Source organism: Avibacterium volantium (genome assembly GCF_900635775.1).
Classification (GTDB): Bacteria; Pseudomonadota; Gammaproteobacteria; order Enterobacterales; family Pasteurellaceae; genus Avibacterium; species Avibacterium volantium.
Map to the genome: position 1 here is coordinate 1383586 of NZ_LR134167.1, position 115343 is coordinate 1498928.

102 protein-coding genes, 2 rRNA genes, 1 other RNA gene and 3 pseudogenes (2 of these 108 only partly in view) are annotated in these 115343 nt (G+C 41.5%); 52 read left to right on the forward strand and 56 right to left on the reverse strand.

The window, feature by feature from the left end:
- Window positions 1-706, forward strand: a 23S ribosomal RNA gene (locus tag ELZ61_RS06705) (it extends 2414 nt beyond the left edge of the window).
- Between the two features lie 100 nt (window positions 707-806).
- Window positions 807-921 (forward strand): 5S ribosomal RNA (rrf, locus tag ELZ61_RS06710).
- An 83-nt stretch (window positions 922-1004) separates the two neighbouring features.
- Here rrf and ELZ61_RS06715 read toward each other — a convergent pair.
- The 10 genes and pseudogenes from ELZ61_RS06715 to dksA form a co-directional block, all read right to left on the reverse strand.
- Window positions 1005-1658 (reverse strand): IS1595 family transposase, encoded by a 654-nt coding sequence (locus ELZ61_RS06715; protein WP_021724593.1) that lies wholly within the window; start codon window positions 1656-1658, stop codon window positions 1005-1007.
- Window positions 1659-2130: 472 nt separating this feature from the next.
- Window positions 2131-2373, reverse strand: a pseudogene (locus ELZ61_RS06720) (lipopolysaccharide kinase InaA family protein); the annotation flags it as partial.
- Window positions 2374-2505: 132 nt separating this feature from the next.
- Complete coding sequence (treC, locus tag ELZ61_RS06725; RefSeq protein WP_126372366.1) at window positions 2506-4197, reverse strand: alpha,alpha-phosphotrehalase; 1692 nt, start codon at window positions 4195-4197, stop codon at window positions 2506-2508.
- Window positions 4198-4207: 10 nt separating this feature from the next.
- Window positions 4208-5626 (reverse strand): PTS trehalose transporter subunit IIBC, encoded by a 1419-nt coding sequence (gene treB / locus ELZ61_RS06730; protein ID WP_126372368.1) that lies wholly within the window; start codon window positions 5624-5626, stop codon window positions 4208-4210.
- Window positions 5627-5814: 188 nt separating this feature from the next.
- Complete coding sequence (locus tag ELZ61_RS06735) at window positions 5815-6096, reverse strand: type II toxin-antitoxin system RelE/ParE family toxin (RefSeq protein ID WP_115249516.1); 282 nt, start codon at window positions 6094-6096, stop codon at window positions 5815-5817.
- Window positions 6096-6281 (reverse strand): hypothetical protein, encoded by a 186-nt coding sequence (locus tag ELZ61_RS06740; protein ID WP_126372370.1) that lies wholly within the window; start codon window positions 6279-6281, stop codon window positions 6096-6098. Before ELZ61_RS06740 ends, ELZ61_RS06735 begins: the two co-directional genes overlap by 1 nt.
- A 106-nt stretch (window positions 6282-6387) precedes the next feature.
- On the reverse strand, window positions 6388-7332 hold the full coding sequence (gene treR, locus ELZ61_RS06745; protein ID WP_126372372.1) for a trehalose operon repressor TreR: 945 nt from the start codon (window positions 7330-7332) through the stop codon (window positions 6388-6390).
- Window positions 7333-7364: 32 nt separating this feature from the next.
- Window positions 7365-7862 carry a 2-amino-4-hydroxy-6-hydroxymethyldihydropteridine diphosphokinase gene (gene folK / locus ELZ61_RS06750; RefSeq protein WP_126372374.1) on the reverse strand — a complete coding sequence of 166 codons (498 nt, stop codon included), beginning with the start codon at window positions 7860-7862 and terminating at the stop codon, window positions 7365-7367.
- Window positions 7859-9166 carry a polynucleotide adenylyltransferase PcnB gene (pcnB, locus tag ELZ61_RS06755; protein WP_422386267.1) on the reverse strand — a complete coding sequence of 436 codons (1308 nt, stop codon included), beginning with the start codon at window positions 9164-9166 and terminating at the stop codon, window positions 7859-7861. The genes folK and pcnB overlap by 4 nt, the downstream gene beginning before the upstream one ends.
- A 314-nt stretch (window positions 9167-9480) precedes the next feature.
- Complete coding sequence (gene dksA, locus ELZ61_RS06760; RefSeq protein WP_126372378.1) at window positions 9481-9918, reverse strand: RNA polymerase-binding protein DksA; 438 nt, start codon at window positions 9916-9918, stop codon at window positions 9481-9483.
- A gap of 384 nt (window positions 9919-10302) precedes the next feature.
- On the opposite strand from dksA, the gene ELZ61_RS06765 reads away from it, so the two are divergent.
- The gene (locus ELZ61_RS06765) at window positions 10303-11751 is read left to right on the forward strand and encodes an NAD-dependent succinate-semialdehyde dehydrogenase (protein WP_126372380.1); all 1449 of its coding nucleotides are present in this window, start codon (window positions 10303-10305) and stop codon (window positions 11749-11751) included.
- A 46-nt stretch (window positions 11752-11797) separates the two neighbouring features.
- On the opposite strand, the gene argA is transcribed toward ELZ61_RS06765, so the two are convergent.
- Both argA and ELZ61_RS06775 read right to left on the reverse strand, forming a co-directional pair.
- Window positions 11798-13111 carry an amino-acid N-acetyltransferase gene (gene argA / locus ELZ61_RS06770; RefSeq protein WP_126372382.1) on the reverse strand — a complete coding sequence of 438 codons (1314 nt, stop codon included), beginning with the start codon at window positions 13109-13111 and terminating at the stop codon, window positions 11798-11800.
- 124 nt (window positions 13112-13235) lie between these two features.
- Window positions 13236-13499: a GrxA family glutaredoxin gene (locus ELZ61_RS06775; RefSeq protein ID WP_103852784.1), complete on the reverse strand. Its 264-nt coding sequence runs from the start codon at window positions 13497-13499 to the stop codon at window positions 13236-13238.
- Window positions 13500-13694: 195 nt separating this feature from the next.
- Between ELZ61_RS06775 and ELZ61_RS06780 the strand changes: the two genes are divergently transcribed.
- Both ELZ61_RS06780 and ycfP read left to right on the forward strand, forming a co-directional pair.
- Window positions 13695-14612 carry an ATP-grasp domain-containing protein gene (locus ELZ61_RS06780; RefSeq protein WP_126372384.1) on the forward strand — a complete coding sequence of 306 codons (918 nt, stop codon included), beginning with the start codon at window positions 13695-13697 and terminating at the stop codon, window positions 14610-14612.
- Window positions 14613-14722: 110 nt separating this feature from the next.
- The gene (ycfP, locus tag ELZ61_RS06785; RefSeq protein ID WP_126372386.1) at window positions 14723-15262 is read left to right on the forward strand and encodes an alpha/beta hydrolase YcfP; all 540 of its coding nucleotides are present in this window, start codon (window positions 14723-14725) and stop codon (window positions 15260-15262) included.
- A gap of 41 nt (window positions 15263-15303) precedes the next feature.
- On the opposite strand, the gene ELZ61_RS06790 is transcribed toward ycfP, so the two are convergent.
- The 4 genes from ELZ61_RS06790 to ELZ61_RS06805 are packed head-to-tail and all read right to left on the reverse strand — an operon-like array spanning window position 15304 to window position 18090.
- Entirely contained in the window at window positions 15304-15912 is a 609-nt protein-coding gene (locus ELZ61_RS06790; protein WP_126372388.1) for a hypothetical protein, read from the reverse strand.
- Between the two features lie 58 nt (window positions 15913-15970).
- Window positions 15971-16360 carry a SufE family protein gene (locus tag ELZ61_RS06795; protein WP_126372390.1) on the reverse strand — a complete coding sequence of 130 codons (390 nt, stop codon included), beginning with the start codon at window positions 16358-16360 and terminating at the stop codon, window positions 15971-15973.
- A 4-nt stretch (window positions 16361-16364) separates the two neighbouring features.
- Window positions 16365-17564, reverse strand: coding sequence for an aminotransferase class V-fold PLP-dependent enzyme (locus ELZ61_RS06800; protein ID WP_126372392.1), 1200 nt, complete (start codon window positions 17562-17564; stop codon window positions 16365-16367).
- A complete protein-coding gene (locus tag ELZ61_RS06805) occupies window positions 17554-18090 on the reverse strand; it encodes a thermonuclease family protein (RefSeq protein WP_126372394.1) in 537 nt (178 codons plus the stop codon). The genes ELZ61_RS06800 and ELZ61_RS06805 overlap by 11 nt, the downstream gene beginning before the upstream one ends.
- A 123-nt stretch (window positions 18091-18213) precedes the next feature.
- Here ELZ61_RS06805 and ELZ61_RS06810 point away from each other — a divergent pair, with 123 nt between their 5' ends.
- Genes ELZ61_RS06810 through ELZ61_RS06820 form a run of 3 tightly spaced genes read left to right on the forward strand, consistent with a single transcriptional unit; the run spans window position 18214 to window position 20664 of the window.
- Window positions 18214-18627: a CidA/LrgA family protein gene (locus tag ELZ61_RS06810; protein WP_126372396.1), complete on the forward strand. Its 414-nt coding sequence runs from the start codon at window positions 18214-18216 to the stop codon at window positions 18625-18627.
- On the forward strand, window positions 18624-19310 hold the full coding sequence (locus ELZ61_RS06815) for a CidB/LrgB family autolysis modulator (protein WP_126372398.1): 687 nt from the start codon (window positions 18624-18626) through the stop codon (window positions 19308-19310). Before ELZ61_RS06810 ends, ELZ61_RS06815 begins: the two co-directional genes overlap by 4 nt.
- A gap of 1 nt (window position 19311) precedes the next feature.
- On the forward strand, window positions 19312-20664 hold the full coding sequence (locus tag ELZ61_RS06820) for an anti-phage deoxyguanosine triphosphatase (RefSeq protein ID WP_126372400.1): 1353 nt from the start codon (window positions 19312-19314) through the stop codon (window positions 20662-20664).
- A gap of 14 nt (window positions 20665-20678) precedes the next feature.
- On the opposite strand, the gene ELZ61_RS06825 is transcribed toward ELZ61_RS06820, so the two are convergent.
- Entirely contained in the window at window positions 20679-21014 is a 336-nt protein-coding gene (locus ELZ61_RS06825) for a hypothetical protein (RefSeq protein WP_126372402.1), read from the reverse strand.
- 238 nt (window positions 21015-21252) lie between these two features.
- On the opposite strand from ELZ61_RS06825, the gene lrp reads away from it, so the two are divergent.
- From lrp to prfA, 6 genes are all read left to right on the forward strand, one after another.
- Window positions 21253-21732, forward strand: coding sequence for a leucine-responsive transcriptional regulator Lrp (gene lrp, locus ELZ61_RS06830; protein ID WP_103852795.1), 480 nt, complete (start codon window positions 21253-21255; stop codon window positions 21730-21732).
- Between the two features lies 1 nt (window position 21733).
- On the forward strand, window positions 21734-24634 hold the full coding sequence (locus ELZ61_RS06835; RefSeq protein WP_126372404.1) for a DNA translocase FtsK: 2901 nt from the start codon (window positions 21734-21736) through the stop codon (window positions 24632-24634).
- A 114-nt stretch (window positions 24635-24748) separates the two neighbouring features.
- Window positions 24749-25369: an outer membrane lipoprotein periplasmic chaperone LolA gene (gene lolA / locus ELZ61_RS06840; RefSeq protein WP_103855139.1), complete on the forward strand. Its 621-nt coding sequence runs from the start codon at window positions 24749-24751 to the stop codon at window positions 25367-25369.
- A 125-nt stretch (window positions 25370-25494) separates the two neighbouring features.
- A complete protein-coding gene (locus ELZ61_RS06845; RefSeq protein ID WP_126372406.1) occupies window positions 25495-26844 on the forward strand; it encodes a replication-associated recombination protein A in 1350 nt (449 codons plus the stop codon).
- Between the two features lie 75 nt (window positions 26845-26919).
- Complete coding sequence (gene serS, locus ELZ61_RS06850; RefSeq protein WP_126372408.1) at window positions 26920-28209, forward strand: serine--tRNA ligase; 1290 nt, start codon at window positions 26920-26922, stop codon at window positions 28207-28209.
- A 251-nt stretch (window positions 28210-28460) separates the two neighbouring features.
- Entirely contained in the window at window positions 28461-29543 is a 1083-nt protein-coding gene (gene prfA, locus ELZ61_RS06855) for a peptide chain release factor 1 (RefSeq protein WP_126372410.1), read from the forward strand.
- 62 nt (window positions 29544-29605) lie between these two features.
- Here the strand turns inward: prfA and prmB are convergent, their stop codons facing one another.
- Window positions 29606-30544, reverse strand: a complete 939-nt coding sequence (prmB, locus tag ELZ61_RS06860; protein ID WP_126372412.1) for a 50S ribosomal protein L3 N(5)-glutamine methyltransferase — start codon at window positions 30542-30544, stop codon at window positions 29606-29608.
- 182 nt (window positions 30545-30726) lie between these two features.
- Window positions 30727-31236, reverse strand: coding sequence for a 5-(carboxyamino)imidazole ribonucleotide mutase (gene purE / locus ELZ61_RS06865; protein WP_126372414.1), 510 nt, complete (start codon window positions 31234-31236; stop codon window positions 30727-30729).
- A gap of 275 nt (window positions 31237-31511) precedes the next feature.
- On the opposite strand from purE, the gene pepN reads away from it, so the two are divergent.
- From pepN to cdd, 6 genes are all read left to right on the forward strand, one after another.
- Window positions 31512-34127 (forward strand): aminopeptidase N, encoded by a 2616-nt coding sequence (pepN, locus tag ELZ61_RS06870; RefSeq protein WP_126372416.1) that lies wholly within the window; start codon window positions 31512-31514, stop codon window positions 34125-34127.
- A 75-nt stretch (window positions 34128-34202) separates the two neighbouring features.
- Window positions 34203-35219 (forward strand): quinone-dependent dihydroorotate dehydrogenase, encoded by a 1017-nt coding sequence (gene pyrD, locus ELZ61_RS06875; RefSeq protein ID WP_126373619.1) that lies wholly within the window; start codon window positions 34203-34205, stop codon window positions 35217-35219.
- Between the two features lie 163 nt (window positions 35220-35382).
- Window positions 35383-36219 carry an RNase RNM gene (gene rnm, locus ELZ61_RS06880; protein ID WP_126372418.1) on the forward strand — a complete coding sequence of 279 codons (837 nt, stop codon included), beginning with the start codon at window positions 35383-35385 and terminating at the stop codon, window positions 36217-36219.
- Between the two features lie 104 nt (window positions 36220-36323).
- Complete coding sequence (locus ELZ61_RS06885) at window positions 36324-37391, forward strand: 3-deoxy-7-phosphoheptulonate synthase (RefSeq protein WP_126372420.1); 1068 nt, start codon at window positions 36324-36326, stop codon at window positions 37389-37391.
- Window positions 37392-37429: 38 nt separating this feature from the next.
- Window positions 37430-38554 (forward strand): bifunctional chorismate mutase/prephenate dehydrogenase, encoded by a 1125-nt coding sequence (tyrA, locus tag ELZ61_RS06890; RefSeq protein ID WP_126372422.1) that lies wholly within the window; start codon window positions 37430-37432, stop codon window positions 38552-38554.
- Between the two features lie 177 nt (window positions 38555-38731).
- Window positions 38732-39643, forward strand: coding sequence for a cytidine deaminase (gene cdd / locus ELZ61_RS06895; RefSeq protein WP_126372424.1), 912 nt, complete (start codon window positions 38732-38734; stop codon window positions 39641-39643).
- Window positions 39644-39680: 37 nt separating this feature from the next.
- Here cdd and ELZ61_RS06900 read toward each other — a convergent pair whose 3' ends face one another.
- Window positions 39681-40229, reverse strand: coding sequence for a KdsC family phosphatase (locus tag ELZ61_RS06900; protein WP_115249597.1), 549 nt, complete (start codon window positions 40227-40229; stop codon window positions 39681-39683).
- 4 nt (window positions 40230-40233) lie between these two features.
- Window positions 40234-41169, reverse strand: coding sequence for a KpsF/GutQ family sugar isomerase (locus tag ELZ61_RS06905; protein ID WP_126372426.1), 936 nt, complete (start codon window positions 41167-41169; stop codon window positions 40234-40236).
- Between the two features lie 121 nt (window positions 41170-41290).
- On the opposite strand from ELZ61_RS06905, the gene rnpB reads away from it, so the two are divergent.
- Window positions 41291-41681: RNase P RNA component class A (rnpB, locus tag ELZ61_RS06910), an RNA gene on the forward strand.
- A gap of 62 nt (window positions 41682-41743) precedes the next feature.
- Here rnpB and matP read toward each other — a convergent pair.
- From matP to ELZ61_RS06925, 3 genes are all read right to left on the reverse strand, one after another.
- A complete protein-coding gene (gene matP / locus ELZ61_RS06915) occupies window positions 41744-42193 on the reverse strand; it encodes a macrodomain Ter protein MatP (protein ID WP_126372428.1) in 450 nt (149 codons plus the stop codon).
- Window positions 42194-42349: 156 nt separating this feature from the next.
- Window positions 42350-42646 carry a HigA family addiction module antitoxin gene (locus tag ELZ61_RS06920; RefSeq protein ID WP_103852818.1) on the reverse strand — a complete coding sequence of 99 codons (297 nt, stop codon included), beginning with the start codon at window positions 42644-42646 and terminating at the stop codon, window positions 42350-42352.
- Between the two features lie 17 nt (window positions 42647-42663).
- On the reverse strand, window positions 42664-42942 hold the full coding sequence (locus tag ELZ61_RS06925; RefSeq protein ID WP_126372430.1) for a type II toxin-antitoxin system RelE/ParE family toxin: 279 nt from the start codon (window positions 42940-42942) through the stop codon (window positions 42664-42666).
- Between the two features lie 135 nt (window positions 42943-43077).
- Here ELZ61_RS06925 and ELZ61_RS06930 point away from each other — a divergent pair, with 135 nt between their 5' ends.
- On the forward strand, window positions 43078-44850 hold the full coding sequence (locus ELZ61_RS06930) for an AAA family ATPase (RefSeq protein WP_126372433.1): 1773 nt from the start codon (window positions 43078-43080) through the stop codon (window positions 44848-44850).
- A gap of 129 nt (window positions 44851-44979) precedes the next feature.
- Here the strand turns inward: ELZ61_RS06930 and ELZ61_RS06935 are convergent, their stop codons facing one another.
- Complete coding sequence (locus ELZ61_RS06935) at window positions 44980-45633, reverse strand: IS1595 family transposase (protein ID WP_021724593.1); 654 nt, start codon at window positions 45631-45633, stop codon at window positions 44980-44982.
- Between the two features lie 175 nt (window positions 45634-45808).
- Here ELZ61_RS06935 and ELZ61_RS06940 point away from each other — a divergent pair, with 175 nt between their 5' ends.
- Window positions 45809-49105, forward strand: a complete 3297-nt coding sequence (locus ELZ61_RS06940) for a YadA-like family protein (protein WP_126372435.1) — start codon at window positions 45809-45811, stop codon at window positions 49103-49105.
- A gap of 63 nt (window positions 49106-49168) precedes the next feature.
- On the opposite strand, the pseudogene ELZ61_RS10795 reads toward ELZ61_RS06940, so the two are convergent.
- Window positions 49169-49410 (reverse strand): annotated as a pseudogene (locus ELZ61_RS10795) (IS3 family transposase); the annotation flags it as partial.
- Between the two features lie 827 nt (window positions 49411-50237).
- Here ELZ61_RS10795 and fabA point away from each other — a divergent pair.
- The gene (gene fabA, locus ELZ61_RS06950) at window positions 50238-50771 is read left to right on the forward strand and encodes a bifunctional 3-hydroxydecanoyl-ACP dehydratase/trans-2-decenoyl-ACP isomerase (protein WP_126372437.1); all 534 of its coding nucleotides are present in this window, start codon (window positions 50238-50240) and stop codon (window positions 50769-50771) included.
- Window positions 50772-50862: 91 nt separating this feature from the next.
- Here the strand turns inward: fabA and ybaK are convergent, their stop codons facing one another.
- Complete coding sequence (ybaK, locus tag ELZ61_RS06955) at window positions 50863-51345, reverse strand: Cys-tRNA(Pro) deacylase (RefSeq protein WP_126372439.1); 483 nt, start codon at window positions 51343-51345, stop codon at window positions 50863-50865.
- 73 nt (window positions 51346-51418) lie between these two features.
- Between ybaK and ELZ61_RS06960 the strand changes: the two genes are divergently transcribed.
- The 7 genes from ELZ61_RS06960 (at window position 51419) to ELZ61_RS06990 (ending at window position 58724) form a co-directional block, all read left to right on the forward strand.
- Window positions 51419-52393: an oxidoreductase gene (locus tag ELZ61_RS06960; RefSeq protein ID WP_126372441.1), complete on the forward strand. Its 975-nt coding sequence runs from the start codon at window positions 51419-51421 to the stop codon at window positions 52391-52393.
- A 210-nt stretch (window positions 52394-52603) separates the two neighbouring features.
- Window positions 52604-53914, forward strand: coding sequence for an NCS2 family permease (locus ELZ61_RS06965; RefSeq protein ID WP_126372444.1), 1311 nt, complete (start codon window positions 52604-52606; stop codon window positions 53912-53914).
- A 127-nt stretch (window positions 53915-54041) separates the two neighbouring features.
- Entirely contained in the window at window positions 54042-55106 is a 1065-nt protein-coding gene (gene dinB, locus ELZ61_RS06970; RefSeq protein ID WP_126372446.1) for a DNA polymerase IV, read from the forward strand.
- A 99-nt stretch (window positions 55107-55205) separates the two neighbouring features.
- Window positions 55206-56072 (forward strand): protease HtpX, encoded by an 867-nt coding sequence (gene htpX, locus ELZ61_RS06975; protein ID WP_126372448.1) that lies wholly within the window; start codon window positions 55206-55208, stop codon window positions 56070-56072.
- Between the two features lie 331 nt (window positions 56073-56403).
- A complete protein-coding gene (locus ELZ61_RS06980; RefSeq protein ID WP_126372450.1) occupies window positions 56404-56940 on the forward strand; it encodes an elongation factor P hydroxylase in 537 nt (178 codons plus the stop codon).
- 99 nt (window positions 56941-57039) lie between these two features.
- On the forward strand, window positions 57040-57957 hold the full coding sequence (locus tag ELZ61_RS06985) for an ABC transporter ATP-binding protein (protein WP_126372452.1): 918 nt from the start codon (window positions 57040-57042) through the stop codon (window positions 57955-57957).
- Complete coding sequence (locus tag ELZ61_RS06990) at window positions 57957-58724, forward strand: ABC transporter permease (RefSeq protein WP_197717453.1); 768 nt, start codon at window positions 57957-57959, stop codon at window positions 58722-58724. The genes ELZ61_RS06985 and ELZ61_RS06990 overlap by 1 nt, the downstream gene beginning before the upstream one ends.
- 71 nt (window positions 58725-58795) lie before the next feature.
- On the opposite strand, the gene ppnN is transcribed toward ELZ61_RS06990, so the two are convergent.
- From ppnN to ELZ61_RS07005, 3 genes are read right to left on the reverse strand one after another with little or no spacing between them, the layout of a single operon-like run.
- The gene (gene ppnN / locus ELZ61_RS06995; RefSeq protein WP_126372456.1) at window positions 58796-60160 is read right to left on the reverse strand and encodes a nucleotide 5'-monophosphate nucleosidase PpnN; all 1365 of its coding nucleotides are present in this window, start codon (window positions 60158-60160) and stop codon (window positions 58796-58798) included.
- Between the two features lie 9 nt (window positions 60161-60169).
- The gene (queF, locus tag ELZ61_RS07000; protein ID WP_126372458.1) at window positions 60170-61012 is read right to left on the reverse strand and encodes an NADPH-dependent 7-cyano-7-deazaguanine reductase QueF; all 843 of its coding nucleotides are present in this window, start codon (window positions 61010-61012) and stop codon (window positions 60170-60172) included.
- An 8-nt stretch (window positions 61013-61020) separates the two neighbouring features.
- Entirely contained in the window at window positions 61021-61797 is a 777-nt protein-coding gene (locus ELZ61_RS07005) for a Zn-ribbon-containing protein (RefSeq protein WP_126372460.1), read from the reverse strand.
- Between the two features lie 140 nt (window positions 61798-61937).
- Between ELZ61_RS07005 and ELZ61_RS07010 the strand changes: the two genes are divergently transcribed.
- The 6 genes and pseudogenes from ELZ61_RS07010 (at window position 61938) to ELZ61_RS07035 (ending at window position 65412) form a co-directional block, all read left to right on the forward strand.
- Window positions 61938-62270 carry a YqcC family protein gene (locus ELZ61_RS07010; protein WP_126372462.1) on the forward strand — a complete coding sequence of 111 codons (333 nt, stop codon included), beginning with the start codon at window positions 61938-61940 and terminating at the stop codon, window positions 62268-62270.
- Window positions 62257-62985 carry a tRNA pseudouridine(65) synthase TruC gene (truC, locus tag ELZ61_RS07015; RefSeq protein ID WP_126372464.1) on the forward strand — a complete coding sequence of 243 codons (729 nt, stop codon included), beginning with the start codon at window positions 62257-62259 and terminating at the stop codon, window positions 62983-62985. The genes ELZ61_RS07010 and truC overlap by 14 nt, the downstream gene beginning before the upstream one ends.
- Before the next feature lie 256 nt (window positions 62986-63241).
- A complete protein-coding gene (gene rplM, locus ELZ61_RS07020; RefSeq protein ID WP_017806616.1) occupies window positions 63242-63670 on the forward strand; it encodes a 50S ribosomal protein L13 in 429 nt (142 codons plus the stop codon).
- Between the two features lie 16 nt (window positions 63671-63686).
- Window positions 63687-64079 carry a 30S ribosomal protein S9 gene (gene rpsI / locus ELZ61_RS07025; RefSeq protein ID WP_017806615.1) on the forward strand — a complete coding sequence of 131 codons (393 nt, stop codon included), beginning with the start codon at window positions 63687-63689 and terminating at the stop codon, window positions 64077-64079.
- A gap of 221 nt (window positions 64080-64300) precedes the next feature.
- Window positions 64301-64938: pseudogene (gene sspA / locus ELZ61_RS07030) on the forward strand (stringent starvation protein SspA).
- Between the two features lie 12 nt (window positions 64939-64950).
- The gene (locus ELZ61_RS07035; protein WP_126372466.1) at window positions 64951-65412 is read left to right on the forward strand and encodes a ClpXP protease specificity-enhancing factor; all 462 of its coding nucleotides are present in this window, start codon (window positions 64951-64953) and stop codon (window positions 65410-65412) included.
- 897 nt (window positions 65413-66309) lie between these two features.
- On the opposite strand, the gene sbcB is transcribed toward ELZ61_RS07035, so the two are convergent.
- From sbcB to mukF, 5 genes are all read right to left on the reverse strand, one after another.
- A complete protein-coding gene (gene sbcB / locus ELZ61_RS07040; protein ID WP_126372468.1) occupies window positions 66310-67731 on the reverse strand; it encodes an exodeoxyribonuclease I in 1422 nt (473 codons plus the stop codon).
- Window positions 67732-67735: 4 nt separating this feature from the next.
- Window positions 67736-68605, reverse strand: a complete 870-nt coding sequence (locus ELZ61_RS07045) for a DMT family transporter (RefSeq protein WP_126372470.1) — start codon at window positions 68603-68605, stop codon at window positions 67736-67738.
- Between the two features lie 95 nt (window positions 68606-68700).
- Window positions 68701-73161: a chromosome partition protein MukB gene (gene mukB, locus ELZ61_RS07050; RefSeq protein ID WP_422386268.1), complete on the reverse strand. Its 4461-nt coding sequence runs from the start codon at window positions 73159-73161 to the stop codon at window positions 68701-68703.
- Window positions 73162-73247: 86 nt separating this feature from the next.
- A complete protein-coding gene (mukE, locus tag ELZ61_RS07055) occupies window positions 73248-73964 on the reverse strand; it encodes a chromosome partition protein MukE (RefSeq protein WP_126372473.1) in 717 nt (238 codons plus the stop codon).
- An 18-nt stretch (window positions 73965-73982) separates the two neighbouring features.
- Entirely contained in the window at window positions 73983-75308 is a 1326-nt protein-coding gene (gene mukF, locus ELZ61_RS07060; RefSeq protein WP_126372475.1) for a chromosome partition protein MukF, read from the reverse strand.
- A 167-nt stretch (window positions 75309-75475) separates the two neighbouring features.
- Between mukF and ELZ61_RS07065 the strand changes: the two genes are divergently transcribed.
- From ELZ61_RS07065 to ttcA, 3 genes are all read left to right on the forward strand, one after another.
- Entirely contained in the window at window positions 75476-75766 is a 291-nt protein-coding gene (locus tag ELZ61_RS07065; RefSeq protein WP_126372477.1) for a BrnT family toxin, read from the forward strand.
- The gene (locus ELZ61_RS07070; RefSeq protein WP_126372479.1) at window positions 75735-76052 is read left to right on the forward strand and encodes a BrnA antitoxin family protein; all 318 of its coding nucleotides are present in this window, start codon (window positions 75735-75737) and stop codon (window positions 76050-76052) included. Before ELZ61_RS07065 ends, ELZ61_RS07070 begins: the two co-directional genes overlap by 32 nt.
- Window positions 76053-76205: 153 nt before the next feature.
- On the forward strand, window positions 76206-77156 hold the full coding sequence (gene ttcA, locus ELZ61_RS07075; RefSeq protein ID WP_126372481.1) for a tRNA 2-thiocytidine(32) synthetase TtcA: 951 nt from the start codon (window positions 76206-76208) through the stop codon (window positions 77154-77156).
- 99 nt (window positions 77157-77255) lie between these two features.
- On the opposite strand, the gene ELZ61_RS07080 is transcribed toward ttcA, so the two are convergent.
- From ELZ61_RS07080 to ELZ61_RS07100, 5 genes are all read right to left on the reverse strand, one after another.
- A complete protein-coding gene (locus ELZ61_RS07080; RefSeq protein WP_115249635.1) occupies window positions 77256-77762 on the reverse strand; it encodes a C40 family peptidase in 507 nt (168 codons plus the stop codon).
- Between the two features lie 74 nt (window positions 77763-77836).
- A complete protein-coding gene (locus ELZ61_RS07085; RefSeq protein ID WP_103855875.1) occupies window positions 77837-78133 on the reverse strand; it encodes an integration host factor subunit alpha in 297 nt (98 codons plus the stop codon).
- 4 nt (window positions 78134-78137) lie between these two features.
- On the reverse strand, window positions 78138-80525 hold the full coding sequence (pheT, locus tag ELZ61_RS07090) for a phenylalanine--tRNA ligase subunit beta (RefSeq protein WP_126372484.1): 2388 nt from the start codon (window positions 80523-80525) through the stop codon (window positions 78138-78140).
- 33 nt (window positions 80526-80558) lie between these two features.
- A complete protein-coding gene (gene pheS / locus ELZ61_RS07095; RefSeq protein WP_126372486.1) occupies window positions 80559-81548 on the reverse strand; it encodes a phenylalanine--tRNA ligase subunit alpha in 990 nt (329 codons plus the stop codon).
- Between the two features lie 75 nt (window positions 81549-81623).
- A complete protein-coding gene (locus ELZ61_RS07100) occupies window positions 81624-82322 on the reverse strand; it encodes a TIGR01621 family pseudouridine synthase (RefSeq protein WP_126372488.1) in 699 nt (232 codons plus the stop codon).
- A gap of 34 nt (window positions 82323-82356) precedes the next feature.
- Between ELZ61_RS07100 and cls the strand changes: the two genes are divergently transcribed.
- Window positions 82357-83820 (forward strand): cardiolipin synthase, encoded by a 1464-nt coding sequence (cls, locus tag ELZ61_RS07105; protein ID WP_126372490.1) that lies wholly within the window; start codon window positions 82357-82359, stop codon window positions 83818-83820.
- Between the two features lie 52 nt (window positions 83821-83872).
- Window positions 83873-84514 carry a histidine phosphatase family protein gene (locus ELZ61_RS07110; protein WP_126372492.1) on the forward strand — a complete coding sequence of 214 codons (642 nt, stop codon included), beginning with the start codon at window positions 83873-83875 and terminating at the stop codon, window positions 84512-84514.
- Window positions 84515-84629: 115 nt separating this feature from the next.
- On the opposite strand, the gene bioD is transcribed toward ELZ61_RS07110, so the two are convergent.
- Together bioD and ELZ61_RS07120 are read right to left on the reverse strand one after the other, a co-directional pair.
- Window positions 84630-85352 (reverse strand): dethiobiotin synthase, encoded by a 723-nt coding sequence (gene bioD, locus ELZ61_RS07115; RefSeq protein ID WP_126373621.1) that lies wholly within the window; start codon window positions 85350-85352, stop codon window positions 84630-84632.
- Between the two features lie 64 nt (window positions 85353-85416).
- Entirely contained in the window at window positions 85417-86640 is a 1224-nt protein-coding gene (locus ELZ61_RS07120; protein ID WP_126372494.1) for an ROK family protein, read from the reverse strand.
- 206 nt (window positions 86641-86846) lie between these two features.
- On the opposite strand from ELZ61_RS07120, the gene asnS reads away from it, so the two are divergent.
- Window positions 86847-88250 (forward strand): asparagine--tRNA ligase, encoded by a 1404-nt coding sequence (asnS, locus tag ELZ61_RS07125; RefSeq protein ID WP_126372496.1) that lies wholly within the window; start codon window positions 86847-86849, stop codon window positions 88248-88250.
- A 75-nt stretch (window positions 88251-88325) separates the two neighbouring features.
- On the opposite strand, the gene ELZ61_RS07130 is transcribed toward asnS, so the two are convergent.
- From ELZ61_RS07130 to malQ, 12 genes are all read right to left on the reverse strand, one after another.
- Complete coding sequence (locus ELZ61_RS07130) at window positions 88326-88712, reverse strand: hypothetical protein (RefSeq protein WP_126372498.1); 387 nt, start codon at window positions 88710-88712, stop codon at window positions 88326-88328.
- Between the two features lie 105 nt (window positions 88713-88817).
- Window positions 88818-89198, reverse strand: a complete 381-nt coding sequence (locus ELZ61_RS07135) for a type III secretion system chaperone family protein (protein ID WP_126372500.1) — start codon at window positions 89196-89198, stop codon at window positions 88818-88820.
- Window positions 89191-89376: a hypothetical protein gene (locus tag ELZ61_RS07140; RefSeq protein ID WP_126372502.1), complete on the reverse strand. Its 186-nt coding sequence runs from the start codon at window positions 89374-89376 to the stop codon at window positions 89191-89193. The genes ELZ61_RS07135 and ELZ61_RS07140 overlap by 8 nt, the downstream gene beginning before the upstream one ends.
- A 287-nt stretch (window positions 89377-89663) precedes the next feature.
- Window positions 89664-91712, reverse strand: coding sequence for an exodeoxyribonuclease V subunit alpha (gene recD / locus ELZ61_RS07145; protein ID WP_126372505.1), 2049 nt, complete (start codon window positions 91710-91712; stop codon window positions 89664-89666).
- A complete protein-coding gene (gene recB, locus ELZ61_RS07150; protein WP_126373623.1) occupies window positions 91712-95335 on the reverse strand; it encodes an exodeoxyribonuclease V subunit beta in 3624 nt (1207 codons plus the stop codon). The genes recD and recB overlap by 1 nt, the downstream gene beginning before the upstream one ends.
- Before the next feature lie 6 nt (window positions 95336-95341).
- Entirely contained in the window at window positions 95342-95698 is a 357-nt protein-coding gene (locus ELZ61_RS07155; protein WP_115249681.1) for a DsrE/DsrF/TusD sulfur relay family protein, read from the reverse strand.
- 167 nt (window positions 95699-95865) lie between these two features.
- Window positions 95866-98328: a glycogen/starch/alpha-glucan phosphorylase gene (locus tag ELZ61_RS07160; protein WP_126372507.1), complete on the reverse strand. Its 2463-nt coding sequence runs from the start codon at window positions 98326-98328 to the stop codon at window positions 95866-95868.
- Window positions 98329-98461: 133 nt separating this feature from the next.
- Window positions 98462-99895 carry a glycogen synthase GlgA gene (gene glgA, locus ELZ61_RS07165; RefSeq protein WP_126372509.1) on the reverse strand — a complete coding sequence of 478 codons (1434 nt, stop codon included), beginning with the start codon at window positions 99893-99895 and terminating at the stop codon, window positions 98462-98464.
- Window positions 99896-99970: 75 nt separating this feature from the next.
- Entirely contained in the window at window positions 99971-101278 is a 1308-nt protein-coding gene (glgC, locus tag ELZ61_RS07170) for a glucose-1-phosphate adenylyltransferase (RefSeq protein WP_126372511.1), read from the reverse strand.
- A 31-nt stretch (window positions 101279-101309) separates the two neighbouring features.
- On the reverse strand, window positions 101310-103313 hold the full coding sequence (gene glgX / locus ELZ61_RS07175; RefSeq protein ID WP_126373625.1) for a glycogen debranching protein GlgX: 2004 nt from the start codon (window positions 103311-103313) through the stop codon (window positions 101310-101312).
- A 25-nt stretch (window positions 103314-103338) separates the two neighbouring features.
- On the reverse strand, window positions 103339-105702 hold the full coding sequence (glgB, locus tag ELZ61_RS07180) for a 1,4-alpha-glucan branching protein GlgB (protein WP_126372513.1): 2364 nt from the start codon (window positions 105700-105702) through the stop codon (window positions 103339-103341).
- 9 nt (window positions 105703-105711) lie between these two features.
- Entirely contained in the window at window positions 105712-107817 is a 2106-nt protein-coding gene (gene malQ / locus ELZ61_RS07185) for a 4-alpha-glucanotransferase (RefSeq protein ID WP_126373627.1), read from the reverse strand.
- A 200-nt stretch (window positions 107818-108017) separates the two neighbouring features.
- Between malQ and ELZ61_RS07190 the strand changes: the two genes are divergently transcribed.
- Window positions 108018-108404 carry a DUF805 domain-containing protein gene (locus ELZ61_RS07190; protein ID WP_126372515.1) on the forward strand — a complete coding sequence of 129 codons (387 nt, stop codon included), beginning with the start codon at window positions 108018-108020 and terminating at the stop codon, window positions 108402-108404.
- A 51-nt stretch (window positions 108405-108455) separates the two neighbouring features.
- On the opposite strand, the gene ELZ61_RS07195 is transcribed toward ELZ61_RS07190, so the two are convergent.
- Window positions 108456-108896, reverse strand: coding sequence for a YcgN family cysteine cluster protein (locus ELZ61_RS07195; protein ID WP_126372517.1), 441 nt, complete (start codon window positions 108894-108896; stop codon window positions 108456-108458).
- A 176-nt stretch (window positions 108897-109072) separates the two neighbouring features.
- On the opposite strand from ELZ61_RS07195, the gene ELZ61_RS07200 reads away from it, so the two are divergent.
- The 7 genes from ELZ61_RS07200 (at window position 109073) to ELZ61_RS07230 (ending at window position 114606) form a co-directional block, all read left to right on the forward strand.
- The gene (locus ELZ61_RS07200; protein ID WP_103852869.1) at window positions 109073-109735 is read left to right on the forward strand and encodes a Bax inhibitor-1/YccA family protein; all 663 of its coding nucleotides are present in this window, start codon (window positions 109073-109075) and stop codon (window positions 109733-109735) included.
- 80 nt (window positions 109736-109815) lie between these two features.
- Window positions 109816-110145 carry a TusE/DsrC/DsvC family sulfur relay protein gene (locus ELZ61_RS07205; RefSeq protein WP_126372519.1) on the forward strand — a complete coding sequence of 110 codons (330 nt, stop codon included), beginning with the start codon at window positions 109816-109818 and terminating at the stop codon, window positions 110143-110145.
- Window positions 110146-110222: 77 nt separating this feature from the next.
- Window positions 110223-111110 (forward strand): metal ABC transporter substrate-binding protein, encoded by an 888-nt coding sequence (locus tag ELZ61_RS07210; protein ID WP_126372521.1) that lies wholly within the window; start codon window positions 110223-110225, stop codon window positions 111108-111110.
- Complete coding sequence (locus ELZ61_RS07215) at window positions 111100-112017, forward strand: ATP-binding cassette domain-containing protein (protein WP_103855926.1); 918 nt, start codon at window positions 111100-111102, stop codon at window positions 112015-112017. The genes ELZ61_RS07210 and ELZ61_RS07215 overlap by 11 nt, the downstream gene beginning before the upstream one ends.
- Complete coding sequence (locus ELZ61_RS07220; RefSeq protein ID WP_103852873.1) at window positions 112014-112877, forward strand: metal ABC transporter permease; 864 nt, start codon at window positions 112014-112016, stop codon at window positions 112875-112877. Before ELZ61_RS07215 ends, ELZ61_RS07220 begins: the two co-directional genes overlap by 4 nt.
- Complete coding sequence (locus ELZ61_RS07225) at window positions 112864-113697, forward strand: metal ABC transporter permease (RefSeq protein WP_126372523.1); 834 nt, start codon at window positions 112864-112866, stop codon at window positions 113695-113697. Before ELZ61_RS07220 ends, ELZ61_RS07225 begins: the two co-directional genes overlap by 14 nt.
- A 12-nt stretch (window positions 113698-113709) precedes the next feature.
- Window positions 113710-114606 (forward strand): DMT family transporter, encoded by an 897-nt coding sequence (locus tag ELZ61_RS07230; protein ID WP_126372525.1) that lies wholly within the window; start codon window positions 113710-113712, stop codon window positions 114604-114606.
- A 14-nt stretch (window positions 114607-114620) separates the two neighbouring features.
- On the opposite strand, the gene ELZ61_RS07235 is transcribed toward ELZ61_RS07230, so the two are convergent.
- Window positions 114621-114896, reverse strand: a complete 276-nt coding sequence (locus ELZ61_RS07235; protein ID WP_126372527.1) for an acylphosphatase — start codon at window positions 114894-114896, stop codon at window positions 114621-114623.
- Window positions 114897-115069: 173 nt separating this feature from the next.
- Here ELZ61_RS07235 and ELZ61_RS07240 point away from each other — a divergent pair, with 173 nt between their 5' ends.
- Window positions 115070-115343: the 5' end (the start) of a curli polymerization inhibitor CsgI-related protein gene (locus ELZ61_RS07240; RefSeq protein WP_126372529.1), read on the forward strand. It continues 386 nt past the right edge of the window; 274 of the gene's 660 nt are visible here — the first part of the coding sequence; the start codon lies at window positions 115070-115072; its stop codon lies off the right edge, out of view.

The window sequence follows — 115343 nt, forward strand, 5'->3', positions numbered from 1 at the left end:
TCTAACGAAGCGCCTGAAACGGGTGTTCGGACAGTGTCTGGTGGGTAGTTTGACTGGGGCGGTCTCCTCCCAAAGCGTAACGGAGGAGCACGAAGGTTTGCTAATGACGGTCGGACATCGTCAGGTTAGTGCAATGGTATAAGCAAGCTTAACTGCGAGACAGACAAGTCGAGCAGGTGCGAAAGCAGGTCATAGTGATCCGGTGGTTCTGAATGGAAGGGCCATCGCTCAACGGATAAAAGGTACTCCGGGGATAACAGGCTGATACCGCCCAAGAGTTCATATCGACGGCGGTGTTTGGCACCTCGATGTCGGCTCATCACATCCTGGGGCTGAAGTAGGTCCCAAGGGTATGGCTGTTCGCCATTTAAAGTGGTACGCGAGCTGGGTTTAGAACGTCGTGAGACAGTTCGGTCCCTATCTGCCGTGGGCGTTGGAGAATTGAGAGGGGCTGCTCCTAGTACGAGAGGACCGGAGTGGACGCATCACTGGTGTACCAGTTGTCTCGCCAGAGGCATTGCTGGGTAGCTAAATGCGGAAGAGATAAGTGCTGAAAGCATCTAAGCACGAAACTTGCCTTAAGATGAGTTCTCCCAGTCTATAAGACTGTAAGGGTTGTTTGAGACTAAGACGTAGATAGGCTGGGTGTGTAAGCGGTGTGAGCCGTTGAGCTAACCAGTACTAATTGCCCGAGAGGCTTAACTATACAACACTCAAGGGTTTTGGCTTGTTTTTGTTAAAGAAGTGAAGAACGAATAGAAAAGACATAAAGACAGATAAAGAATGTAAAGAATACAAAGAATTATCTTGGCGGCGAAAGTGCAGTGGACCCACCTAATCCATGCCGAACTTAGAAGTGAAACGCTGTAACGCCGATGGTAGTGTGGGAATTTCCCATGTGAGAGTAGGACACCGCCAGGTATTGAATGAAAGAAGAACGCCATCGAGGGAACTCGATGGCGTTTTTTTATTTATTTTATTTTAGGGGCTGTAGTAGATTAGCCCTAAATTTCACACCATTTTCGCAATATTTTTAACTGCTCTTTTGGTGTCCCAAAGTTAAACCGAAATTCACATTCCTTCAAGAATAAAGGAAAGTTTTTTCGGTTAATTCCATTATATTTTCGCAGTATCCGCTTCGCCTGATTCCAAAAATTTTCAATGCCATTAATATGATTTTGTTTCACCGCAAATAGCTCGGAATGATTGATTCGTTCGTGGTGAAATTCACTCACATCAAGAGCATCATAACTGCGATAAGTGTCCGTATAAACCCAGCTATCAGGCTTAATTTTTCTTTTAATAACAGGGAGTAATGTTTCACTCTTGGTGTTTTCAACCACAACAGTAAATACCTTTCCTTGTCGTTTTAGTAACCCAAAAACAGCAACTTTTCCAGCCGCTCCTCGTCCTCGTTTTCCCTTTCGATGACCACCAAAATAGCTTTCGTCTAGTTCAATTTCCCCCTCAAAAATCTCGTTAACTTCAAGGGATAAATGATAGCCAATCACAAGCCTGATTTTATGGTAGAACAAAGCGGCTGTATTCGGTTGAATATCTAGCAAATTTGCTGCTGTTCTTGCAGTAACTTCTGCGACAAAAAACTCAAGCAGTTTTTTCTGTATGGATTTCTTTAATTTACAATATGTTATCTTCATTTTTGTAGTATAGCATTGTTGCTAATCTACTACAGCCCCTTATTTTATATCTCCTATTTTGGGGTGTCTTTTTTGCTTAATTTAATCTTGTCTATCTTAATTTATCTTCTCTTCATAGCCGCTTGGATTTCCCCTAGAACGACTGACTTGACTAGCTTATCTCTTAAATTTAGATGGATATCATTAATGCATTAATCCATAGATATATAAGAGAATGTAGGTGAATTTGGCTATTTATGTATTATCTGAAGTAAATTAAACAAGCTAGAAAATATATAAGAAAAATCTGGCAAAATTACACCGCACTTTGGTTTTATGTTTTTCCATTACAAGCTGATAACTGGCCTGAAATTAATTTTTGAAAAGTTAAAGTAAAATCTCTATTTTTCTTAAGAAGAACGAAAAAGATTTTATCAGAGCGATTTCGTTATTTTTTGCAGTCGTGTCTTTATAGATAGATATAGCGGTTAAATTATCCCTTATACCCACTCAAAATCTCATCCCAATCCTGTTCTGTAAATTTTATTGCTAGCTTATTTACTTCTTTAATAAAAGAGCGGTGTAATCTGGCGAGATTTTGGGCTTTCCAGTTATTGCCTGATTTTTCGGTGCATTTGTCAAAATCAATCAGCCAGTATTTTTGTTCTGGTGTGGCGAAATGTTGGACTAAAATATTATGGGCGTTAAGGTCGGTGTGGCAGATTTGTCGGTTATGGTAACTGGCGAAGTAATTCGGCATATTTGTTTATATGTAATACTTAAGCCGATTATAAATGAATTTTTCAAAAATGCTCTGCTCCTGAAGAATCAAGAGCAGAGCAAAGTGCGGTGCTTTTTCTACAAATTTTTATTTTTGATAGAAATACAGCCCTTGGTATGGCTCAAGGGTAAGCTGGTTTGCCACTTGTGGCTGGCTGGCTTGAATATGGCTGTTTTCGAGCAATGTCCATTGCTGATTTGCCAAATTCGCAGGCAGTTCAATTTGTTGTGGTTTACCCGTTAAATTGGCTAAAACTAACAATTTTTCCTCCGCACTTTCACGCAGATAAGTCCATACATCCGGTGAAGTTGGATTGAGATCTTGATAGCTTCCCTCAATGAAAATCGGATATTGCTTACGCAAAGCGATGAGGCGTTGATAAGTGTAAAATACCGATTGTTCATCTGCCAGCGCTTGTTCCACGTTAATCTCTGCACGTCCAACGCCAATCCAAGGCTCAACTTGGCTAAAACCGCAATAGCTGCCATTGTTCCATTGCATTGGCGTGCGGCTGTTGTCGCGCGATTTTTGTGCCAAAATTTTCATTAATAGATCTTCGTCCATTCCCTGTTCACGCAGTTCGGTGAACATATTTAGGCTTTCTACATCACGATATTGGCTGATTTCGGTGAAATTTGGATTGGTCATTCCGATTTCTTCGCCTTGATAAATATAAGGTGTGCCTTCCATTCCGTGCAGCACCATTGCGAGCATTTTGGCAGACTGTTGATGCCATTTTCCTTCATCACCAAAACGGGAAACAATGCGTGGCTGATCGTGGTTGCACCAAAAGAGCGCATTCCACGCTTTGCCGTGCATTCCTTGCTGCCAATAATTAAAAATTTGCTTTAACTCCACAAAATCTGGCTTGGCGTGCGTCCATTTTTCGCCATTTGGATAATCCACTTTTAGATGATGGAAATTAAAGGTCATTGATAATTCCGAACCTTGATTGTTAGCATATTGCTGACAATGTTCAAGGCTTGTAGAGGACATTTCGCCCACCGTCATCAGGTTGCGCGGTTGGAACACTTCACGGCTTAATTCTTGCATAAATTCGTGAATGCGCGGGCCATCGGTATAGAAACGGCGGCCATCACCTTGATTATCATTAGGAAAATCTTGGTTTTTGGAAACCAGATTGATCACGTCTAAACGCAAGCCGTCCACGCCTTTGTCCGCCCAGAAATGACAAATTTTTTGTAATTCTGACCGCACTTGTGGATTTTCCCAATTCAGATCTGCTTGTTCCGTGGCGAAAAGGTGCAAATAATGTTTGCCAACGCGATCATTCCATTTCCACGCATTGCCGCCAAATTTAGAACGCCAATTATTCGGCGGCGTAGCGGCATCATCACCACGCCAAATATAAAATGGATGATAAGGGCTTTGCGGATCTTGCGCTGCTTTGAACCATTGATGCTCCGTTGAGGTGTGGTTAAACACCATATCCATAATAATACGGATATTGCGCTGATGCGCTTGCTCAACCAGCTGTTCAAAATCTTGCATTGTGCCGTAAGTGGGATCAATAGCACAATAATCGGCCACATCATAACCATTATCCACCTGTGGCGACACATAAATTGGCGTGATCCAAATGGCATCTACGCCCAGTTTTTGCAGATAATCTAAACGCTGAATAATGCCTTGCAAATCGCCAATGCCGTTGCCAGTGGTATCTTGGAAACTTTTCGGATAAATCTGATAAATTACCCCATTTTTCCACCATTGCGGACGAGATTGCGTAGGCGAAAGTGCGGTGTTTTTTTCTGTCATTTTTTCACCCTTATTCTGGAAGCGTGCCATTTGCAGCACGGCGTTTATACAGGATCATTGTTAAAATCAATGGCACAACAATCGCCACTACCATCGCTAAAGCAAACACACCCCAGAACGGTAATTGAATGGAAAGAATACCCGGTAAACCACCCACGCCAATACTGTTTGCCAACACGCCATTTAAGCCACAAATTAAGCCAGCAAAGGCAGAACCAATCATTGCACAAAGCATCGGGAAGCGGTATTTCAAGTTGATCCCATACATCGCAGGTTCGGTTACACCAAGATAAGCGGAAATGGTTGCAGGCACGGAAATTTCACGCTCATTGGCTTTTTTGCTCACAATCACAATGGCTAACACAGCAGAAGCTTGCGCGATGTTAGAAAGGGCGATCATCGGCCAAACAGGTGTACCGCCAATGTTTTGGATCATTTGCATATCAATCGCAAGGGTGGTTTGATGCACACCGGTGATTACCAACGGCGCATAAAGGAAGCCAAATAAGGTTGCACCAATCGGGGCGAAGCTGCCGGTTAATCCTGCACGCACCACATAGGCTACGCCATTACCAATTTCACGACCAAGCGGCCCGATAATAGAATGAGCAAGGAACACAGCGATGATTAATGAAGTGACTGGCACGATCACTAAATTTAATGAGGCAGGCACAATGCGGCGTAAACGGGTTTCGATCCAACCTAAAGCAAGACCGGCCAAAATAGATGGAATCACCTGTGCTTGATAGCCTACTTTATCAATGCTGAACCAGCCGAAATCCCACATTTCAGGAATTTTAGAACCGAGATCATAAGAATTCATTAATTGTGGTGAAACGAGCGTAACGCCAAGGACGATCCCCAAAATTGGCGAACCGCCCATTTTTTTCACTGTGGACCAACAAATTCCCACTGGCAAATAGAAGAAAATCGCCTCACCAATTAACCATAGAAAAGAATGGATTGTCGCCCACATAGGGTGGGTTTGCACCAAGGTTTTGCCGTCAAACATTGGAATATCACCAATCACATTGCGGAAACCTAAAATCAAACCACCACTAATTAAGGCGGGGAGAAGCGGAATGAAAATCTCGGCAAAATGCGAGATAAGTTGTTCATACCATTTCATATTTTGGCGTGCCGCCACTTTCGCTTGCTCTTTATTTGCTTCAGAAATTTGCGTTTGTTTCACTAATTCTTGGTAATAAAGATCCACTTCAGGTCCAATCACCACCTGAAATTGCCCCGCATTGGTAAAGCAACCTTTCACCATTGGCAAGGCTTCAATGCCTTTCACATCAGCAATTTCAGGTTGATTTAACACAAAACGCAAACGCGTAATACAATGCGTTGCTGTCGCAATATTCTCTTTCCCACCAATTAACTGGATTAATTGCGTGATATATTGAGGATTAATTTTCTTTGCCATAATTTTTCCTTTCGTCTAAAAAATGTTCGTGCGTATCTTACGCCTTTTTATTTTTCTCTCAATGGGAACGTTCCCAATCTGTGATCTAAATCACATATTTAGATGAAAAATAGGGCAGTGATAAGATAAAAGGAAAATCAAGCAAAAGTGCGGTGAGAAATTTGGGGATTTTCTACGAAGAAGATTGATTAACGCAAATTTGAACCCTTGGGATAAAAATCTGCAATGATAACAATCTCATTGACGACAATGAATTTTACAGAATGTCCATATTTCAATGGGTAAATATGGAAATTTCCATCATCATAAGCTGCAGCGACAAAGCTGAGTTTTTCAGCAGTTGAACGCATTGTTTCTAAAAAAGTTTCAGCAATGTTTTTATTCAGACTGTCATTATAAATATAGTCTGCCTTATCTAATAATTTCGCCTCTGCACGATCAGACCAAAATATAAGGTAATCTTGTTTCATCAACGAGTAAGTCCATTTTCTAACACATATTCTAATTTTTCCATCACTTCATCGTGGGGAATAAGTTTGATTTTTCCTGTTAGCACATCTTGTAAAAAACGCTGTTCTTCAGTTAGAGAATGTTCAAACGTAGATAGTATTTGCTTTTGGAAAGCAGTTTGCGATTGTTTTTGAACTTCTTGCATAGTATTTCCTTTTGGATAAATTTTTCTTTAGTCAATCTTAATCGTCTTTTTGCACGGTTGCAATAAAAACCGAGTCTAAAGGAATGCTTTATTCCCCCTGAAAAAACTAAACCAACCCACAATCAATACAACGTGCCTTAATTTCTCTGTTTTCTAACAAATCAAATAATTGTTTAACGGCTTGTTTGCCGGCGGTGGTGAATCCGAGATCTACGCTTAGGGTTTGTGGGAAAAGAAATCGCAATAGTGGGTTGTTGCCGATGCCGGCGACGCTGATATGAGTGATTTGATGTTCTTGCAGCCATTTTACCACGCCGATTGCCAAGGTGTCGGTGGCGCAGACAATGGCGGATATTTGCGAAAAATCCACCGCACTTGCTAATTGATAGGCACTGTCGTAGCTCAGCTTACCCAGTACAGCATTAGGCGTAAGCTGATGATCTTGGCAAAAGCGAAGATAGGCTTGATGACGCAAATAACCTGTGGTCATATCGCTTTCTTGCACACCCAGATAAGCGATTTTTTGATGACCTTGTTGTAGCAACTTTTCTAGCAGCAGGGTTACGGCGCGTTGTTCGTCATAATAGACGCAAGAAAATTGCGGATAATGGCGTGCGATGACCACTAATTTTTTTTCCCAACCTTGCAAATCTTGTTCTTCTAAGCCTGAAAAGGCAAATAAAATCACGCCATCAACACGGCGTTGTTGGAAGAACTTGAGATGTTCCTGCAAGCGGTGCATTTCCATTTGGCTTTCCACAATAATCGGCTCGCAATTTGCTGCGTAGAGTAGGGGGAGCATTGCAGAAAGGGCTTGGTTTTCCGCATTGGAACTTAAGCGCGTAACGATAATGCCAATCATTGGGTTGCCTTGTCCACGCATTGCCCGTGCAGATTGAGAGGGGGTGAAGTTATGGGCTTGAATAATAGCTTGAATTTTCTCGCGCGTTTCGGCACTCACCTTACTATCTTGATTTAATACGCGGGAAACCGTGGATTTTCCCACGCCAGCCAAGGCAGCAATATCTTTAATCGTGAGTTTTTTTGCCATTATTCAATCCTGTGAATGGGGTAATATCCTAACTATTCAAGTGCGGTGCTTTTTTGCAAAATTTTCATTTCGTGACGGTGAAACTGTTGCACTAAATCCGCCACGTTTTTGCCATCTGGCAAGGTTAAGTTAGGCGCAATCTCATACAACGGCACGATCACAAATTCGCGATGTTGCATATCATAATGGGGAACGGTTAAGCGTTCAGACTGAATAATTTCATCGCCATAAAGCAGAATATCCAAATCTAAGGTGCGTTCACCCCAACGGCGTAGCCGCACACGCCCTTGTTCTTGCTCAATGCGTTGTAAGTGATCGAGCAAATCCAATGGCGCTAATGCCGTGGTTAAGCAAGCGACCGCATTCACATAATCCGGTTGATCCTGTGGCCCGAGTGGTTTGCTTTGATAAAAATGGCTAACTGCTGCCAGTTGCGAATGAGGCAGTTGTTGTAACGCTTGCAGTGCGTTTTCTAGCTGTTGCACTGGGGTGGCTAAATTGCTGCCTAAAGCGATATAAACCTGTTTCATTGTGCGGTTGGCTCTTTCTGCGTTTTACGTTTTCTTGGGCGATAACGTTTTTTCTTTGGTGTAGGGTGAAGTTTTTGATGGGCTTTCACCAAGGCGTTACGCTGTTCTTCATTGCTAAACTGATATTCGTGCCACCAAGTGGCTAACTCAATGGATTCGCCGCCTTCCACTTGTGCGCGCATTGCAAGCAAATCAAAGGCCGCGCGGAATTTCGGGTGTGCCATTACACGCATTGGTGCGTTGCCATTGCGTTTTAGCAGCTGTAATTGTAAGAACCAAATATCACGAATTACCCCCGTATGGCGGCGTGGCGCAGCAAGGCTTGTGGCAAGCTGTTCAAGAATTTCATTGCTGGCTAAGGCGTAAGCATCGTGATTATTTAGGCCGCCTTCGTTTTTCAGCACTTCCACTTTTTCTCTTAATGGATACCAGAAGAAGCAGGCAAACAAAAAGGCTGGATTAATGCGCAGTTTGTCCGCGATGCGTTCATCTGTTGAAGTGAGCGCAGTTAAAATCATTCGTTCAGCAAAGCTATCTTGTTTTTCCGTGAAATAAGGCATTAGCGTTGGGAAAAGCTGATCAAACAAGCCATATTGACGCAACAAATGATAGGTTTTCACGCCATTGCCTGTTTGCAATAATTTTTGTGCTTCATCATATAAGCGAGCAGGCGGAATATTGCGTAATAGATGCGCCATTTGCTTGATTGGCACTTCCGTTGGTTTTTCTAAAAACATATCCAGTTTTGCCATAAAACGGATTGCTCGTAACATACGCACAGGATCTTCTTGGTAACGAATTACAGGATCACCAATTAAACGCAATTTACCTGCTTTGATGTCTTCAATGCCGTGGTAGAAATCACGCAAAGTGTTATCTTGTGGATTGTAATAAAGGGCATTAACGCTGAAATCACGGCGTTCTGCATCTTGTTCTAACGTGCCGTACACATTATCGCGCAGCAACATTCCTTCATCACTTTGCTTAGATTGCCGTTCATTATTGTGTTCAGAATGGTTGGCGCGGAACGTGGCCACTTCAATAATATCACGTCCAAACATCACGTGTGCCAAGCGGAAACGGCGGCCGATCAAACGGCACTGACGTTGAAAAATAGCTTGAATTTGCTCAGGACGGGCATTGGTGGCGACATCAAAATCTTTCGGTTTTTTATCGAGTAACAAATCACGCAAACAGCCGCCCACCACATAGGCTTCGTAGCCGTTACGTTGTAATTTTTGCACCACAGTTAAGGCATTTTTGCTGATCATTCTCGGTTGAATGCCATATTGTGAAGCTTGAATAAGGTGTTTTTGGTAGCGATGAGAAGATTTGCCTTGCGCTTTGCTTTCTTTCGGCTCGACATATTCTACGAAAGGCGCAGCAGGTCTAACCTTGCTACGGCTGGATTTGGTATTTTTTTTATTTGCTCGTTTAGGCGAAACCTTTTTGGTGTTGGTTTCTTGTGTTGCATTATCTGCTTTTTTCTTAAACAGATTTTTAATTAAGGTTAAAATAGCGAACCCCTTGCTTGAAAAGCGTAAATAAAATTAATGAAAAGTGCGGTCAAAAATCACCGCACTTTTTAATTTAAACCTGTATTTTAACAGCAAGCTAATTAGCCTACCATTTGTTTTTCACGAATTTCAGATAAGGTTTTGCAATCAATGCAAAGATCAGCTGTTGGACGTGCTTCTAAGCGGCGAATACCAATTTCAATACCGCAAGAATCGCAATAGCCGAAATCACCTGTATCGATTTTTTTCAGTGTATGCTCGATTTTTTTCATTAACTTACGTTCACGATCACGGTTGCGTAACTCTAAGCTAAATTCTTCTTCCTGTGTCGCACGATCGGCAGGGTCAGGGAAGTTTGACGCTTCATCTTGCATATATGCCACGGTGCGAGAGGTTTCTTCTTGGATTTGATTACGCCAAGCTTCAAGAATTTTTCTGAAATGAAGCAGTTGCTCATCATTCATATATTCTTCGCCTTCTTTTGGTTGATAAGGCTCAACGCCAGCTAAGGCTAATAAACTTAAAGATGATGTTGTCATTGTCGGTATCTCCTAATAGTAATTCATCCATTTTAACTTAGTATAACTGACCTTATTATCACCATAGGAATAGCAAAATTCAGCTATATTTTTGACCGCACTTTTGCGTTAAGTTAAGACTTTTCGAGGCAAGCCTAATTCCATTTCAAAATTAGGCTCTTTTTAAAGAGCGGTATAAATATCAGAAGTTTGAGAAATTAGCAAATAAATTTACGCAAGATAAAAAATTTTTACACAATAAATCTCAATTTTGCGATCCAGCTAACAAAATCTGCCTCTGTAAAATGGCGTATGATGAGCAAAAATATAAAAAAGACTAGACAACCTTTGAGTTAGGCGAGTATCTTTTAAGAATCATTTTTTAAATAAAAAGAGGGGGCAAAAATGCAAAATTTTTCATTAATAAAAACAAAAGGTTATATTAATGGTGAATATGTAGAAAATGCAGATGGGAAAACTTTTGCGGTGTTGAATCCAGCAACGCAACAAGAAATTTGCCAAGTGGCAGATTTAGGTGTGGCAGAAACGGAGCAAGCCATTTTAGTGGCGGAACAGGCGCAGAAAAAATGGAAACAGGTGTTACCGAAAGAGCGAGCCAATATTTTAACCCGTTGGTATGAACTGGTGTTACAACATCAAGAAGAGCTTGCGCAAATTATTAGCTTAGAACAAGGCAAGCCCATTGCTGAAAGCCGTGGCGAAGTGCTTTATGGGGCGAGTTTTATTCAATGGTTTGCAGAAGAAGCGAAGCGAATTCAAGGGGATATGCTGCCTTCAGATAAAAGCAATCATCGCTTAATGGCGATGAAACAGCCTGTTGGTGTGGTGGCCGCCATTACGCCTTGGAATTTCCCGAATGCGATGATTACGCGAAAATCTGCACCAGCTTTAGCGGCAGGCTGTGCGGTGGTGTTAAAACCTGCGCCAGAAACGCCATTATCCGCCTTAGCCTTGGCAGAATTGGCAAGTCAAGCAGGATTACCAAAAGGCTTGTTGAATGTGATTCCTACCACACAAGCGGTGGACGTGGGCAAAGTGCTGACAGAAAGTCCAATTATTCGCAAATTGACCTTTACTGGCTCAACCAAAGTGGGCAAATTATTAATGGCACAATCGGCGAGTACGGTGAAGAAATTATCCTTAGAACTGGGAGGCAATGCGCCTGCTTTGGTGTTTGATGATGCAGATTTAGACAGTGCTGTGGAAGGGGTATTTGCCTCTAAATTCCGTAACGCAGGGCAGACCTGCATTTGCACCAATCGTATTTATGTGCAGGCAGGAATTTATGAAGCCTTTGTGCAAAAATTCTGTGAAAAAGTACAACAAATTAAACTGGGTGAAGCCAATCAGCCAGATGTAACAATGGGGCCTTTAATCCGCCAAAGTGCTGTAGAGAAAGTACAACGTCACATTGATGACGCCCTACAAAAAGGTGCTAAACTGGTGCTTGGTGGTAAACCTGCAGATCTTGGCGGAACATTTTTCCAACCTACCGTTTTAAAAGAGGTTAATCAGACAATGCTAGTCGCCAAAGAAGAAACCTTTGCGCCTTTAGCACCGATTTTCAAATTTGAAACGGAAGAACAAGCCATTGCAATGGCAAATGACACGGAATTCGGCTTGGCGGCTTATCTCTTCACGCAAAATATTAACCGCATTTGGCGCGTGTCAGAAGCCTTAGAATATGGCATTGTAGGCATTAACGAAGGCTTGGTGACCAACGAATTTGCACCATTTGGTGGTGTGAAAGAATCAGGCATCGGGCGAGAAGGCTCGCATTACGGCATTGATGAATTTTTAGAGCTGAAATACCTTTGTTTAGGCATAACATAAAATAATAGACAAAAGGATGGGGCTGTGTTGCCCCTTTGTTATTTTATTATATGTTTAAATCTTTAATTAAAATTTTAGAACGGCGCTGGTAATTATATTTTTCTCTTTTTTCTACGGGCAGATCTTCCACCTGAGCTAAATAAAATCCACGCTCTTGGAACCAATGTACCGTGCGTGTGGTGAGTACGAATAACTGTTCAATGTGCTGTTCTTTGGCACGTTTTTGAATAGCTTCCAATAAAATATCGCCACGGGAAGAGTTGCGATAATCTGGGTGAACGGCAACGCACGCCATTTCTGCCATTTTTTCTTGTGGATAAATATTGAGCGCTGCACAAGCAATGACCACGCCATCACGATCAATAATGGTGTAATTGGAAATTTCCATTTCTAGCTGCTCGCGAGAACGTTTCACCAAAATCCCTTGCTGTTCCAATGGGTGAATGAGTTCCAACAAGGCTGGAATGTCAGCCACATTTGCAAGGCGAATGTTTTCTGAATTTTCCATTGAAAGCTGTGTTCCCACGCCATCTCGGGTAAAGAGTTCTTGCAACAGCGATCCGTCTTCTTCATAGCTTAACAAGTGAGAACGCTTCACACCTGCACGGCATACTTCAATGGCCGCCTGCAAGAAACGAGCTTGCGAGCTGTGATATTGATCTTGTGAAATAAAGCGGCTTAAATATTGCTCCGCATCTTGCGGCAATAAATCAGCAATGGTTTCTTGCTGATCATTTAAAATCCCTTGCGTATCAGAAAAGGCAATGAGTTTTTCTGCCTTAAGTTTGATTGCCACCTGTGTTGCCACTTCTTCAAAAGGCAAATTAAAGGTTTCTCCCGTTACAGAGGGGGCGATGGGGCCGAGTAGCACTATCGAGCCTTGATCTAATTGTTGCTGAATTTTCTCGCTATCAATACGGCGAATTTTGCCACTGAGCTGATAATCTACGCCGTCATCGACACCAATGGGTTGCGCCAAAATAAAATTGCTGCTCACCACATTGATTACCGCAGAATGGGGCAGACGCAAAGAAAGGCGCGCAGCAATATCATAATTTAATTTGCCCACCGCTTGTTTCACCACATCAAGGCTGTGGGGATCGGTAATGCGAATATTTTTATGATAAGTTGGCACGATGCCTTGCTGTTCAAGGAGCTGATTAATTTGCAATCTTGCGCCAAACACAATGGCTAATTTAATGCCAAGGCTATGGAGCAGGCTAATGTCATTGATAATATTAATAAAATTTGGGCTGGCAATGGTGTCGCCATCAAGCATAATCACAAAGGTTTTGCCTCTGTGCATATTCACATAGGGGGTGGATTGTCTAAACCACTGTACAAGTTCGGTGCTGCGCATAACTTCCTTTTCTTATAATTATTCATTTAAAGTGAATTTATATTCATTTTAAAAAATATGCAAGGAAAATTTTGCAGAGATAAAAAATGCGGTGAAATTTCACCGCACTTTGTATTTATGGAGATTAGTTTACTACGTTGAATTGCTCTTTCATTAACGCAGCGAAGTCGGTGTAACCGCCTACTGGTTTTTCATCAATGAAAATTTGTGGCACAGTTTCAACAGGTTTACCTACTGAAGCAGATAAATCTGCTTTGCTGATGCCTTCTGCGATAATATCTACATAGCGGTAGTCAAAATCGCTTAAAGTTTCTTTTAATTTGTCAGCAAGCTCTTTTGCACGCACGCAATAAGGGCAACCAGGGCGACCAAAAATAACAACGAACATAATCATTTCCTTCTGTTAGGGCCAAGCACATTGGCTAGATAAAAATGCAAATAGACAAAATGCTTAGCAAGATAAAAAATTGTGCAAATTGTACTGATTATGGCAAAAAGAATAAAGGAGTTTTTTAGCATTGTTGTAATTGGTGTAATATATCAAAATAACTGTTTGAGAGCCTTGTAGCCGAAGTAGGAAAAAATGAAATTATTAATGTTATGCCGCGAGCCGCGCCTTTATAGCTGCCAACGATTGAAAGAAGCCGCAGAAAGTTGCGGTCATCAAATGGATATTCTCGATCCCAATCGTTTTGTGCTAAAACTCAGCGAAAAAGCACCGCACTTTGATTTATATTATCAGCCAAATCGTGAAGCCGAGCCTTATTTATTGCCCGATTATGATGCCGTATTGCCGCGCTTTGGATCAGCGAGTACACAAATGGGTTGTGCTGTATTGCAACATTTTCAGGCAAAAGGTGTGGCTTGTTTAAATGACGTTGAGCCTTTTCTTAAAGCGCGTGATAAATGGTGGAGCTTGCAGATTTTAGTTCAGCACGGCATTGCCGTTCCTTCTTCTTTACTGGCTGGCAGTGAAACGCGAGCGAAAGAAAGCCTTGAATTGATCGGCTCGCCGACCATTTTGAAAACCTTAAGTGGATCGCAAGGCATTGGCGTGATCTTAGCGGAGAGCCAAAGTAGCGCCAGTAGCATTGTGGAAACCTTAAATCATTCTGGCGTGCCTGTGTTAATGCAGCAGTTTATTAGCGAAGCACAAGGGGGCGATGTGCGCTGTTTTGTGGTGGGCGGAAAAGTGATCGCCACAATGGAACGCAAAGGGCAAGAGGGCGAGTTTCGCGCCAATATTCACCGTGGAGGAACGGGCGAGCAAGTGTGGCTCAGTGACCAGGAAAAACAAATTGCCCTTACCGCCACGCAAGCCTTAGGCTTAGATGTAGCTGGGGTAGATTTAATTCGTTCGCATCAAGGCTTGTTGGTGTTAGAAGTCAATGCCAGCCCCGGCTTAGAAATGATCGAAAAAACCAGCGGTTTGGATATTGCGTTGCAAATGATCTTGCATTTGGAGCGAAAAAGCCAAGCCAGATCAAAAAATAACGAATAAATAGCAAGTGCGGTAGAAAATTTGTGTATTTTTTGTTTTAATAAAGCCGTTTTCTCGCAAATTTTGCGGTTTCTAACGGCATTGCCCAATTCAAATAGGTGAGGTTTCCTATGATTATTTATTTGCACGGTTTTGATTCTAACAGCCCTGGTAATCACGAAAAAATAATGCAGTTAAAATTTATTGATGACGATGTGCGATTCATCAATTACAGCACCTTGCACCCTCGTTATGATATGCAGTTTTTGCTCAATGAAGTGCATAAATTAGTATCAGAAAGCAATGATAAAATGCCTCTTATTTGTGGTGTTGGGCTTGGTGGCTATTGGGCGGAGCGCATTGGCTTTTTGTGTGGTATCAAGCAGGCAATTTTTAACCCGAATTTGTTCCCTTATGAAAATATGCAAGGCAGAATAGATCGCCCTGAAGAATATCAAGATATTGCCACCAAATGTGTTGAAAATTTCCGTTTAAAAAATAAGGGAAATTGCTTAGTTTTTCTTTCTACTCAAGATGAAGTGTTAGATGCTCAGCGTAGCGCAGAAACCCTTTCTCCTTTTTATGAGGTGATTTGGGACGAAAACGAAGGTCATAAATTCAAAAAAATTTCGCAACATTTACAACAAATTAAAGCCTTTAAAACGGCATAAAAATAGGGCGGATTGAAATTATCCGCCCTTTTATTTGTTGTCTAAACCTCTTCCTGTGTTTGGCGATCAAGCTCGAATTGTGGTGGAAGTTGTGGTTTTAATTCATCTTCATCAATTTTTTCGACATCTGGCGTATCCAGTAAGCGTTCTGCTTTGCTATGGGCGCTTTTTTCTTTACCTAATAGCTGTGGCAAAATTTTACCGTAACTGCCTTTTGGCGATAAGGCACTGCTGATAAAAGCGCGATTAAAATCATCGCCAAATTCCTTGTCTAACACCGTGTCATTTAAAATAAAATAGCCTTTGTTTGGCAAGGCAATGTAGCTCAACACATCTTTAGGTGAGAAATCGGGAAAGATTTTTTGTAGTTCATCTAGCCAATTATCCGTATCGCCTTCCACCTTAAGAGATTTCATTTCTTTGATTAAACTAATGGCGAAGCTTTTGCCTTCCACGGGTTTATCAAAGTTGAATGAAAGCATTAAAGGGCGTTGATTTTCTTGATAATTTCCCGTTTCTGAATAGAGGCTTAGGGTGTAAATTTGAAATGGCCCCCAGTTATAATCAGCATTACCCACCATTTCCCAATCCGCCCAAAGTGCGGTGGAAAATAAGGCAGAAATTAAAAATGCGACAAGTTTTTTTTTCATTATTCTTCCTGATAAATTGCTTGTGGCGATTATAGCAAGTTTTTTATTTTCGACAGATTTAATTTGTACAAGTTGCTAAATTTCGCACAATTTGCTCAATTTGTTTTAAGCCATTTAAGCGCGTACTGCTTAATCGTTGAGCAATGCCAAGTTCATCAAAATAAGCGGTTAAGTCAAAGGATTGCAGTTGCTCTGCGGTTTTGCCGTTAATTTCTTGCAAAATTAGCCAAAGCAAGCCGTTAATAATGCGCGCTTCGCTAAAGGCATTAAACATAAAAGTGCGGTCGTTTTTTTCTTCAAATTTGAACCAAACCTTGGCTTCGCAACCTGAAATAGGCTGCATTTGGGCGAGCGTTTGTTCATCAGGGCGAGAGAGATTTTTTCCGCTTTGAATGATGAAGCGGTAGCGATCTTCCCAATTTTTGGCGTTTTTAATTTCTGTTCTCATTGCGTTAATCTAACAAGGCTAAGGCGTTATCCAACGCGTTAAAAAAGTGTTCAATATCTTGCTCATTATTGTAAGGGGCAAGGGAAAGGCGTAATGTACCACGTTGTCCGAGCCTTGCCAAATAAGGTTGAGCGCAATGTTCGCCAGCGCGCAGGGCAATATTTTGTTCGCTCAACAGGGTAGCAAGATCAGAAAGATCGATATGCTTAAATAAAAAGCTAATAATTGGGCTGTGATCGCCATAAGCAAAAAGCTGGCAAGCAGGGTATTGTTGCAAGCGTGTGATGATTTTTTCGCTTAATTGCGCGACATACTGATGTGCGGCATTGTTGTCCCATTTTTCCAACCATTCTAGCACCGCATTAAAACCGATTACGCCAGCAATATTCGGCGTGCCAGCTTCAAGTTTATAAGGTAATTCAGCAAATTCTGTTTGCTGTGCGCTGACTTTCTGCACCATTTTGCCACCAAATAATAAGGGCTGAAGTTGATTAAGTGCGGTCAATTTTCCAGCCAAAACGCCAAGCCCTGTTGGGCCATAGATTTTGTGTGCGGAAAAGGTGAGAAAATCTACGTCAAGTTGTTGTAAATCAAGGGAAAGATGATTAATCGCTTGTGCCGCATCGGCTAAGATGAATGCGTTACTTTGGCGGCGAATAATCGGGATTAAATCAGCCAAAAGCTGCATCACGCCCGTTACATTGGACATCATCGTCAAGGCAACAATTTTGCAGTTTTTTTGCACCGCACTTTTTAATGCACGATCATCAATAACGCCGTTAGTCTGCAATGGCAGAATGATCAATTTCGCCCCAGTTTTTTGGCTTAGCTGCTGCCAGCTGACAAAATTGGCGTGGTGTTCCGCTTCTGTGATGATGATTTCATCTTGTGGCGTAAGCTGTGGCAGCAGGCCGTTCGCTACTAAATTAATGGCGTGCGTGGTGCCTGATGTCCAAATAATACTTTGTTCGCTTTGTGCGTTGAGCAGTTTTTTCACTCTTGCGCGCGCTTGTTCATAGCGTATGGTTTGTTGTTCATCATATTGGCTGCGATGTACCGATCCTGCGGATTGATAGAACGCAACGGTGGCATCAATCAAGGCTTGCGGTTTTAAGCTAGTAGCGGCGCTGTCTAAATAAACGGCTGCGTTAGGTTGTTGAAAATAAGGGAAATTTTTCCGAAATTCTGAGGGGTTAAAAGCCATAGAATGATCCTTTTTCTTTTTGTTGGCGTTTTTGTTTACGTTGTTCGCTTTGCATTTTTCGCCATTGTTCAGGGTAAATCGGTTGTGGATCTTGCCATAAACCGACACGTTGTGCGCGTGCCTGCTGTTGTGCGTGAAAATAGCTTTGATCGTGCGCATAACGTTCATACACCCACGCCATTCCTAGTTTTACCATTGCAAGATTGATATTTTGCCCTTGTAGGTTATACACCGTGGCAAGCGTGCGTTGATAGCGATCATAGCCCACAATTTGCAGCTGAACCGCTTGCTTATGAATCAGGTTGGTTAAGGTTTGGCGCGATTTATTACCAAAGGGTTGTTTCTTTTCTGGCGCATCAATGCTGTCTAAACGGACTTTGATTTGTTTGTTATTTTCAAGCAAACAACTAAAGGTATCACCATCAGAAATTGCCACAACACGGCAAGGAATGATACGCACTGCTTCTGCTGTTTGAGGAAGCCAAAATATTGTTGTAATAAAGAACACGAAACGCTTTCGTAACATTCTGAGCACATTGATTCTAAAAAAGTTTGAAATTTTCCTTATTGTAACGAAAAGCCATAACAAAACGAATAAAATAAGAGTAGAATTGTTGCGGTTTTAGTAAATTAACAAATTTATAGCGGTATGACACAGAAGATTTTTCAGTTATTACGTTCTTTTGCCATTCTTTTTTTAATGCTTTTTCTTGGTGAGCAAATCGCTCGTTTTATTCCCATTGGCATACCTGGTAGCATTTGGGGATTGCTTTTATTATTCACCTGCCTAATGTTACAAGTGATTAAAGTGCATTGGATTTTTGCAGGTGCAAGCCTATTAATGCGTTATATGGCAGTGCTGTTTGTGCCAGTAAGTGTGGGGATTATTCAATATTCTGACCTTTTGCTCAGCCAAGCCAAAGTGCTATTAATCCCTAATGTGGTGGCGACAATTTTGACATTGGTACTCAGTGGCATTTTGGCGGATTATCTTTTTTCCCAACAGTCTTTTGCTGGATTACGCAAAAAAGTCTTGAAAAAACGGGCTAAGGAGAGCAAATGATTTACGCTTATACTTTGCTTACCCTCGCGGTTTTTATGGTTGCCTTGCAGATTAGTAAGCGGTTGAAATCAATCATTTTTAATAGCTTTATCCTTACCGTAGCAATGTTGATTTCCATTGTTGTGATGTTTAATGTGCCTTATCCTGATTATATGGCAGGGAATGCACCGTTAAATCATTTATTGGGGGTGAGTGTGGTTGCCCTCGCATTGCCGTTATACGAACAGTTTCGCCAAATTAAAGAATATTGGAAAACGATTTTATTTATCACCGCACTTTCTTCTTTATTCTCAATGGTAGTGGGAGCAGTGCTCGCCTTGTTGCTTGGGGCAGAACCTGAACTGGTTGCAACGATTTTACCAAAATCCGTTACCACGCCAATTGCGATGGAAATTGCTCAAAACATTGGTGGTATTCCTTCCGTTGCGGCAGCGGCGGTGTTGATTGCAGGGTTGCAAGGGTCAATGTTTGGTTATTTAATTCTGAAAGTTATAAAAATAAAGTATGCCGAATCCATTGGGCTTTCAGTGGGGGCAGTTTCGCACGTTTTAGGTACGGTGAGTTGTATGGAAGTTGATCCTAAAGCGGGGAACTATAGCTCAATCGCCTTGGTGCTTTGTGGTATCTTAAGTTCCATTTTTGCTCCTTTTGTATTCAAATTAATTTATTTCTGGGTGGTGTAGAATGAAAAATGCAGTGAATAGCCTTTGGCACGAACGTTATATCCCTGATAGTCCGCGAGAAAAAGATCACCGCCCGCCATTTCGCCGTGATCGTGGACGTATCTTGCACAGTGCGGCATTTCGCTGCCTACAAGCTAAAACGCAAATTCACGCCGTGGGTGAAAATGATTTTTACCGCACGCGCTTAACCCATTCTTTGGAAGTGGCACAAATTGGTAGCAGCTTGGTGGCACAACTCAAATTCATCGAAGCATTTGCCCATTTAGCCGAACAATTAAAGACGGATAAAAGCCTTTTACAAAAACAGCTAAAACCCTTATTGCCCTCCAATGATCTGATTGAAAGCCTGTGCTTTGCCCACGATATTGGACACCCACCTTTTGGACACGGTGGGGAAGTGGCATTAAATTATATGATGCGCGATCACGGTGGTTTTGAAGGCAATGCACAAACCTTTCGCTTATTAACTAAGTTAGAGCCTTATACCGCCAATGCAGGAATGAATTTAACCCGCCGCACTTTGCTTGGCGTGGTGAAATATCCTGCTATTTTAGATTGTTCTTCACCGCAATATGGTGAAATTTTGCCACAAGGGAGTGAAAATCCCTTGTATGCCAAAATTGCAGATTGGAAACCGGGAAAAGGCATCTTTCGTGATGATCTGGAAATGTTTCACTGGCTATTGTCGCCATTAAGCGAAAAAGATCGTCAGCTTTTTCAGCAATTTAGCGAACCCAGAGTAACGCCACAGCAAACGTTAAAAACTCGCTACAAATCTTTAGATTGTAGCATTATGGAGCTGGCGGACGATATTGCTTACGGTGTTCACGATTTAGAAGATGCCATTGTGGTCGGCGTGATTCATTTACATCAATGGCAAGAGGCGTTGCAGCAGCTTAAAAATAGCCCTTCTCAATGGATCAAGCAGAGTATTGAAAGCCTGAGCAAGAAATTGTTTTCAGCACATCATTATGAACGTAAAAATGCTATTGGTGCATTGGTAAATTATTTTATCACCAATGTGCGGTGGAAAATTAATCCTGAATTTGATGATCCTTTGCTCCGCTATAATGCTGAATTGCCAGAAGATGTGATTAGCGTGCTAAACGTGTTTACCGATTTTGTGTGGCAATATGTCATTCGTGATGTTAATACGCAACGCATTGAGTATAAAGGACAGCGAATGCTGACAGAAATGTTTCAAATTTTTGAGAGCGATCCTGAACGCCTGTTACCGCGTAACACAGCGGCACGTTGGAAAAATGCAGAGCCGAATCAGAAAAAACGGATTATCTGTGATTACATTGCGGGAATGTCAGATGCTTACGCAATGAAAGTGTATCAACAGCTTTGATCCAAGAATGGGGGCTAAATACAGCCTCCACAGCTTCCGCAACGCCAATCGTCTTTATTTACGGCTTGGTAAAACCAACGCATATAATTTTCTTCTAATGGAATATCGGCAGCAATAAATACATCACTTAGCCACTCAATGTTAGCGAGAATCCAATCATCTTCATCAAGCCCTTCTAAATAAAGTTCATCGGTAGGATCGATGAAATTATAAATTCCCCTTGTTCCCATATCGTGTTCACGTTTGTGTTCTGGAATATTAAGCGGATTACCTTGATAAAAAATTTCCCAATGTCCTAAACACAGTGTGTTGCCTTGTGTACTCCAGCGAGCAGTGAATGGATTTTCCATAATGCGTATGAATTGTTATTAGTCATTGGTTGAATTATCGATCTAATTAAAATGAAGTCGAATACCCAATTCACCTTATTTTTTATAAGGGCATTATTTTAAAGTGCGGTGTAATTTTGAACGATTTTTAATTTTTAAAGTCTGAAGTTTCCCCTATAAAATTTTATAGAATAGTGTAAAATTAGTCGTTATTTCTATTTTAAGCGGTATTTTACCGTCATTTACGGTGGAAAATTTTATGGAAAAAAAATTACCTAAAGCCCTTGATGCCATTGATATAAAAATTCTGAATGAATTACAGCGTAATGGCAAAATTTCTAATATTGACCTTTCAAAGAAAGTCGGATTATCGCCAACCCCTTGTTTGGAGCGTGTAAAACGCTTGGAAAAACAAGGGGTGATTATGGGATACCGTGCCTTGCTTAACCCTGAATTGTTGGATTCGCCGTTGCTCGTGATCGTAGAAATCACCCTTGTGCGCGGAAAACCTGATGTATTTGAAGAATTTAACGAAGCAGTGCAACAGCTTGATGAAATTCAAGAATGTCATTTGGTGTCGGGGGATTTTGATTATTTACTCAAAACCCGTGTGGCGGATATGGCGGCATACCGCAAATTGCTTGGCACAACCTTGTTGCGTTTGCCCGGCGTGAACGATACTCGTACCTATGTGGTAATGGAAGAAGTGAAACAGACCAATTTTTTACAATTAAAATAAGATGATTAAACGAATTACAGCAAAACTAACACCAAAACAATATATGGCGGAATTGTGTTTAGGCACAATTTCCCTGTTTGGTTTGTATTTGATTATTGCTTGGTCAAGTTACAGCCCTTTTGATAACACTTGGGCAGTTTCGTCCTCGCAGCCTGAAACCATCAATAAAGCGGGAGCGTTGGGCGCTTGGCTTATAGGCTTATTTTTTACTTTCTTTGGACATATCGGCAATTTAATTCCTTTTATTTTATGTTTTGTGCCGATTTATTTATTCAAAACCAAAAAATTCACCCAGATCACTTGGATTAAAGCGGCTATTCGCACGCTAGGGGGGATCTTATTATTTAGCGGTTTAACCGCATTAGCTACTTTATTGCTTTCTAATACCAGCTCTTATCTTGCTGGTGGGGTGTTAGGTGGAAGCTTAGTGGTTTCCCTTTATCCTGTTTTAGGCAAAGCAGGAGTGATTTTGTGCGCATTATTGTCAGCCATTGCAGGCTTTATTTTGTGTTCAGGTAAGGCACTAGTGCAGCTTTTTGTGAGATTTTATTACTGGCTCACAATGAATGAAGACAAAACTCCAGCAATGGCAATGCCTGCCGAGCCACGAGCAGACAGCGAGCCTGAGCCTTTAGAGGAAATTATTATCCAAAAGCCTGCGCCAATTTCGTCATTACAAAATGAAAATGCAGCGCAAAACGAAGCAAGCGAAGAGCAAAATAAAGATAACCAAACCTTTATTCAAATTAGTGGCTTACAAGAATTTGTTCAGCCAGAAGCACCACTTGCACATAATGAAAGCCAAGCCGTTTCCAATAGCCAAGATCTTTTTGATCCACGCCAAATGGAATCCCTTTCCAATTATGGTGTAGGGCAAGAAGAACCATTGCCGAATGTGCGTATTCCTCAAACCAGCACGGTAACGAGCTCAGCCACGCAAATTGGCGTAACTACGGAACAGACAATGGTTAAGCCTGTTCAAGCCGTTGTTGAACAGAAGGATTTAACGGCACAGGCAGATTTACCTAATGGGGCAGATTTACCAAGTGCGGTGGATTTTTCTACAGAATTTTCTGCAATGGAACAAGCGCCGGAATTAAAGGTATTCATTCCTGATTATTCGTTAGAAAATCATTCTGAAACAGAAAATTTGCCAGAGCAAGATAATGAAATGGACGAATTGGCTCGTCAGTTCGCAGCGCAAGAAGCACAGCGCTTGGCTGAAATGCAGCAACGCGCAAAAGAAATCAATGCGGAAGATGCCTTAGTGGATATTTTGGCTGAACAAGCTCCAACGCAATCAACGGTAAATCAGCCAACTGAACCTCAGCCTGCGGTAAGCCAGCCAACTTACAAGCCTTATGGCGATTCCTTAATTCACCCAGCCTTACAAAAGCAGGTGAAAAAAGCGGAAAAACCTACCACGCCGTTGCCAAGTTTAGATTTATTGGATAAACGTGAAGTGGAAGAACAAAATATCACGCGCGAAGAAATCTTAGAAACCTCGCAACGCATTGAACAACAATTACGTAATTTCAATGTAAAAGCGAGCGTAAAAGATGTGTTGGTAGGGCCTGTGGTAACGCGTTATGAATTGGAATTGCAACCGGGCGTGAAAGCGTCCAAAGTTACCAATATTGATACGGATTTGGCGCGTGCCTTGATGTTCCGCTCCATTCGTGTGGCAGAAGTGATCCCCGGCAAGCCTTACATTGGCATCGAAACGCCAAATTTACAGCGCCAAATGGTGCCGCTGCGTGATGTGTTAGACAGCCGAGAATTTCGTGAGTCAAAATCCTTGCTTTCAATGGCGTTAGGAAAAGACATTAGCGGCAACCCTGTGATTGTAGATCTCGCCAAAATGCCTCATTTGTTGGTGGCAGGTTCAACAGGTTCGGGGAAATCCGTTGGGGTGAATACGATGATTTTAAGTTTACTTTTCAGAGTAAAACCTGAAGAAGTGAAATTTATTATGATCGACCCGAAAGTGGTGGAGCTTTCCATTTATAATGACATTCCGCATTTGCTCACCAAAGTGGTAACCGATATGAAAAAAGCCGCCAATGCACTGCGTTGGTGCGTGGACGAAATGGAGCGCCGCTACCAATTATTATCCGCTTTACGTGTGCGTAATATTGAAGGCTATAACGAAAAAATTGATGAATATAACGCAATGGGAATGCCAATTCCAAACCCAATTTGGCGACCGGGCGACACAATGGACGCAATGCCACCTGCGCTGGAAAAACTCAGCTATATTGTGGTGATCGTTGATGAGTTTGCCGATTTGATGATGGTAGCAGGCAAGCAAATTGAAGAACTCATTGCGCGCCTTGCACAAAAAGCCCGTGCCATCGGCATTCACTTGATTTTGGCCACCCAACGCCCTTCTGTGGACGTGATTACTGGCTTGATTAAAGCCAATATTCCAAGCCGTATCGCCTTTACCGTGGCGAGTAAAATTGACTCGCGCACCATTCTTGATCAAGGCGGTGCAGAAACCTTGTTAGGCCGTGGGGATATGCTTTATTCAGGGCAAGGCTCTTCCGATTTAATCCGTGTTCACGGTGCATTTATGAGCGATGACGAAGTGGCTCGTGTGGCTGATGACTGGCGTGCAAGAGGCAAACCAGATTATATTGATGGCATTTTAGACAGTGCCGATGATGAAGAGGGTGAAGTAGCACGAAGTGGTGATGACGGCGATCTTGATGATCTTTTTGATGAAGTGATGAATTTCGTGATCGAAACAGGCACAACGTCAGCATCGTCAATTCAGCGCCGTTTCCGTGTCGGCTTTAACCGTGCCGCACGCATTATGGATCAGCTGGAAGAACAAGGCATTGTTTCACCGCTACAAAATGGTAAGCGTGAAATTTTAGCCCGCCGTTCGGATTATTAGTTTAATCTTTCAGCGAATTACAAAGCTAAGCATAAAGAAAATGCAACAAATGGGAAATTTTATTGTCTGATTAACACAATGGTTTCCCATTATTTTAGGATTAAAGGAAGATTTATGAAAAAAATGGCAGTAAAAATCACCGCACTTTTATGTTTAGGCTTAAGCCAAATGGCTTGGGCTGATGCGGTGAGTGAATTACAAGCGCGCCTTAACAAAGTGGACGTGTTAAGCGCAGATTATGTGCAAAAAGTCAGTGATGCCAAAGGCAAAGAAATTCAACAAGGCAAAGGTAAACTTCGCATTAAACGCCCAAATTTATTCAGAATGGATAACCAATCTCCGCAAGAAAGTCAAATTGTGTCAGACGGCAAAACCCTGTGGTTTTACGATCCTTTCGTGCAACAGGTTACGGCAAATTGGGTGTCTGAAGCGGTGAATAATACGCCATTTGTGTTGCTTACCAGCAACGATCAAGCGCAATGGAAAAAATATACCGTGGCACAATCAGCGGATACCTTTACGCTTAAACCAAAATCCGCGAAAAGCAATATTAAGCAGTTCAATATTCGCATTGATGCTGATGGCGTGCTAAAAAACTTTAGCACCACAGAAAAAGACGGACAAACCAATTTATACTTATTGCGTAATATCACCAACCAACCGCTGGCAGATAATCTGTTTAAATTCAGCGTGCCGAAAGGTGCGGAGCTGGATGATCAGCGCAAGAAAAAGTAACAAAAAAATCACCGCACTTTTTCTGGGCGGTTGTGATAGCTCAAATGTAAAATGAATTCTAAGGCTAAATGGTTTACAATTTAGCCTTATTTTTTCCTGAAATTATCCACTGACGAGAGAAAAAAATGTCCAATCTTGCTTTTGATTTTGCTGAAAATGATTTCCGCCCTTTAGCGGCGAGAATGCGCCCAACCCATTTAGATGAATATTACGGGCAGAGCCATTTAATTGGCGTGGGCAAACCATTACGCAAAGCCATTGAAGCAGGGCATATTCACTCAATGATTTTGTGGGGGCCGCCCGGCACAGGCAAAACCACCTTGGCAGAAATTATTGCGCAACGCATTAATGCAGAAGTGGAACGGATTTCTGCGGTAACAGGTGGGGTAAAGGAAATTCGAGAAGCCATTGAACGTGCCAAACAAAATCGGCTTGCGGGGCAGCGTACCATTTTATTTGTGGACGAAGTCCATCGTTTCAACAAAAGCCAGCAAGATGCCTTTTTGCCTTATATTGAAGATGGCACGGTGATTTTTATTGGCGCAACCACTGAAAATCCTTCTTTTGAACTGAATAACGCCTTGCTTTCGCGTGCGCGCGTGTATGTTCTGAAATCCTTAACCGCACAAGAAATCGAACAAGTATTACAGCGCGCTATTAATGACAAAGAAAAAGGGCTAGGCAACCTTAATTTAACCTTAGAAGACAATTTGCTTGCAATGCTGGCGGAATATGTCAATGGCGATGCACGCCTTGCATTAAATAGCCTTGAATTAATGGCAGATATGGCGGAAGAGGGCAAAAATGGCAAATTTTTGCACCGCACTTTATTAACGGAAGTGTTGGGTGAACGGCAAGCCCGTTTTGATAAACAAGGCGATCGCTTCTATGATCTCATCTCAGCCTTGCATAAATCCGTGCGTGGTTCAGCGCCTGATGCCGCTTTGTATTGGTATGCACGTATTTTAACCGCAGGCGGCGATCCCCTCTATGTGGCGCGCCGTTTATTGGCCATTGCCTCAGAAGATGTAGGCAATGCCGATCCGCGCGCAATGCAAGTGGCCATTGCCGCTTGGGATTGTTTCACACGCGTGGGCGCAGCAGAAGGGGAGCGTGCCATTGCGCAAGCCATTATTTACTTAGCCGTTGCGCCGAAAAGTAATGCGGTGTATCAAGCTTTCAAAGCCGCGAAAAAGCACGCCTTAGAAAGCCCTGATTATGATGTGCCAGAGCATTTACGCAACGCGCCAACTCATTTGATGAAAGAACTAGGTTTCGGCGCAGAATATCGTTATGCACATAATGAAGAAAATGCTTATGCTGCAGGGGAAAATTATTTCCCAGAAGCGCTGAAAGATCCCCAATATTATTTCCCTGTTGCTCGAGGAATGGAAATTCAAATTCGCGAAAAATTAGAAAAACTTCGCCAACTAGACGAGCAAAGCCCGACTATCCGTTATAAATCTGGTAAGTAGTCTAGTTTATTTTTTTTATCCGATATAGAATAAGCAAGTTTTTTATTGTATTTATTTTAATCTAAAGGTAACAAAATGATTGATGCAAATTTATTACGCAATAATCTTGCGGAAGTGGCAGAAAAATTAAAAGTAAGACGTGGCTTTGAGCTAGATGTAGCGCGTATCACAGAATTAGAAGAACAGCGCAAAGCCCTACAAGTTAAAACCGAAACCTTACAAGCAGAGCGTAATGCGCGCTCAAAAGCCATTGGTGCGGCAAAAGCACGCGGCGAAGACATTGAGCCATTATTGGCGGAAGTGGATAATATGGGCATTGAATTAAGTATGGCAAAAAGCCAACTTGATGACGTGCAAGCGGATTTGCAAGAAATTGCTCTTAGTATTCCAAATATTCCTGCCGATGAAGTGCCATTGGGCAACGATGAAAACGACAATGTGGAAATTTCTCGTTGGGGCGAGCCAAGAACCTTTGATTTTGAAGTGAAAGATCACGTTACCTTAGGCGAGCATCTGCAAGGGCTAGACTTTGCTGCGGGCGTGAAATTAAGCGGCGCGCGTTTTGTGGTAATGAAAGGACAAATTGCCAAAATGCACCGTGCGCTAGCGCAATTTATGCTGGATTTGCATACCGAACAACACGGTTATAGCGAAACCTATGTGCCTTATTTAGTTAATCACGCCACCCTTTATGGCACAGGGCAGCTGCCAAAATTTGGCGAAGATTTATTCCACACTAAACCGCTAGAAGGGGAGCAACCTTACGCCTTAATCCCAACGGCGGAAGTGCCAGTTACCAACCTTGTGCGTGATGAAATTTTAGATCAAGCAGAACTGCCAATTAAAATGACCGCACATACCCCTTGTTTCCGTTCAGAAGCAGGATCTTACGGCCGTGATACCCGTGGTTTGATCCGTATGCACCAATTCGACAAAGTAGAAATGGTACAAATCGTAGAACCAGAAAAATCAATGGAAGCTTTGGAAGAGCTCACTGGCCACGCGGAAAAAGTGTTGCAGTTGTTAAATCTGCCTTATCGTAAAGTGTTACTATGTACCGGCGATATGGGCTTTGGCTCAGCTAAAACTTACGATTTAGAAGTTTGGGTGCCAGCACAAAACACTTACCGTGAAATTTCTTCTTGCTCAAATATGTGGGATTTCCAAGCGCGCCGTATGCAGGCTCGTTATCGTGTAAAAGGCGAGAAAAAACCACGCCTTGTCCACACCCTAAATGGCTCAGGCTTAGCCGTTGGCCGCACCCTTGTTGCTGTGCTTGAAAACTACCAAAACGCAGACGGCAGCATCACCGTGCCAGAGGTGTTACGTCCATATATGGGCGGATTGGAAGTGATTGGGAAATAATCCCACCCTAAAAGACGGTTTTACTAATCTGTACCTCAAACGCTGAGTTAAGCTCAAGAACTTGAGGTACAGATTTTTTTATATTTAAACAAAGCCAACGCTTAACTATTCAAATTATTAAGTGCGGTGCAAAATAAGCGAATTTTTCTTTACACATAAATACGCTGAACTTTGCTTACTGCTATAAATTTTTACCGAAATCGTGCTAGAATAAGCGCCGTTTTTTGTCAGTGGATTTTATAGGTCAACAAATGAAACCCTCTATTATCAGTAAATTAGATAGTTTAGATGAACGCCACGAAGAGCTAGAAGCCTTGCTTGGCGATGCCTCAGTCATTAGCGATCAAGAAAAATTTCGTGCCTATTCAAAAGAATATGCTCAACTTGAAGACGTTGTGAAATGCTTTGCACGCTGGAAACAGTTAAATAGCAATATGGAAGAAGCCCAATTATTGCTTGATGATCCAAGTATGCGTGAAATGGCACAAGAAGAAATTGAAGAATGCAAAACCGAAATTGAGCAAGTAGAAGCGCAATTACAAATTTTATTACTGCCGAAAGATCCTAACGATGAATATAACTGCTATTTAGAAATCCGCGCAGGAACGGGCGGTGATGAAGCAGGGATCTTTGCAGGCGATTTATTCCGTATGTACAGCCGCTATGCGGAAAGTAAGCGTTGGCGTGTAGAAATGCTCAGCGCCAATGAAAGCGAGCAGGGCGGTTATAAAGAAGTGATCGTCAAAATCAGCGGCGAAAATGTATATGGTCAGTTAAAATTTGAATCGGGCGGACACCGAGTTCAACGCGTGCCAAAAACGGAATCGCAAGGACGAATTCATACTTCCGCTTGTACTGTGGCGGTAATGCCAGAATTGCCAGAAAGCGAATTGCCAGAAATTAACCCAGCAGATTTGCGCATTGATACTTATCGTTCATCGGGCGCAGGCGGTCAGCACGTTAATACCACCGATTCAGCGGTACGAATCACCCATATTCCAACAGGCATTGTGGTGGAATGCCAAGAAGAGCGTTCACAACATAAAAACAAAGCCAAAGCAATGTCAGTGCTAGCTTCTCGCATTGTGCAAGCCGAACAAGAACGCCAAGCCGCGGAACAAGCAGACACACGCCGCAACTTGCTAGGCTCGGGCGATCGTTCGGATAAAATCCGTACCTATAACTACCCACAAGGCCGTGTTACCGATCACCGCATCAACCTAACGATCTATCGCTTAGATGAAGTGATGAACGGCAAAATGGACGAACTAATCCAACCAATCATCACCGAATACCAAGCTGATCAGCTTGCGGCGTTGTCAGATCAAGGATAGTTTTAATTCAAAGAAACGGTGGAAAAATTTCTATTTTTCCACCGCACTTATTTTGGGAATAATCAAGAACGATTTAATTCAACCAGTTGTTTTTTGGTTAACGCAAAAACACCTAATCCCCCGTTTTTCAGTTCCAGCCACTGGAATGGGGTGTTAGGGAATTGTTCTATTAGGTGGATCATACTGTTCCCTACTTCGCAGACTAATACTCCGTCATCGGCTAAATAATCCGGTGCAGCTTTTAAGATTCGTTTGGTTATTTCTAGTCCATCAATGCCAGAGCCTAACGCCATTTCTGGCTCGTGATGGTATTCTTCTGGCATATCGTCAAGGTCTTCTTTGTCCACATAAGGAGGATTGGTCACGATAAGATCGTATTTATCTTGGGGAAGATTGTTAAATAGATCCGATTGAATTGGGAATACACGATCACTTAGGTTGTGGTGCATAATATTGATTTCTGCCACATCTAAAGCATCAGTAGAGAGATCAATGGCATCAACCTCGGCATTTGGGAATTGAGTCGCACAGGCAATTGCAATACAGCCACTGCCTGTACACATATCTAAAATTCGTTGTGGTGCTTTGGTAAGCAGTCCCGCAAAGCGGTCTTCAATTAAGGCACCAATGGGGGAGCGAGGCACGATCACTCGTTCATCGACATAAAACTCCAATCCGCAAAACCACGCACGATTGGTTAAATATGCCACAGGAATGCGTTGTTCAATGCGTGCCAAAATGAGTTCCAGTAAACTTGCTTTTTCGCTTTGTGTTAAACGACTATCATAAAGCTCAGTGGGTAAATCGGGGGGGAGTTGTAATGCGGTTAATACGAGTTGTTGCGTTTCGTCCCAAGCGTTGTCATAACCGTGTCCATAATATAAATCAGAGCGATTAAAAGTGCTGTATGTCCAACGCAAAAAATCTTTTAGGGTGTGAAGCGAATCTGGAACGTTGTCCGCGAGAATTTGTTGAATGAGTTCTTGGTTAAATGTGGTCATTAATTATTTCCCAATCAGAAAAGAGTAAATTGATGATTGCCAGATGATACATCAATCAGTTAGGTAAGTCAGCTGATAACGAAAGAACAAATAAAATAGACTGAATTGCAACAATAAAGTGCGGTGTAATTTTATTGATTTTTCAAAAAACTCATAAAATTTTGACCGCACTTTGGCGCGTATTAATCACGCGGATCAGGATTATCCAACACCATTTGAGTTTGATTTTGGCGGAATTGCTGTAAACGCTCAGCCAATTCAGGGTTAAAGCGAGCTAAAATTTGTGCGGCGAGTAATCCCGCATTAGCCGCACCTGCAGAACCAATGGCTAATGTTCCCACAGGAATACCTTTTGGCATTTGCACGATAGAATAAAGACTATCCATACCATTTAACGTGGCACTTTTCACGGGTACACCCAACACAGGCACAAGGGTTTTTGCTGCGATCATTCCAGGTAAATGTGCTGCGCCACCTGCGCCTGCAATAATCACTTTATAGCCATTTTTTTCGGCATCTTCAGCAAATTGGAATAATTTATCTGGTGTGCGGTGAGCAGAAACAATCTCAATATGATGGGGAACATTGAGATCCGTGAGAATTTGCGCAGCTTCCTGCATTGTCGTCCAATCACTTTTTGACCCCATTACAATGGCAATTTCAGCATTTTGGCTTGGTTTTTGGTCTGGCATAGTTTTTCCTATTCACAACAAAAATTAACAAAAAACAACCGCACTAGGATAGCATATCTTAAGCCCTGTAAGCAAACGATTGCCTAGGATGCTTACAAGAGGACTGATCGGTGAAAAATGAGTGAGATAAGCGAATTAAGTAATCGCAGAACGGTTTGTTTTTCTTGCAACTTTGGGCTAAAAATCTTATCCTAACAACAATTTTTCTACCTTAATCTTAAAAGATTTCATATTGGATAACCTTCTTAAAACAACAAGCATACTAGGTGTCATATATGCAGACAAAAGCTAAATATAGAAAAGATTATCGCTCGCCAGATTTTACCGTAACGGATATTTTCTTGGATTTTCAATTAGATCCAGAAAAAACCGTGGTAACCGCCAAAAGCCAGTATCAACGTTTAAACCCAGAAGCAACCAGTTTGCGTTTAGACGGTCATAGCTTTCAATTTGCGGCGATTCATTTAAATGGGGAAGATTTCAAACATTATCAACAAGATAGCGAAAGTCTAACGTTAGATTTAAGTAGTTTGAAAGAAAGTGCGGCGCAATTTGAGTTAGAAATTGTAACCTATCTGAAACCTGCCGAAAACACCTCATTACAAGGCTTATATCAATCAGGTGATGCCCTTTGTACACAATGTGAAGCAGAAGGATTCCGTCAAATTACCTATATGCTTGATCGCCCCGATGTACTAGCTCGTTACACCACCAAAATCACCGCAGAAAAAGCTAAATATCCTTATTTATTATCTAACGGCAACCGCATTGCCAGTGGGGAATTAGACAATGGTTTTCACTGGGTGGAATGGCAAGATCCTTTCCCAAAACCGAGCTATTTGTTTGCCTTAGTGGCCGGGGATTTTGATGTTTTACAAGACAGTTTTATCACCCAAAGTGGCCGTGAAGTGAAACTTGAGCTTTATGTGGATCGCGGCAATTTAGATCGTGCCGATTGGGCGATGCAAAGCCTGAAAAAATCAATGAAGTGGGACGAAGAACGCTTCGGGCTAGAATATGATTTAGATATTTATATGATCGTTGCGGTAGATTTCTTCAATATGGGCGCAATGGAAAATAAAGGCTTGAATATTTTCAACGATAAATTCGTGTTGGCCAACCCACAAACCGCCACAGATGAAGATTATTTAGCCATTGAAAGCGTGATCGCACACGAATACTTCCATAACTGGACAGGCAATCGTGTTACTTGTCGCGATTGGTTTCAGTTAAGTTTGAAAGAGGGTTTAACCGTGTTCCGAGATCAAGAATTTTCTTCTGATACGGGATCGCGTGCGGTAAATCGCATTAATAATGTGAAATTCTTGCGTACCGTGCAATTTGCGGAAGACGCTAGTCCAATGTCGCACCCAATTCGCCCTGAAAAAGTGATTGAAATGAATAATTTCTACACCGTAACCGTGTATGAAAAAGGGGCAGAAGTGATTCGTATGTTGCATACCTTGCTAGGTGAACAAGGTTTCCAAGCAGGTATGCGAGAGTATATTGCACAAAACGATGGTAAAGCCGCCACCTGTGAAGATTTTGTGCAAGCAATGGAAAAAGCCAATGACGTTGATCTTAGCCAGTTCCGCCGTTGGTATAGCCAATCTGGCACGCCAGAACTCACCATTAATGATAGCTATGATGAGCGCTCTCATACTTATCGCCTGCAAGTTTCACAGCATACGCCAGCAACCGCTGATCAAATGGACAAGGTAAATTTACACATTCCATTAAAAATCGCCCTTTATGATGAGCAAGGCATTATGCAATCTTTGCAATATCATGGCGAATTAGTCAGTGATGTGCTAGATGTAACGGAACAAACGCAAACCTTTGAATTTCATAATATTTATTCACGTCCAGTGCCAGCCTTGTTGTGTGATTTTTCTGCGCCAGTGCGATTAGATTATGATTACAGCACCAAACAACTTATTACCTTACTGAAATTTGCGAAAAATGACTTCGTTCGTTGGGACGCAGTGCAAATGCTATTTAGCAATGAGTTACGTCGTAACTTATCGCAATATCAACAAGGACAACCTCTTGAATTTTCTCAAGAAATTTTGACCGCACTTCATCAAGTGTTAGAAAATCATCAGAAAGATCCTGAATTAACTACCTTAATTCTGACCTTACCAAAAGAAACGGAATTTGCGGAATTATTCAAAACCATTGATCCTGAAGGCATCGCAGTGGTGCGTGATTTTATGCTGCGTACATTAGCGGACTATTTGAAATCAGATTTATTCCGAATTTATCAGCAAATTCATTTGGAAGATTATCGTGTGGTGCAACAAGATATTGCCTTACGTGCCTTGCGTAATCTGTGCCTGAATTATTTGGCTTACACCCATTTAGGCAATAATTTAGTGTATAAGCACTATGTGAACGCAAATAATATGACGGATTGTTTGGCGGCGTTATCGGTGGCGACCAAAGCCCAGTTGCCTTGCCGTGATGAATTATTGGCGGATTTTGAACAAAAATGGCAGCACGATGGTTTGGTGATGGATAAATGGTTCACCTTGCAAGCCACGCGCCCTGATGCTGATGTACTACAAATTGTGGTGCAGTTGATGGATCACCCAAGCTTTAACTTTAACAATCCAAACCGTGTACGCGCCTTAGTGGGCAGTTTTGCCAGCCAAAACCCACGCGCATTCCACGCCGCAGACGGCTCGGGCTACCGTTTCTTAACGGATATTTTAATTCGTTTAAACGAAACCAATCCGCAAGTGGCATCAAGATTAATTGAACCATTAATTCGCTTTAAACGTTATGATGCACAGCGTCAAACCTTGATGAAACGTGCTTTAGAACGCTTGAGCGAAGTAGAAAACCTGTCTAAGGATTTATTCGAAAAAATCGAAAAAGCCTTACAATAATCCAACATAAAAGTGCGGTAAAAAATCACCGCACTTTTTTACAGTTTAACTATCCAGTGAGATAAACGAGTGAATATGTATCCTTTAATCCGAAAAGCGCTTTTCAGCCTTGACGCTGAAAATGCCCACAATTTAACTATTCAGCTATTAAAACTGGCTGGCAAACCGCCTTTTGTTACCCTAATAAAAGCCTTGTTAGCTTGTCCGCAAGGGCAGGAAAGAACAGTAATGGGTGTGAAGTTTAAAAATCCCGTTGGCTTGGCCGCAGGGGCGGATAAAAATGCCGAAGCCATTGACGGCTTTGGCGCACTGGGATTTGGCTTTATTGAAGTGGGAACAGTAACACCGCTTGGGCAAGAGGGCAATCCAAAACCACGCCAGTTTCGTCTAATTGAAGCGGAAGGCATTATTAATCGCAATGGCTTTAATAATCAGGGCATTGATTATGTGATTGAAAATGTCAAGAAAGCACGCTTTGACGGCGTAATCGGCATAAACATTGGTAAAAACAAAATCACTCCCATTGAACGGGGCAAAGAAGATTATCTTTATTGTTTGAATAAAGCCTATAATTATGCGGATTATATTACAGTAAATATTTCCTCGCCCAACACGCCAGATTTACGCCAGTTGCAATATGGTGATGCGTTAGAAGATTTGTTGCAAAGCATTAAGGCGCGCCAGCAAATCTTGGCAAGCCAATATAATAAATATGTGCCGATTGCAGTGAAAATTGCACCAGATTTAACGGAAGCCGAATTGGTACAAATTGCCGATACGTTACGACGTAACAAGATTGATGGTGTGATCGCCACCAATACCACCATTGCACGTGACAATGTACAAGGCTTAAAAAATGCGACAGAAATCGGTGGTCTAAGCGGTAAGCCGTTGCAACAAAAAAGCACGCAAATCATCGCTCGATTACATCAAGAATTAAACGACCAAATCCCAATTATAGGCAGCGGCGGCATAGATAGCGTTGCCAGCGCGCAAGAAAAAATCGCAGCAGGTGCAGAGCTTCTGCAAGTGTATTCTGGGCTGATTTATCAAGGGCCAGCGTTAATTAAGGAATTGGTTAAACATTGTTGATTGCTGATGTTGGCGAAAGACTTTCAAATAACCATTTGAAATAACAATAAATACACTTATAAGATATAACAGGGCGGGCGAATGTCCGCCTTTATTTTTTATTTTTTAAGGCGGAAAATCACAAAAAAATGACCGCACTTTTTCATTTTATTTAGGAACAAAAATGCAAAAAATTTATGATTTACATTGCCATAGTAGCGCATCAGACGGGGTATTAAGCCCTAAAGAGGTGGTGCAGCGCGCTTATGATAATCAAGTTTCCGTGCTGGCTTTAACCGATCACGACAGCGTGGCAGGCTTAGATGAAGCACAAGCGCAGGCAGATTTATTAGGGATCACGCTGATTAATGGAGTGGAAATTTCCACCCAATGGGAAAATCGTGCCATTCATATTGTGGGGTTAGATTTTGATAAAACTCACCCAAAAATGACCGCACTTTTGCAGCAGCAAGCAGAAAAACGCTTAGAAAGAGCGGTGAAAATTGGTGAGAAATTAGCGAAGTTAGGGGTTGAAAATGCTTTTGATGGAGCGAAAAAATTCACCCAAGGGGAAGTTACCCGAGCGCACTATGCGCGCTATTTAGTGGAAATCGGCAAAGTTTCTAATATTAATCAGGCTTTCAAACGTTATCTAGGGCAAGGTAAGTCTGCCTATGTAAAAGCGGAATGGGTAGATATTCCTAGCGCGATTGACATTATTCACCAGGCAGGCGGCGTGGCGGTGTTAGCGCACCCATTGCGCTATACCTTAACCACCAAATGGCTCAAAAAACTGATTGTGGATTTTGCCCAAAGTGGTGGTGATGCCATTGAAGTTTCTGGCTGCGGACAAACCAAAGATCAACGCTTATTGCTCGCACGTTGGGCGCTTGAACAAGGTTTACTTGGCTCTGTTGGATCGGATTTTCATTTTCCTTGTGGTTGGATTGAACTAGGACGTTCGCTTGAATTACCAGAAAATGTGCCACCTGTTTGGCAGAAATTTCGCACTATTTTGTAAATTCCTTGTAAAACAAGTTGAATTTGCTTTGGTTTAAGTGTAATTTATACGTTACATTAATTGTATATAAAAATTTACACTTTAATTTTGAGTAGGAAAGAAAAATGAACAATGTAAATCACAAAGACAGTATTCATAATGTAAATATTGTTAATGAAAAAGTGTTAATCACACCAAGTGAACTAAAAGAAAAATTGCCTTTACCGCAACATTTGCGTCATCAAATTGAGCAATCACGCGCTGATATTGCCAATATCATTCATAAAAAAGATAACCGTCTATTAGTGGTGATCGGCCCTTGTTCGATTCACGATCCCCTTTCTGCGTTAGATTACGCAAAACGCTTGAAAGCTTTATCTGATGAACTAAAAGACGAGCTGTACATCGTTATGCGTGTATATTTTGAGAAACCGCGTACCACCGTGGGTTGGAAAGGCTTAATTAACGATCCGAAAATTGATGGCAGTTTCGATGTAGAACACGGTTTGCACATTGCGCGTGAACTTTTGTTAGAGCTGGCGGAAATGGGTTTGCCACTTGCCACCGAAGCACTTGATCCAATCACGCCACAATATATGGCAGATTTATTCAGCTGGTCAGCCATTGGCGCAAGAACCACGGAATCGCAAACTCACCGTGAACTGGCGTCAGGCTTATCAATGGCAGTGGGGTTTAAGAATGGTACGGACGGTAGCATTGCCACTGCAATTAATGCGATGAAAGCGTCTGCAATGGGACATAGCTTTATAGGCATCAACCAGCAAGGGCAGGTGAATTTGCTCAACACCGCAGGCAATCCAAACGGACATATTATTTTGCGTGGTGGAAAAGCGCCAAATTACCAAGCGGAATTTATTCAACAAGCAGAACAAGAATTACAAAAAGCAGGCTTAGAACCCGCCATTATGGTGGATTGTAGCCATGGCAACTCGAATAAAGATTACCGCCGCCAGCCGATTGTGGCAGAAGATGTTACACAGCAAATCGCTAATGGCAACCAATCTATTATTGGCGTGATGTTAGAAAGCCATATCAATGCGGGCAACCAAAGTGCTGAGCAGCCAGTAAGCGAAATGCAATATGGTGTGTCAATTACAGACGCTTGCATTGATTGGGATACCAGCGAGCAATTATTACGTCAAATGGCACAAGCATTGAGCAAAAATAATTGACAAAAATCATCAAACTGTAAAGAAATAAGGACAATAACGTGGACGCCCTAAAAGAACTGCGTACAGAAATTGATACACTGGATCAAGAATTATTGCAATTAGTTGCAAAGCGCTTGGCATTGGTAAAAAAAGTGGGGGAAATCAAACATCAACACGGCTTACCTATTTATGTGCCAAATCGTGAAGCAGAAATGCTACAAGCTAGACGGCAAGAAGCCGAAAAACTTGGCGTACCGCCTGATTTAATCGAAGATGTATTACGCCGTTTAATGCGTGAATCCTACACCAGAGAAAATCAATTCGGATTTAAAACCGTTAATCCTAACATCAAAAAAATTGTGATTGTGGGCGGAAAAGGTAAGCTAGGCGGATTATTCGCACGTTATCTGCAACTTTCAGGTTATCAAGTAGAAAGTTTAGGGCGAAACGATTGGGACAACGCCGCACAGATTTTATCGGGTGCAGATGTAGTTATTGTGTCCGTACCTATCGTAAACACGGTGGAAACCATTGAACGTCTTGCACCTTATTTAACTGAAAATATGTTGCTCACCGATCTCACCTCGGTGAAAAAAGCCCCGCTTGCAAAAATGCTGGATGTGCATCAAGGCGCAGTGGTGGGCTTGCACCCAATGTTCGGGCCAGATATTGCAAGTATGGCAAAACAAGTGGTAGTGCGTTGTGATGGGCGTTATCCTGAACGCTATCAATGGTTATTAGATCAAATCAGCATTTGGGGGGCGAAAATTTATCAAGTGGACGCCGCCGAACACGATCAAAGTATGACTTACATTCAAGCCTTACGCCACTTTGCCACCTTTGCCAACGGGTTGCATTTATCCAAACAACCTGTGGAATTGGCGAAACTGTTAGCCTTATCTTCGCCAATTTACCGCTTAGAACTCGCTATGATCGGACGCCTATTCGCCCAAGACGGCGCATTATACGCGGATATTATTATGGATAAACCAGAAAACCTTGAAGTGATCGAAAGCTTAAAACAAAGCTATGAAGAAAGCCTGAAATTCTTTGAGCAAGGCGATAAACAAGGTTTTATCGAAACTTTCGAGCAAGTACGCGATTGGTTTGGCGATTATTCTGAACAATTCTTAAAAGAAAGCCGCCAGCTTTTGCAACAGGCGAATGATTATCGCGAACATTAGTGAAGAACAAGTGAAAGGCTTGTTTTTATCAGTGCGGTGGAAAATTTGAAAATTTTTTACCGCACTTTAAATCTGAATAAATATTTGATTAAGCTCACAAAATTAACTTTTCTTTAAGATTTTTCCTCTATTCTGCACTATGATAGCGAGAGTTTTAGCTTGAAAGGAGAAAGTAGTATGAAAAATCATCTTCAGCAACACATTTCAGATCGCATTCAGCAATCATTGGGGTTATTAGAAAATCAACAACTCGCCCAAGATTTATGGCATATTCTCGCTGAACAGCATTTCCAAGGCTTTTTACCGCAGTTTGTGGTGAATCATCTTTGCGAAAAATATCAATTAAGCGCCAAAAACCTCGCCCTACTTTTATTGCCGATTAGTGCAAGTTATGCCAATCCTACGATTTCTCATTTTAGCGTAGGGGCGGTGGTAACCGGGGAAAGCGGCAGTCTTTATTTCGGGGCAAACCAAGAGTTTTGTGCCACCAATATTCAGCAAACTATTCACGCGGAACAAAGTGCGATTTCTCACGCGTGGATGCGTGGCGAACGGAAATTGACTGACGTAACGGTAAACTATACCCCGTGCGGACATTGTCGTCAGTTTATGAATGAATTAAATAGTGCGGAAACCTTGCATATTCATTTGCCGCATAGCCAGAATAATTTGCTGCACAAATATTTGCCAGATTCTTTTGGTCCAAAAGACTTGGATATTACCTGCCGCTTATTTGATGAACGCCATAATGGTTTAAATTATCGCACAGAAGATTCCGTTATTTTGGCAGCGCTAAATGCGGCTAATCAAGCTCACGCGCCTTATTCGCAAAGCTATTCGGGCGTTGCCATTCAGCTTCAAGATCAACAAATTTTTTCTGGTCGCTATGCTGAAAATGCGGCATTCAACCCAACCTTGCCTGCCTTACAAGTGGCATTAAATTATTTATTATTAAGTGGCAATGAGGTGGAAAATATTCAGCGTGTAGTGATGGTTGAACAGCCTTTAACCCTTTCTTATCAAAAAATGGCAGAAGAATTATTGGCTTATTTAGGGGAAGTAAAATTGGAATATATTTTGCTGCCTTAGCGATAGAAAAACGGTCTAATTCAGACCGTTTTTTGTTTTACTGCGCCATATTTTCTACGGTTTTAAGGAAACCTTGTGCGGTGGCAAAAGCATCACTTTTGCCTTGCGCGCGCATAATCATATCGGACATTTCACGAAATGCGCCTTGTCCGCCGTGGCGTTGTAGCACATAGTCGGCACAATCTTGTACATAATCCATCGCATCGCCGACGGCAAAGGATAATCCGCACACCGCAAAAGCAGGCAGATCCACGCTATCATCGCCGATAAATGCGGTTTCTTCAGGGCTTACACCAGCTTGTTTCATTAATTCAAAGCAGGCGCTTTCTTTTTCTAATTTGCCTAAAAAGAACAGTTTAATCCCAAGATCGGCAATGCGCTTGCGTAAAATAGGGGAATCTCGCCCTGAAAGCACGGCAACTTGCACGCCATTTTCCATTAACATACGAATGCCCAATCCATCACGAACGTGGAAACTTTTGAACGCTTCGCCGTTGGCATCATAGTGGAGTAAACCGTCTGTGAGTACACCGTCCACATCGGTGATCACGAGTTTGATATTTTGTAATTGTTCGTTTGAAATCATAGTATTAACTCGAAAATTCAATTAAACCTACCACGTTTTTAGCGTCATCTAACACGATTAATGAATGAATTTTGTTTTCTTTCATAAAGTTTTCCGCTTCCGCTAAATAGCAATTTGCGTTGATGGTTTTAGGTTGAGAAGTCATTAATTCTTGCGCGGTTTTGCTTAGCGCGTCAGCACCATTGCGAGTGAGTGTTCGGCGAATATCACCATCGGTGATAATGCCTTTTAATTCATTGTTTTGCATTACAATCGCCACGCCCATACGGCCTTCATTCATAATAGTTAAGCAATCGGTAAATGACGTGGTGAGCTGTGCGATTGGCAATTTGGTTTGCATTTGATCTTTCACGCGGGATAACAAGCGTTTGCCTAGACTTCCACCCGGATGATATTTTGCAAAATCCTCAGGTTGGAAATTTCTTGCAGTGATGAGTGCAACGGCAAGGGCATCGCTCAATGCAAGGGTAACCAGTGCCGAAGTGGTGGGCGCAAGGTTATTCGGGCAAACTTCTCGTTCCACCGTAATATCCAGCACATAGTCGGCGTGTTTTGCAAGGGTAGATTGCTTATTGCTGGTTAAGGCAATGATTTTATTGCCAAAATTCTTTAAGCTCGGGATCAGTTTATTCACATCATCGGTTTCACCGCTGTAGGAAATCAACATCACAATATCAATGGGCTTGAGCATTCCTAAATCACCGTGAAAGGCTTCCGTTGGGTGCAGGAAAAAACTTGGTGTGCCGGTGGAAGCAAAGGTGGCAACCATTTTTTTGCCGATTAATCCTGATTTCCCAATGCCGCCAACCACAAGGCGACCTTCACAGTTCAAAATGAGATCCACCACTTGGTTGAATTGCTCATCTAAACGATGGCTTAGTTGTAGCAAGGCTTTTTGTTCCACCTCAAGGGTGTCTTGTGCGATTTTGAGATAATCCATTGTTGCCCCTTTTATATTCAGCAAAAGTGCGGTTATTTTAGCGTAAGTTTTTTGCGAACTCTAGCAGTCATTTTATCTGAGTTTTCTTGCATTTTTTTGATATTCCGTTATACTCTCGCCCTGAGTTAGCCAAACAATCGCTGGTTTATTGAAGCCCTAAACCGTTTGTATAAACGACCTAGTGGGACAAATAGACGAGAGGAAAGTCCGGGCTACATAGGGCAGAGTGCCAGATAACGTCTGGGAGGCGAAAGCCTACGACAAGTGCAGCAGAGAGCAGACCGCCGATGGCTCGTTTGAGATCAGGTAAGGGTGAAAGGGTGCGGTAAGAGCGCACCGTGTGAGTGGTAACATTTCACAGCAGGGTAAACTCCACTCGTAGCAAGACCAAATAGGAACTCAATGGGTGGCCCGCTCAGAGTTCGGGTAGGTTGCTTGAGCGTTTGTGTGAACAAACGCCTAGATGAATGATTGTTCAACGACAGAACCCGGCTTATCGACTAACTCAACGAATAAAATAGCCTCCATTTTTGGAGGCTTATTTTTCTCACAAAAGTTATCGCAAAAGTGCGGTCTATTTTTTCAATAAATCTTTTAACCCTTCTTTCATTGCAGACATTTGATGCTCATAAGCGGCTTTGCTTTCTCGCTCATCAATCATATAGGTGATGGTTTCAGACAGAGTCATTTTCATTTTCTTAGCATATCTTGATAAGCGCAACCAAACAGAATATTCCAAATCAATCGATTTTTTCTTGGTGGTTTGCTTTTCCGCATTGAAAAAACGCTTACGCCGCGCACGAATCGCTTGGTCTAATTTCACCACTAAATTAGGCGAAAGATGAGTTTTCACCCATTCTTCCGTTTCCGCCGCATTATTTTGCGCGGTAATTAAACGGCGCACCATTTCTTGCTGTAAACTGCGCTCTTCATAACGCGTAATTTGCTCCCCTTCACGGGCTTTTTTGGTTAAATAGAGCCATTTCCAGTGTGCTTCTTGATTTTCTAGCTTTTGGTATTTCATCGTATTTCCTCAAACTCCGTTACGGGGTAACTCTGTATAAGTTTACGCTGTTCCGATTTTTTTCGCTAGTAAATTTTGTTTTGGGTGATAAATTCGTCTAACCGCAATATTTTTTTGCGATATTTATGAAGTGCGGTGGAATTTCACCACACTTTTTTAAGCAAATTGATAAGGGATAATATGGCTTAAATCTTCGTTAATGATTGAACGAGTTTGTTCTGTGTCATAATGTGATTGCATATTAAGCCAGCTTTGTGCATCTGTGCCAAAGAATGTTGCCAAACGTAATGCGGTATCGGGGGTAATGGAACGTTTTCCTTTGACAATTTCATTAATTCTGCGAGGTGGAACAGAAATCGCTTTTGCCAGTGCGTATTGGCTAATACCAAGTGGTTTTAGCCAATCTTCTAATAAAATCTCGCCGGGGTGGGAGAGAGGAATTTCTCTAATCATAATCAGTTATCCTTAATTTAGTGGTAATCCACAATTTCAACATCAGCAGCGTGTCCATTTAACCAAGTAAAACAAATCCGCCACTGATCGTTAATTCGAATGCTGTATTGCCCTTTTCGATCACCAGAAAGCTGTTCTAAATGATTTCCAGGAGGAATTTTTAAAAAGTTAAGCTCTGTTGCCGCATTGAGTTGTTGAAGTTTTCGCATTGCGACTTTTTCAAATGGGATAAAACGCCGTATTCGTTTACCTTCAAAAAATGCTTGGGTTTCTTTACAGGAAAAATGGGTAATCATAAATAATAACGCCTTTCGTTAATACTACATAATGATAACGGATCACGTTATTAAATGCAAGGCATAAATATACAAAATAATCCCATTATGCGATAATCCACCTTTTCAACCATTACCCAAAGAGAGCCACATACTTTGCCTGCGTTATTTAATCAAGTTTTATCTTGGCAGAATTTGCGTCCTGAGTTAGCAGGGCAAGCAGATTTTTCGCAATCTATTGATTTTTTTGACCTACAATCGCGCGCTCGCGGGAGCGTTTCGCAATTTTTGCAAAATTCTGACCGCACTTTATTGGTGCTAAAAGCCGATCAGCAAGGGGAATATGCGGTGCTGCTGGAAAAATTTATCAGCCAGTTCCAGCCACAAGCTTTGCCTTTGCAAGGTGTGCATTATCATATTGAACAAGGTTCTGAGCAAACATTGCCTAAAATCACCCTGCAAAATGCGACCAGCGTGGAAGATAATTTTGCCGCGAAAAAACAAGTGGCGAGTGCGATCTATTATGATCAGCAACGATTATTTGGTAATCTCCGTTCAAACGGCCAACAGATTGAGCTGCAAAGTGGCTTGGTGCATCAGTTAAACGGTGGCGTGCTGATTTTAAGTGTTGAGCCTTTATTAACGCAGGTGGGCTTGTGGGAACGCTTAAAACAGCTTTTGAGTGAACAGCATTTCCATTGGCAATCTTTACATCCTTATAAACCGCTGCCTTGTGATATTCCCAGTTACGATCTGGCATTAAAAGTGATTTTATTGGGCGATCGCACGCAACTGGCGTTATTAGAAGAATTGGACGAAAGCCTTTATCAGCTGGCGGATTATGGCGAAATTGAAAGCTATTTTTCCCTTGATAACGAGCAAGCGCAGCAACAATGGCAAGGTTATGTGCAATCTTATGCGAAACAGCTGGGTATTCAGCTCACGGCGGACGGAATAAATCGACTCTATCAGCTTTTGGTGCGAGAAAGCGAAGATCGCCATTGCATTAATATTTCGCCGTTAAAGTTAAAAGAGATATTGAGCAACACGCGCACATTGGTGCAATGCAATGAATTAAGTGCGGTGCAATTTGAGCAATATTTTCAAGCCAAACAGCAACAGCATGGCTTTTTGCAACAACAAACCTATGCGGATATTCTGCACGAACAAATTTATGTGGCAACTCAAGGCGAAGCGGTGGGGCAAATTAATGGGCTTTCAGTGATCGAATACCCAGGCAGCCCAGTTTCCTTTGGTGAACCTTCACGGATTAGCTGTATTGTTCAGCTTGGCGAAGGGGAAGTGATTGATGTCGAGCGCAAAAATGAGCTGGCAGGTAATATTCATAGCAAAGGCACAATGATTGCTGAAGTGTGTTTAGCGAATATTTTAGATTTGCCCACTCAACTGCCGTTTTCTGCGTCTATTGTTTTCGAGCAATCTTATAGCGAAATTGATGGCGATAGCGCATCGCTTGCGTGTTTTTGCGTGCTGGCCAGTGCGCTTTCCTTGCTGCCCTTGCCGCAATCCATTGCTATTACTGGGGCAATCGACCAATTTGGGTTGGTGCATTCCGTGGGCGGTGTAAATCAAAAAATTGAAGGCTTCTTTGCTATTTGTGAAAAACGGGGGTTAACGGGCAAGCAGGGGGTGATTGTGCCTTCTACGGTGTTAAATCAGCTGAGTTTATCTGAAGCTGTGATAAGTGCGGTGAAAAATCAGCAATTTTCCATTTGGGCAGTAGATGATGTTTTCCAAGCCTGTGAAATTCTGTTTAAACGCCATTTGTTAGTTGAGGAAGATAGCACTTACAACGAACAAAATCAGCCATTGAGCGAGCTGATCAGCCAACGTTTAAACGCCCATTCGGAACAACAAAAAAGCGGTTTTTGGTATGATCTACTCAATAAACTCAGCTTAAAACGATAAAAACTTTTAAAAATCTCGCCGCACGTTATTTTTTTTAACCTGTTTGCTGTAACGAGGTAGGCAAGTCAACATAGAACCTCCCTCGGAGAGGGAGGTTCATAAAATATTAGGGGCTGTAGTAGATTAGCCCTAAATTTCACACCATTTTCGCAATATTTTTAACTGCTCTTTTGGTGTCCCAAAGTTAAACCGAAATTCACATTCCTTCAAGAATAAAGGAAAGTTTTTTCGGTTAATTCCATTATATTTTCGCAGTATCCGCTTCGCCTGATTCCAAAAATTTTCAATGCCATTAATATGATTTTGTTTCACCGCAAATAGCTCGGAATGATTGATTCGTTCGTGGTGAAATTCACTCACATCAAGCGCATCATAACTGCGATAAGTGTCCGTATAAACCCAGCTATCAGGCTTAATTTTTCTTTTAATAACAGGGAGTAATGTTTCACTCTTGGTGTTTTCAACCACAACAGTAAATACCTTTCCTTGTCGTTTTAGTAACCCAAAAACAGCAACTTTTCCAGCCGCTCCTCGTCCTCGTTTTCCCTTTCGATGACCACCAAAATAGCTTTCGTCTAGTTCAATTTCCCCCTCAAAAATCTCGTTAACTTCAAGGGATAAATGATAGCCAATCACAAGCCTGATTTTATGGTAGAACAAAGCGGCTGTATTCGGTTGAATATCTAGCAAATTTGCTGCTGTTCTTGCAGTAACTTCTGCGACAAAAAACTCAAGCAGTTTTTTCTGTATAGATTTCTTTAATTTACAATATGTTATCTTCATTTTTGTAGTATAGCATTGTCGCTAATCTACTACAGCCCCAAATATTATACTAATTAAACTAATTGGCCTGATTTATTAGTTTTTTACTGCGAAAGAAGAGTATAATTCTATCAATTATAGTCAGCTTATAAATTGGCCATGTAATATGTGTTAACTTTTAAAAGGAAAGGATAAAATGAACAGCATCTATAAAATTATCTATAGCGTAGTAACTCAGCAGTTTGTTGTCGTTTCTGAACTTGCGCGAAATAAAGGAAAGGCTCGTACATTGAGTAATAGTTTGTTATGTATCGGCATGATGTTTATTTCTACTGATATTAACGCGATAGTTGGAGAGGTAACCATGCCTAGAGTGGGAGATGAAGAGCTAAGCGTTGCGGCATATCGTGATCCAAGTAAAGTGGGATATATTCCAAACAAACCTAATTTTACTCTTAATCGCCCTAAATTTGATGATTTGAATGTTTTTGAGAGACAATTATTTCGTAGTATTTTGATGACAGTAGATACAAAGATGCGTCAAGATAAGATGCAATTTTATACTCAAGATAACAAGAAGCTAGCTACTCAAGGTATCTCTCATCAAGGTAATCGCGAAAATATGATAGAAGATGAGATTAATTATATTAAGAATATATTAACTGATTATTATAGTCATGAAGTATCTGTAGATGGTTATAAAGGCTATTCTTTTTCCGACGGAGTAAATTCCGCTCCATCATCTCCAAATAAAATTTATTCTAACCCTACTCTGCAGCCCCTTGCTACCAGTGATCCAGGTTATGGAAATATAGATGAATATGGTTATAACGCTGAGCCCCCACGTCCTAATGCGGGATTTCCAACTATTCGTGATGGTTTCTTAATGGAGTGGGCGATAGAGAATAAAAAGTTAGATATGAAAAAAATTGATTTAGCATTGGATGAGGAGTTTGCACTACGAAATCAATTAGAAGCTCAGGGGCTGTTACCTTTTTATAGCCTTTCACCAAGTGAAGTAGGAATTGGTGAGCGGATTAACAGAGAAGATATTGAGAACTATGATGAGTTGCTTAACGCTTATGCAGAGTTTTTTGAGGAGCTTGATGCCCAAGGTGAAGAAGCGGATCCTGTTAAGATGAAAGAAGCATATCAAGCACTGCGATGGCTTCAAAGCTTACCTTCTAAAGAAGATAAATATTTAGAAGGGGAGGGCGTAAACTCTTCTTATAATCGGCAAATTATTAATGTTGCGGGTGGGACAAAAGACACTGATGCAGCCAATATTGCCCAGCTCAAAGCTGTACAAACTCATTATTTCTCTGCTAATGACAGAAATAAGATAAGTGATAATTATTATAATAATGGAGCTAAAGCTAATTATTCTATTGCCGCAGGTGCTTATTCTTTAGCAGAGCGTGAAGGTGGTGTATTAGGCTATATTCCAAATGTTCGATCACTCTCTGACCTAGAAATATTATCTTATAAATCCATCTCTACAGATAAAATTGATTTAATCGATCCTCTTAGTGATGCTTATTTGAATTCTTTAATGAAAGAGATTAAAAATGCGTGGAATGGTGTATCTTGGCAAGATGAGTCAACTACCGTAGATGAATTGCAGAAGCTCTATCAAAGGATTGAATCTGAGGATTTGGGTGGTGATTCGCAAACTAAAGAAAAATATCTAGGTGCTATCCAACAACGAATTGATAATTTAAATGCGCTGGCATATAACAGTGAAGTAGAAATAAAAAATAAAGAAAAAATTGCTGAGTATATTAACCAAAAACAATCTGAAGGGGTTGATGTTAAACCATATATCAGCACATTAGGGGCCTTAAGCATTGGTGATACTTCTGATCCTGAAAATTTGAAATTACGTCAAATCACCGGAGTGGCAGCAGGTTTAGAAGATACTGATGCAGTCAATGTTGCTCAATTAAAAACTGCTCAATCGCATTATTTTAGTGTAAAAAGTGATGAGTCAGGAGCAGATTCTAACTTTGACAATTTAGGTGCTAAGGGAGTAAATAGTATTGCTATTGGACCTAAAGCTATAGCGGACAATTCTGCGAATTTTTCTACCGCACTTGGTTATAATGCGGTTGTGAGTATTGCTGAAAGTGTTGCTTTAGGTGCGAATTCATTGGCATCACGCATATTTGATTCATCTTTTTATCAAGAAAATAAATATCTTGCACCAATTGGAGGAGATAGAAGTGCTGAAACTGATTATCGTCCTATTGGTGTGATTTCTGTAGGGAAAGAGGGGAAATATCGTCAAATTACTCATGTTGCTGCTGGGGTTGAAGATACAGATGCAGTGAATTTGTGGCAACTTAAAAAAGCTATTGACGCAATTGGTACTGCAGTTAATGGAAAAGATGGCAATTCTATGTTTAGTGGCCTGACAGATCCTGATAATAGCGTAGGAAAAGATGGTGATACCTATCTTGATTCAAATAGTGGTAGAGTTTATAAAAAACAAAACAATGAATGGATAGATACTGGAACATCTCTTAAGGGACCGCAAGGAGAGAGAGGGATGACTGGTTCACAGGGACCAAAAGGTGATCAAGGCTTGAAAGGTGAGCAGGGTGAAAAAGGCGATCAAGGTCTAAAAGGTGACCAAGGAGAGAAAGGTGATGCAGGCTCAGCGATATTGACTGGTAAAAATAAACCAGAAAGCACCACAGGTCGCGATGGTGATAGTTATGTTGACACTGTTACAGGGCAAGTCTATAAAAAACAAGCTGGTGAGTGGGTCGATACTGAAACCTCATTGAAAGGTCCAAAAGGTAATCAGGGTGAAAAGGGCGATCAAGGTCCAAAAGGTGATAAGGGTAATAACTCAGGGCAATCTGTAATCAGAGTGACAGGAGATGAAAATATTACTACTGAGCAATTAATTAATGATATTAAGGTCAAATTAAATAAAGATGTGAAATTAAACAGTGTAACTACAGGAAATACATTCATAGATACTAAGGGGGTTAACGTCGGTAATGCTCATTTAACAAGGGAGGGGCTTAAAGTCGGTGATACTGAAGTAACTAAATATGGTTTGAAAGTTGGCAATACCATAGTGAATCAGCAAGGGGTATTTATTGATGGAGGAAGCGGTCCAAGTATAACTAAAAAAGGTATCAATGCTGGTAATCAGCGCGTCACTAATGTAGCTGATGGGGTAGCTGATATGGATGCTGTAAATATGAGACAATTAAACCGCCTTTCAAATCGTATTGATCGAGTTGAGCGTAAAGCCAATGCCGGTGTAGCTGGAGCATTAGCTGTAGCAGGACTAGTGCAAACTAGTCGACCTGGTCGTTCTAATATTGCTGTCGGTGTAGGTCATTATGGTGGTGAAAATGCTATTGCCGTGGGAGTCTCAACACGCTCGGATAATGGAAAAATTGGAGTTCGTTTAAGTGGCACAACAAGTACACGCGGTGATGTAGGTGGTGCTTTCAGTGTGGGGTATGAGTGGTAAATTTCGTTTATTAAAGATAAAGTTCTGTATAAGTGATCTGACTTCAAAAAGTTAGACTATATTTTAATTCAAGGACTGAGTTCTGTATTCCACAGGGCTTAGTCCTTTTAGCTTCACTTGAATACGCTCATTTTGCTTAAAATCGTGTTTTTTCAATATCTCCCAATAGACAATCATTTACTACTGTCATCCTTGGTCGGAGTGAAGTATCGGTTTTGCTTATCTAATCGTTTCATTGCCTGTGGCATCATTCTGATTATCTGCTCAAAATTCGGACCTCTCGACCCATCGTAAGCGATAATGTCTTTAATTTTCGCTATTTTGCGATAAATCGTCTTTACTTACTGTGAAATCTCTACATTTTTATCGACCTTTGACTTGATATGATATGCGTGTCAATCCTATTAGCCCAAGTAACATTTCCAATAGGAAACGCAGACGTAGGGCATTTTAGATGACAGCTTTTCCTATATTTTTGTTGGTTGAGTTCTTGCAACTCTTTTAGAATTGCATTCTCCACATCTCATTTCAAAATTCGGTAACGAAAGTGTTCCTCTTCGGTTCTGGGCCTCAGTGGAATACTGTCCTTTTTGATAGCTCGAATGACCTTTAATTTAAGCCAACAGAATAATATCGTTTTTTACTTAACATGCTTAATTCATTGATTTTATTATGATTAAATTTGACAATCTAGCGCGTTAATGTTCTTTTGGTAAGCTGAAAATACCAGCGAGTAAGCGAACGTTTTTTTTATTTTGAAGATAAAAGTCGAGTACTTGTTGTTTGAAATGTTGGGGATATTTAGGCATAAAAAATCTGCACCTTACTCACTTGGTTGTTTAGTCCAACTTTTGGGGTGCAGATCAATTGGTTATTGGGGCGAAAAAGTTAAATTTTTGCACCGCATTTTGCGGCAAACTTTGCTCATCTTAAAAGTGCGGTAGGATTTTTCTATATTTTATTTAGGCGAGCAGCGATGTTCGCCTTTTTTATTTCTCAAAATTAAATAATTTACTCACTGATCGGACAAGTTGAGCGAACAAGTGTTAGCTATATCTATTTTCTTCTAATCCTGATATTATGCGGAATAAATTGATACGTTGCGTATTTTTATACATAGAAGGAAACAAAAATGATGGACAGTTGTACACCAAATAAAAAAAGTAGCTACAGCTATGAGGATTTATTGGCATCAGGACGTGGTGAATTATTTGGCGAACAAGGCCCACAGCTCCCCGCACCAACAATGTTGATGATGGATCGCATTGTGGAAATGAATGAAACAGGTGGCGATTTTGAGAAAGGTTATATTGAAGCGGAATTAGATATTCGCCCTGATCTTCCTTTCTTTGGTTGCCATTTTATTGGCGATCCTGTTATGCCGGGGTGTTTAGGGCTAGATGCGATGTGGCAACTTGTCGGTTTCTATCTTGGCTGGATCGGCGGCAAAGGAAAGGGCAGAGCCTTAGGTGTTGGCGAAGTGAAATTCACTGGGCAAATTTTGCCAACAGCGAAAAAAGTGATTTACCGCATTAATATGAAACGTGTGGTAAACCGCAAATTAGTTATGGGCTTAGCAGACGGTGAAGTTGAAGTGGACGGGCGCATAATTTATACCGCCAACGATCTTAAAGTCGGCTTATTCCAAGATACTTCAGCATTTTAATGATGATATTTTTGTAAGATTAATTGGAACCAATTCCCTTATTGGCTCAGGCGTTACCCTTTTGCGCTTGAGCCTTTTTTATTTTGATTGTTTATTCAGTATCGTCCACTATATCCGCAAAACTGGCTTGCAATACATCAGCTAAATCTTGCGATGTGAGTTCCACACTCAAACCGCGTTTACCGCCAGAAACATAAATTTGTGAAAAATTTAAGGCAGATTGCGCAATCACCGTTTTCAGTTTTCTTTTTTGTCCTAAAGGGCTAATTCCCCCCACTAAATAACCCGAGCTTTTTTGTGCTGCATCTTTGTCCGCCATTTCCACTTTCTTCACGCCAATGGCTTTTGCCGCTTTCTTTAAATTCAGCATATTTGCCGTAGGAAGCACAAAGCAGGCGAGCTTTTTCTGATCGCCATTTTCCGCCACAAGTAAAGTTTTGAACGATTGCTCAGGCGGAATGCCTAATTTTTCTGCAGCTTCATCGCCAAAATGGGTATTGTTTGGATCGTGGTCATAACTATGCAAAATAAAAGGGATTTTATGTTTTTTTAATAAATCAATGGCTGGTGTCATTTTCTTTTCCTGTCAGAATTCGGTAAAATATAACGCTTATTTTACGCTGATTATTAAAATCAAGGGAGAAAAAATGTTAAAGATCGCCATTGCCGCAGAATTTGAATTAGCCGAAAAACTGGCTGAATGTTTAGAACAAAGCCAGCTGGAAATTGATCAGCTATCCGTAGTGGAAATTTTTCCATTTAATGAAGAACAAGGCATTCGTTTTAATAATAAAGCGGTCGCACAAATTGTGCCAGATGAAGTGGATTGGGCAACCTTCAATTATGTGTTTTTCGCAGGCGAAGTGTCCGCTGCCAGCCATTTAGCGAAAGCCGCAGAAGCAGGTTGCGTGGTGATTGATTTATTTGGGCTTTGTGCCAGCTTGCCTGATGTACCATTGGTGATCCCAACGGTTAATGACGCACAATTAGTGGAGTTGCGACAACGTAACATTGTTTCTTTACCTAATCCGCAAGTAACCCAAAGTATTCTGCCATTGAGTGAAATTTTGCAAAATTATCCATTAAAACAAGTGGTTGTCAGCTCGCTTCTGCCAGCTTCTTATATGGGCGATGAAAAAGTGGCGCAACTTGCAGGGCAAACCGCACAACTATTAAATGGTATTCCTTTAGATGAAAATGTTCAGCGCCTAGCCTTTGATGTTTTCCCTGTAAAAAGTGCGAATTTGAGCGCGCAAGTGCAGAAAATTTTCCCACAGCTTGATAATGTAGTATTCCACCAAATTCAAGTTCCTGTATTTTACGGCCTTGCCCAGCAAGTCAGCGCCTTTTTTGATTATGATGTGGCCAGTGAAGCCGTAGCAGAAATGTGGCAACAAAATAGCTTGATTGAATACTACCCAGAAACCCAAATTACCCCTGTAATTAATGGCGAAAATGAAAACGGTGAAAGTGAAGTCAAACTGCATATCAGCAATCTTAATCAGCGAGAAAGTGCGGTAGAAAATGGCATCGAATTTTGGTCAGTGGCAGACGAACAACGCTTTAACCTCGCCTTAATGGCAGTGAAATTAGCCGAATTGGTGTATCAATCGGGTTATTGATTTGCTTTTAAAGAGTTCAAAAAGAGAGTACGGTGAAAAAATTTGCGTTTTTTCTACCGCACTTTATTCATACTAATTTTATATAAATTACAGCCATTTCTTTAAAAAACCTATCGCGAAATCGTTTGCTTTCTGCTAGAATTGGCAGGAAAAACACCCTTCTTTAAGTTGCGTTTTTCATCTTTTTTATCAACTAATCTGGATTAAAAAATGGAAAATCAGTCTTTTCTACAAAAACTTTTTAAATTAAATCAAAAAAATACCACGGCAAAAACAGAAATCATCGCAGGGATTACCACCTTTTTTACGATGGTTTATATTGTTTTTGTTAATCCTTCAGTGCTTGGTGATGCGGGAATGGATAAGCAAGTGGTGTTTGTAACCACCTGTTTGATCGCAGCATTTGGTACGATCGCGATGGGCTTGTTCAGTAATTTGCCTATTGCCCTTGCGCCTGCGATGGGGTTGAACGCCTTTTTCGCCTATGTGGTGGTGGGAAAATTGGGCTATTCTTGGGAAGTGGGAATGGGTACAATTTTCTGGGGATCAGTGGGCTTATTCGTGCTAACGTTATTCCAAATTCGCTATTGGTTAATGGCGTCCATTCCTTTGAGTTTACGCGTTGGCATTGGGGCAGGGATTGGATTTTTTATCTCGCTCATTGGCTTTAAAAATATGGGCTTAGTGGTGGCAAATCCTGCAACCTTAGTGGCGCTGGGTGAGTTGCATAATCCGCAAGTGTTAATGGGGATTTTAGGCTTTTTCATTATTGTGGTGCTTGCCGCGCGCAAAATTTATTCTGGCGTATTGATTTCAATCGCGGTGGTGACCACCCTTGCGTTGTTATTTGATGACAGCGTGGTGTTTCACGGGGTGATTTCTATGCCACCAAGCCTTGCGCCAGTGGTGGGCAAAGTGGATATTATGGGCGCGTTAGATACCGCCTTGCTCGGCATTATTTTCTCTTTCTTATTGGTGAATTTATTTGATTCTTCAGGTACCTTGCTGGGCGTAACAGACAAAGCCGGGATCAGCGATGAGAAAGGACGTTTCCCGAAAATGAAACAAGCCCTTTATGTGGATAGTGTGAGCGCTGTGGCGGGATCCTATATCGGCACCTCTGCAATCAGTACTTACATTGAAAGTGGTGCTGGTGTTTCCGTGGGCGGACGCACGGGAATGACGGCAGTTGTAGTTGGCGTGTTGTTCTTATTAACTATTTTCTTCTCGCCATTAGCGAGCGTTGTGCCACCTTATGCCACCGCAGGCGCCTTGGTTTATGTGGGGATTTTAATGGCTTCAAGCTTAATTCGTGTTCAATGGGAAGACTTAACCGAAGCTACACCTGCCTTTATCACCGCAGCAATGATGCCGTTCACTTATTCCATTACGGAAGGTATTGCCTTTGGCTTTATTAGCTACTGTGTGATGAAAGTTTGCACAGGACGCTGGAAAGAAGTCAATGCACCAGTTTGGGTGGTATCCTTACTCTTTATTGCCAAATTCGTTTGGGTTGGCTAACTCTCTTTAATTAGGGCGAAAATTCGCCCTAATTTTTTACCGCACTTTTGTTATTTTCGATTTGCCTTAAAAACAGGTAAAATATCGCCAATTTTCCACCGCACTTTATTTTTCTCTCATATTGCTTATGCGAAAAATCATTCATATTGATATGGATTGCTTTTATGCTTCTATTGAGTTGCGCGATAAACCGCATCTCAAAGGCAAACCTGTGGCGGTGGGCGGTTCATCTGAGCAACGTGGCGTGTTAAGCACTTGCAATTATGAAGCTAGAAAATTTGGTTTACATAGTGCAATGCCAACGGCGCAAGCCCTGAAACGTTGCCCCAATTTGATTTTATTGCCTGTGAATATGCCGTTGTATAAACAGGTATCGCAACAAATTCAGCAAATATTTCATCGCTATACCCATTTAGTTGAACCCTTATCTTTAGATGAAGCCTATTTAGATGTTACAGATTGTCAGCAATGCTCGGGTTCAGCCACTTGGATCGCACAAGAAATCCGTCAAACCATTTTTGCTGAAACTCAGCTTACTGCGTCTGCTGGCGTTGCACCGTTAAAATTTCTGGCCAAAATCGCTTCTGATAAAAATAAGCCGAATGGGCAATTTGTAATTGAACCAGATGATGTGGACGAATTCGTACGAAACCTGCCGCTCAGTGCCATTCCCGGTGTGGGGAAAGTGACCACACAACGCTTATTGGAAATGGGCTTAAAAACCTGTGCCGATGTACAACAATTTGAACAGCATTTATTGCTCAATCAACTCGGCAAGAGCGGACAGCGTATTTGGAATTTTAGCCACGGCATTGACGAAAGGGAAGTGCAGCCCGAGCGGCTGCGTAAATCCGTAGGGGTGGAAACCACTTTATTGAAAAATATCACCGTACTTGAACAAGGTGAGGCCGTGCTAAATCAGCTTTATGATCAATTAGTGCGCCGTGTGCAACGTGCTTGCCCTGATTTGCCTTTGCAAAAATTACGCAAAATTGGCGTGAAGTTAAAATTCGATGATTTCCAAATCACCACGTTAGAAAAAAGTGCGGTGGATTTTTCGCAAGAAAGTTTCCGTGCCTTATTGGCGCAAATTTGGCAGCGCCGTCAAGATAAATCCATTCGATTAATCGGCTTACAGGTTAATTTACCCGAGCAACAAGAAGAAAAACAGATGAGTTTATGGGAAAACTGATCTGTTAAATCTTGAAATTACAAAATTTATAATTATATTGGTTATTCCTTTAATCATTTATTGGATAATCAACTACATACTCATAGCGAGGAACTTTTTATGATGCGAATTTTACTTTTTTTAGCCACCAATATGGCGGTGCTAATTGTCTTTAATATTATTTTGAGCCTAACAGGAATCCGCGCACAAGATGCCAGTGGATTGCTTGTTATGGCGGCACTGTTCGGTTTCAGTGGCTCGTTGATTTCCTTATTTTTATCCAAAACAATGGCATTAAAATCGGTCAATGGACAAGTGATCGAACAGCCGCGCACAGAGCAAGAGCGCTGGTTATTAAACACTGTGGCTACGCAAGCGCGTGAAGCTAATATTCCAATGCCAACGGTGGCGATTTATCATTCTGCGGACGTCAATGCCTTCGCCACTGGCGCAAGTAAAAGCAATTCTCTGGTTGCCGTGAGTACAGGATTGCTCAACGCAATGACAAAAGATGAAGCCGAAGCGGTGCTAGCACACGAAATTAGCCATATTCAAAATGGCGATATGGTTACAATGACGTTGCTACAAGGCGTGTTAAATACCTTCGTGATTTTTATTTCTCGCCTTATTGCCAACGTGGTGGCGAGCAATCGCAACGACAACGGCGAAAGCAGCAGCGGAATTTATTTCTTAGTTTCAATGGTGCTAGAAGTGGTGTTCGGTTTCTTGGCGAGTATGATCGCAATGTGGTTCTCACGTTATCGTGAGTACCGTGCGGACGCAGGTTCAGCCCATTTAGTCGGCAAACAAAAAATGATCGCAGCATTACGCCGCTTACAACAACTTCACGAACCACAACAAATGGAAGGGCAATTTGCGGCTTTCGGTATTAACGGCAGAACAGGCGGTTTAGCCTCTTTATTTTTAAGCCACCCGCCATTGGAAAAGCGTATTGAAGCGTTGCAACAAAGCGATAGTTTAAAATAAACGCTTTTTTCGGGCAGACACATAGGTCTGCCCCTACACAAATCATCAAACCATAATCACAAAAGAGCGGTAAAAAATCCCCAAATTTTCCCCGCACTTTTCCCCCAAGGAATCTCCGTAGGATGGGCTTTAGCCCATCAGTGGGAATGCGTTAAACAATGGGCTAAAGCCCATCCTACCTTACCATTACTGGTTTATCCTAGTTTAGGGGCGGACCGATGTGTCCGCCTTTTAAAATAATTAATGTAGCTAAACCGCCATAAATGTTAAAATAGGGCGCTTTCAAATTTTCAGGCACAGATTTTGTGCCTTATTGTTTTTTGGAGTTGTGATGGAACATCGTTTAGAAGATATTATTGCCATTTTTAATCAATGCTTTGAGCAAGAATATAATACCAAATTGGTTAAAGGGGGCGATGAGCCGCTTTATGTGCCAGCGAATGAAGATTGCCCTTACAATACCATTTATTTTGCACGAGGCTTTTACAGCAGCGCCTTGCACGAGATTTCGCACTGGTTGATTGCAGGCAAAGAGCGGCGACAATTAGAAGATTTTGGTTATTGGTATGAACCTGACGGACGTTCTGAACAACGTCAGCGTGAGTTTGAACAAGTGGAAGTTAAGCCACAAGCGTTAGAATGGATTTTAGCCACCGCGGCAGGATTTCGCTATATTGCGAGCAGTGATAATCTTAACGGCAACCCTGGTGATACTCAGCCTTTCAAGCAAGCCGTTTATGAACAAGTGAAAAGCTATGCCGCGAAAGGGTTACCAAAACGCGCAGAAACCTTACGCCAAGCCCTTGCTAAATTTTACGGCACACCAGATGGCATTAATTTGGATTTATTTGACGTGAGTAAAATTTAAAAATTTAAGTCAAAAATCAGCAAAATTTGCACCGCACCTTGTTTACTTATGATTTAAAAAGTGCGGTGCAAAATTTTAATAAATTTAACGGAACATTGAATGTTAGCATTAGAAATCAAAGGATTAACCAAAGAATATAAAAACGGGGTCAAAGCCTTGCACGGCATTGATCTGAGTGTTGAAGCAGGGGATTTTTATGCGCTGCTTGGGCATAATGGGGCGGGAAAATCCACCACCATTGGGATTATTTGTTCTTTGGTGAATAAAACATCAGGCGATGTGAAAGTGTTTGGTGCGGATTTGGATAGCAATCCAAGCCAGCTAAAACAGAATATCGGTTTAGTGCCGCAAGAGTTTAATTTTAACCAATTTGAGCGCGTGATTGATATTCTCACCAATCAAGCCGGTTATTATGGCATTCCACGCAAAGAGGCTTTAGTGCGCGCGGAAGTGTGGCTGAAAAAGCTCGATTTATGGGATAAACGCCATCAGCAATCACGCCAACTTTCAGGGGGAATGAAACGCCGTTTGATGATTGCACGAGCCTTAATGCATCACCCTAAACTGCTCATTCTCGATGAACCTACAGCGGGCGTGGACATTGAATTACGCCGTACGATGTGGGAATTTTTACGCGAACTCAATGAGCAAGGCACAACCATTATTCTCACCACCCATTATTTAGAAGAAGCGGAAATGCTTTGCCGTCATATCGGCATTATTCAGCAAGGGCGTTTGGTGGTAAATATGCCGATGAAAGCCTTATTAGCCAAACTGGAAACAGAAACCTTTATTTTTGATTTAGCACCACAAGCGGTTAAGCCTGAAATAATGGGTTACAACGTCACTTGGCTAGATAACAATACGCTTGAAGTGGAAGTGAAAAGAGAGCAGGGTTTAAATCAGCTATTTTCACAACTGACGCAACAAGGCGTGCAAGTGTTGAGTATGCGTAATAAAGCCAACCGTTTAGAAGAATTATTTGTTTCAATGGCATTGAATAAAGGAGTGCAATAATGAGTTTAGCTTGGGTTGCCTTTCAAACTATTTTTGTGAAAGAAGTACGCCGTTTTACCCGAATTTGGGTGCAAACCCTTGTGCCGCCGGTGATCACAATGACCTTATATTTTGTGATTTTTGGCCAGCTGATTGGCAATCGTATTGGCGAAATGCACGGCTTTAGCTATATGCAATTTATCGTGCCGGGGCTGATTATGATGTCTGCCTTAACTCATTCTTTCGCCAATGTGGCGTCATCTTTTTACAGCACAAAATTTGCCCGTAACGTAGAAGAACTGCTAATTTCGCCAACTTCACCGCACATTATTATTTTAGGCTATATGGCTGGCGGAATGGCGCGTGGCTTAAGTGTCGGGATTTTGGTTACCTTGGTTTCGTTATTTTTCGTGCCATTACAGATTTATTCTTGGACAGTAATTCTTGCCACCTTATTACTCACCACCGCCAGTTTTGCGCTCGGGGGCTTGATCAATGCGGTTTTCGCGCGCTCTTTTGATGACATCAGCATTATTCCCACTTTTGTTTTAACACCATTAACCTATCTCGGCGGCGTATTTTATTCCATTTCCTTACTGCCACCTTTCTGGCAAGTCGTGTCAAAATTTAACCCCATTGTTTATATGATCAGCGGCTTCCGCTACGGTTTTCTCGGCATTCAAGATGTCAGCCTTGTTTACACCTTCAGCGTTTTAGGCATTTTTATCACCGCACTTTACGGCATCGCCTATTATCTGATTAGCCGTGGGGTTGGGTTAAGGAGTTAAGAAGAAAAGTGCGGTAAGAATTACTACGTTTTTATAAAAAATGCGGTATTTAATACCGCACTTTTATCTAATTATCGAATAATCTCATAACAAGGCTCATAAGCCTCGCCGTCTGGCAGTTTCATTCGGTGTTGGGTGATGAAATCTTGTAGTACGTTGTCCACTTTTTCCATTAAATCCTTATCTCCTTTGAGCTGGAATTTGCCTAGCTCAGCGATGCGATCTTGCGTATCGGGTTTAATGTTGCCCGCTACAATGCCAGAAAATACACGTCGAAGATTGGCGGCAAGGCTCACTTTGCTTTGGTTCATATGCAAATCTAAACTTGCCATATTTTCGTGGGTTGGGATAAATGGCTGTTGGAATTCAGGATCAATTTTCAACGACCAATTAAAGCCATAAGAATCATTATTTTCATAGCGTAAATGACGAATTTCTTCTATTGAAGATTTCATATGACGCGCCACTGCCACAGGATCATCAATAATGATTTTATATAAGGATTGCGCTTCTTTCCCTAAGGTTTCGCCAATAAAGCGATCAATCGTAGCAAAATAATCCGCACTTTCTTTTGGCCCAGTTAAAATGAGTGGGATAGCTTGCGCTTGATTTTCTGGGTTGAGCTTAATTCCAAGGATATACAGCAATTCCTCGAATGTCCCAGGACCGCCAGGGAAGATAATAATGCCGTGCCCCATACGCACAAAGGCTTCAAGACGCTTTTCAATGTCAGGCATAATGATCAGCTCATTAACAATTGGGTTAGGCGGCTCAGAAGCAATGATTGAAGGCTCGGTGATGCCAATAAAACGGCTGTTTTTATAGCGTTGGTTGGAATGGCCAATCGCCGCGCCTTTCATCGGTGCTTCCATCACACCCGGCCCGCAGCCTGTGATGATATTTAATTCACGATGACCTAATTCTAATCCCACCGCACGACAATATTGGTATTCAATTTGATTGATGGAATGACCGCCCCAGCACACCACCAAATTCGGTAATTCGCCCACGATTAAGGCTTTGGCATTACGCAAAATGGAAAACACTTGGTTGGTAATATGCACACTGTCTTGAATATCACAAGGATTAATCCGTTGGCTTAGCACATTCACGAACACAATATCACGCAGGACGGCAAAAAGGTGATATTGAATATTGCGGATAATATGTTGATCCACAAAGGCACTTTCTGGCGGATTGTGTAACTCAAGGGTGATACCACGTTCTGTCGCCACCAACTCAATATCAAAATCAGGATATTGATTTAATAGCTTGCGGCTGTCATCGGTAACCGCACCAGAATTTAGCACCGCAAGCGAGCAGTTGCGATACAGCTGATATAGCTCGCTTTTGGCTTGCTTGGTGAGCAATTCTACTTCAAGGTGCGAGAGCTGTTCCATACTCCCACGGGGATTCACATAATGAATATTCGCCATTACGACCTCCTATTGTCTGGCTAAGCGTGCATTGTGCGGCACGGTTTCAAAGTTCGAGCGGAACGGATTAATATCCAACCCACCGCGGCGTGTGTAACGGGCGTAAACAGTGAGCTTTTCAGGCTGAGCAAAACGCATTAAATCACAATAAATTCGCTCAACGCATTGTTCGTGAAATTCGTTATGCTGACGGAAAGAAACCAAATAACGCAACAATTTCTCGCGGTCAATCCGTTTACCCACATAATGAATTTGCAACGAACCCCAGTCGGGTTGTTGTGTGATTAAACAATTTGATTTTAACAAATGGCTGACTAAATATTCTTCGACAACCTGTTCGCCTTGCGTGCTGTTTTCCAAATAATGTGGGTTAAATTGATAATCGGTGATTTCAATATCTTGTTCATCAATACAATCTCCTTGTAAGGAATCAATGAAAGTGCGGTCATAATTTGCTAAAGAATTTAACCGCACTTTCACTTCACCTTTGGCACAATCCGCTAAATCCTGTTGCAAAATCTGTTGCACTTGGGCGAAGCTGTCAAAATGGCTTTGATTGAAGCTGTTGAGATAGAGCTTAAAACTTTTTGATTCGATCAAGTTCTCGCTACGAAAATCAATTTCCACGTCCGCAATCGCCACTTGCGGCACGCCTTTAGGATTGAGCCATGAGATTTCATAAGCCGTCCAAATATCTGCGCCAAAGGTAAAAGGCTGTGTTGCCACAATGCCAAGCTGTTCACGGTTTAATTGACGTGGCACAGCTTGCAATAAAGTGCGGTCATAATGTTGTGCATATTTTGTTTCTTGCCCTAATTTTAAGGCGTGTAAACTTTGGTGGTTATAATTCATATTTTTCCTTATTGCCAGTGCCAAGAAAGGTTGGATACCAATCGGCACTGATCACATTTAAAATCAAACAGATCAAAGAGTGGGGCTTTTAATGCCCAATTTTTATGGCAGCTTGGACAGTGGCGTTGTTGTTCTGCAGCCAAACTTTCGCCACCAATGCGGTATAAATAATAGTAAGTTGGAATACCAGTGTGTTGCTCAATTTCTTGGCATAAGGCATAACCGTGTTTGGATAAATTGCTGTGCAGATCAGAAATTTCAGCAAGGGCTTGGCTTTCTAGAGCCGTGCCGTTCATTTGTAACTGATCGCAAGCCTGCCAATTCTCTTGCCATTTGATGAGATCTAAACTCAAGTGCGGTGCATTTTTGAAAAATTTATACAGTGGAATAGGCAAGTTATCATCGCCGCTGTGCAATGGTGAGCAAGATTGCAAATAGGTGGTGTTAAGCACTTGCCAGCTTGGTCGCTCGCCTTGATAGGTGAGATCAGAATTTAGGTCATCAGCAATCACTTGAAAACTATCAAAATTTATCCCCGCATTTTGTGCCATATCTAAGGCATTTTGCACCGCTGAATTATTAAATTCGGGCAGCAGGCTTTGTTGTTCGGGGCAAACCACACGCACAGCAATGCCTTGCTGAGTTTCTAATTCAGCGTGAAAAAGGGGAATTTCTCGCCCAAGAATTTGCCCGTTGTAACGCCATTGTTCAATCACTTGATTAATCAATGGGTAAGCCGTATTGTTGGGTTCGGTAAGGGTAAAAAAAGCTTCAATTAAATACATTCTCTGCCTTAATTTATAGGAAAGCGATTGCGTTTTTTCATACTTGGCTTTGTGGTATCATAACGCCTTTGTTTCTGCACTAAAGGTGAACGCCACATTTTAGGCAGAATAAGATGAGAAAGCAAATTAAGGAATCCACAATGCGTGAACAAACAAAATATCAGTTACAACAATTACAAAAAGCAATGGAGGAATTAGCCCTTTGGCAAGCCGTTGCACCGGAAGCGGCAGCATTTGACAGCGTCGAGCCGTTTTGTATCGACACAATGAATGCGCACGAATGGTTGCAATGGGTGTTTATTCCGAGAATGTATGCCATTATTGAAAGCAACGAACCATTACCGCACAAAATGGCGATTGTGCCTTATATTGAAGAAGCCTTAAAAGAAAAGGATATTGTGGAAGTGCAACGCTTAATTGAGCCGTTGAAAGCTATCGAAGAAATTTGCAACGCTCAAAATGACCGCGCTTAATCTTCTTTATCAAGATGAATATTTGGTGGCGGTGAATAAGCCAGCGGGAATGTTGGTGCATCGTAGCTGGCTTGATCGCCACGAAACCCAATTTGTGATGCAAACCTTACGCGATCAAATCGGGCAGCACGTTTTTCCTATTCATCGTTTAGATCGCCCTACCTCTGGCGTGCTGCTGTTTGCTTTAAATGGGGAAATTGCCAAATTGTTGTGCGAGCAATTTGAACAAAAGCAGGTGGAAAAAAGCTATTTGGCGGTGGTGCGAGGTTATGTAACGGGGCAGGGCAGGATTGATTATCCGCTGAAAGTTCAATTAGATAAAATCGCCGATAAATTTGCTCAGCAAGATAAAGCACCGCAAGAGGCGATCACGGATTATGAAGGCTTAAAAACAGTGGAAATGCCTTATGGGGTAGGGCGTTATCAAACCAGCCGTTATTCTTTGGTGAGGCTCATTCCACAAACGGGCAGAAAGCATCAGTTACGTCGTCACTTAAAGCATATTTTTCACCCGATTTTAGGGGATACGCAATATGGCGATTTGCATCAAAACCGCGCTTTAAGCGAACATACTGGCGTGCAACGGTTAATGTTACACGCAGAAACGCTCGCGTTTAACCACCCTATAACAAAAAATCGGTTAAAAATCACCGCACCTTTAGATGAACAATGGCAACACTTGTTCGATGCTTTTTCTTGGAATGAGATAGCCTAAACGTTCAAAAATAAAAGATGAAACATCAAATGCGCAAAAATAATAGAAATTTCCTAGGAATTTCAAAGTGCGGTGCTTTTTTTCGTTTGTTTTTTGGTTAAAGCTCTTGTATAATCGCCCGACCCTGTGAATGTGTCGGCTTTCCCACCGCACATTATTTTATCGAGATCACACTCGAAGGGGTGAAGATTGAGATTCATGGTTGTGTTCAAATTTGAACACTGGGTATTAATATTATTTTATTGGTAATTAATTAATGAAAACTTTTGTAGCAAAACCAGAAACGGTTAAACGCGACTGGTATGTAGTAGATGCGACAGGTAAAACTTTAGGTCGTTTAGCGACTGAATTAGCACGTCGCCTTCGTGGTAAACATAAAGCTGAATATACTCCACACGTTGATACAGGTGATTACATCATCGTTATCAATGCGGACAAAGTTGCCGTAACAGGTAAAAAAGAAAGCGATAAAATTTACTACTGGCACACTGGCTATGTAGGTGGTATCAAACAAGCGACATTTAAAGAAATGATTGCTCGCCGTCCAGAAGCTGTGATTGAAATTGCGGTTAAAGGTATGTTGCCAAAAGGCCCATTAGGTCGCGCAATGTATCGTAAATTGAAAGTGTACGCTGGTCCTAACCACGAACACGCAGCACAACAACCACAAGTTTTAGATATTTAATCACGAGGTGAGAAAAATGGCAGAGAATCAAAACTACGGCACAGGTCGCCGCAAAAGCTCTTCAGCTCGTGTATTTATCAAACCGGGCAGTGGTAAAATCACTATTAACCAACGCGAATTAGACGTTTATTTCGGTCGCGAAACTTCTCGTATGATCGTACGTCAACCATTAGAGTTGGTTGAATTAACTGATAAATTAGACCTATACATCACAGTTAAAGGTGGTGGTATTTCAGGTCAAGCGGGTGCAATCCGTCACGGTATCACTCGTGCACTAATTGAATATGATGAAACATTACGTCCAGCATTACGCGCAGCAGGCTTTGTTACTCGTGATGCTCGTCGCGTTGAACGTAAAAAAGTGGGTTTACACAAAGCACGTCGTCGCCCACAATACTCAAAACGTTAATCATTTCTTATTCAAATACAGTTCAAATGGCAAGTTTTTACTTGCCATTTTTCTTTTCTAAATTTCTTAAATTAATCATTTTAAAGAAAAAATTCAATTTATAATCAATAAGATAGCTTGGTATGTGATAAATTTACTTAGCTATTTCCCTATAATTTATGGTAAAATATTCGCCTTTAATTTTAAATGATCGATAAGTAAAAGGTTAGCGGAGGAATAAAATGAGTAGTGCAGCAAATAAACGTTCAATAATGACCCTTTTTTCCAATAAAGACGATATTTATTGCCATCAAGTGCGCATTGTTTTAGCGGAAAAAGGAGTTGCTTATGAGATGGAAGAAATTGAGCCAGGTTCTGTCTCAGAAGATTTAATGGAGTTAAACCCTTAGGCACATTGCCAACCTTGGTAGATCGTGATTTAGTGCTATTTAATTCCCGTATTATTATGGAATATCTTGATGAACGCTTTCCACACCCGCCATTAATGCCCGTTTATCCTGTATCGCGCGGTAAAAGCCGTTTATTAATGCTAAGAATTGAGCAGGATTGGTATTCTTTATTAAACCAAATTGAGCAAGGTGATGACGCTGAAAAAGAGCAGGCTGCCAAACAATTAAAAGAAGAATTATTAGCTATCGCGCCAATTTTCAACCAAACTCCTTATTTTATGAGCGAAGAGTTTAGCTTGGTAGATTGCTATATTGCGCCGTTATTATGGCGTATGCAGAAATTGGGAATTCAATTTACAGGCGCAGGAAGTAAAGCGATTAAAAATTATATGGAACGCGTGTACCAAAGAGATTCTTTCAAACAATCCGTAGGCGAAGCTGCACCTAAAAACCTAATGGATGATAAATAAAAGAGAGTAGTTATGGAACGTAAATTCTCACCGAAACGCCCTTATGTTTTAAGAGCTTATTATGATTGGTTGATAGACAATGATTGTACGCCGTACTTGGCCGTTGATGCTACTTATTCTGGCGTGAAAGTACCTGTTGAATATGTGAAAGATGGGCAGATTGTGCTGAATATTTCAATGAATGCAACAGGAAACTTGCAATTAACCAATGATTTCGTTCAATTTAATGCACGTTTTCAAGGTGTACCGCAAGAAATCTTTATCCCTATGGGCGCGTTAATTGCGCTTTATGCAAGAGAAAGCGGTGATGGTATTATGTTTGAACCAGAAGAGTTCGAAGATGATCTTGCTATTCAACAAGATGAAATTAAAGATGAACAACCGTTAAGCTTTGTTGAGGCCGTAGATAAACCTGAAACAACAGAAAAGCCATCGAGTAAGAAATCCTCTCCAAAATTACGTTTTGTTGATTAATTATAAAGACTTAATTTCTTTTAAGCGTCTGCACTAAATAATAGTGTAGGCGCTTTTTTTTATATTCCTTTATTCAAATAAACCCCTTATTTTTATAATGTTATTTAGTTATTTTTGTAACGTTGTAACAAATTAGCAGATAGGCTTTTCCTATATTTTTTAAGACTAAAATCTTAAAGATTTCTTAAATCTCGCTAATATTTATTTTGTATCCATTGCGAAAATCAATCTAAATGATCTCATCATCATAAATCCACTGAAAAGATATTTCATATAAAGAATAACCGAAGAAAAGATTCCAAGATGCAACACTAAAAAACGCCATAAAGATATGCTGTAGGCTATGACAAAAAAGAGCGATACAAAAGTTACTCTTATATTTACATTATTTAACATAATATACATTATGCGAAATTAGTTATCAGGTTAGTAAAAACTACGGGTTAAGAAAATCACAGAGTTATACACAGATCACTTTTACTAGTTAAACAAGGTAAAATTAAGGTTTTTGACCACACTGTAACGCTTAGATTTTATGAGTTACTCACTGTCAATGATGAAATGTAAAGAAAAGTTAAAGAATGACGTAGATTAATATGGTGGTAAAAATAACGCTAGATAAAAATCTAGTCTTGCTTAATTGAATTAAAAATCAATGAAACAAAATCTATAATCTTTACGATGATTTTACTTATCTGCTATTTTTGAGAGCTTAAAAACAATAACTGGAATAAGCTTAGTTAAGCTATTTAATGATTTTCCGCTTTTTAGCCTTACTTTATTAAGGCTAAATGATTGCGCTACGCGAAAAATAAAAAAATCGAGCAGTTAGATTACTCGATTTTTTATTTTACGCAATTTAGCAAAATTTAATTAGATTGTTACAGCATCACAAATCTAACCCAATAATTTCACCCCATATTCATAAACTTGCTGCAATAAGGCTAATTTTTCAGGATTATTTTGATATTCTTCCGCCAAGGCTTGTAATTCTTGTTCAAATTGCACCGCACTTTGTTCCAGCTTTCTACGGCGGTATTTATCCCAGCGTAACTGCTCGGCTCGAGTTAAAGTCTTGTAGAAATGACGCGCACGATAATGAAACAGCAACGCATCAACACGTTTATCTTGGAAGGTTAAATTATGCTCGGCCAATTTTTCAGGGGTTAAATCGCGTAAAATGGCCATATTATTTTTGTCATTTGGACTGAAAAATCCACTATATAATTCAGTTTCTACATTATCGCTTGGCTCAAAGACGCGTTTATCAGTGAAAATTTGTAATACTTTTTCACGAATGTTGAGATTAGCACGCAATTTAGTAAGGTTTGCTAAGCAACGCTGGCGGTCAATGCCTAAGCGTTGTGCATTTTCTGGCAACAGGGTTTTGGCTGGGGCTAAAATTGGACATTTGTTGATATGCACCAATTTTAATGGTACAGGTAAAATACCTTGTTCTTCCAATTCCGTTTTTTTGGTATATAAATTTTGGCGTAATTCTTCCGCACTTTTATTGAGTAGATCATCAATATTGCTATCTAAATCACACATAATGACGGCATTTTTATTGGTTGGGTGCCAGGCTAAAGGGGCAATCCAAGTGGTGTTACCGCGATAATTCCCCAACATTCCTGAAACGTGAACCAATGGCGTCATTTCTGCAGTGTTAATCATTACTTCAAGGGATTTTTTATCGCGATGCTCAAAGAAAAACTGGAATAATCTTGGCTGTTTTTCCTTGATTAATTTCGCCATTTCAATGGTTGCATACACATCAGCCATTGCATCGTGGGCATTGCTATGCTCTATTCCATTGGCTTTGGTTAAATTTTCTAAGCGGAAAGATGGCATTCCGTCATCATCATAAACCCAGTTTATACCATCAGGCCGCAAGGCATAGCAGGCACGCACTAAATCCAGTAAATCCCAGCGAGAATTGCCATTTTTCCAGCTATATTCGTAAGGATCGATAAAATTCCGATAAAAGGTATAACGGGTCATTTCATCATCATAACGGATATTATTAAAGCCCATAACACAAGTGTTTGGTTGAGAGAATTCTTGCAAAATTCGCGCAGCAAATTCAGGTTCAGGCAAGCCTTGCTCATTGCATTGCTGTGGCGTGATGCCGGTTACCATCACCGCGGTTGGCGAGGGCAAATAATCATTGGTTTGCTTGCAATAGAACATCACAGGCTCACCAATAATATTAAAATCCTTATCTGTACGAATTCCGGCGAATTGTGCAGGACGATCGGTGGCAGGATTTACCCCAAAACTTTCGTAATCGTAAACAAAAAAACTGAAATTATCTTGCATTATCTTACCTTGTCAAAAAAGGTTCTAAATAAAATAGGCTGAGAATGGCAGAAATACCAAGTGCCACGCCTACCCCATTGATTTTGCTTATTTTTTCTTTGAATACTATTGCACCAACAAGCGTGCCAAGACAAATCACACCAATATTCATTCCCGCAAAAACAAGGGTTGGATTTTGGCTAAAACTTTGATGAGCGCGAATATAAAATAGAATATTCATAAAATTTAGCCCGCCGAGTACAATGCCAGCTAACAGACTCGCCCCATTCCACTGGGTTCGCTTAATCAATAAATACATAAACATAACGCACATTGCTAAGGCAAAGGCAATAAACAAGGTGGTTGGAAAGGCGCTGCCCATTTTGGCGGTCTGCTTGAATAAAATATCAATCACGCCATAACCAAACCACACGGCAAGCAAGCTCAATCCGCCTTTAACCGAAAGTCCTTGCTCGCGCGGTTTGATTAAACAAAATAATGCTGAAAACGCCAAGATTAAGCTGATAATACGCGATTGACTGAGCTGTTCGCCAAATAATATAAACGCTGCCAAAATAGGCAAAAATAAAGATAAACGCTGCGCCGCATCAGAACGTACAATGCCTGCAAATTCAACGGCTTTTGACATAATGATAAACACGCTAGGCAACAATAAGCCTAAACTCAGGAAAATCGCACTATTTTCATTTTGTACGATAAAATCGGTAAAGCCTTGCCCTTGAAAGTTCGGCTGTAATAAAAAATAGCTGAGTAAAAGTGCGATAAGATAATTGAAAGCGATTGCTTGCTCGATCACAACGTTGAATCGGCGTGCGACTTTTAGCAGCACAGATACCGCAACGCTGCAAGCAATGGCGAGAAATAAATAGTGCATTTTATTTCCTTGCGAGATTTAAAGTGAAAAGATAACGAGTAAAGTGCGGTGAAAAATTTTGTATTTTTGCACCGCACTTTTGTTTATTGCCTATTCTATTCCGTTGCGCCAAAACCGCGTAAGGCAGACACTTGAACCATTTCTTGGTTACCAAAAATCTTACGCACCAGTTTATAGGTTGTCCCTTTCTCTGGGCTGATATTTTCAGGGGCTGCAATGAGTAATTGCATATCCAAGCGAGAACAAAGCTCAAACAAGGTTGAAATGGATTTTGCATCTAAACGTGCCGCTTCATCAAGGAATAATAAGCGACAAGGCACAATGTCTTTCCCACGAATACGGCGGCTTTCTTCTTCCCAGCTTTGCACCACCATTAACAAGATTGACATCCCAGTACCAATGGCTTCACCTGTGGATAATGCGCCACTTTCCGCACGCAACCAGCCGTCTGCACCACGATAGACTTCCACTTCCAAATCAAGGTAATTGCGGTAATCCAACAATTCTTCACCAATGGTTTGTGCCGTACGCTGTCCCATATCAATATGCGGATTTAAGCGCTGATACAATTTCGCAATAGCTTCAGAGAAGGTAATGCGGTTATCAGAGAATAAATCTTGATAATCATCTTGGCGATCGGAAAGGGCGTCCAGCAACATTGCGTGAGTATCACGAATATTCACCACTAAGCGCACCGATTTCACCTGACCAAAGGCAATATTTTGTAGCCCTTGGTTAAGCATACGAATACGATTTTGCTCACGCTGAATAGTCTTACGCATAATGTTCGCCACACTTTCGGAGCTAATCGCCAATTTTTTCTCGCGATTGGTTAGTTCTGCGGTAAGGCGAGATAATTCGATTTCCATTTGTTCAATGGCATCAATTGGATCGTCCGTTTTGATGATGTCTTGACGGATACGCTCACGCAAATGCTGATAAACTGCAATAAAGAACCGCACTTTATTTTCTGGTTTACGATTATCTTCTGATGAACGCAGGGCATCACGCAGGTATTCATTGTCAGCCACGGCAGTACGCAGCGCACCAAGGGCTTTATCCGACATTGAACGCAATTCATCAGCAGAAAGATAAGCGAGTTCGCGGCGATTTAAACGTTTTTCCACATCACTATTGCGTGATAAACGCAACACCACACACCAGCTGGCTTTCATCGCGACCACCAATTCACGCTGGGTTTTGTAATCACGCTCCGCTTTACGAATTCGGCGGTTAAGATTTTCGCTTTCGCTTTCAATTAGGGTTAATTGTTTTTCTAAATAACGGCGGCGATTACGCACGGTGGCAAGTTGCTGTGATAATTCATCACGGCGTGTTTGAGCGCGTTGCTCTGCCCCATCATCTGCGCGCACACCAAGCTGGCTGATTTCTTCAAGTAGCTCGTTTAGCACTTTATTTTTTTCTTCATAAGAACTGCGCAGTTCAATATAAACTTGATTATATTGGGCAAAACGCACTTGTTTTTGGCGTACTTGCTCGCGTTGTTGTTCGCGCTGTTCTTGCACTTGCTCTAAACGGTTACGCAGTTGCTCATTTAATTCGGAGGTTTCCGATTGCACGCTTTCTTTGTAATCAAAATGCGCTTTACGCTGCGCTACGTCCGCCAAGGCAAACACACGCAACTGTAATTGTTTTTGCTGATTAACCGCTTGTTCGTATTCCGCTTTTAAGCGTTCGTAGTTTTCAGGATCGCTTTGTAATGTATTAGCAATTGGCTCAAGCTGTGACAATGTCACGCCATATTGACGAATAAAATGCTCATCTTGCTCAGCTAAATCAAGCTGTTCGCGACATTCTTCAATGCGATCTAATAAACTTTCATCATCAACTACAGCAAGCTGCGGAATCAGTTTATTTAATAACTGTAATTTTTCCTTAGCACTGTCTAATTTAAGACGAATTTGTTGTTCTGTGGTGCTAAACTGCCCTAATTCACGCTCAATTTCCCCTTGTTCACGGCGAATTTCTGCCATCAATTCTTCAGGGTTTGGCTGGAATGCAAGGGCCAAGTGTAAACCAACAAATTGGCTGAAATGTTCGTGTAAACGTTGGCATTTTTGCACATCAAAGGCGCATTCTGCATATTGTTCCGACACCTCATCACGTTCAATTTGCAAGGCTTCTAAATGTTTTTCCCGCGCGGCACGGCCAAATAATGGAGTTTCAGGGAATTTTGAATAACGTAATTCTCGGTTCGACACCTGAACCACAACCCCTAGCTCAAGCTCTTGAGCTGACAATACGCTGTCATCAAAAGAACTTGGATCCCCTTCGATAAGGTATAAATCATCAGGGCAATCTTCAAGCTGAGCTAATTGTGCTTTCACCGCTTCTAAATCGCGCACCACAATTGCGTGGCGAGCTGGGCCATATAGCGCAGAGAAATAAGGCGCATCTTCAATCGGCACGTCATCATAAAGTTCAGAAAGCAACACGCCACCAAAGCGTTCTGCTAACACATTTAGACGCGGATCTTCAGAACCATCTGGCTGACTTAAACGGGAAATTTGTTCATCAAGTTGCTGACGCTTTTGCTCTAACTGATCGCGTTTAATGGTTAATTCACGTTCTTTCACCAATAGTGATTGCATAAAATTCATCACATCTTGGCTGTCGCTAAACTGGCTATGGCTTTGTTCTTGCAAGCGTTCAAGTGCAGACTGAGCAGTGAGCCACGCTGGCGCTTTATTGGCATTTTCATTGTAACGCGCGTTCAACTGTTCACGCTTTTGACGGAAGGTTGAGCGCTGTTCCACCTGCTCTGCCAATTCTTCATTTAGCTCATCAACAAGGCTTTCTTGCTCGGCGTAATATTCTTCGATTTCATCTGCGGTTTCGAGTTCTAATTCTGCACGCTGATTAAATTCTTTCAATAAACGCACCGCACTTTGTTGTTGCTGATAACGCTGTTCCAATTCGTGTAATTTAGCGCGAAGTTGTGGCGTTTGTTGCGCTTGCACTTTTTGGCTTGGATATTCACGCAACAAGGCTTTTGCACTTTCCCACGCGGCCGAGCGAGGCATCTCTCCCGCAATTTGGCAAACGAGCTGATAGGCTTTGTCAAATTGCGATTTTGCCATTTCGGAAATTGACATTTTTTGCTCTAAATCTAGCACCTTATTGGTGAGATCTTCGGCTTGCGCGGCAAATTCAGCGTGATAATCTTCTACATTTTTTGTGGACAGATCAGCCAATCCACAAAGGGTTTTGGCTTTTTCAAGCGCTTGAATAGCTTGTTGATATTGCAACGCACGAGTTTGTTGCGCATCAAGGGCTTGTTGATAATCCGCTAATTGACCACGCAGTTGATCCACTTCTTGCTCATACTGTTCTAACTGCGCTTGGCTTTCTTCGTGCTGTTCAGAGGCTTCTTCTACGGCAAATTTTTGCTCTTCTAACTTTTCCCGTAAACTTTCTACATCATCTTGATAACGTGAAATTTTTTCTTGATGACGCAAGGCATTCAGCACTAAATTCAGATGATCAACGGCGCTTTGATGATCCACTTCAAGGGTTTGTTCACTTTCGTTGAGTTCCGCCAATTCACGGCTAAAATCCACCAAGCGATGTTGCGATAAATCGCGCTCCGATTTAGCTAAATACCATTCTTTACGGTGCGCTAACGCATTTTCCACATTGCCGCGGCGTTCGTTGGCATTACGCATATAATCTGACGCCACATAATTGGTGGTTTCAGTAATTAAATGCTTGAATAAATCACGATCTGATTGCGTTACCTTAATCGCCTCAAGGGTCATACGGTTTTCGCGCAAAGCACTTTCCATATCCTGGAAAGCCTTACGCACCCCTAAATTTTCTGGTAATAAATAATCTCGCAAAGATCGGGTAATAGCACTGGAAATCCCACCGTAAAGTGAGGCTTCGATTAATTTATAAAACTTGCTGCGATCAGAAGACGAACGCAGACGCTTAGGAATAATACCTAAATCAAACATCATTCCGTGATAATCGGTGATTGAGTGATATTGCTTAAATTGCGCGCCAAGTGTTTCGATTTTCTCTTTTAATTCGTTTAAGGTCAGCACACGGGCTTGACGTTCACTTACCACTTCGGTTAGGGCGCTAATTGGCGCTAAAGATAAAGGGAGACCTTGAATAGAAAAGGTTTTAATATCCACTTTTTTATCGCGCCCAGCCACTTGTTGCAGACGTGCGCCCACTAAAACACGTTGATGACGAGAATTCACTGCATCTAACACGGCATAACAAACCCCTGGTTTGAGTTTACCGTGCAAACCTTTATCCCGTGAACCTGTGGTTGCCCCTGCTTCTGTGGTGTTACGGAAATGCAATAGAGTTAAATCAGGAATCAGTGCGGTAACAAAGCCGGCCATTGTGGTGGATTTCCCTGCCCCATTTCCCCCTGATAAGGTGGTAACTAATTCATCTAAATCAAAAGTGCGGGCAAAAAAACCGTTCCAGTTAATCAGTGTAAGGGAGCGGAATTTTCCACGTTCTACATTTTGCCCAACAGGTGCGGCCGTATCTTGCGATTGCACCGATACGGTTTCCATAATATCTAATTCTTCCGTTTGATGATTTTCCATTTCTTCGCTTTCAAGGGTTAAATTATCGCTTTCTAATTCAAATTCTTTGGTCATTATTCTTCCCCTTCTTCATCAAATTCTTCAATTTCTTCGCCATTTTGCACCGCACTTTTCTCATCTTGTAAGGATTGTGGTGTTGCGGCTTCCCCATCGCGGATCAAGCGTAATTGCGCTTCCATTGGGTCATCGCCAGCACGCACTTCTGCACCAAAACGGAATACCGCTTCTGAAATCACAAATTTTCCACTATGCTGATCGCCGACTGTTGAAATTATTCCTAAACGGCGTAAGCGATTTAACGTAGCGCGGACTTTTTCTGCCAGTTTTTGTTTATCTAAATCTGAACCTGAAGAACGCTGATTCACCACTTTTAACAACTTGCTTTCATCGGCCAAATTGAGCAATTCATCATACACTTCTTGCGTGCTGAAAATGCCTTGTTGAGCAAGGCGCTCTGGGCTTAAATACAAATAGCACAGCACTTTACCAACCAACATTTCTAATTCAGAAAGCACTGAACGTGCAATCAGCGTAGTGGCTTTGGGACGCAAATAGAAAAAGCCTTCTGGCGCACGAATTAATTCCACATTGTAACGGCGATAAAATTGATCTAGCTCGTTTTGGAAATCCATCAAAAAAGCGTGATTATCCAATTGCTCTAAACTAATGTGTCGCCCTGCACGCAATTGGCTATCCACCGCAGGAAAAAGGGGATTTGCAATGGCCTGCGCTTGTTTTACGGAAAGTATCTCTTGTAGCTGCTCTGTCATAGTTTGGTTCTCTAAAAATTAGTTATATTCATCAATGATATTGGCTTGTACTTCAGCGCCCTGTTCGTTAATTTTTTGCCATTGCGGATAAGCGCCGGTTAAATCACCACTTGCCATACCTAAGCGCATTGCCTGATCGACAATAATTCGTGCTACATCAAAATGGCGCGAAACTGGGTAATTTTCCAACTGCTCTTTCAGCACTAAACTCAAATCAATCGGACGGTTATGCTCACGGTAGGCAATTAACAAGCTTTGCATATGTTCTACAATTTGATCGTGTAAATCAGCCAAACTTTCGTATTGTAATTCTTCTGGCAGTTCCCCTAGCGCATCTTCTTCACGCAGCACCAGTTCTTCATCGCGCAAATCCACTAAACGCTCAGCCTGCGCTGTCCATAAATACCAAGGATTTTCAAGATATTGTTGAATAGACTGACGTAAACGCTGTGAAAAGACACGGTTTTTGTCCATATCAATTGCGGTACGGATAAATTTATGCACGTGGCGGTCATAGCCAATCCATAAGTCAATAGACTGTTGCCCCCAGCTGATAATGCGGTCTAATTTTGCTTGTAAATCAATGATAAGCTGATCGATAAAATAAAGATTTTCCTGACCGATCACACAATCTTGAATACGCAATAATTGCGCTTGCAGTTTATCCCCCGCAGAATTGAGCGTATCTTGCAATTCACGCAGATTGCTTGAGGTTTCATCTAACAAACGCTCACAGCTTGAAATAGCGGCTTGCCAATCTTTAGTTAATAGCTCGGCGATTTCATCTTTAATGCTTTGCTGATTTTCGTCCATCACACGTTGGGAAAAATCAATGCTATCGAAAATCTCCGCCACAGAATATTTTAATGGCGCAAACACATTACGCCGCCAATGATGCTCATCGCCCCCTTCTTCCGCTGCTTCAGAAGCGCGTTGAATTTCATCTGCCACAATTGAAAGCTGAACAGAAAGGCGTAAGGCAGAAAATTCACGCTGACGAATATAATAATCGGATACGCCAACACCCAACGGCGTTAAACGATAAATCGCCAAGCCTTCGGTAAACTCACTACTAAAACGATTGAGAAAGCGCTGTTTCACTAATTCATTAATCGCATTATTGGCGCGGGTGGCAATATTATCGGGAGATTGCTCAAAGGCTGATGCCGTATGGCGGAAAATATCCACTAAATCCGTTTCCAGCATTTCACCGTCTAAGCGCTCATTGTTATAAATGGCAATCGCCAATAAAAACGCCAAACGATCAGTCGGCAAATTCAGCGAAAACTCTCGCTCTCTCGCCCAAGAAACCAATTCAGGGATTGTTTGTGATGTTTCAAGCATTGTGTATTCTCACAAGCAAATAAAAATTAGACAAAAATTATAGTTGATTATACAGGAATTTTTACGGATCTTGTAGATCGTTTTTTTACCAAAAATGTTTACAAAAACTTGTTATTTAGCAAAATGTATTTACAATAAAGAAACGGTTATTTGATTTAACATTCAAAATGGAAATTGAATTTGATCAAAAGAAAAATCAGCGCAATATTGAAGAACGCCAGCTCTCTTTTGAAATGGCACGCTATTTTCATTGGAATAGCGCAATGATTATCGCTGATGATAGAAAAGATTATCCTGAACCGCGTTTTTTAGCCGCTGGTTATGTTGGGACAACAGCGCGATTACATATTCTCGTATTTACACCAATAAAAACAGGAATTCGAGTTATTAGCTTCCGTAAAGCAAATGCAAGGGAGATCAAAAAATATGAAAACAGAGAAAAACACACCGCTGATTAGTGCTGAAGGCGAAGTCCGGGAATTACAGCAAAGCGATTTTACACAAATGAAATCATTACAAGAAACAATGCCTGATGATTTTGTCAATATGGTGCTTGCACATCAAGCAGAAATGGAAAAGCAAGGACATATAAAACCGAAAGTCAGGGGCAAACAAAAAACGCCAACCAAACAAATTATCACTATTCGCTTATCACCTGAAGTGATTGAGGCCTTTAAAGCCACAGGGAAAGGTTGGCAATCGCGTATTAATGAAGTGCTTCTCCAGCATATTCATTCCGTATAATCAGCAATGACCGCATAATAAAGTGCGGTCAAAAATTTTCATCTTTTTAGCTACCTAAAAAGACCTAATCCTGCACATTCCTATTGGAAAAAATCCCATTACCCCTTACTATACGCAAGTTTTTTAAATTGATATAACCGAATAATAAACCCAATGAGCGAAAATTTAACTTCTCAAAACGAAAAAACAAAGAAACAAATCTATAATTTCAATAAGTTACAAAAACGCCTACGCCGTAATGTGGGCGCAGCTATTGCCGATTTTAATATGATTGAAGATGGTGATAAGGTGATGGTGTGCTTATCTGGCGGTAAAGACAGCTACACGTTGCTGGATATTTTGCTTAATTTACGCCTTAACGCACCGATTCATTTTGATATTGTGGCGGTAAATTTAGATCAAAAACAACCAGGCTTTCCTGAGCACGTCTTACCGGAATATTTAGAGAGCATCGGCGTGGATTACAAAATCGTAGAGGAAAATACCTATGGGATTGTAAAAGAAAAAATCCCAGAGGGAAAAACCACCTGTTCCCTTTGTTCTCGTTTAAGACGTGGGATTTTATACCGCACGGCGACCGAGTTGGGTGCAACCAAAATCGCACTCGGGCATCACCGTGATGATATGTTAGAAACCTTGTTTTTAAATATGTTCTACGGCGGCAAACTCAAATCAATGCCGCCCAAATTAATCAGCGATGACGGCAAGCAAATTGTGATTCGTCCGCTGGCTTATTGCAAAGAAAAGGACATTGAAAAATATTCCATCGCCAAACAATTCCCGATTATTCCTTGTAATCTATGTGGTTCGCAACCTAACTTACAACGCCAAGTGGTAAAAGAAATGTTGCAAACTTGGGATCGCCAATATCCGGGGCGCATCGAAACAATGTTCAGCGCAATGCAAAATATTGTGCCTTCGCACCTATGCGATAAAAATTTGTTTAATTTCAAAGATATTCAACGTGGACAAAACCTAGACGGCGTGGAAGGGGATATTGCTTTTGATAAGCAGGAGCTACCTACTACCCCATTATTCCAAGATGAAGATGAGCAAACGGATTTCAGCCAAAATGAAATGATTTCGTTTAAGGAAGTGAGTTAAACAAAGGCTGAATAAGAAAATGGCAAAAATAAAGAGCGGTGAAAAAATCAAAAGTTTTCCACCGCACTTTCTATTTCTGTATTTTCTATAAACTCGGTTTTACATTCTACGCGCTTGCCAATAGGTGCGCGTCCAGTAAGGGCTATTGAGTGAAGAATAAATCACGCCACCTTTAGTTGAGGCGTGTAGGAATTGGCCGTCTTTCACATAAATCCCAACGTGGTAGCCATTTGGCCCGCGTCCTGTTTTGAAGAAAACTAAATCACCCGTTTGAATATCCTCTTTCGCCACTTTCGTGCCGTATTTCACTTGTTCTCTTGTGGTACGAGGCAAATTAATATTAAAGCGTTCGCGGAAAGTTGTCTGCACAAAGGCTGAACAATCAATGCCACGGCGGCTTTGCCCGCCTAAACGATAGGGGGTGCCAGCCCATTCTCGTTGATGTTCTGACAGCATCGCAATAGTCATAATGGGATCGTTTAACTGGCTATGATAGCGGTTATGTTTAAACGATTTATATTGGACGGAAGAGCTTTCATTTGAGCTAGAACAAGCTACACTCAGCAATACACCACCGCCAATCAGCAATGTTTTAAGTAAATTCATTGTAAACTCTAAAATAAAAAAGAACAAAAAACTACCCGCACTTTTTTGCACGGATAGTTTTAAATGAGAAATGATTAAGCTTTTGGCTTAGATTTTTCTACACGAGAGCGTAATTTTTGACCGGGTTTGAATACTACCACTCGGCGCGCGGAAACAGGTACGCTTTCCCCTGTTTTAGGGTTGCGTCCTGGGCGTGAGGCTTTATCGCGTAATTCAAAATTACCAAATCCAGATAATTTCACATCTTGCCCACTTTCCAATGCCACTCGAATTTCCTCAAAAAAACTTTCCACCAATAATTTGGCATCACGTTTATTTAGATTATGCTTTTCAATTAAGCTATCGGCTAATTCAACTTTGGTCAATGTCATAATATTAATCTCTCAAATAAGCATCAAATCGTTGTTTTAATGCGTCTAATACCGCTGAAATTACCGCATTAATCTCTTTCTCTTCAAGGGTTTTATCAGTGTCTTGAATGGTTAAGCTAATGGCTAAACTTTTCTTACCTTCTGGTAAATTCGCCCCTTGGTAAACATCAAATAAACTTACGTTTACAAGCTGTTTTCCGCCCGCTTGACGACACACTTCTAACACATCGCCCGCTGGTGTTGCACTATCCACTACAATCGCCAAATCACGTTTATTTGCAGGGAAACGAGAAATTTCTTTGGCATTTGGAACAGGTCTTTCTGCAATGGCAGCCCATTCAATTTCAAATACGATAGGTTTACCAGATAAACCAAGCTGTTGCACCACTTTTGGATGCACCGTGCCAATATAACCGATTTCTTTATCGTCTAACATAATGGCGGCAGATTGCCCTGGATGTAATGCTGGGTATGATTTTGCAACAAAACGCAAACGATTTCCAGCTTTTGTTAAGGATAAAATTCGCTCTAAATCCCCTTTAAGATCAAAGAAATCAACGTTTTCCCCTTTTTGTTCCCAATGAACAGGGCGTTTATCCCCTACAATCGCTGCACCGATAACATATTCTTGACGCACGCCACTTTCCGCTTCCGCATCAGGAATAAAGCGTAGTCCGCCTTCAAAAATGCGTACACGGCTTTGTTGGCGATTTTGGTTGTAAGCAATGGTTGTAAGCAAGCCCGGTAATAAAGACACGCGCATTGCCGACATTTCACGCGAAATTGGGTTTGGCAGAATTAATGCTTCTTGCTCTGGGTATAATAATTGCTGAACTTCTGGATCAACAAAGCTATAAGACACAATTTCTTGATAATCGCTATCGACAAATGCGGTACGCACACGCACCAATTCTAATAAACTTTCAGGCATTGGTTTCATTTGTAAATGCGCTAATGGGGCATTATTCGGAATGTTGTTATAACCGTAAATGCGTGCCACTTCTTCGATTAAGTCTTCTTCAATTTCAATATCAAAACGCCAGCTTGGTGAAATGGCTGTCCATAAACCGTCTTGGTAGCTCACTTGCAAGCCTAAGCGTTGCAAAATGTCTGTAACGGTTTCCGTTGGAATATGATGACCTAATAAGTGATCTAATTTTTCACGGCGTAATTGCACCTGTTTTACTTTTGGTAAATTCGCTTCGCTCACCACTTCGCAAATTTCACCCGCTTCGCCGCCGCAAATGTCTAACAATAAGGCGGTTGCACGTTCCATTGCTTTGTGTTGAAGATTAAAATCTACACCACGTTCAAAACGGTGTGAAGAATCAGTATGCAAGCCATATTGTCTAGCACGTCCTGTAATGGCTAATGGCGCAAAGAATGCAGCTTCAAGAATCACATCTTTGGTTTCGGCATTCACACCACTGGCTTCGCCACCAAAAATACCCACCATCGCTAATGGGCCATTTTGATCAGCAATCACTAAAGTATTTGGTTGAAGTTTGGCGGTTGTGCCATCTAATAGCACCAATTCTTCGCCTTCTTTTGCCATACGCACTTGCACAGGCTGCGCCACTTTTGCTGCATCAAAGGCGTGCATTGGTTGGCCAAGTTCCAGTAAAATGTAATTGGTAATATCCACCACGGGATCGATAGAACGAATACCGCAACGGCGTAATTTTTCTTGCATCCAAATTGGCGTTGGTGCTTTCACATTCACATTTTTCACCACACGCAATAAATAACGTGGGCAAGCTTCAGGTGCTAACACTTCAATTTGTGCTTTATCTGCAATGGTTGCTGCAACAGGCTTGATTTCAGGGGCATTAACAGCTTGCTGATTAACCACGCCCACTTCACGGGCAATTCCTGCAATGCTTAAACAGTCCGCACGGTTTGGCGTTAAGCTAATTTCTACACTGTTATCGTTTAATTGCAAATACTCACGCAAATCTGTACCAATTGGTGCATCTGCTGGCAATTCGATGATGCCATTGTGATCGTCTGAAATGCCTAATTCGCTGAATGAGCATAACATTCCTTCAGAAGGCTGACCGCGTAATTTGGTTTTCTTAATTTTAAAGTTACCAGGTAACACCGCACCATCAACCGCACAAGCCACTTTTAAGCCTTGACGGCAGTTTGGCGCACCGCACACGATGTCTAATAGACGTTCACCACCCACATTGACTTTGGTTACGCGTAATTTATCCGCATCAGGGTGTTGCGCACATTCCACCACTTCCCCTACAACAACGCCACTAAATTCGCCGGCAACAGGTTCAACGCCATCGACTTCTAGTCCGAGCATTGTAATTTGATCACATAATTGTTCCGTGCTAACGGCAGGATTCACCCATTCACGCACCCATAATTCACTAAATTTCATATTCTTTCTCTACATTAATATTTCGGTTTTCTATTACTTAAATTGTTTTAAGAAACGGAGATCATTTTCAAAGAATGAACGTAAATCTGTTACATTGTAACGTAGCATTGTTAAGCGTTCTACGCCCATTCCCACCGCAAAGCCAGAATATTCTTCTGGATCGATACCCACATTGCGCAGCACATTTGGGTGAACCATTCCACAGCCTAACACTTCTAACCATTTTCCGTTTTTGCCCATAACGTCCACTTCTGCTGAAGGTTCGGTGAATGGAAAATAGGAAGGACGGAAGCGCACTTGTAAATCTTCTTCAAAAAAGGCGCGCAAGAAATCGTGTAATAAGCCTTTTAATTCACTGAAGTTCGCGTTTTTATCCACATAAAGCAATTCAATTTGGTGGAACATTGGCGTGTGCGTTTGGTCGTAATCGTTACGATATACACGGCCCGGTGCCATAATGCGAATTGGTGGACGCATTTTTTCCATTGTACGGATTTGCACCCCAGAAGTTTGCGTACGCAATAGGCGCTCTGCATCAAACCAGAACGTATCGTGATCCGCACGCGCTGGGTGATGAGCAGGGATATTTAACGCATCAAAGTTGTAATAATCGGTTTCAACTTCAGGCCCAACTTCTACACTAAAGCCTAAGTTAGAGAAAAATTTCACCACACGCCCAATGGTTACAGAAACAGGGTGCAAGCCACCTAATTCCGTTTTACGCCCCGGTAAGCTGACATCAATACTCTCTTTCGCCAACTGTGCATTCAAGGCTTCTTCTTCCCATTGTGCTTTTTTCGTGTTTAATAAATCTAACACTTTTTGCTTGGCTTCGTTAATTTTTGCGCCCATTGCCGGACGCTCTTCCGCTGCCACATCACGCAATCCTTGCATTAATTGAGTAAAATGCCCTTTTTTACCAAAATATTCCACACGAATGGCATCTAGCGTTTCAAGGCTTTTATCGTGCAATTTTTCAATCGCTTCTTTTGCCTGTTCGGTAATTTCTTTAAGGTGTTGCATACCTATCCTCTAATAACAATCTAACATTTGAAAAATTTCCTAATGATAATACTAACGCCTTAAAAAATCACGTTTTTATTGTGGCTTTTCGCAATTATTCTCCCTTTCCCATTGCTGAATTTTTTCTTGCACGGAAAGTGCGGTGAAAAATTTGCCTGTTTTTGGCAGCGTTTTCACATTAATCTGCTGGTCTTTGTAAGTAAATTTAAGCTGATAACAGTGCAAATAAGTGCGGTCGGATTTTTGTTTATTTCCGCCATAAAGTTCATCACCTAAAATCGGGCTGCCTAGGCTTTTCATTGCCACGCGTAATTGGTGCGTTTTGCCTGTTTGTGGAAACAAAATAAAAAGGCGTAAATTTGGCTCACAGCTTAGGGAAGAAAAACGCGTGATGGCAGGGTTTTCCTTGCTTTGGCATAATTTCCAAGTGCCATTGCGAGATTTTTGCATATCCCCCACAATTCGCCCTTGCTTTTTCTTTGGCTTTTCGCTGGATAACGCCAGATAGGTTTTCTCAATGCGATGATCGGCAAATAGCCCTGACAAGGTTGCCGCCGCCTGTTTATTCAACGCCAAGATTAACAATCCAGAAGTTACCTTATCTAACCGATGCACTAGCCACACTTGGGGCAAATTTAATTGCTGCGCCACTAAAGTGGTTAGACCAAGCGCCTGATCATCTTTATGCACGGAAATGCCACAAGGTTTGTGAATAATGATAAAATCGGCGTGCTGAAAAACAATGTCGAACATTGGCGTTGTGATCTCTGGCATAATTAGATGTTTATAAAAGTGCGGTTAAAAATAAATGAATTTTACTTTTCAACAGATTATAGCATATCTCGTCCCTGTCCTGATTTGGATTTTGACCATTTCTATCACAATGCGATTAGTGATAAAAAAACAATCGGTTTCTGCCACCCTTTCTTGGTTGATGATTATTTATCTCGTGCCAGTGGTGGGCATTATCGCCTATTTAGTGTTTGGCGAAGTGAAATTAGGCACAAAACGGGCAAAAGCATTTCGTTTGCTTGCACCGAAATTTAACCAGTGGTTTGGCGATTTTTCGCAATGTCCGCAATTAATCAATCATCACAACACCCTGCTTTATCGCCCCATTTTTGATTTAGCCAAAAGTCGTTTAAATATCCCTTGCGTGCTGGGTAATGAGCTACATATTTTAGACACGCCAGAAAGCATCATTAAAAGCATTATTCAAGATATTCACCAAGCCCAACACAGCATTAATATGGTGTTTTATATTTGGTGGAATGGCGGCTTAGTGGAAGAGGTGCAGAACGCGCTAATTAGCGCACAACAGCGTGGTGTTACGGTGCGGATATTGGTGGATAGCGTGGGCAGCCGTCAATTTCTAAAAAGTAAAAATTACCGCCAAATGAAAGAAAGTGGCATTGAGATCACCGAAGCGCTACACGTTAATTTACTGCGTATGTTTTTTAGTCGTATTGATTTACGCCAGCACCGCAAAATTATTGTGATCGATAATCAAATTGCTTACACCGGCAGTATGAATATGGTTGATCCAAAATATTTCAAACAAAACAGCCACGTTGGCGAATGGGTAGATATTATGGTGCGTATTAACGGCCCTGTTTCTGCCGTGCTAAATGGGCTTTATGCGTGGGATTGGCAAATTGAAAGCGATAAAGAAATCCCCTTGCAGTTGCCAGATTGCCCTTTGTTACCCGTTGATCATAATAACTCTCACGCCGTACAAATTCTTGCCACGGGTCCGGGCTTTCCTGATGATTTAATGGCGCAATCTCTTTCTATTGCGATTTTTTCCGCGCGCCAAAGCATCACCATTACTTCGCCTTATTTTGTGCCAAGCCATAGCATTGCTGAAGCCTTACGCATTGCGGCATTGCGTGGTATTGACGTTACGCTGATTCTTCCAAAGAAAAACGATTCTTTAATGGTAAGCTGGGCGAGTCGCACCTTTTTTGAAGATCTGCTTGCCGCTGGGGTGAAAATTTATCAATTTGAGCAAGGCCTATTACATACTAAAAGCGTGTTGATTGATAACCGCCTTGCCCTCGTTGGCACGGTAAATATGGATATGCGTAGTTTTATGTTGAATTTTGAAGTCACAATGGTGGTGGAAGATCAAAGTTTTGCCAATGAAGTAACCCAATTGCAGCAACACTACCGCCAAAGTTCTTCTTTATTAACCTATGAAAACTGGGTAAAACGCCCTGTTTATCAACAGGTTATCGAACGTTTATTTTTCTTATTTAGCCCGCTTTTATAAACGATAAGTGCGGTATAAATTTTCCAACTTTTTAAGTATTTTAAGGATAGCAATGAAAAAACAGCTTACTTTTTATTTAGTTCGCCATGGACGCACTGTTTGGAACGAACAAGGTTTATTACAAGGACAAGGCGATTCTCCGCTGATCGCCGAAGGCATTGAGGGGGCAATGAAAACAGGCGAACACTTAGCCAACGTGCCTTTTATTGCTGCCTATTCAAGCGTGTTAAAACGGGCAATGGATACCACCCAATACATTATTGGCGAACGCAATATTCCTTTCTTTCAGCATAAAGGCTTAAACGAGCATTTCTTTGGTAGCTGGGAGGGCGTGCTGGTGGATAGCATTCGTCAAAGCGAAGAATTTCAGCAAATGACGAAAGATCCTGCGAATTATCAAGCCAAAAGCAACGGCGGCGAAACCTTTGCTGAACTGGCAGAACGCGCAATGCAGGCGGTTTATGACATTATCAATGTGCATAACGAAGGCAATATTCTACTGGTTTCTCACGGACACACACTGCGTTTATTGCTTACCCTATTTGACGGCTCAACCTGGCAAAATCACCGTGAAAATCCACGAGTAATTCGTTTGGATAACACGTCCATTAGCATTGTTCACTATGAGCAAGCGGAAAACGAAAATGTAGGGCGTTTTGTGTTAGAAACGGTGAATAGCACGGCGCATTTATAGTGTTTTTTTGTAAGGCGTTAGGTGAAAGTCGTATTTAATGGCGAAAAAAGTGCGGTAGAAAAATTTTGATTTTTTGCACCGCACTTTAATAATCAAACTAATTACTTCATCTACTCTACTTCACCCATTCCGTTTGTAGGTAAGTCAAGCGTTCAATATTAGTTATGTAATGCCCTAGCTCTTGTTCCTCAGGGCGATGCACATAGGGGATTTGCCCGAGCAACGGTGCGTCAATTTTTTTACTCAGCATTTCAATAATTTCCGCATAATGGGCTAAGCCTGGGTTAATGCGATTGGCGATCCAACCTACTAAGGGCAAGCCCGATTGTTGAATAGATTGTGCGGTGAGTAAGGCGTGATTAATGCACCCCTCTTTAATGCCAACCACCAGCACTACAGGCATTTTGTGCGAAATAGCCCAGCTGGCAAAGCTGTATTCCTTATTCATCGGTGTTAGCCAACCAAATGCTCCCTCCACTAACACAGATTGATAACGCTGCGTCAGCGCGCTGAGATCGGCATTAATTTTTTTTATATCAATACGTTGCCCGTCTTCACTTAACATAGGCAAACTGTGCGAAAAGCTATAACTATTCACATTTTGGTAGGTTACATTTTCTTTTGTGGCATCGATTAAGGTTAGCACATCAGAATTATTTTCTAGCCCATAATCACTATCTACTGTGCTTTCGCAATAAGACCAATCTTCTTGACAACAAGCTATGGGCTTATAGCCGACAATCTGAATACCTTGATTTTGCAACGCTTGGATAATGGCACGGCTGGATACGGTTTTCCCTACATTCGTATCTGTGCCGGTAACAAAAAAGCAGCTCATCATTTTTTCCTTATGATCCAATTTGTGTTGAATTCTAAAGGAATTTCATCAGGAGAACATTGAGCTAACACAATTTTTCTTTATTTTTCAGTAGATCACCTAACAAACTGCCGTCATAAATCCCTTGTTTAATGGCGGCGGTTAATACTTCTGGGCTATTCCATTTATAACGGCTCGTTACCACTTCCACATCGCAATGATAAAGGGATAAGCGTTGATTTAAGCGGGCTAAGAAAATCTCTTTTGCTGCCAATAAACAGGTGTTTAACATCACTTTTTTAGAAGAAAACATATTCACTAAACACATTAAATGGTAAGCCGTTAAATCAGCAATATGATGAATAATATCAACGGCTTTCCCATCATTTTTTTGTGCCTGTTCACATAAAAAGTGGATTTTTTCAATATTATCAATTTGTTGATTGTTGGGATACGCCAAATCAATCAATTTATAAATGGCTTTATGTGTTAGCTGATTGATGATTTGATTGCGTTCAATTTCAGGTAACTGATTATTAAGTTTATCCTGAATTGGGTTTAATCTTGGGGTAATGAGTTTATCAATATTCATTTTTGGCTGTTTGTTACATCGTAACACATCACCTTGCGATAGCACGCTTAAATTTATCCGCTCATCAAGTTGTAAAAATAAAACGTGATCACAACCAATCACACTGCCCACCGAGCTTTCAGCAAACAGCCAAGTTTGGAAATAATCCGTAACCATTACTGGCATTTTGAAATAAGGGTGAAATAAGGCTTTCAAATCTAAAGTCAGCTGACGATTGCCAAGCTGATAAACATAGCGTTCTTCACTGTCTAACTCCCCTGTTACCGCAATGGAAAAAGTGATCACCTTATAAGGTTCAAGTTTTGTTTTTTCTAAAAACGCTTGCACATAGCCAACTAAAACGCGATCTAATTGGGCAAATTCTTCACGGCGTAAAGGAAAGGAATGTTCTGCCAGCGGTGTGCCATCTAATTCACAAAGAAAAATATCAAAGCGATCTTCGCTCAACACCGCACATAAGGATTGCCAGAAAAAAGGCGATACACATAAACCAATAGCTGGACGACCACGGTTTTCTGTATTTCGCACGGCTTTTTCAATAATTAGCCGTTCGTTAATAAGCTGACGGGTTAAAGAAGTAATTGTCGCAGGGGCTAAGCGTGAGAGTTTTGAAAGGTCAATCCGCGAAATTTCTTCAAATTGCTCAATGAGTCGATACACTTTCCCTAGTTGCTGTAATTTTAAGACATACTTATCTTGTTTTCTTTCCTTGATCATAACGCCTCATCGTTGATTAATTAGTCGATTAAATTTTTGAAATGAAATAATTGTTTTTTATATCAGGTTGCGATCTAAAAACAAGTTATTTACTTCAATTTTGTGGGCGACTTCACAAAAACAATCGCACAATTCATTTTGGCAAATGTCTTGACTTGCGGTAAACTAGGCACGTTTTTACGCTAATTTTTTTGATTGAGGTTTATATGACACAAATTGCCCCTATCGTAGATGTATTACAAGGCAAAATTCAAATCGGTGATCAAGTTACCGTGCGTGGCTGGGTGCGTACTCGCCGCGATTCTAAAGCAGGGCTTTCTTTCCTTGCGGTGTATGACGGTTCTTGCTTTGATCCTATTCAAGTGATCGTAAATAACGACATCGCAAATTATCAAGATGAAATCCTACGCTTAACCACAGGTTGCTCAGTGATCGTAACGGGTAAAGTGGTGGAATCCCCTGCAGAAGGGCAAGCGGTTGAATTACAAGCGGAAAATATGGAAGTAACCGGTTGGGTGGAAGATCCTGATACCTACCCTATGGCAGCCAAACGCCACAGTATTGAATACTTGCGTGAAGTAGCGCATTTACGTCCACGCACAAATATTATTGGTGCAGTGGCGCGTATTCGTCATTGTTTAGCACAAGCCATTCACCGTTTCTTCCACGAACAAGGTTTCTACTGGGTGGCAACGCCACTTATCACCGCTTCTGATACCGAAGGGGCGGGCGAAATGTTCCGTGTTTCCACCCTTGACTTAGAAAATCTCCCACGCACAGAACAAGGTGCGGTGGATTTTTCGCAAGATTTCTTCGGAAAAGAAGCGTTTTTAACCGTATCTGGTCAGCTAAACGGCGAAACTTACGCTTGTGCATTAAGTAAAATCTATACCTTTGGCCCAACCTTCCGTGCAGAAAATTCAAACACCACTCGCCACTTGGCAGAATTCTGGATGGTTGAGCCTGAAATGGCCTTTGCGGATTTAAACGATAACGCAAAACTTGCGGAAGATATGCTTAAATATGTGTTCCGTGCGGTATTAGATGAACGCAAAGATGACTTAAAATTCTTTGAAAAACACGTTGATAAGGACGTTATCAGCCGTTTAGAAAACTTCATTAATTCTGATTTTGCGCAAATTGATTACACAGATGCCATTGAAATCCTATTAAAATCAGGCAAAAAATTTGAATTCCCAGTGTCTTGGGGCATTGATTTGTCCTCAGAACACGAACGTTATTTAGCGGAAGAATATTTCAAATCCCCAGTGGTAGTGAAAAACTATCCAAAAGACATCAAAGCGTTTTATATGCGCTTAAATGATGACGGCAAAACCGTGGCGGCAATGGACGTATTAGCCCCAGGAATTGGTGAAATCATTGGTGGCTCACAACGTGAAGAACGCCTAGATGTGCTAGATAAACGTATGCTTGAAATGGGCTTAAACCCAGAAGATTACTGGTGGTATCGCGATCTCCGCCGCTACGGCACCGTGCCACATTCAGGCTTCGGTTTAGGTTTTGAGCGTTTAATCGTTTATGTAACCGGTGTGCAAAATATCCGCGACGTGATCCCATTCCCACGCGCACCAAGAAACGCGAATTTCTAGGTTTTAGATTAAGATAAAAGCAAAGAGCGGTGAAAAATTTCCGATTTTTTCACCGCTCTTTTGAAAATAAAAAATTTACTGTAGTAAATGATCAAAATCAATAGTTGTAATTATGTGTTGAAATAGTTCGATCAACATAATGATTTTCTCAGCCTCTAATTTCTCACCTAACCCTATTTGCACTAACTTAACAAATAATACATTTTCATCATCTTCATCACGATGAAGTTTTCCTAATAGATTTTCTGAATTCCACTGATTTATTTTATCCAAGGAAAATGGACGCTTATGGAGAGCTCGATATATTATCTGAATTCCATCATACAATAGATTAATCATATAAGCATCTCCATTAATCTCTAGGAATATGACATTATGTGGAATATTAGGAAAGTTAAGTATATGATAGCCCTCATTAGAAAAGATCTCTTTTAATTCATTAACAGTATATTGATTACTCATAAATTCCTCCACCATTTGGATTGTAAATTGGGAGTATACTCCCGCTAAAATTGAATAAAAAATGCGGTGATACAAAAAGTTCACCGTATTTTTTTATTCTTTCATCTAGTCTTCTATAAACTCAAAAATATTGATTGTTCTAACAATATCTAACATACGAGCCACGCCTCTTGCAAAGTCCGCTCTGGATAATCTCTCACTAAGTATAGGCAAGCCTAGAGAAAATCTAAGTTGATGCCCTTCTTCAACATATAAACACCCTAATCTACGATTTGAATTCCAAGCATTCACTTTTTCTATGGATAGCTTTGGTATACCTGACACGCCATAAATCAATTGGATATCGCCGTTTTCATATAACCCAATGATATAGTTATTTCCATCAGTCTTTAATACTACGATATCTTCTTGCATTATGTTGACTAAACGATATCCTTCATCTAACAGAATTTCTTTTATTTCCTCTGCGGTATATTGATTACTCATAAATTCCCCCACCATTTGGATTGCGAGTTGGGGTTACAGACATTTTGTCCCGCATTTGGGCGGATAAATCAGTATCATAGCTTAGTTTGTCTGCTGGTTTAGTCAGATCATATTGGTATTTATTACCAAAACTATCTTTATAAAGAGTAGTTTCATTTTCTAAAATTGGAATAAGCATTTTCGCTCCTATAAATTTAGTATTTAAATTATTTTAAACGCACAAATATTTTTATTTGCAGGAGTGTTTGTTATCTCTGTAAAGAGATAACAACAGGGAGTATACTCCCGCTAAAAACGTTCAAAAAACAAGCTAAAAATACTGGTGGTATCGTGAGCTATATTGATATGGGTATTATGCTACACTAAAGACGTGAATTTTTAGGTTGAAATAAAAGCAAAAAGCGGTGAAAAATTTCTGATTTTTTCACCGCTCTTTTGTCCTTGTTAGATAACCTTATTCTTAATTCATTCAACAATTTTTTGCAACAACAAGGCTAACCCACTTTGCCGTTTGGTTGGCTTTTTCACTGCCGTTTTCCAGCTTTGCTCCGTGCTAAACACGGTGGCTCGGCTTTTGGCGCGAGTAATGCCGGTGTAAACCAACTCGCGGGATAAAATCGGATTGGGTTCAGTGGGCAACACCATAAAAGCGTGATCAAATTCAGAACCTTGCGATTTATGTACGGTCATCACAAAAGCGGGTTCGTGGCTTGGAATACGGCTAGCTAATTCGCGTTTACCATTTTCAAAATAGAAATGCCCGCGTGCCTTTCCTTGTTCATCAAAATTCAATAAATACAGCCCAACATCACCATTATACAAGCCCACATTGCTGTCGTTTTGCGTAATCATAATAGGTTTACCGAGATAATGTTCACGAGCTTGATTAAATTGCACTAAGCCTTTTGCACGCAACCCCTCTGCAATGCCTCGATTGAGTTTTTCACTGCCCAACTCCCCTACGCGTAATGCGGTGAGATAGCGAACTTTGTTAAATGCGGTGAAAATTTGCTGAATTTTTTCTGAATCTAACGGCTGATTTTGTGCTGTAATTTGCTGAATTAAGGTTAAAAAATCAGCGTAATTTTGCACCGCACTTTTCACAATCAGGTTGGCACAATATTGCTGATACGCCAGCGTATTCACGTCCATCTCTTGTACAAATTGCATAAAATCCACTAAGGTTAAGGGTGAGTTTGTTACAACATCACTTTTCGCTAAATCCCCTGCTTGCAACAGCTGCCAGCTTTCTTCAGCTTTGCCTTGATTAATCAGTTTCGCAAGCTGACCAATGGCGGAATGTTCATCAAAACGATGGCTTTGGGTTAAATGGCAAAGATGATCGCGAATTGGATTTCCTTTCTCCACCGCTGGCAAATGTTGCCCTGTGGTTTGTTGTAAATAAGCCACAAAATCAGGGCTGTATCCCTGCGCTAGAAATTTGCCTAACTCCGCCAAAATCGCCCCTGCTTCCACGGAAGCAAGCTGATCTTTATCGCCTAACAAAATCAATTTGGTTTGCGGTTTTAGGGCTTGTAATAATTTCGCCATTAGGGATAAATCAATCATTGAAGATTCGTCCACCACCAGCACATCAATAAGCAATGGGTTTTGTTTATTATGACGTGGCGTTTCTTCATAAAAACGCACGCCAAGCAAGCGGTGCAAGGTTTCAGGCTGAGTGGGAATGGCTGCAATTAAGGTTTCAGGCAAAGCTAGCTCTGCTTGCAAGCGAGCTAAGGAATTGTCCATACTCTCTTTTAACCGCGCGGTAGCTTTTCCAGTGGGCGCAACCAGTTTGATGCGTAAACCTTGTTGATACAACTCCTGCAAAGCAAGTAACAAGCGTGTTACGGTGGTGGTTTTGCCCGTTCCCGGCCCACCACTGATTAAGGTGAAAGACTGTTTCAGCGCCATTGCCACCGCAATTTCTTGCCAGTTAATTTGCGGTGCTTGTGGTGAAGCTGGAAAATATTTTTGCAAAATGGTAGCGATGGCTTGCGGATCAAAAGTGCGGTCAAAAATTGCGGAATTTTGCACCGCACTTTGTTTGGTACTTTGCTTTTCTGAACGGTATTCAGTGCGTTTAATGGCATTGGCAAAATATTCCGCCACACGATATTCATCTTGCCAAATGCGATAAAAATACAAGGCGTTAAACTGGAATACCAAAGGGGCAACCTTGCTTTTCGGCTCAGTGGTAAACGCAATATGATCCTGCAATTCCGCAATCCATTGGCTGGCTGGCAAGAAACCGATTTGTTCATTAATACGGTTTGCGTATTCTCGTTCACTGTAAGGCAACAGATTCTGCACCAGATTTTCTTCAAGCAACAAACAGCTATGCCCTTGCAAATAAGAATAGTTGCACAACGCCGCCAATAAAATCGCTAAATTTTGTTGGCGTAAGGAATAGGATTTACCTTGCTGTTTTTCGGCGATCAGCCATGCAAAATGGTAATCGGCCTCGCTAAACACGCCTTTTTCTTTCAGTTCTTTAATTAGCCCAAGCATTAAAACAATTCCTCCAAGGCTTGAATTAGCCGCCAATCTGGCTTATCAAAATAAATACCGTTTTGATCTTGTCCGTTCATTCCACGCAAGAAGGTGTAGATCACGCCACCAAAATCTCGCTCATATTGATAATGTGGATCACGGTTTTGTAAATAACGGTGCAATGCCAAGGTGTAAAGCAAATATTGCCAGTCATAAAAACCGTTTTTCATCACTTCAGGCAACTGCGCAGGCTGATAATTTTCTATTTTGTTACCAAGTAAATTGGATTTGTAATCCAACACATAATATTTACCCTGATGACGAAACACGAGATCGATAAAGCCGCGCAACATTCCTTGCAAGCGCTCAAAAATCAGATTTTGCGAAGAATATGGGTGATAATCTTGCAAGGCTCGGTTAAACGCCGTGGCATCAAAGGCTTTATTGAGTTTCAAATAAAATTGCATTTCTTTTAAGCAATCTTGTTGCTGAATTTGGGCAAGGGTTAGGCTTTCCCCGGCCAATAATGGGCTGTGATAAATGGCGTTAAACCATTGTTGCAAGGTGGAAATCCATTGCTCATCAAGCTGTAACAGTTGGCATAATTTAGCTAAATTTTGCTCATCAAGGGCGGATTGTGCGGTATTTTTTTCTAAATAACGGTGTAAAATCGTCCCCACCCGCACGCCGCTTGGTAACTCAAAAGGGCTATAACCTTGCGGATAAGCATTTTCATTTTCTTGTGGTGGCGTATTTTCTTCAGCTAAATTTGGTATTGGTGGCACGTTGAAATCGTAATCCTTACCTTGATCAAAAACTGACGAAATTTGCCCCGCACTTTCATTTTCTTCCTGTAATTTCAATTTATTACGCTGATGCTTATGCACCATATCGGTGAAACTGGTTACTCCCCAATGATATTCAATATTGCCGTTAAATATAGCTGGGCTAAAGATTTTATCTTGAGAAACTGAAACCAAAGGCGAGCTTGCTTTAAGATCTTCGACACGATGAATAGCAACATTTGGCTCGCCCACTTTTTGTTGCAAGGCTTGCAATAATGAGTTGGTGTCATAAGCTTCGGAGAATGTTATCTTTTCGCCAATCGCCCCTTGGCTTAGGGCATAAAGCAAACCATTCCATTTTTTCTCAAAGGATTGCGGCAGGCAACACGCCACTTGGTATTTAGCGCGGGTGAGCGCCACATAAAGCAAACGCATTTCTTCTGCCAAATTTTCTTTCAAAACCAGCACCGACTGCTGATTTTCCATATCCCACAACACTTGATCTTGTTCTACCGCGTAATAGGTGGTGATGGTATCTTTGACGCCTTTCGCAGGGGCGGCAATAAAGGGCAGCCACACCAAATCGTAAGCCAATCCTTTTGATTTATGAATGGTCACGATTTTCACTAAATCTCGTTCGCTTTCTAAACGAATGCTTTCTTCTAGCCGATCTGTGCCTTGAATTTGTTTTTCAAACCAACGCAATAAGGCGGCTTCACTTTCGTTTAAGCGGCTGGCTTGCTGCAAAAGCTCCGCCAAGTGCAAGAAGTCGGTTAAAATACGCTCCCCTTGGCTACGCACAAGCAAGCGTTGGGTGAGTGGATTTTCTTCATTTAACAATAATTGGTGCAACATCACCAAAATACCTTTTTGTTGCCAGGTTTTTTGATAGGCAAAAAAGGCTTCCACCCAGTGTTCCCACTGGTTTTCATCTTGCTTAATTTGATAAATTTCCGCACTAGTTAAGCCAAATAATCGGGTGGCAATGGCGTTGAGAATGTGGCGCTCATTCAATGGGTTTAAACAAGCCTGCAAAATTAGCGCTAATTCCTGCGCGGTTTCGCTGTCAAACACATTGCTTTTATCCGACAAATACACCGAAGCAATGCCTAAATTTTGCAAGGCAGTTTTAACGCTCTGCGCTTCTTTCCAACTGCGCACTAACACCGCGATATTTTTGGCTTGCAATGGCTCATCACCAAATTTTGCGTGATTTTGCACCACACTTTTTAACCATTGTTGAATGGAAATGGCACAGGTTTCGGCAAATTGCTCTTGATTATACGCATCGCCTAAATAGCAACTTAAAGCTGGCTCATCTTGTCCGTTAAGGTTAAAGTGCGGTAGATTTTTCCCTGCTTTTACGGGCTCAAACTGAATTTCATCAAATAAAAATGGCGCTGGCTGTTCAAAATCAAAAATCCCATTAACACATTGAATTAATGTGGTGGTGGAACGCCAGTTTTCTTTCAGTGTAAAACGCTGATTGGCTTGTCGTGAAGCCTTAAAATAAGTAAAAATATCTGCGCCACGGAATTTATAAATGGATTGCTTTGGATCACCAATCATTATAAAGCCTGATTGTGGTGTTTGATTTTCAATATAAATTTTAGAGAATATTTGGTATTGTTGGGCATCCGTATCCTGAAACTCATCAATCATTGCAAAGGGATATTGATTGCGAATCAGCGCGGCTAATTCTTGCCCATTCTCGCCACACAAGCCTTCGCGCACTAAACGCAGCAAATCATCAAAGCTTTTTTGCGTGTGATGATTTTTGTAATCAAATAATTTTTGTCGAATAGTTTGAATGGAATGGTAAAGCACAATGGGCAACGTGAGGGAAATGCCTTCCGACTGTTCAATCAGTTTTTCCGCTTGGCTTAATAAAGAATGTTGCAAAGGCTCAAAATCTGCTTTGGTTTTGGCAGCAATATCTTTTTCCGTAAAATAAATGAGAATATCAGGTAAGCTATAATTATCGGGATCTTCCGCCCACGCACGCATTTTCTCAAAGCGTCCTAGCATATAATCTGCACGGTAATTTTTAATTTGTGCTTTATTCTTTTCTAGAAATTCTGCGAGTTCTTGCTCATTCGCCAACCATTCCTGCTTAAACTCATCAATCTCCTTACAGCGAGCCAATAAATGTTGTTGGAAAAATTCATCAAGAGAAAGTTCAAGCAGGCTTGGAGCAGAAAGTGCAACATCAAAGGCTTCTTTGCCTAAATAAGGCCTAATTGTTTTCAGTAATTCCTGTGGCGATTTTAAGTTTTCATAAACCCATTTCGCCACGATGACAGGCTGATGATAAAAGTTTTCACGCCAAAATTCATTGATTAAGCGAGCGAGTAAATCACTTTCATCGGTAACCAACTCTAAATTAAAATGCACGCCCGAATTAAAGGCATATTGCATTAGCATACGGCGACAAAAACTGTGGATCGTATAAATGGCGGCAGTATCCATACTCTGCTCCGCCCAGTTAAGGCGTTGAATCGCCAAAGGAATATCCGGCAAACTTTGTACAAGCTCGCCAAGCAAAGGGTCGCCCCCTTGGCTAAACACGTCTAAATCCTGCGTGGCTTGATATTGCAAAAGCAGCTGTTTGCTATGGTAAATTCTTGCACGGATACGCTCGCGCAGCTCTTGCGTTGCCATTTCGGTAAAGGTTACCACGAGAATTTTATCCACCGATAATGGCTGGCTAAAACAATTCTCCCCAGCTTGTAACAGCAAGCGAATATACAAAGACGCCATTGTGTAGGTTTTGCCCGTTCCCGCGGACGCTTCGATCAGGCTAACTCCCTGCAACGGCATTGTGGCTGGATTGAGTGTTTGCGTTTTTGTCGTCATCATAAATTAAAAATTCAGTACCTTATCTGCTTCCATTGTCCAATCTGCAAGCTCAATTAATGTGCCAATTTCCACCCCATCAGCAAGCGGTGCATTGTGAATGCCACGCGCATTGGCACAGGTTTTGCATAATTTAATGGTCGCCCCTTGTGCAGTGAGAATTTCGATCATTTGTTGTAAATGATAGCCCTCTGCTGGCTGTTGTTGAGCTAAACCACCCACCACAGCATCAGACATAAAAAATAAGCGTAATTGCACCGCACTTTTATGTTGCTCTTGTAACTGCAAGGCAAGGCGTAAAGCGCTGAAAAAATGTTCATCGCCATAAGGGGAAGAATGCACAATAAATAAGATGTTTTGCATAAGAATGTCCTTTTGAGATCAGCTTGAGAGCGGATAGTCGCTTGATTAAGCTGCATTAATCATACTGCCTATAATGCGTTATGCTCGCTTATTTTACACTGATAAGGATAATAAAAAAGTGGGCATTTGTGATTTGCCCACTTTTGTTAAGGTGTTTGCTCAAAAGCTTAGTTTAATTTGAGCGGTTGGATTTTCCAGATTTTTTGCGCATATTCTTCAATGGTTCTGTCTGATGAGAAGAAACTCATATTGACAATATTTTGCAAGGCGCTGTTCGTCCACGCTTTTTGATCATGGTATTTTTCATCAACCCGTTTTTGTGCTTCCACATAGCTTTGGAAATCAGCAAAGGATTGATAATAATCGTGATAACATAAGCCATTAAGTAAATCTTGATAACGATGCGGATCATTCGGCGAGAATAATCCTGATGTGATTTGGTCAATCACACGGCGTAACTGTTCATTGCTTTGGTAAATATCGTATGGGCGGTAGCCGTTACGACGTAACTCTTCCACCTGTTCCACGGTATGACCAAAGATGAAAATATTATCTTCGCCCACGTTTTCTAAGATCTCTACGTTTGCACCGTCTAAGGTTCCCAAGGTTAATGCACCGTTGAGGGCAAATTTCATATTACTTGTGCCTGATGCTTCTGTTCCTGCAAGGGAAATTTGTTCAGAAATATCCGCAGCAGGAATGATGATCTGAGCAAGGCTGACGCTGTAGTTTGGAATAAACACCACTTTCAGGCGACCTTGCAAGCGTTCATCGTTATTGATGATTTTCGCCACATCATTGATTAAATTAATGGTTTGTTTCGCCGCATAATAGGCTGATGCTGCTTTCCCTGCCAGAATAAACACGCGTGGCGTCCAATCTTTTTCTGGATTCTCTAGCATTTCGTTATAACGTGCAACGATATGCAAGACGTTGAGAATTTGGCGTTTGTATTCGTGGATACGCTTCACTTGCACATCAAATAAGGCATCAGGGCTTAATTCAATCCCCAATTCTTTTTTCACATAGTCGGCTAAACGCTGTTTGTTCGCACGTTTAATCGCGGGAATGGCTTGTTGCACTTCTGCGTCATTGATATGGGCTTTGAGTTCCGTCAATAAGCTCAAATCACGTCGCCATTCTGTGCCGATATAACGGTCAAATAAGGCGGAAAGATCTGGGTTTGCCACTGCAATCCAACGGCGTGGCGTAATCCCATTGGTTACATTGGTAAAGCGTTCTGGATAAATGTGGGCGAAGTCGGCAAAGGTAGAGGTTTTCATTAACTCTGAATGAATTGCTGCAACGCCATTAACTTTATGCGAGCCAACGACTGAAAGCCACCCCATACGCACTTTACGCGTATCGCCCTCTTCGATCAGAGAAACTCGGCGAATAAAATCATCGTCGGTTGTTACATAAGTGCGGACATATTCCAAGAAATAATCGTTGATTTCAAAGATAATTTGCAAATGGCGAGGGAGGTTTTTCGCCATCATTTCCACTGGCCAAGTTTCTAAGGCTTCAGACATTAAGGTGTGGCAAGTGTAAGAGAAAATACGGCGGCACATATCCCACGCGGTTTTCCAATCATAGCCTTCTTTATCCACCAAAATATACATTAATTCAGGAATGGCAAGGGCTGGGTGAGTGTCATTGAGGTGAATAGCAACTTTATCGGCTAAATTTTTCACTGTGCCGTGGGTACGTTTGTGGCGTTTGATAATATCTTGTAACGATGCGGAAACTAAGAAATATTCTTGGCGTAAACGCAATTCGCGTCCTGCCCAAGTGGAATCATCAGGGTATAACACACGAGAAACATTTTCGCTTGCGGCACGGGTTTCAATGGCACGGAAATAATCCCCACGGTTAAATTCTGCCAAATTGAAAGAATCCCCCGCGTGGGCACTCCATAAACGTAAGGTCGCTGCACTGTCGTTGTCATAGCCTGGGATCATTTGATCATAAGCAAGTGCGGTGATTTCTTCGCTTGAATCCCAAACGCATTTTTTGCCTTCAAAATAAATGTGTCCACCAAATTGAATATTAAAGCGTTTGGACGGTCGCATAAATTCCCAAGGTGCGCCTTTTTCTAACCAAGCATCAGGTTTTTCTACCTGTTTGCCGTCTTCAATGGCTTGTTGGAACATTCCGTATTCATAACGAATACCATAACCCATACCAGGAATTGCAAGGGTGGCAATCGAATCCATAAAGCACGCAGCTAAGCGCCCTAAACCACCGTTACCTAAACCAGGATCGACTTCTTTTTCGATGATTTCTTCTAAATCCACATCAAGCTCTGCTAACGCGTCTTTAGCAAGGGTGTAAACGCCCTCTGCAATCAATGCATTAGAGAGGGTGCGTCCCATTAAATATTCCATTGATAAATAATAAACACGGCGTGTTTTTTCATCACGGGATTGACGGGCAGTAGAAATCCAGCCCTCTGTAACCAGATCTCGCACTGCATAAAGGGTGGCGTTTAGCCAATCACGTTGGCTTGCTTCTTGTGGGGAACGTCCAATTAAGAAAATCAATTTATACACAATCGCCTTTTTCAGCGATTCTGTGGTTTGCTCAGGTTGGTTATAAGAAAATGGAAAATCGGTGTTATCCATTGTCATAGATGGCTCTCCTAATCTATTTCAATTTAAAATCGGCGTATTTTTATCCTTTTCGCATAAAAACACAACAAAAATTAGCCTAAAATCGCAGATTTTTCCACCGCACTTAGATTTTAGGCAAAATATAATGAGGCTATAAAATACGTTGATATAAATCTTGATAATGTCTGGCTGCGATTTGCCAGCTGAAATCTTGCTCCATTGCAACCACACGCACGCTTTGCCATAGGCGTTGTTTTTGCCAAAGTGCAAAGGCATTGTTAATCGCCCAACTTAAACCTTGCGCATCGGCATCATTAAACACAAATCCTGTGGCTTTGCGCGCTTTGATGTTTTCAGAATAGCTATCCACCACCGTATCCGCCAAGCCGCCTGTGGCGCGCACTAATGGTAACGTGCCGTATTTCAAACCATAAAGCTGAGTTAAACCACAAGGCTCAAAACGGCTTGGTACTAAAATCACATCACCACCCGCAATAATTAGGTGTGATAAGGCTTCATCGTAGCCAATTTTTACTGCGATATTTTCAGGATAACGTTCGGCAAGGTGGCGTAATCCTTCTTCTAAATGCGGTGCGCCTGAGCCAAGTAAAGCAAGCTGACCGCCTTGTTGCACAATGGTTTCGGCGCTTTGAATAAGTAGATCCACGCCTTTTTGTTCCGTTAAACGGGTAACCATAACAAATAACAAGGCATCAGGCTGTTGTGGGAGATTGAAATAGGCTTGCAATTTCTCTTTATTTTTGCGTTTGCCTGTCATTGCTTTTAATTTGTAATGATCTTCAATGTAGTGATCCACATTCGGGTTCCAAATTTGCTCATCAACCCCATTCAGAATACCGACTAAGCGCCCTTGATGCTCTAAGGTTTGTAGCAAGCCTTGCAAGCCGTAGCCAAATTCTGGCGTGGTGATTTCTTTGGCATAGGTTGGGCTAACGGCGGTAACTACATCGGAATAATAAAGCCCTGATTTCAAATAAGAAATTTGTCCGTGCAACTCTAAGCCATCAATATGGAACATTTCCAACGGCAGACCTAGCTCAAACAAATGATGATAAGAAAACACACCCTGATAAGCCAGATTATGAATGGTAAATACCGATTTTGCAGGGCGCCCTTTAAGCGCTAAATAGGCACTGGTTAATCCAGCGTGCCAATCGTGCGCGTGAACCACTTCCGCTTGCCACCACGCATCTAAGCCCACCGCAAGCTCTGCCCCAACCCAACCGAGCAAAGCAAAGCGTTTATAGTTATCGGCATAATCGTTATACCATTGATCGTGATAAGGATTGCCCTCTCTGGCATACAAATGCGGCGCATCAATTAAATAAACGCCTAGCCCGTTATATTCGCCATAACGTAGCACAATATGCCCAGCAAAATTATCAAATTCCGCCACTACAACGGTGTTAGGAATACCTGCGGCAATGGCAGGATAAGCAGGCAGTAAAATTCGGGTATCCATTCCAATTTGCTGTTGCGCAAAAGGCAATGCACCCATCACATCAGCTAATCCGCCGGTTTTGAGTAACGGATAAAGTTCTGAACAAACGTGTAAAACTCTCATTCTTTTTTATTCCTTAAAACAGAGAAATACGGTGAAAATTCATAAAAATTCCACCGCACTTCTCTTTTCGTTGTATTAATCTAAATGGGCTTCAAAGGCGACTGTTTCACCATTGAGCTTCTTTAACATTGAAGCGGTAACTAGCACCACGCCGCCACTACTCACTCTAAAACGTTTGCTATCCAGTTCTAAATCCACGCCAATTTGCATTCCGTCTGGAATCACACAATGACGATCGACGATACAACGTTTAAGCGTACAATTTTTACCAATGGTAACCTGTGGCAGCACCACACTGTGATCCACCAATGAACCTTCTTGGACATTAACGCGATCGAAAAGCACAGAATAGCTAATGGACGCATCGGTGATCACACAACCGCCCGAAATCAAACAGTTATCCACGGGTTTAATGTCTGATTTGCTATAAAAGAATTTTGACGGATAAGTTTGCGTTGGGTTACCACGAATTGGCCAGCGCTGATCATAAATATCCAGCTGTGGATTTTCAGAAACCAAGTCAATGTTGGATTGCCAGAAGCTGTCTAACGTTCCCACATCACGCCAGTAAATTTCGCCATCAGTGTTGCGTCCCATACAAGAACGGCTGAATGGGTGAGCATAAAGCGTGCCTTCTTCTAAACATTTTGGTAATACATCTTTACCGAAATCGTGAGAGGTGTAAGGGGTGTTCACTTCACGCTCTAAAATATCGTAGAGGTAATCGGCGTTAAACACGTAAATCCCCATTGAAGCCAAAGACACATTGGGTTTGCCTGCCATTGCTGGAGGATCTTTTGGTTTTTCAACGAAAGCTTTTACTTTAAGATTTTCATCTACCGCCATTACCCCAAATTCACAGGCTTTTTCACGCTCCACTTCAATACAGCCAACGGTACATTTTGCATTACTTGAAACGTGATCGAGTAACATTTGGCTATAATCTTGTTTATAAATATGGTCGCCTGCTAAGATTAAAATATATTTCGGGCAGTAATGATCACGAATAATCGCCATATTTTGATACACCGCATCTGCCGTGCCACGATACCAAGTGGAATCATCAATTTGCTGACGTGCTGGCAACATATCAATAAACTCACCACGCTCTTGTGGCAAGAACGACCAGCCTTTTTGCAAATGGCGTAATAATGAATGTGCTGCATATTGGGTAACCACACCAATATGGTTTAGCCCTGAGTTAATACAGTTGGATAACGCAAAATCAATAATTCGTCTGTTGCCACCAAAATATAACGCAGGTTTTGCCCGTTTATCGGTGAGTTCATAAAGCCGTGAACCACGCCCACCCGCTAAAATTAACACCAAGGTATCTTTCACAAGATCATATTTATTGGGTGATTTTGAAATACTGTTGCTCATTGCATTTTCCTCGCATTAATTTATTGATTGCTCAATAGTCATTTCCTTTTTTCGTGCAACATACGAATGCGAGATCATTTACAGCCCATCGATTTCCTTGCATTTGTACTGACGCACCACAATATACAACTTCCCATTTCCCTTCGGGCAACAAGAATGTTTGTAATTCTGCTTTTGCATTGATTAAAAGTAACCAGTCTTCATCTAACTGGATTTGCATTGCTTTGCTGTGCGGATTATGCCAATCCGCCACTGTCATTATTTCCCCTTGCACATTTCGCCATTGCACATTTTTTTCACTCCACCATTCATCGCGTTGTAAACTCGGTATCGCTTTTCTCAAGGCAATGAACTGTTTTGTAGCTTCAAATAAGTGCGGTTGAAATTTTTGCCAATTTAGCCAAGTGATTTCATTATCTTGGCAATAGGCGTTATTGTTGCCTTGTTGGCTATGTCCAAATTCATCGCCCGCTAACAGCATTGGCGTACCGTTGGCAAGCAACAAACTGCCAAGCAAACCGCAACAAGTTAAAAAGCGTTGATATTTCACTTCATCAGGAATATTTTCCACGCCCTCTATGCCGTGGTTATAACTGTAATTTTCATTGCGACCATCACGATTATCTTCCCCATTCGCGAGATTATGCTTTTGGTTATAGCTGGTGAGATCGCACAGGGTAAAACCATCGTGCGCAGTGATAAAATTCACCGAATTATGCGGCTTGCGATCGCCATTTTGATAAATATCGCTTGAACCTGCGAAACGTTGCGCAAAACCACCTAATTCACCACTTTTCCATAACCAAAAACGACACAGATCATCACGAAAACGATCGTTCCATTCGGCAAAATAGCTTGGAAAATTGCCCACTTGATAGCCCCCTTCGCCAATGTCCCAAGGTTCTGCAATAAATTTGCAGTGCTGTAAACGCGGCTCTTGCGCAATTTCTGCAAACAGCTGTGCTTGTGGGTTAAAGGCTGGGGTTTCTCTGCCTAACACTGTGGCGAGATCAAAACGGAAACCGTCAATATGACATTCTTCCACCCAATAAATTAAGCAATCCAACACCCAACGGCGAGTAATATCATTAGCTAAATTTAAGGTATTGCCACAGCCTGTGGCGTTTAGATATTCCCCTTGTGCGTTTTGCCAATAGTAAGTCCGATCATCAATTCCACGCTGGCTAAAGGTTGGAAAATGTTTTTCTGATTCCATACTGTGGTTGAATACCACATCTAAAATCACTTCAATGCCCGCTTGGTGAAGTGCGCGAACCATTGTTTTAAATTCGCTTAATGGCGTTGTGTCAGCTTGTCCCGACCAATATTCCGATTCCACCGCAAACATTGCTAAAGGGCTATATCCCCAATAATTGGCTAAGCCTTTTTCCTGTAAATGGGGTTCATCAAGGTGATAATTTATGGGCAAAATTTCCACCGCACTTATGCCGAGATCTTTTAAATAGGCAATCATTGTGGGGTGCGCTAACCCCGCATAAGTGCCACGAATAGCTTCAGGCAAATCTTCTCTCAGTTGCGTGAAACCTTTAACGTGCAATTCATAAATAATGGTTTCTGCCCAAGGGGTAGCAAGTGGTTTATCGCCTTGCCAATCAAACACTTCGCTTTCCAATACCGCTTTTGGGGCAAGATGGGCGTTATCTCGCGGATCACTGAGCAAAAACCATTGCCGTTTTTCTGCACTACTTAAATCTGGCTTGCCGATGACAGCTTTGGCATAAGGATCAAGCATTAATTTTTGTGGGTTGCACAATGCACCGTCTTTTCCCGTAATACGAAAGCCATATTGCGTGCCATAAGGCAGATCGCCTACCCACAAATGCCAAACATCTCCGCTTTGGTACATTTCCAGTGGCAATTCTTGTCCGTCAAAAAATAAACATAATTTGACGTTTTCTGCACAGGAAGAAAATAAGGCAAAATTCCACCCCACTTTTTTCTCACCTGAAGCATATTGCAAAATTTCAACGCTACTTCCTAAGGGATAAGGCTTTCCTACTGCCGTGCTGATCATTGTGCTATCCATTTATCCGTTTTACTTATGCTTTTTTCTTCGTGGCTTTTTTGCTTTTAGCTGTATTGGCTTTCGTTACGTTTGCCGCTTTTTCAGCTTTCGCTGTTTTCGCCTTTTGCCCTTTTTCCGCTGTATCTGTTTTTTCAGCTTTTTTTACTTTTTCTGCTTTTGTACTTTGTGCTTTTTTTGTACTTTTTGCAGGCTTTTTCCATTTTAAATAAATGGTTGCCAATGGCGGAATGGTTACGGAAATAGAATGATCTTTATCGTGGCTTGGAATTTCTTCACTCACCACTTCCCCTTGGTTGCCCACGTTAGAACCTTGGTAGAAATAAGAATCCGTATTAAGAATTTCTTCATACACGCCTGCTTCATTCACGCCAAAGCGATAATCATAACGTGGCACTGGCGTGAAGTTACTGATTACAATAATGCGCTCATCATCGCGACTACAACGCTCAAACACGAACACGGAATTTTGATAATCGTCCACCACAAGCCAATCAAAGCCTTTTGGATCGCAATCTAATTGGTATAACGCAGGGTGATTTTGATAAGTGCGGTTTAAATCTCGCACTAAATTTAATACGCCTTTATGCCAGCCACCGCCAATACTTTCATCAAGCAAGAACCAATCTAGGCTTTCTTGATAATTCCATTCACGTCCTTGCGCAAATTCGTTGCCCATAAAGAGCAATTTTTTACCCGGATAGCCCCACATATAGCCATAATAAGCACGCAAATTAGCAAATTGTTGCCACGCATCACCCGGCATTTTGCCGATCAGTGAGCCTTTGCCGTGTACGACTTCATCGTGAGAAAGTGGCAACACAAAGTTTTCGCTATATTGATACATCATTCCAAAAGTCATTTGATCGTGATGATGTTGGCGATAAATCGGATCTCTTTTCATATAGGCAAGGGTGTCGTTCATCCAGCCCATATTCCATTTGAAATGGAAACCTAAACCGCCATCTTGCGGTGGGTGGGTTACGCCAGCAAAGGACGTGGATTCCTCTGCAATGGTGATTGCGCCCGCATTTTCCGTGCCAAGGACATAATTGGTATGTTTTAAAAACTCAATGGCTTCTAAATTTTCACGGCCACCATATTGATTTGGAATCCACTCACCGTCTGCTCGGCTGTAATCACGGTAAATCATTGATGCCACTGCATCGACACGTAAGCCGTCTAAACCAAATCGTTCAAGCCAATATAAGGCATTGCCTGATAAGAAGTTTTTTACCTCGTGGCGGCCATAGTTATAAATTAACGTATTCCAATCCTGATGATAGCCCTCTCTTGGATCAGCGTGTTCATACAACGCCGTGCCGTCAAAGGCTACCAAGCCGTGGGTATCACTTGGGAAATGCCCTGGCACCCAATCTAAAATCACATTAATGCCTGCTTCGTGAGCTTTATCGACTAAGCGTTTAAAGCCTTCTGGTGTGCCAAAACGGCTGGTTGGTGAATAAAGTCCAATAGGCTGATAGCCCCAAGAGCCATCAAATGGAAATTCCGATAAAGGCAGAAATTCAATATGGGTAAAGCCCATTTCTTTCACATAAGGAATAAGCTCGTCTGCAATTTGGTCATAATCCAACCAGAAATTATTTTCCAGATTACGCCGCCAAGAGCCTAAATGCACTTCATAAATAGAAATCGGTTGATCGAACTGGTTCGCTTTGCGACGTTTTTCAGTCATTTCCACCACATCTGGCAATGGGCTAATTTGTGAAGCCGTATCAGGGCGAAGCTGTGAGCTAAAGGCATAAGGATCGGCTTTTAAGCGTAGCTGATCATTGCAATCTAACACTTCAAACTTATACAGTTGTCCAAGCGCTGCTTTTGGCACAAATAATTCCCAAATCCCACTGGACGCGTGAAAACGCATTGGGTGGCGACGACCGTCCCAATAGTTAAAATCGCCCACCACAGAAACCCGTTTCGCATTCGGCGCCCATAAACGGAAATTCACGCCCGACACGCCTTCACATTCCATAAAATGCGCACCGAGAATTTCATAAGGACGTAAATGAGAACCTTCTGCCAACAGCCAATTATCTAGCTCTTGAATCATTGGGTGGAAGCGATAAGGATCTTCAATAATTTGTGGTTCATTGCCCCAATAAACTTCAATCTGATATGCAAAAAAACTGCGTGTATCAGGCATTACACCAGCGAAAAAGCCACGTTCATCAAGGCAATCTAATTCGCACACCTTTTGCTGATTTTCTTTATTAACAATCACGACTTTATCCGCATCAGGCAATAACACGCGGATTTCAATGCCTTTTTCGGTTTCATGCATACCTAACACGGAAAACGGATCAGAATGTGTGCCGTTGAAAAACGCATTAATGGTTTCTTGTGGAAGGAATTTATTCATATAAACCTCTTATCGCAGACGCGCTTGGTTAATTTCGGTTAAAAGTGCGGTGATTTTTTCGTCAGAAAAGATTTCTTCAATGGAACGAGATAATCTCATTCGCCAATTTGGATATTCCAATGACGTCCCTGGTAAATTGAAGGAAATTTCTTGTTCCAGTAAATTTTCTAACTGTACGCCAATGAGCTTGGTTTGGCTCTCCGCCAAATAAAGATAAATCACCCGCATTAAGTTTTGGTGCATTGCCATACTGAGTGCATCGCCCCAGTAATCATTAGGCAAATATTGATCACGGTGCAGACTATTGAGTAAGGCCTGTTTATCAATGACACGCTGATCATATTTCTGTTTCAACACGTCCCCTTGTAACACGCCAAGTTGGGCGAAAAGTTCCAGATCACGACAATGCCAAAAGCTACTTAAAGACGGAACATCGTGCGTGCCAACAGTAGCAAAGGCGTTAATTGGGAAAGCGTGCTTATCAGGATATTGCAAATTACGTTGTTCAAAATACAGCACAAAATAGGAAAAAATCTGAAATTCGTTTAATTTCCACCGCACTTCATCTGGCACTGTGCCTAAATCCTCGCCCACCACAAGGCATTGATTACGCTGGCTTTCAATGGCTAAAATTGCCATTAATTCAGCGAAAGGATAATGCACATAAAGCCCATCTGCGGCGGTTTTTTCAGGGGGAATAAGCCATAAGCGGAACAGTCCCATAATGTGATCAATGCGCAGCACACCAAAATGCTGCATATTGGCCCTCAATAATTCAATAAAAGGCTGAAAACCGCGGGCTTTTAACTCAGTCGGATTGTAAGGCGGAATATTCCAATTTTGTCCTACTGGACCGAGCGGATCAGGTGGTGCGCCTACAGAAGCATCAACGCAATAAAGCTGCGGTTCAGCCCATACATCAGCACTGCCCCTTGAGCTGCTTACGGCTAAATCGCCATAAATACCTAAGCGCATTCCTTTCGCTTGGCATAAGGTTTGCAGATGATTGAGCTGTTCTTGCGCCAGCCATTGTAACCAGCAATAAAACATCACTTGGTCTTTATGCTGACGGATTAATTTATCCCGTTGTTTATCATTAAGCTGTTGATATTGTTGCCAACCCAGCCAACCAATTTGATCTTCTTGCTCAATAGCTTGATGGGAACTTTGGCAATCTAAGCATTCAAATAAGCCTTGATATAACAAGCCTTTGCCCTGTTGTTTAACAAAATCCGAAAAGGCTTTTTGTCGTTGCTGCATTTTTGCCGCACGGCTACGTTGGAAATAAGCATAAAGTTTCTCAAGTGCGGTGAATTTTATCTGCGTAATTTCTGTATAATTCACTTGCTCTGATTGGCGTAACACCGCAAGTTGCTGTTGAATCTCTGCTTGATTCAGCCAATTTTGCACGGATTTACACAATTTATATTCAGGTAGATCGTCAATGGCAAGATAAAGCCAATTCAAATAGCGTCTTGATGCTGAACTATAAGGGCTTGCCCATTCAGGCACGGCAGAATACATTGCGTGCAACGGGTTAATCCCAATAAATTCCGCCCCATACATTACGCCCTTTTCCACCAAATAAGCCAAATCAGCAAAATCCCCAATTCCCCAATTTCGCGCTGAGCGTAAGCTATAAAGCTGAACATTCAAGCCCCACGCTTTTTGCTGTTGAAAAATCGCAGATTGATAGGCGGTTTTCGGGCTAACGAAAAGGCGAACGTGGTAGTTTCTTTCGCGGCTGGAAAGCTGTAAAAGATAATAGCCAAAAGGCTGCGCAGGAAAAGAAAGTTGATGATTAGAAAAGGAAAGTGGTGTTACAGGCTGATGTTGTTCATTAAATAAGGTAACTTGAAGAATATGGCTGTCGAGATTTAACCGTGCAATATCATAAACAATGGTTTCTCCCTCCCGCGCCACAAAAACATCATCAAATTGCACCGCACTTTTATTTTCTATGTCCTCTGGATTTTCTCGCTGTAAGGAAAGCAGCTCAATAAAATACGCCAAACTCTCTGGATTGGCATAAATCAAATTGCCATCAATATCATAATGAGAAATGGCTATGCCTAATTTCTCAGCCTTTGCTTGAAGTGTTGCGCTAATATCCATATGCTTTTCCAACAACCATAAATACTGGAGAATTAACTTCATTCTACAAATCAATGAGTTAAAAGCAAACGGTTTCCTTTAAATTCGTGATCTTCGTCAAATAAAGATTTTTTCTTTTAAAGACAAAAATTTGCTAATTGACAGAAATATTGCCAATTTCTAGAATAATTAAATTTTTCGAGAATAATTAAAGGATAAAAATGAACTGGTATTTGTATGTACTAAAAAACTATGCGCAATTTAATGGGCGCGCAAGACGTAAAGAATTTTGGTGGTTTGTGGCGGTTGATTTTTTATTATATGTAATTTTAGGTATGCTCGATTTTGTTTTACTTAATAACGATTTCGGATTTACTGGCGTTTATGGCCTTGCGACCTTAATCCCCTCTTTAGCGGTAAGAGTAAGACGATTACACGATACCGATCGCTCTGGCTGGTGGTTATTAATTGGCTTTATCCCTGTAATCGGTTTTATTGTGCTATTCATCTTTGCTTGTTTAGACGGAACACGGGGAAGAAATCGTTTTGGCGAAGATCCTAAAAATCCAATGAATGAGCAACTCACTCACGCTAAATTCACTATCTAGAAAATATATAGAAAAAGTGCGGTAAAAATTACCGCACTTTTTTATTCATCTTTACTCATCATCAATCACAAACTCAAACCAATCAATCACGTCTTTTTCGTGAATGCCGTTTTCAATAGGAATATGCGCGAGCTTTACGCTATTGGGATCGCCAGAAATTAACGGATGCCAATCAAACAGCGGTTTATTTTCATATAATAACCGATAGGCACAGGTGGCTGGCAGCCAATGGAAATCAGGCAAATTCTTTTTGGTGAGCTTGGTGCAATCTGGCTCAAGTTGAAAACGTTGCGCATAATTACCGCACTTCGCGGTGTCTAAATCAAGCAAATTGCAGGCAATGCGAGTGAAATACAGCTTTTTGCGCCGCCCACGGCCCTCAATAAATTTACGATAACAGCATTTGCCGCAACCATCGCACAGGGCTTCCCATTCTGCTTCATTCATTTCTAACAGCGATTTATGCTGCCAAAAGTTTTTTTCTAATTGCATTGTTATTTGTTTTGTTGCTGATTTCTTCAAAATTGTGTTGAATTATAACAATCCTCACGTTTTTTTCCTATGCAAGCCAATGTTAAACTGATAAAAATCCATCGACATTCATTGACTTTTCCCCCACTAGCCTATACTTTATAGCCTTGATTTTTATATTAATAACAGGAGCGTTTATGCAATCTCGTTTAATCGTTGAAGACAGCCGTCAAGAATCGGTGCTGGCCACCAATAAAGTGTTACGCAACACGTATTTCTTATTGGCGTTAACCTTAACTTTTTCTGCGGTTGTTGCTTATGTGGCAATGACATTAAATGTTGCCCCATTACATTTTGGTGTGTTATTGGTGGGCTTTTATGGCTTATTATTTTTAAATAGCGCCTTAGAAAACAGTGCGTGGGGGATTCTTTCCACTTTCGCTTTAACTGGTTTTATCGGCTATTCTTTAGGGCCAGTATTAAATATGTATATTGGCGCAGGTTTAGGTGATTTAATCGCCCTTGCTCTCGGTGGCACTGCGGCGGTGTTCTTCGCCTGTTCTTTCTATGTACTCAGCACGAAAAAAGATATGTCATTCCTTTCTGGTATGATGTTTACCTTGTTTATCGTGCTTGTGGTAGGAATGATTGCCAGCTTTTTCTTTAAAATGCCGGCATTCTATGTGGCGTTAAGCTCATTATTTATCGTGTTCTCAAGTATGGGCATTTTATATCAAACCAGCAGCATTATTCATGGCGGTGAAACCAACTATATTCGCGCAACCGTAAGCCTTTATGTGTCGATTTATAATATCTTTGTGAGTTTATTAAACTTACTTGGTATTTTACGCAATGATTAATTATTGCTTTAATTGGTAAATTCAGCGCCCCTTTTTAGGGGCGTTTTTGTATAATTAAACAGATGAATAAGGAAACAACAATGCTCAATATTAACGATACGATTATTGAAACCGATAACGAAGGCTATTTGTTGGATTTAATGCAATGGACGCCCGAAGTAGCACTAGCCATTGCAGAAAAAGAAGGGCTGAGCTTAACCGAAGCCCATTGGGAAGTGATTCATTTTGTGCGTGATTTTTATCAGGAATACAACACTTCACCAGCGATCAGAATGTTGGTGAAAGCAATGGCACAAAAATTAGGTGAAGATAAGGGCAACAGCCGTTATTTACAACGTTTATTCCCAGAAGGGCCAGCCAAGCAAGCCACAAAACTGGCTGGGTTACCAAAACCAGCAAAATGCCTATAGTTTGAGAATCATTCGCATTTACTTAATAAGCTTTATGCTTTATAATAGCGGTAAACGATTCATTAAAAGGAGAATTTATGTTGAAACAGTTCGCTACCATCGCGCTTTCTGCCGCAATGTTGTTTAGCCCCGCAAGCTATGCTAAATTCAAAGTGGTTACCACCTTTACCATTATTCAAGATATGGCGCAAAATATTGCTGGTGATGCCGCCAGCGTGGAATCCATCACCAAAGCAGGCGCAGAAATTCACGGCTATGAGCCAACGCCAAAAGATATTGTTAAAGCGCAGTCGGCAGATCTTGTGCTATGGAATGGGTTAAACTTAGAACGTTGGTTTGAGCGTTTTTTCCAAAATGTGCAAGATAAGCCCGCGGTTGTGGTTACCTCAGGCATTCAGCCGATTTTTATCGCAGAAAATGGCGAGAAAAAAATCCCTAATCCCCACGCGTGGATGTCGCCAAGCAACGCATTAATTTATGTAGAAAATATCAAAAATGCGCTGATCAAATATGATCCGCAAAATGCCGAAACTTACCGCCAAAATGCAGAAAATTACGCCAAAAAGATCCGCACTTTAGATAGCACACTTCGCCCTAAATTGGACAAAATTCCCCAAGCACAACGCTGGCTTGCCACTTCTGAAGGGGCATTTAGTTATTTAGCGCAAGATTATGGGTTTAATGAAGTTTATCTTTGGGCGGTGAATGCAGAACAGCAAGGCACGCCACAACAAGTGCGTAAAATGATTGATTTAATTCGCCAACATCAGATTCCGGTGATTTTCAGCGAAAGCACCATTTCACCAAAGCCTGCGCAACAAGTGGCGAAAGAAAGCCAAATTCATTATGGTGGAGTGCTTTATGTGGACTCCCTTTCCAACGCCAAAGGGTCAGTTCCCACTTATTTAGATTTGCTTAACACCACCATTACCACCATTATTGAAGGATTTGAAAATGCCCAATAATCAGCCCACCATTGAAGTACAGGACGTGACTGTTCGTTATAACAACGGACATACCGCCATTCATAATGTGTCTTTTCAGCTACAAGGTGGCACAACCTGTGCTTTAGTGGGGGTGAATGGCAGTGGGAAATCCACTTTATTTAAAAGTTTAATGGGCTTGGTAAAACCGCAACAAGGGCAGGTGTTGCTGTGCGGTCAGCCGATTAAGAAGGCATTAAAGCAAAATTTAATCGCTTATGTGCCACAAAGTGAAGAAGTGGATTGGCAATTTCCCGTATCCGTTTACGATGTGGTGATGATGGGGCGTTATGGCTATATGAATTTTCTCAGAATTCCCACCGCACTTGATAAACAAGAAGTTCAGCTTGCAATGGAGCGCTTAAATATCGCGCACCTTGCGCAGCGTCAAATTGGTGAGCTTTCTGGTGGGCAGAAAAAACGTGTGTTTCTGGCTCGCGCGTTGGCACAAAAAAGTAAAATTATTCTGCTTGATGAACCTTTCACCGGCGTTGATGTGCAAACGGAAGCAGCGATTATGGATTTGCTTGCCAACTTGCGTGAAGAAGGCTATTTAATTTTAGTTTCGACCCATAATTTAGGCGCAGTGCCAGATTATTGTGATCAAGTGATTATGATTAACCGCACCGTGCTTGCGCAGGGTAGCACCGCCACTACTTTTACTCAACAAAATTTGGAGCAAGTTTTCGGTGGTGTGCTGCGTAACGTGAAACTAAGCGGGCGTGATTTGCACGATGATGAAGACGAGCGCACCGTAACGGTGCTTACCGATGATGAACTACCTGCCGTATTTTACGGACAAACGAAAAACGATCCGCCTGCGCCAATCGTGCGTGATTGTAATCTGGAAGATTGCCCCTGTCGTACTGACAAAGAGAACAGCCAATGATCGCCTTATTATTAGAACCTTTCCAGTATGATTATATGATTAACGCCTTTGTGTTAAGCGCAATGGTGGGCGGTATTTGTGCTTTTTTATCTGCTTATTTAATGCTGAAAGGCTGGTCATTGATTGGTGATGCGCTTTCTCATTCGGTTGTTCCCGGTGTTGCCATCGCCTATGCCTTTTCTTTTCCTTATGTAATCGGTGCATTTTTTTCAGGAATTTTAGCCGCACTTTCTATTCTCTGGGTAAAATCCTTGTCCAATTTACGGCAAGATGCGGTGATCGGTTTTATTTTTACCACCTTTTTTGCCCTCGGGTTATTTATCATTTCCCTTAACCCCACCGCCATTAATGTGCAAGATATTGTATTAGGCAACCTGTTAGGCATTTCAACGGAAGATATTTGGCAAGTGGCCATCATTATCAGCATTTGTTTTGTGCTATTGCTGATTTTTTGGAAAGATCTGTTATTAGTCTTTTTTGATGAAATGCAAGCCTCCGCCGTGGGGCTGTCGCCACTTCATTACAAAATATTATTTTTCACCTTATTAAGCGCTTGTGTGGTGGCAGCTTTGCAAACCGTTGGCGCAATTTTAGTGATCGCAATGGTCATCACGCCGGGGGCAACGGCATATTTGCTTACGGATCGTTTTAAAACCTTAGTGATGATTGCGGTGAGCCTTGGCATAAGCAGTAGCGTACTTGGTGTGTACATCAGCTATTATTTAGACGGCGCAACAGGCGGATTAATTGTCTGTTTTCAGACCGCACTTTTCTTGAGCGCCTTTTTCCTTTCCCCAAAATACGGTATTTTACGCCATAAGCGCGCCGCCAATAAGGAGCAACATAATGAGCTGGGTTGATTTCGCGAATTGGTGGTTTGAGCCGCTTAGTTATCCCTTTATGCAAAATGCCTTGTTTATGGCGTTAATCATTGCGGTGATTTGTGCCGTGCTTTCTTGTTTCTTGATTTTAAAAGGCTGGTCGCTAATGGGTGATGCCATTTCCCATTCGGTTTTACCGGGCATCGTGTTAGCTTATGTGGCCAGCATTCCTTTAGCCATCGGCGCGCTAGTTTCAGGCCTGCTGTGCGCCTTTGGGATTGGCTATTTAAAGTCCCACAGCCGAATTAAGGAAGACACCGTAATGGGGATTATGTTTTCCGGAATGTTCGCGCTAGGGCTTGTATTATTCAGCAAAGTGGAAACAGAGCAGCACTTAACGCATATTTTATTCGGTAACTTATTAGGCATCACACCGCAAGAATTAATCCAAACACTGATTATCGCCGCCCTTGTTTTGCTAGTTATCTTACTGAAAAAACAAGATTTTCTGCTTTTCTGTTTTGACCCCAATCACGCCCGCGTTATCGGGCTTGCGGTAACAACATTGCATTACGGCTTATTGTTTTTGCTCGCTCTAACCATTATCAGCACAATGCAAGTGGTGGGCATTATCTTAGTCACTGCGATGCTGATTTCCCCGGGGATTACCGCTTATGTGCTAAGTAAGAATTTTAACAAAATGCTCTTAATCGCCATTGCAACTGCCACAAGCAGCAGTTTTTTGGGCATCATTTTGAGTTATCATCTTGATGCCGCCACTGGTCCAACGATTATTTTGTTGCAAGCGCTGTGTTTTGTGCTGGCTTTGGGCTATCGCAAACTTCGTCCCATAAAATAAGGTAGGCTACCGATGAAAACAACGCTAAGCACCAATGCACTGTATATTTTACTGATGGGGCTTGGCTTTCCGATTTTACGCGTGATGAGCCTGCATTTTGACACTGTCAATAACAATGCCGTGCGTTTTTTATCGGGTGGTATTCTGTTTATCCTGATCTGTACGTTCAAATTTAGAAACACCTTATTTGAGATTTTCAAACAGCCACGCTTGCTGCTCACTTTACTGTTACTGGGCGTTTTTATGCTAGGGAATATGTATTTCTTTATTAACGGATTAAGGCTTACTTCCGCCCTTTCTGGCAGTATTTTTGGCATTCTGGCAATGCCTTTAGGGATTGCCATAGCAGCGATTTTTTTCGCTGATGAACGGCAAAAAGTGAAACAGCGTGGTTTTTATTTGGGATCGTTGCTTGCCATTATTGGCTCGTTTATTTTTGTCTTGAATGGCAATCAGCAAGGGGGCGATCAGCAATTCGTCCTTGGTGCCGTGTTTTTATTTTTAGGTATTTTCATTCAATCTCTACAAAATTTACTGGTGAAAAGTGCGGTGCAAAAATTGCCTGTTTTTGTGATTAGTGCCTCCACCGCCACAATTGCGGGGCTGATTTTCTTAGCGCTTGCCTTATATTCTGGCAAAATTGCTGAACTTCAACACACACCAAAGCTAATGCTCAGCGCCCTTGCTTTGGCAGGTATTTATGGAATGGCAACGGGAATGTTGTTCGCTTTTTATATCGTACAAAAACAAGGCATTGTAACCTTTAATTTGCTCCAGTTGCTCGTGCCGATTTCTACCGCCATCATTGGTTATTACACCTTAGGCGAACGGATTAACCTTGCCCAAGCCTTAGGGGCAAGTGTTGTGTTAATCGGCTGTCTGATTGCGTTAAATCGCAACAAAGCCTAACCTTAAACGATAGATTAAGTACGGCGCACAGAAAAATCGTGGAAGCTCTCATTATCAGGATAGTCTTCCATAATCACTTGTTTTACCTCTGCACTGGGTGAGCCGCGCTGCAACCATTGATAAAGCTGGGTTAATTGTTCTTCCGAGCCTTTGGCAATCACTAAAACGCTGCCGTCCGAAAGATTTTTTACCCAGCCTGTTAGCCCAATTTTGCAGGCTTCTTTCCAAGTGAAATAGCGAAATCCCACCCCTTGCACACGCCCATAAACGGCAAATTTTTTGACTTTCATATTCCCTCCCACTGATCCAAATCATTCCAATGCCATTTAACCTCACAAATTTTAAGCAAAAATACAATTTTTTATTTTCATTTTTGCCAAATTAGAATAGCATAGCCAAGTACACTTTAGATGATTAAAGTGAATCAAAATAAAACATTATCCCTTATATGAAAGGAGCGAATATGAAATTTCGTTTTGCTGCATTAGCTACCGCAGCTTTATTAACCAGCACTGCAAGTTTTGCCGGTATGGTAACCAGTTCATCTAATGTTGATTTTTTAGCCATTGACGGACAAAAAGCAAGTAAATCTCTTTTAAAATCAACCAATTCTTTTAAAGCCGATGATGCGCAAACTCACCAAGTTGTGGTGCGCGTGAGTGAAGTGGTGAGATCAGGCGGTTCTGACCGTACATTATTTGAATCAAATCCAATCATCGTTACTTTCCAAGGTACAG

Excerpts from the sequence above, each read along its gene's own strand:
- ELZ61_RS06715 (WP_021724593.1), bottom strand. The coding sequence starts at position 1,658 with ATGAAGATAACATATTGTAAATTAAAGAAATCCATACAGAAAAAACTG.
- treC (WP_126372366.1), bottom strand. The coding sequence starts at position 4,197 with ATGACAGAAAAAAACACCGCACTTTCGCCTACGCAATCTCGTCCGCAA.
- treB (WP_126372368.1), bottom strand. The coding sequence starts at position 5,626 with ATGGCAAAGAAAATTAATCCTCAATATATCACGCAATTAATCCAGTTA.
- ELZ61_RS06735 (WP_115249516.1), bottom strand. The coding sequence starts at position 6,096 with ATGAAACAAGATTACCTTATATTTTGGTCTGATCGTGCAGAGGCGAAA.
- ELZ61_RS06740 (WP_126372370.1), bottom strand. The coding sequence starts at position 6,281 with ATGCAAGAAGTTCAAAAACAATCGCAAACTGCTTTCCAAAAGCAAATA.
- treR (WP_126372372.1), bottom strand. The coding sequence starts at position 7,332 with ATGGCAAAAAAACTCACGATTAAAGATATTGCTGCCTTGGCTGGCGTG.
- folK (WP_126372374.1), bottom strand. The coding sequence starts at position 7,862 with ATGAAACAGGTTTATATCGCTTTAGGCAGCAATTTAGCCACCCCAGTG.
- dksA (WP_126372378.1), bottom strand. The coding sequence starts at position 9,918 with ATGACAACATCATCTTTAAGTTTATTAGCCTTAGCTGGCGTTGAGCCT.
- ELZ61_RS06765 (WP_126372380.1), top strand. The coding sequence starts at position 10,303 with ATGCAAAATTTTTCATTAATAAAAACAAAAGGTTATATTAATGGTGAA.
- argA (WP_126372382.1), bottom strand. The coding sequence starts at position 13,111 with ATGCGCAGCACCGAACTTGTACAGTGGTTTAGACAATCCACCCCCTAT.
- ELZ61_RS06775 (WP_103852784.1), bottom strand. The coding sequence starts at position 13,499 with ATGTTCGTTGTTATTTTTGGTCGCCCTGGTTGCCCTTATTGCGTGCGT.
- ELZ61_RS06780 (WP_126372384.1), top strand. The coding sequence starts at position 13,695 with ATGAAATTATTAATGTTATGCCGCGAGCCGCGCCTTTATAGCTGCCAA.
- ycfP (WP_126372386.1), top strand. The coding sequence starts at position 14,723 with ATGATTATTTATTTGCACGGTTTTGATTCTAACAGCCCTGGTAATCAC.
- ELZ61_RS06790 (WP_126372388.1), bottom strand. The coding sequence starts at position 15,912 with ATGAAAAAAAAACTTGTCGCATTTTTAATTTCTGCCTTATTTTCCACC.
- ELZ61_RS06795 (WP_126372390.1), bottom strand. The coding sequence starts at position 16,360 with ATGAGAACAGAAATTAAAAACGCCAAAAATTGGGAAGATCGCTACCGC.
- ELZ61_RS06800 (WP_126372392.1), bottom strand. The coding sequence starts at position 17,564 with ATGGCTTTTAACCCCTCAGAATTTCGGAAAAATTTCCCTTATTTTCAA.
- ELZ61_RS06805 (WP_126372394.1), bottom strand. The coding sequence starts at position 18,090 with ATGTTACGAAAGCGTTTCGTGTTCTTTATTACAACAATATTTTGGCTT.
- ELZ61_RS06810 (WP_126372396.1), top strand. The coding sequence starts at position 18,214 with ATGACACAGAAGATTTTTCAGTTATTACGTTCTTTTGCCATTCTTTTT.
- ELZ61_RS06815 (WP_126372398.1), top strand. The coding sequence starts at position 18,624 with ATGATTTACGCTTATACTTTGCTTACCCTCGCGGTTTTTATGGTTGCC.
- ELZ61_RS06820 (WP_126372400.1), top strand. The coding sequence starts at position 19,312 with ATGAAAAATGCAGTGAATAGCCTTTGGCACGAACGTTATATCCCTGAT.
- ELZ61_RS06825 (WP_126372402.1), bottom strand. The coding sequence starts at position 21,014 with ATGGAAAATCCATTCACTGCTCGCTGGAGTACACAAGGCAACACACTG.
- lrp (WP_103852795.1), top strand. The coding sequence starts at position 21,253 with ATGGAAAAAAAATTACCTAAAGCCCTTGATGCCATTGATATAAAAATT.
- ELZ61_RS06835 (WP_126372404.1), top strand. The coding sequence starts at position 21,734 with ATGATTAAACGAATTACAGCAAAACTAACACCAAAACAATATATGGCG.
- lolA (WP_103855139.1), top strand. The coding sequence starts at position 24,749 with ATGAAAAAAATGGCAGTAAAAATCACCGCACTTTTATGTTTAGGCTTA.
- ELZ61_RS06845 (WP_126372406.1), top strand. The coding sequence starts at position 25,495 with ATGTCCAATCTTGCTTTTGATTTTGCTGAAAATGATTTCCGCCCTTTA.
- serS (WP_126372408.1), top strand. The coding sequence starts at position 26,920 with ATGATTGATGCAAATTTATTACGCAATAATCTTGCGGAAGTGGCAGAA.
- prfA (WP_126372410.1), top strand. The coding sequence starts at position 28,461 with ATGAAACCCTCTATTATCAGTAAATTAGATAGTTTAGATGAACGCCAC.
- prmB (WP_126372412.1), bottom strand. The coding sequence starts at position 30,544 with ATGACCACATTTAACCAAGAACTCATTCAACAAATTCTCGCGGACAAC.
- purE (WP_126372414.1), bottom strand. The coding sequence starts at position 31,236 with ATGCCAGACCAAAAACCAAGCCAAAATGCTGAAATTGCCATTGTAATG.
- pepN (WP_126372416.1), top strand. The coding sequence starts at position 31,512 with ATGCAGACAAAAGCTAAATATAGAAAAGATTATCGCTCGCCAGATTTT.
- pyrD (WP_126373619.1), top strand. The coding sequence starts at position 34,203 with ATGTATCCTTTAATCCGAAAAGCGCTTTTCAGCCTTGACGCTGAAAAT.
- rnm (WP_126372418.1), top strand. The coding sequence starts at position 35,383 with ATGCAAAAAATTTATGATTTACATTGCCATAGTAGCGCATCAGACGGG.
- ELZ61_RS06885 (WP_126372420.1), top strand. The coding sequence starts at position 36,324 with ATGAACAATGTAAATCACAAAGACAGTATTCATAATGTAAATATTGTT.
- cdd (WP_126372424.1), top strand. The coding sequence starts at position 38,732 with ATGAAAAATCATCTTCAGCAACACATTTCAGATCGCATTCAGCAATCA.
- ELZ61_RS06900 (WP_115249597.1), bottom strand. The coding sequence starts at position 40,229 with ATGATTTCAAACGAACAATTACAAAATATCAAACTCGTGATCACCGAT.
- ELZ61_RS06905 (WP_126372426.1), bottom strand. The coding sequence starts at position 41,169 with ATGGATTATCTCAAAATCGCACAAGACACCCTTGAGGTGGAACAAAAA.
- matP (WP_126372428.1), bottom strand. The coding sequence starts at position 42,193 with ATGAAATACCAAAAGCTAGAAAATCAAGAAGCACACTGGAAATGGCTC.
- ELZ61_RS06920 (WP_103852818.1), bottom strand. The coding sequence starts at position 42,646 with ATGATTAGAGAAATTCCTCTCTCCCACCCCGGCGAGATTTTATTAGAA.
- ELZ61_RS06925 (WP_126372430.1), bottom strand. The coding sequence starts at position 42,942 with ATGATTACCCATTTTTCCTGTAAAGAAACCCAAGCATTTTTTGAAGGT.
- ELZ61_RS06935 (WP_021724593.1), bottom strand. The coding sequence starts at position 45,633 with ATGAAGATAACATATTGTAAATTAAAGAAATCTATACAGAAAAAACTG.
- ELZ61_RS06940 (WP_126372435.1), top strand. The coding sequence starts at position 45,809 with ATGAACAGCATCTATAAAATTATCTATAGCGTAGTAACTCAGCAGTTT.
- fabA (WP_126372437.1), top strand. The coding sequence starts at position 50,238 with ATGATGGACAGTTGTACACCAAATAAAAAAAGTAGCTACAGCTATGAG.
- ybaK (WP_126372439.1), bottom strand. The coding sequence starts at position 51,345 with ATGACACCAGCCATTGATTTATTAAAAAAACATAAAATCCCTTTTATT.
- ELZ61_RS06960 (WP_126372441.1), top strand. The coding sequence starts at position 51,419 with ATGTTAAAGATCGCCATTGCCGCAGAATTTGAATTAGCCGAAAAACTG.
- ELZ61_RS06965 (WP_126372444.1), top strand. The coding sequence starts at position 52,604 with ATGGAAAATCAGTCTTTTCTACAAAAACTTTTTAAATTAAATCAAAAA.
- dinB (WP_126372446.1), top strand. The coding sequence starts at position 54,042 with ATGCGAAAAATCATTCATATTGATATGGATTGCTTTTATGCTTCTATT.
- htpX (WP_126372448.1), top strand. The coding sequence starts at position 55,206 with ATGATGCGAATTTTACTTTTTTTAGCCACCAATATGGCGGTGCTAATT.
- ELZ61_RS06980 (WP_126372450.1), top strand. The coding sequence starts at position 56,404 with ATGGAACATCGTTTAGAAGATATTATTGCCATTTTTAATCAATGCTTT.
- ELZ61_RS06985 (WP_126372452.1), top strand. The coding sequence starts at position 57,040 with ATGTTAGCATTAGAAATCAAAGGATTAACCAAAGAATATAAAAACGGG.
- ELZ61_RS06990 (WP_197717453.1), top strand. The coding sequence starts at position 57,957 with ATGAGTTTAGCTTGGGTTGCCTTTCAAACTATTTTTGTGAAAGAAGTA.
- ppnN (WP_126372456.1), bottom strand. The coding sequence starts at position 60,160 with ATGGCGAATATTCATTATGTGAATCCCCGTGGGAGTATGGAACAGCTC.
- queF (WP_126372458.1), bottom strand. The coding sequence starts at position 61,012 with ATGAATTATAACCACCAAAGTTTACACGCCTTAAAATTAGGGCAAGAA.
- ELZ61_RS07005 (WP_126372460.1), bottom strand. The coding sequence starts at position 61,797 with ATGTATTTAATTGAAGCTTTTTTTACCCTTACCGAACCCAACAATACG.
- ELZ61_RS07010 (WP_126372462.1), top strand. The coding sequence starts at position 61,938 with ATGCGTGAACAAACAAAATATCAGTTACAACAATTACAAAAAGCAATG.
- truC (WP_126372464.1), top strand. The coding sequence starts at position 62,257 with ATGACCGCGCTTAATCTTCTTTATCAAGATGAATATTTGGTGGCGGTG.
- rplM (WP_017806616.1), top strand. The coding sequence starts at position 63,242 with ATGAAAACTTTTGTAGCAAAACCAGAAACGGTTAAACGCGACTGGTAT.
- rpsI (WP_017806615.1), top strand. The coding sequence starts at position 63,687 with ATGGCAGAGAATCAAAACTACGGCACAGGTCGCCGCAAAAGCTCTTCA.
- ELZ61_RS07035 (WP_126372466.1), top strand. The coding sequence starts at position 64,951 with ATGGAACGTAAATTCTCACCGAAACGCCCTTATGTTTTAAGAGCTTAT.
- sbcB (WP_126372468.1), bottom strand. The coding sequence starts at position 67,731 with ATGCAAGATAATTTCAGTTTTTTTGTTTACGATTACGAAAGTTTTGGG.
- ELZ61_RS07045 (WP_126372470.1), bottom strand. The coding sequence starts at position 68,605 with ATGCACTATTTATTTCTCGCCATTGCTTGCAGCGTTGCGGTATCTGTG.
- mukB (WP_422386268.1), bottom strand. The coding sequence starts at position 73,161 with ATGGAAACCGTATCGGTGCAATCGCAAGATACGGCCGCACCTGTTGGG.
- mukE (WP_126372473.1), bottom strand. The coding sequence starts at position 73,964 with ATGACAGAGCAGCTACAAGAGATACTTTCCGTAAAACAAGCGCAGGCC.
- mukF (WP_126372475.1), bottom strand. The coding sequence starts at position 75,308 with ATGCTTGAAACATCACAAACAATCCCTGAATTGGTTTCTTGGGCGAGA.
- ELZ61_RS07065 (WP_126372477.1), top strand. The coding sequence starts at position 75,476 with ATGGAAATTGAATTTGATCAAAAGAAAAATCAGCGCAATATTGAAGAA.
- ELZ61_RS07070 (WP_126372479.1), top strand. The coding sequence starts at position 75,735 with ATGAAAACAGAGAAAAACACACCGCTGATTAGTGCTGAAGGCGAAGTC.
- ttcA (WP_126372481.1), top strand. The coding sequence starts at position 76,206 with ATGAGCGAAAATTTAACTTCTCAAAACGAAAAAACAAAGAAACAAATC.
- ELZ61_RS07080 (WP_115249635.1), bottom strand. The coding sequence starts at position 77,762 with ATGAATTTACTTAAAACATTGCTGATTGGCGGTGGTGTATTGCTGAGT.
- ELZ61_RS07085 (WP_103855875.1), bottom strand. The coding sequence starts at position 78,133 with ATGACATTGACCAAAGTTGAATTAGCCGATAGCTTAATTGAAAAGCAT.
- pheT (WP_126372484.1), bottom strand. The coding sequence starts at position 80,525 with ATGAAATTTAGTGAATTATGGGTGCGTGAATGGGTGAATCCTGCCGTT.
- pheS (WP_126372486.1), bottom strand. The coding sequence starts at position 81,548 with ATGCAACACCTTAAAGAAATTACCGAACAGGCAAAAGAAGCGATTGAA.
- ELZ61_RS07100 (WP_126372488.1), bottom strand. The coding sequence starts at position 82,322 with ATGCCAGAGATCACAACGCCAATGTTCGACATTGTTTTTCAGCACGCC.
- cls (WP_126372490.1), top strand. The coding sequence starts at position 82,357 with ATGAATTTTACTTTTCAACAGATTATAGCATATCTCGTCCCTGTCCTG.
- ELZ61_RS07110 (WP_126372492.1), top strand. The coding sequence starts at position 83,873 with ATGAAAAAACAGCTTACTTTTTATTTAGTTCGCCATGGACGCACTGTT.
- bioD (WP_126373621.1), bottom strand. The coding sequence starts at position 85,352 with ATGAGCTGCTTTTTTGTTACCGGCACAGATACGAATGTAGGGAAAACC.
- ELZ61_RS07120 (WP_126372494.1), bottom strand. The coding sequence starts at position 86,640 with ATGATCAAGGAAAGAAAACAAGATAAGTATGTCTTAAAATTACAGCAA.
- asnS (WP_126372496.1), top strand. The coding sequence starts at position 86,847 with ATGACACAAATTGCCCCTATCGTAGATGTATTACAAGGCAAAATTCAA.
- ELZ61_RS07130 (WP_126372498.1), bottom strand. The coding sequence starts at position 88,712 with ATGAGTAATCAATATACTGTTAATGAATTAAAAGAGATCTTTTCTAAT.
- ELZ61_RS07135 (WP_126372500.1), bottom strand. The coding sequence starts at position 89,198 with ATGAGTAATCAATATACCGCAGAGGAAATAAAAGAAATTCTGTTAGAT.
- ELZ61_RS07140 (WP_126372502.1), bottom strand. The coding sequence starts at position 89,376 with ATGCTTATTCCAATTTTAGAAAATGAAACTACTCTTTATAAAGATAGT.
- recD (WP_126372505.1), bottom strand. The coding sequence starts at position 91,712 with ATGCTTGGGCTAATTAAAGAACTGAAAGAAAAAGGCGTGTTTAGCGAG.
- recB (WP_126373623.1), bottom strand. The coding sequence starts at position 95,335 with ATGACGACAAAAACGCAAACACTCAATCCAGCCACAATGCCGTTGCAG.
- ELZ61_RS07155 (WP_115249681.1), bottom strand. The coding sequence starts at position 95,698 with ATGCAAAACATCTTATTTATTGTGCATTCTTCCCCTTATGGCGATGAA.
- ELZ61_RS07160 (WP_126372507.1), bottom strand. The coding sequence starts at position 98,328 with ATGACAATGGATAACACCGATTTTCCATTTTCTTATAACCAACCTGAG.
- glgA (WP_126372509.1), bottom strand. The coding sequence starts at position 99,895 with ATGAGAGTTTTACACGTTTGTTCAGAACTTTATCCGTTACTCAAAACC.
- glgC (WP_126372511.1), bottom strand. The coding sequence starts at position 101,278 with ATGAGCAACAGTATTTCAAAATCACCCAATAAATATGATCTTGTGAAA.
- glgX (WP_126373625.1), bottom strand. The coding sequence starts at position 103,313 with ATGATCAGCACGGCAGTAGGAAAGCCTTATCCCTTAGGAAGTAGCGTT.
- glgB (WP_126372513.1), bottom strand. The coding sequence starts at position 105,702 with ATGAATAAATTCCTTCCACAAGAAACCATTAATGCGTTTTTCAACGGC.
- malQ (WP_126373627.1), bottom strand. The coding sequence starts at position 107,817 with ATGGATATTAGCGCAACACTTCAAGCAAAGGCTGAGAAATTAGGCATA.
- ELZ61_RS07190 (WP_126372515.1), top strand. The coding sequence starts at position 108,018 with ATGAACTGGTATTTGTATGTACTAAAAAACTATGCGCAATTTAATGGG.
- ELZ61_RS07195 (WP_126372517.1), bottom strand. The coding sequence starts at position 108,896 with ATGCAATTAGAAAAAAACTTTTGGCAGCATAAATCGCTGTTAGAAATG.
- ELZ61_RS07200 (WP_103852869.1), top strand. The coding sequence starts at position 109,073 with ATGCAATCTCGTTTAATCGTTGAAGACAGCCGTCAAGAATCGGTGCTG.
- ELZ61_RS07205 (WP_126372519.1), top strand. The coding sequence starts at position 109,816 with ATGCTCAATATTAACGATACGATTATTGAAACCGATAACGAAGGCTAT.
- ELZ61_RS07210 (WP_126372521.1), top strand. The coding sequence starts at position 110,223 with ATGTTGAAACAGTTCGCTACCATCGCGCTTTCTGCCGCAATGTTGTTT.
- ELZ61_RS07215 (WP_103855926.1), top strand. The coding sequence starts at position 111,100 with ATGCCCAATAATCAGCCCACCATTGAAGTACAGGACGTGACTGTTCGT.
- ELZ61_RS07220 (WP_103852873.1), top strand. The coding sequence starts at position 112,014 with ATGATCGCCTTATTATTAGAACCTTTCCAGTATGATTATATGATTAAC.
- ELZ61_RS07225 (WP_126372523.1), top strand. The coding sequence starts at position 112,864 with ATGAGCTGGGTTGATTTCGCGAATTGGTGGTTTGAGCCGCTTAGTTAT.
- ELZ61_RS07230 (WP_126372525.1), top strand. The coding sequence starts at position 113,710 with ATGAAAACAACGCTAAGCACCAATGCACTGTATATTTTACTGATGGGG.
- ELZ61_RS07235 (WP_126372527.1), bottom strand. The coding sequence starts at position 114,896 with ATGAAAGTCAAAAAATTTGCCGTTTATGGGCGTGTGCAAGGGGTGGGA.